Below are 114885 nucleotides of genomic sequence, written 5' to 3' on the forward strand. Positions count from 1 at the left end.
CGGGGCCCTCCGGGCGCTTCCCTTCGTTCTTGCGTTTCCGACTCTATCAGACTCTTTCGTGTCCGATTCCCGGTCGAAGCGGGGCCGCCTTCCAGATCTTCGCTTTCGCGTTTCCCTTTCCGGCGAGTCCGACTTTACCAGACTCATTTTCGTTCCGTTTCCGGTCCGAATTCGAATCCAGCGGCCTGCGGAGCGGCCTTTGCCTTTCGGCTGACTCGACTTTATCAGAAGCATCGACCGAAGCTAATCGGCGTGTCTGCTCATTCAAAGAGAAGAATCGATCGGCTCTGCGAGGATCTCGTCCCCAGCAAGAGCGAAATTCACTTTAACCTTCGCACTCGAACCTGTCCAGTTCGCTGCAACCGTTAAAATATACCTCCCCACGCCGACTGTGTCAACAGTTTTTGTGGGCGAGGGAGACACTAGCAGGTCAGCGGCCGTGGACGCACATCGGCCGTCACGCCGCGGAGGGGAGTTCCGCGCTGCGTTCCGCGACGTCGAGATCGCCCGTGTCGCCGGCCTTGGCCGCCCGCCCGCCGAGAACGTAGACGTAGGCGAGAAAGGCCAGCTCAGCCACGATGCCGATGGTGATCCGAGCCCAGGTGGGAAGGCCCGACGGGGTCACGAAGCCCTCGATGACACCGGAGACGAACAGGACCAGGGCCAGGCCGATTGCCATGCCGAGAGCCGCCCGTCCCTGCTCGGCCAAGGCGGAGCGCCTGGTGCGGGGCCCCGGGTCGATGACCGTCCAGCCGAGGCGGAGTCCGGTACCCGCCGCGACGAAGACAGCGGTGAGCTCCAGCAGTCCGTGCGGAAGGACGAGGCCCAGGAACGTGTCCAGCCGACCGGCCGATGACATCAGGCCGATGCCGACACCGAGGTTGAACACGTTGAGGAGGAGGATCCAGATCACCGGCAGGCAGAGGAACGCGCCCAGCACCAGGCACATCGCTGCGGCTTGGGCGTTGTTCGTCCAGACCTGGGCGGCGAACGACGCGGCCGGGTGGCTGGAGTAGTAGGTCTCGTACTCCCCACCGGGTCTGGTCAGACTGCGCAGGTCCTCCGGGGCGGCGATCGCCGCCTGGACTTCCGGATGTGTGCCGATCCACCAGCCGATGACGGCCGCCAGGAGCGTGCAGAGCACCGCCGTGGGTATCCACCAGTGCCTCGATCGGTAGACGGCCGCGGGAAAGCCGGCGGTCAGGAAGCGTGCCGCGTCACGCCACGAAGCCCGGCGGGTCCCGGTCACGGTGGAACGGGCGCGGGCCACGAGCTGGGTGAGGCGCGCGGTCAGCAGAGGATCCGGTGCGCTGGACTGGATCAGGGACAGGTGCGTGGCCGTGCGCTGGTAGAGAGCGACGAGCTCATCCGCTTCCGAGCCGGTCAGGCTCCGCCCTCGGTGCAGAAGGTGGTCCAGGCGGTCCCACTCGGTGCGGTGGGTGGTCACGAAGACATCGAGATCCATGGTCGGCTGCTGCTCCAGGCATGGGTGCGTACGGGTCCGTACTACGGCGGCGCGCTGCGGGCCAGCTTGGCAGACTGTGGGCCCGAGGGGCAGGGAAGGGCGGCGAAGGGTGGGCGACGATGAATGAGCTCGTGACCGGGGATGCGGTCGTACTGGGGTTGCAGCCGGCGAGGCTACCGAGCCGGGCGTTGGCCATCGCCATCGATCTTGCGGTAGTTCTGACAGTTTTTGTTCTGATATCGATCGGTCTGGCGGTGGCTACCGCGAGTATCGACGAGGCGGCGAGTGCGGCGATCGCCGTCGCCACCTTCCTTCTTGTGCTGGTGGGCGGGCCCATCGCCGTCGAGACGCTCAGCCACGGCCGTTCCCTGGGGAAGCTGGCCTGCGGACTTCGCGTGGTGCGGGACGACGGCGGGCCGATCCGGTTCCGGCACGCGCTGGTGAGGGGATCGATGGGCGTGGTCGAGATCCTGGGAACGTTCGGCGTCGTCGCCTGTATCGCCTCCCTGGTGTCGGCCAGGGGCCGACGACTCGGTGACGTGTTCGCGGGAACCCTCGTCGTGCGGGAGCGGGTACCGACCGGGCGTGCCGCTGCCGTGCCGCTGCCTCCTCCCTGGCTGGTGGGACGGTTCGCGCAGCTGGACCTGTCGGCGGTGCCGGACGATCTCTGGCTGGCGATACGCCAGTACCTGACCCGGATGCACCAGCTCGACGGCGCCGTGGGCTGGTCGATCGCCGAACGGCTGTCCGGAGACCTCGCCGCCCGTACGGGAGTTCCCGTACCGCAGGGCGTGCCTGCGGCCGCGTATCTGGCGGCTGTGGTGAACGAGCGGCAGGCGCGGGATGTGAGGCGGGTGACCGCTGCCGCCGGCCGGAACCACGCCGTGCGGACGTCGGTGTCCACAGCTCCCCAGGGAGGAACGTGGCCGGGAGCGGCCGGGCCCGGGGGGATGGCGGTGTCGTCGGGCGGACCGTCCGTAGCTGTGCCCGGAGGGACGCCCGCAGGCTCGCCCTGGAAAGTCCGGGCGGCCACGGACGTCGTGTCGCCGCCGCCGTCTGTCACCCCCGCGGCACCGGTGTCCGCGCCGCTGCCCGCTCCGGGGTCCGCCCCACACCGAGGCGGTACGCCGCCGACGGGCCGGCCCGAGGGGCCGGGTGCCACCGGGTTCGCTCCACCCGCCTAGTGCGGCAGGGGCGAGGGCGGTGATTCCAGGTGCTCCAGCTCGATACCCGGAGCTGCCAGGACCACGTCCCCGGCCAGGTGGACCGCGTGCTGTTCCCCGGTGTCCAGCGCGTTGACCTGGTACTCGTCCACGATCAGGGGGCCGTTGTCAGTGGGGTGCGCTTCACTGTCCACCAGGGCCCAGGACTGGTCGACGGTGCGGGGCGCGAGAACCGGGTCCGTGAAGGTGACCAGACGGACGCGGGTCGCGGGGGAATCGGGGGTGAGGCGCAGGAGCCGGGCGGTGGCGACGAGGAAGGCGGGGGACGTGCCGGAGAAGGTGTGGGCGCGGACGTTGCCTTCGGTGGCGTGAGCACCGGTCGGATCGGTCCGTACCCAGGTGACTCCGTCGAGGGCGGCGCCACGGATCTGCCAGCTCGAGGCGTGCAGTTCGAGACGGATGGGGCGGCCGAGCTCGTCCAGGGCCAGGTCGACGGAGCCCAGGTGCGCGCCGGAGGGGGATGTCGTCTGGGAGACGTAGCGCCAGCCGGAGGGGCCTGGGGCGCAGTGGAAGTGTTCTTCGCCGAGGGGGGTGTGGTCGTGGAGATCGTGGAGCGAATAACGGCCGCGGGGCATGGGGTCCTTCGGGTTCCTCGGGCTGTGCGGGTGCGGTACGGGACAGGCCCCCGGCACGGGGGTGCGGGGGCCTGCGCTCGTACGTGCTGCTGCTGAGTCAGCGCCGGCCGGATGGCCGGCGGGCGGCTCAGTAGCGGTAGAGGTCGGACTTGTACGGGCCCTCGACCGGGACACCGATGTAGTCGGCCTGCTCCTGGCGCAGGGTCGTGAGCCTCACGCCCAGCGCGTCGAGGTGCAGTCGGGCGACCTTCTCGTCCAGGTGCTTGGGCAGCACGTAGACATCGGTCGGGTATGCCTCGGGCTTCGTGAACAGCTCGATCTGGGCCAGGGTCTGGTCCGCGAACGAGTTGGACATGACGAACGAGGGGTGGCCGGTGGCGTTGCCCAGGTTCAGCAGGCGGCCCTCCGACAGCACGATCAGGACCTTGCCGTCGGTGAACGTCCAGGTGTGGACCTGCGGCTTGACCTCGTCCTTGACGATGCCGTCGATCTTCGCCAGACCGGCCATGTCGATCTCGTTGTCGAAGTGGCCGATGTTCCCGACGATGGCCTGGTGCTTCATCCGGGCCATGTCACCGGCCATGATGATGTCCTTGTTGCCCGTCGTGGTGACGAAGATGTCGGCGGTCTCCACGACGTCGTCGAGCGTGGCGACCTGGTAGCCGTCCATCGCCGCCTGCAGCGCGCAGATCGGGTCGATCTCAGTGATGATCACTCGGGCGCCCTGGCCGCGGAGGGACTCCGCACAGCCCTTGCCCACGTCGCCGTAACCGCAGACGACGGCGGTCTTGCCGCCGATCAGGACGTCGGTGGCGCGGTTGATGCCGTCGATCAGCGAGTGGCGGCAGCCGTACTTGTTGTCGAACTTCGACTTGGTGACGGCGTCGTTGACGTTGATCGCCGGGAACAGGAGGGTGCCGTCGCGGTGCATCTCGTACAGCCGGTGCACACCGGTCGTGGTCTCCTCGGTGACACCGCGGATCTCGGACGCGAGCTGCGTCCACTTCTGCGGGGACTCGCCGAGGGTGCGGTTCAGCAGGGTGAGGATGTACGCGTACTCCTCGCTGTCCGCGGTCGACGGGTCCGGTGCGGCGCCCGCCTTCTCGAACTCGACGCCCTTGTGGACGAGGAGGGTGGCGTCACCACCGTCGTCGAGGATCATGTTCGGGCCGCCGGTGGGGGTGTTGGGCCAGGTCAGAGCCTGCTCCGTGCACCACCAGTACTCCTCCAGGCTCTCGCCCTTCCAGGCGAAGACCGGGACGCCGGCGGGGGCGTCCGGGGTGCCGTTCGGGCCGACCGCGATGGCGGCGGCCGCGTGGTCCTGGGTGGAGAAGATGTTGCAGGAGGCCCAGCGGACCTCGGCGCCCAGGGCGACGAGGGTCTCGATGAGCACCGCGGTCTGCACCGTCATGTGCAGCGAGCCGGTGACACGCGCACCGGCCAGCGGCTGCGTGGCGGCGTATTCCTTGCGGATCGACATCAGGCCGGGCATCTCGTGCTCGGCGAGGGTGATCTCCTTGCGCCCGAAGGGGGCGAGGGAGAGGTCGGCGACCTTGAAGTCCTGGCTATTGGCGGCCGTCGTCATAACGGGCTGCTCCTCGTGATGGGTCGAGAGGTGGGCTGGCTGGCTCTGCGGCGGCGCGGACACAGGAATGCCCGGGTCATCGCAGTGCAGTCCGTCGGAGGCCCTCTCTCCCTCGGCCGGCCCGCACCTGCGAGCCGATCGACCGCCATCAGCAGCGACGTCTGGTACTACGACGAATCTACACCGAACGGCCCAGTGAGCCCCAGCCCGTCCGGGCATCGGGGGCGCTCACGGGACCGTTCGGGGCCGAAGCCCAGCGGGTCGGTGGCCGGATCCGGCCGGTGGTCGGGCGAGGCCGGAGAGCTCGAAGAAGCCCGGGTTCGAAGCGTCCGAGGACGCCTGAAGGGCCCGCCGAACCAATCCGAGGCTTCCGTGGAACCCGAGGACCGTGGGACGTCCGCGACGCCCTCGGCGCCGTGGAACCCAAGACGTCCGCGACGCCCTCGGACCCCGAGGCACCGCGACGCCCTCGGCGCCGTGGAACCCAAGGCGTCCGCGAGGCCCGTGTCGCACGGCGCCAGGGTCACCTGCGGGAACCCCGGTGCCCGCGCCGCACGCAGAACCCGAGGCTTTCCTGACACCCACATGACGTCCGTAGAACCCGAGGCGTCCCCGGCTACCCCGGTGCCCGCGCCACCCGTGGAGCCCTAGGCGCCCGGCGCCTCCGAGGACCCCGCAGGCTTCGGGGCGCCCGGCGCCTCCGGGGACTCCGGCGCGCCGCCCGGGGACTTGCCCGGGTTGGTGCCGGCCGCGGCCGCTTCCTCGTCGTAGATGTCGGGCTCCAGGTAGATGACCCGGGCGATCGGGACGGCCGCACGGATCCGGTTCTCCGCCGCGTTGATGGCGGCGGAGACCTCGGCGGCCGACTCGTCGCTCCGGACCGCGATCTTGGCGGCGACCAGCAGCTCCTCCGGGCCGAGGTGGAGCGTACGCATGTGGATGATGCGGGTGACGGTGTCCCCGTCGACCACCGCGCCCTTGATCTTCTCGACGTCGTCGACCCCGGCCGCCTCACCGAGCAGCAGCGACTTCGTCTCCGCGGCGAGGACGATCGCGATGACGATCAGCAGGATGCCGATGCAGAGGGTGCCGATGCCGTCCCACACGCCGTTGCCGGTAACCAGGGCCAGGCTGACGCCGGCGAGAGCCAGGATCAGGCCGACGAGCGCACCGAGGTCCTCGAGGAGGACGACGGGCAGCTCGGGGGCCTTGGCGCGGCGGACGAACTGCGTCCAGGAGAGCTTGCCGCGGGTCAGGTTGGACTCCACGATCGCCGTACGGAAGGAGAAGCTTTCGGCGATGATCGCGAAGACCAGGACGCCGACCGGCCAGTACCAGGCCTCGATCTCGTGCGGGTGCTTGATCTTCTCGTAGCCCTCGTAGATGGCGAACATGCCACCGACCGAGAACAGCACGATGGAGACGAGGAACGCGTAGATGTAGCGCTCACGTCCGTAGCCGAAGGGGTGTTGGGGGGTCGCCTCTCGCTGGGCCTTCTTGCCGCCCAGCAACAGCAGGCCCTGGTTGCCGGAGTCCGCGAGCGAGTGAACGCTCTCCGCGAGCATCGACGACGAGCCACTGAAGAGGAACGCCACGAATTTGGCCACTGCGATGGCGAGGTTGGCGACGAGTGCCGCCACGATCGCCTTGGTTCCGCCTGACGCGCTCATGGGTGCCTGGTGTCCCTTCGTCGGTGCTGCGGCACGATGCCGCGGTACGGCCGGACATTGTTGCAGCCGTTGATGCGGACGGTACGTCAGACCACCACGGTCGAGCGGAAGAGTGTGCCCGTACCGGTCACTTCGACCGATTCGTCCGCCGGAACGAACACGGATTCCCCCGGTGCGAGGGTGATGTCCCCGGCCCGCGGGGCACCTGCCGTGCAGAGCAGGATCTGCGGGGTGTCCGCCGTCAGGTCGACGGGTGATCCGCCGGACGCCAGGACGTAGCGCGACAACCGGAATTCGTCGACCGGCGTCTCGTACACCTCTTCGCCCGTGGGCGACGCCTCGGGCCGCAGGATGCCGGGCTCGGTGGCCTCGAAGCGGACGACGCGCAGCAGCTCGGGTACGTCGACGTGCTTGGGGGTCAGCCCGCAGCGCAGCACGTTGTCGGAGTTGGCCATGATCTCGACGCCGAGTCCGCCCAGGTAGGCGTGCGGGACGCCGGACCCGAGGAACATGGCCTCGCCGGGTTGCAGTTGTACGTAGTTCAGCAGCATGGCCGCGATGACGCCCGGGTCGCCGGGGTAGTGGTGGGCGATCCGCGCGTACGGGGCGTGGGTGCCGCCGAGGCGTTCGGCGGCCTCGGCCGCCTCGTCGACCGTGCGGGCCATCTCGGCCGGGTCGGCGGTGAGGATCGCCGTGAGGACCTCGCGCAGCGCCGCCTCTTCGGGGCGGGCGCGGAGCAGGTCCACGTACGGCTTCAGCGAGTCGACGCCGAGAGTGGCTATCGCGTCGGCCGCCTCGGCGGGCCTGCGGAAGCCGCACAGGCCGTCGAAGGGGGTGAGGGCGCAGATCAGCTCGGGTTTGTGGTTGGCGTCCTTGTACGTGCGCCGGGGCGCGTCGATCGGGATGCCCCTGCGCTCCTCGTCCGCGTACCCCTGCTGTGCCCGCGCGAGGTCGGGGTGGACCTGGAGGGAGAGCGGGGCGCCTGCCGCGAGGAGCTTGAGCAGGAAGGGGAGGCGGGGGCCGAAGGTGCGTACGGCCGCCGGGCCCAGCTCGCGTTCGGGGTCCGCCGCGATGACGTCGATGAGGGTACTGTCCTGCCCCTCGCGGGCCCCGGTGCCTCCGGTGGCGGGGCGGGTGAGGCGGGAAGGGGCTCCCGGGTGGGCTCCCATCCACATCTCGGCCTGCGGTTCGCCGGTGGGGGCGACGCCGAGCAGTTCGGGGATGGCCGTGGTGGAGCCCCAGGCGTAGGGGCGCACGGTGTTGGAGAGCCGGTCCATGGAGTTCGTCCTCGTGGGATGCGCGGGGCGGTGTGCCGGACAGGGAAACAGCCGGAGGGAACGGGGAGGGAAACGGCGTGGAAAGCCCCGTCGTCACGCCCGGTTGTCGGCGGCCAGGGAGAGATAGACGGCGGCGAAATCGGTGACCGCGAGGAGCTCGGCGAGTGCTTCGAGCTCGCTGCCCTCCTCGGGTTCGAGTTCGCTGATGGCCGTGTCGTGGCTGAGGGCCAGCTCGCGGGCGGCCGGCCCTGCGGTGAGGCCGCCGGTGGGCCGGTCGCGGAGGAGAACGACGCGGGCCCGCATCGCTTCGGGCTCGTCCACCCGGTCGCGGAAGAAGGCGTCGGGGTCGGCCGCCGCGGCGAACGCCCCGGCGAGCAGCGCCCCGTGGGAGGGCAGCGCCTCGGGGAGTTCCTTGACGAGGGCGGGACGGCCGGCGAGCTCGGCCAGTACGGCGGCGAACCGGCGTCCGACCGGGCCGGCCGCGTCACCCTCCGTCCAGACGAGGGGCAGGCTGTCGGCGAGTTCCGCGGCGAGGGTCTTGGCCGGGTTGCTGTACGTGGCGATGGCCGGGCCGCAGCGTTCGGCGGTGCGGTCGAGCCGGTCGGCGGCCTTCGCCAACGCCTCGGGGGGCGCGTCGACCATGCCCATCCGGTCCAGCAGGGCCAGCAGCGGGGTGAGCAGCGCCCAGAGCGTGCCGGGGCCGGCGGCCGAGGTCTCGGCGTCGTACTCCCCGTACGGGGCGGCGGCCATCGGTACGACGAGTCCGTGGACGCCGTCGACGGCCTCGCGCAGCGGCGACCTGACGGGGGCGACGGCGACGACCGTGCAGCCGCGGCGGTAGGCCTGCTCGGCGAGCAGGGCGAGGCCGGGCTCCGACCCGTCGGCCGTGGCGATGAGCAGCAGGTCGACGGATCCGGCCCATCCGGGCAGCGCCCAGCGAAGAGCTCCGGCGGCCGGCGCGACTCCGGTGGGGCGGATCGGGATGACGGGCGATGCGGCGCCCGCGAGGGCGCCGATCAGGTCGGCTACACCGGACGCGGCGGTGCCGGGCCCCGCGACGAGGACGGCACGGGGCCGGCCCTCGGGGGTCAGGCCGCCGATGCCTGCCTCGGCGGCGTGCCGGGCGGCCGTACGTACGCGGGCCCCGGCCTCGGCGGCACCGCGGAGCAGACCGCGCCGGTCGGCTCGGGCCAGGGCTTCCGGGGCGTCGAGCAACGACTCGTCGAGCATGGCGGTGGGCCTCCGATCACCGTGCTGATCAGGTGCGGGATGCGGGGTGCGCGCGTCCCGAGGTCATGCGGGGCGGCGGGCCTCGTCGACGAGGAGCACCGGGATGCCGTCCCGTACCGGGTAGGCCAGACCGCAGTCCGTGCCGGTGCAGACCAGCTCGGGGTCCTCGGCCGCGGACCGGTCGTCGAGCCCTGCGTGGCAGGCCGGGCAGGCGAGGATCTCCAGGAGGCCGGCTTCGAGCGGCATGGGGTGGGTCCCTTCGAGCATGCGGTCAGGATGGTTGCGGGCCGGTTCGGGTCCGCGGGGCTGGGGCCTCGTCAGCCTACCGCCGGGCCGACAGGGGCGCGGCCCGGCAGGCCCCGCCCGGCAGTGCATGTGCCGGGCGCCACGGTGCGCGCGGCGGGTAGAGGCCACGCGCGGTACGCGGTGGGGCAGGCGGTGTGCGCCGGGACCCCCTTGTACAGGCGCCGGGGGCGCCCCCTGTATCCACGCGCCGGTTGCCCGCTGTGCCTGTGTGCGGGGGTGCGTGCCCCTGTGCCTAGGCGCGGACCACGGCCAGGACCTCGTCCCGTACCGCCTCCATCGTCTTCTCGTCGCGGGCCTCGACGTTCAGGCGCAGCAGCGGCTCGGTGTTGGAGGGTCGGAGGTTGAACCACCAGTCCTCACCGGTCGCCGTGAGTCCGTCGAGCTCGTCGAGGGTGATGTCGTCGCGGCTCCCGTACGCCGCCCTGATCGCCGCGAGCCGGTCCGCCTGGTCGGCGACGGTGGAATTGATCTCCCCGGAGCCCGCGTAGCGGTCGTAGCGGTCGACGAGTCCTGAGAGCGGGCCCTCCTGCCCGCCGAGCGCCGCCAGGACGTGCAGGGCGGCGAGCATGCCGGTGTCGGCGTTCCAGAAGTCCCGGAAGTAGTAGTGCGCGGAGTGCTCGCCGCCGAAGATCGCGCCGTGCTCGGCCATCTCCGCCTTGATGAAGGAGTGGCCGACCCGGGTGCGGACGGGGGTTCCGCCGTTCTCCAGGACGACCTCGGGGACCGACCAGGAAGTGATCAGGTTGTGGATGACCGTGCCCTTGCCGCCGTTGCGGGCGAGCTCGCGGGCGGCGACCAGGGCCGTGATCGCGGACGGCGACACGCCCGCGCCCCGCTCGTCCACGACGAAGCAACGGTCCGCGTCCCCGTCGAAGGCGAGGCCGAGGTCGGCGCCCTCGGCGATGACGCGGGCCTGGAGGTCGACGATGTTCTTCGGGTCGAGGGGGTTGGCCTCGTGGTTCGGGAAGGTGCCGTCCAGCTCGAAGTACAGGGGTACGAGGTCGAGCGGGAGGCCGGCGAAGACGGTGGGGACGGTGTGGCCGCCCATGCCGTTGCCCGCGTCCACGACGACCTTGAGGGGGCGGATCCCGGAGAGCTCGACGAGGCCCAGCAGGTGCGCGGCGTAGTCGGTGAGTGTGTCCCGTTCGCTGACCGTGCCGGGTGCGGTGGCGGTCGTGGCCGGAGCACCGTGCTCGGACCACTGTTCGACCAGGGTGCGGATCTCGGAGAGGCCGGTGTCCTGGCCTACGGGCGCCGCTCCGGCGCGGCACATCTTGATGCCGTTGTACCGGGCCGGGTTGTGCGAGGCCGTGAACATCGCCCCGGGCAGGTCCAGTGCCCCGGAGGCGTAGTACAGCTGGTCCGTCGAGCACAGCCCGATCAGCGTCACGTCGGCGCCGCGGGCCGTGGCGCCCCGGGCGAAGGCCCGGGACAGACCGGGCGAGGAGGGCCGCATGTCGTGGCCGACGACGATCGCGTCCGCGTCCGTGACCTGGACGAAGGCCGCGCCGAACAGTTCGGCGAGCGGCTCGTCCCACTGGTCGGGCACTACTCCACGCACGTCGTACGCCTTCACGAGCTGCGACAGGTCAGCAACCACGGCCGGTCCTCCTGGGATCTCTGCGGACCGCCCAAACTACCGGGCGTGCGCACACCGCCCGTCGGTGGAGCGTCCCCCCAGGAGAACACCGGGCAGGAGAACCCCGGTCACGAGGGCGGCGGCCGGGGAGGCGCCGGTCAGGAGTCCGGGGAGCGCAGCACCCGCAGATGACCGCGGCGTGCGACCTCCACCGGATCCGCGGCGCGCGGTCCCCGGCCAGGGGTGCCGGGTCCGCGGTCCTGCGGCCGGGCCGCTTCGCGCACGGCGTTGGCGAGCGCTTCCAGGTCGTCACCGCTGGGACGCGTGGGAGCCGAGGGGTCGGAGAGCCGGACGACCTCCCAGCCTCGTGGCGCGGTGAGGCGCTCACCGTGCTCGGCGCAGAGGTCGTAGCAGTGGGGCTCGGCATAGGTGGCGAGCGGGCCGAGGACCGCGGTCGAGTCGGCATAGACGTACGTCAGTGTCGCGACGGCGGGACGGCCGCACGCGGTTCGCGAACAGCGACGTACAGGGCTCACGATGTTGGACGGTACCGCACTCTTGAGCGGGCCGCGACGACCCTCCCTCAGGTCACCGCCTCGTGTCGGCCGGTGGCCCCCGGCCGAGTGGGTTCTCCCGCAGTCGTCCTGACCTGCGCGGCAGCCGTGCCGCACCCATGCGCCGGGCCTCCGTACCGGGCTCCCGGGTGGCCGCACACGGTCGTCCGACGGTGCATCAACGGTCGGTTTCGGGGCCTGAACCGGACTCGTCCCTGGCCGGAATGTTCAGGTGCGGACATCAGGCCGACCTGCGGAGAAGCCGTGATCGGGGCGGCCGGAGGAGCGTTACGCTGCGTCGGTGATGGACAGTTCCGTACCCCCGCCCCACCCGTCCGAGCCGCAGCCCCGCCGTCGCGACCGCCACGGCCGCGGCATGCGCGGGCCGGTCGCCCCGCCCCAGGTGCCGCTGTCGGTCAGCAGGGCGGAGAGCTTCCGCGATCTGGTCCAGGACTCGGTGGAGCGGCTGGAACGGCGCTGGCCGCAGCTGGCGGAGGTCGACTTCCTGGTCCTCGACGTGCCGAGGTCACCGGAGGAGACCGTTCCGCTGGGCAGTGCGGTGTCGGCCGTGAAGGGACAGCCCGCGCAGATCGTCGTCTACCGGCGCCCCGTCGAGATCCGCACCAAGAGCCGCGACGAACGCGCCCTGCTGGTGCACGAGGTCGTGGTGGAGCAGGTCGCGGAACTGCTGGGCCTGTCACCCGAGTCGGTCGACCCGCGCTACGGGCAGGACTGAGCGAGGCGCGCGGACCGGGCGGCGCCCGCCGTGGGCGGACCGGACGGCCGGCCGCCCACGGTGCGGCGGGTCTCAGTCGTCCAGGACGGAGAGGTCCTGCTCCGCCACGGGCACCTCGACCGTGCCGCCGTCGTCGGGCAGCGTCTGGACGGTGAACATCTCGATGCCGCCCTCGGTGACCGTGAGCGTGCGGGCCGCGTGGACGGGGCCGCCCGACTGCGTCCTCACCGTCAGCGCGTAACCGCCCTTGAGCCCGGACGGGACCTCGGGGGTGACCTCCAGCGTCGTACCGCCCTTGACTGTGTACGTCTTGACGGTCTTCTCACCGCCCTCGCTGCCCGCGGACGCGGTCACCTCGACCTTCGCCGTGCTGCCCGGCGCGGTCAGGGAGAGGACCGAACCCTTCGCCCGGTTGTCGGCCACGCTCGCCCGGTCGCCCACCGGCGCCGTCGCGGGGATGTACGCGATCTCCTGCTTGTCGCCCTTGCCGCGCACCACGCGCAGCGCGGCGACGACCGGCGTGCCCTCGCCCTCGACCGGGGACAGCCGGATCGATCCGGGCTCCCCGCGGGTGACGTCCTTGAGGTCGACGCTCGCGGTCATCTGCGACTTGATGTGCAGGGTGTCGTTGCCGGCCGGTGAGAACGTCGCGTTCTTCCCCATGAGCTGGACCTTCACGTCGGCGTCGTCCTCACCGGGTGCGAAGGCCACCAGTCGTACGGACGTGGCGTCGGCCGGGATGCCGGGCAGGACCAGGGTCCGCGCCGGGTCGGCGGACGCGGTCAGCCAGTCGCTGCCCGCGTCTTTCTCCGCGACCCGGACGACCGCCCCGACGCGCCCCGTCCGGGTGGTGACGTGGACGGTCACGTCGTCGACGGCCTCGGTGGTCAAGGTCGGGACCAGCAGCGCGACGCTCGACCTGGCCGGCACCGTGATCCCTTCACCGGTGTCGGACTCGAGGGGGCCCTCGGGACCGAACAGCTCGATGTCGGCGACCGCCGCCGTGTCGTCGGGGTTGGTGAGATGGACGTAGTCCTGCCGCGTCGCCGCAGTGCCGGCGCCCGGGAACCAGAAGTCCGTGTCCGGGGCCGTGCAGCTGACACCGAGGAGGCCGCGGGCCTCGCCCGCCGCGGTCGTGGTGGTCTGCTGGGCCGTCCAGCCCGGGGCCAGCCGGCCGGTGGCGGTGCCGATGAGTGCCGGGGCGTCGGACTTGGGGGTGTCGGCCGTGGCCGGTTTCCCGGTGCCCTCGAGCGTGATGACGGGCTTGTCGGCCGCCGGCTTCTCCTCCTCGTCGTCCTTGTCCTTGTCGGCCGCCGCGTCGTCCTCGTCCGACGGGAGCGGCACGGACGGCTTCAGCTCGGCGGTGCCGGCGTCACCGCCGCTCCCGCCCGCCGGGGTGAAGGACGTGTACGTCGTGTCGGCCAGGTCGGAGCTGCTGGGCGCCGGGCAGAGCAGGCTGGTGCGCTCGACCGGGAGCCGGGCCGCGGCCTTCGCCTCCGGCGCCTCCCCGTCGCCGGGCGCGGTGAGCGCGGCGAATCCGGTGACGGCGGCGAGGGCGACTGCGCCCGCGATGAGGGACAGGGGGGTGGACTTCACTCGGACTCGCCTCGCGATGCGTTGCCGGTCGGCCACGGGCCCTGGCCCGGGGCTGTGTTCTCTTCGTGCCCGTCGTACGGGGCGGCTTCGCCCGTCCCGGGGGCGTAGGGCTGCTGCTGGGGGTAGCCGTACGGGTCGTAGGCGCCCTGCTGCTGGTAGGGGTCTGCCTGGTACGGGTCGGCCTGGTGGTACTGCCCGTCCTGGCCGGCCTGGTACTGGCCGGTGTCCTGCGCGCCCTGGTACTGCCCGGCGTCCTGGCCGCTCCGGTACTGCCCGCTGTCCTGCGCGCCCTGGTACTGCCCGTAGTCGGGAGCGCCCTGGTACTGCTGCGCGTCCCACTCCCCGTAGTTCTGCTGCGGGACCGCCGCGTAGGTGCCGGTGCCGTCCTGGTCGTCCGGGGCCGGCGCGTACGGTTCGCTGTCCTGCTGGGCCGGGATGTACCCGCCCGGCACCGCCGCCGGTTCCGGGGCGTCCGGGGCGGGAGGAGTGCCGTCCTGGTCACCGTAGGGGGGCTCGTACCCGGCCTCCTGACCGTCCTCCCCCGCCGTCACCGCCTCCGCCCGGGCCGCCGCGCGCAGCCTGCGCGCACGGCGTCCCTCGCCGGCGACCGGCTCGACCGGGACCGCCTCGGGCTCCTCGGGCAGGTCGTCGTCGATCACCCGGCGGCGGCCCGGCAGGGCCATGACCACCAGGACGACTCCGAGGGCCACCTGCGTCCAGATCCAGGCGGTGTGCGTGACCGGGGTGTCGTACGTGAGGTCCAGCGTGCCGCCCTCGGCGGGGAGCGTGAAGCCCTGCGCCCAGCCGTCCACGGTCTTCGGCGTCAGCGCCTCGCCGTTCAGCGTGGCCTGCCAGCGCGGGTCCGCACCGTCGGCGATCCGCAGCACCCGGCCCGATCCGCCCTCCGAAATCTTCGTGTGCGCCTCGACGGGCAGCGAGCCGACGGGCACGGGCTCGGCGCCCTCGCCGGACGGCACGATCATGAGGCGCGAGACCTGCCGGTCGACGCGCCACAGGGCGCTGCCGTCCAGCTGGCTGAGCCGGCTGAGGCCGGGCGTCGAGTCGAGCACCCGGCTCATCTGCCGCGGTGCCCCGTCCCGTACGAGGACGTAGCGGATCGCGAAACCGCTCAGCTGGCTTCCCTGGTCGGCGCCCGAGCCGGCGACCAGGTTGCCGACGACCTTGTCGAGGTGGGCGTTGCTGCCGCCCGCCTCGGTGAGCTCGGCGTCGCCGAGGCGCGCACCCGAGCCGCGGACCAGGCTGTACGAGACGGCGGCCGGTGAGGAACCGCCGAGAACCAGGGTGCGCGGCTGGTCCCGGGTGACGCTCTCCTCCGCGACGAAGGCGGGGACCTGCACCGCGTCGCGGCGCTCCAGCGGTCCGGCCGCGCCGCCGATCATCCAGCCGGCGGCGGCCAGCACGGGCGCGGCGGCGGCGGCCAGGGCGATCAGCGCGGCGACCGGCTGGCGCCACCCGAAGCTGAGCGCCGCGACCCGCACCCGGGCGCCGTCGGCGCCGAGCACGGCGGCGCCGATCAGCGCGATGCCGTAGACGAGGGTGGCGGGGCCCGCCCAGGTGGAGCCGTTGGAGAGGCCCGCGAAGAACAGGCCGACGAGCGCGGCGGCCCAGGCGGCACGGATCGCGAACTGCCGCTCCCCGCGCAGCAGTGCGGCCAGCGCCGCCAGGACGATGCCCAGCAGCAGGACGCCGCCCGCCGCCTTGGGACCTCCGGGGCTGATGCCGAGCAGGTCGAGCGCGGTCGCCGTGCCCGTACCGGTGTCCAGACCTGCCTCCTTCAGGAAGCCGGACGGGCTGGTCAGCAGGGACAGCGACCAGGGTGCGAGGAGCAGCATCGGGGTGCCGACGGTGGCCAGGAAGCGCAGTCCGTACGCGACGATGTCGCCCCGGCGCAGCACCAGCACCCCGACGCCGAGGACCGCGGCGAGCGGCCAGACGATCGGGGTGAACGCCGTCGTGAAGGTGAGCAGCAGGGTGTACGCCCAGGTCGCGCGCCAGGTGCCGCGTGCGCCGTCGCCGCCGCGCATCCCGTGCGCGGCGACGGCCGCGCGGGCGATCGGCGGGAGCAGGACGGCCAGTACTGCGGTGCCGAGGCGGCCGGTGGCCAGCGCTCCGGTCGCGGCGGGCAGGAAGGCGTACGCGACGCTCGCCCAGGCCCGCAGGAGCCGCGACTCGATGAGGGGCCGGGAGGCGAAGTAGGCGGTGAGCCCGGCGAGCGGGACCGAGCAGACCAGCAGCACGGTGAGGGCGAGGCCCGTGGAGCCGAGGAACAGCGCCGACAGCGCGGCGATCACGCCGAGGTAGGGCGGCGCCGTCTGCGTGCCGCCGGTGCCGACCGGGTGCCAGCCGTCCGCGTAGCGTCCCCACAGGTCGGAGACGTCGGCGGGCGCGGGCAGGAGCGCGCCGCCCGCGAGTGCGCCGCCGCCGAGGAGGCCGCGGCAGGCGACCAGTGAGACGAGGAGCAGGAGCGCGAAGAGGACCGGGCCGGGCTTGCGGCCGATCCGCTTGAGCCGTGCGAACTGTTCGATCTCCAGGAATTCGGCGTCGTCACCGCCGGGTCCGGACTCGACGACGCCGTGGCGGGAGCCGCCGGAGTCGGAGTCGGCGCGGTTGCCGAAGTTGCCCGCGATCTGTTCGACGGTCGCGCGGACGGTGGCGCCCGGCGGGGGGAAGAGGGAGCGCAGCTCGGCGGCGTCCACGGCCCCCTTGCCCCGTGCGCGGCGCCCGGCGAGGATCCTTCCGGGGCGCAGCAGGGTGCCGAGGAGCCCGGCGACCTCGTCGAGCGCCTGCCCGGGGACCTTGCCCACGAGATAGGCGAGGGTGCGGAGCAGGGTGCCGAGGACGAGACGGACCAGGGCCCAGGGCAGCTGTTTGCCGCGGGCGTTGACGAGCATCGTGTAGACGGCGCCCGCTTTGTCGACGCGGTGCGGGCTGGAGACGGAGCGTCCCGCGCAGTCGATGGGACGGCGTTCCCTGGCGGAGGCCTCGGCATGCCGCAGGACCGCGTCGGGCGCGACGAGGACCCGGTGGCCGGCCATGTGGGCGCGCCAGCAGAGGTCGACGTCGTCACGCATCAGCGGGAGTCTGCGGTCGAAGCCGCCGAGCTCCTCCCAGATGTCGCGGCGGATGAGCATGCCCGCGGAGGAGACGGAGAGGACCGTACGGACCTGGTCGTGCTGGCCCTGGTCCTGCTCGCGCCGGTCGAGACCGGTCCAGCGGCGTCCGCTGTTGGCGATGGAGACGCCGACCTCGAGGAGCTGCTTGCGGTCGTACCAGCCGCGCAGCTTCGGTCCCACGATCGCGGCGTGCTTGTCGTTGTCGACGACGCGCAGCATCTCGGCGAGCGCGTCGGGCTCGGGTGCGCTGTCGTCGTGCAGCAGCCAGAGCCACTGGACGGGATCGCCGTGCGGGAGTTCCGGCAGGTCGTACGCGTCGTCACGCCAGGTCCGGGTGGCCGGGTCCCAGCCGCTCGGGCGCTTCAGGTACGGCAGGTCGTCGGGGCCGAGGACGCCGGCTGTGCGGGTCGCCTCGTCGACGGCGGTGCCGAAGTTCGTACGGCGCGCGAGGTGCAGCACGCGCTCGCCGCCGAGTGCCTCGGTGAGCAGGCGCGCGGAGTCGTCGGCGCTGCCCGTGTCGGCGGCGACGACGTTCTGTACGGGGCGGTCCTGCCCGAGCAGACCGGCGAGCACATCGGGCAGCCAGCGTGCGCCGTCATGGGAGACGAGCACGGCGGTGACGACGTGCCGGGGGAACTCAGGGGCGGCGGCGGCCGCGTTCGGCGCCGCCGAGTGGCTGTGCACGGACATCGAGGTACGGGCCCTCCGGCCGGGTCCGGAGGGGGCGTCCCCCCGGGGGCTGCATCGGTGTACACGCGCGCCCCGGCGGGGCGTTGGCGCGTCTCTCGGACGGGGCCCCACACTAACGGTACGGATGTGCGCCCTGCGCCGAGCGGTTGAACGGCGGGAGGCGACGGCGTCCGGACATGCCGACGGCCCGTGGTCCGGGCCCTGTACGGGGGTCCGGGCCACGGGCCGTCGGCGCTCCCGGGGGTCCGGGCACGTGGTGGGTCAGATGGCGGCCTTCTTGAGGCGGCGCCGCTCACGCTCGGAGAGGCCGCCCCAGATGCCGAACCGTTCGTCGTTGGCGAGAGCGTACTCAAGGCATTCGGAACGGACTTCACAGGCGAGGCAGACCTTCTTCGCCTCGCGGGTGGAGCCGCCCTTCTCCGGGAAGAAGGACTCGGGGTCTGTCTGGGCGCACAGTGCGCGCTCCTGCCAGCCGAGCTCCTCGTCCGCGTCCTCGACCAGCAGTTGCTGGAACAGCTCGGTCATGTGCGCCCCTCGTCTGTCTCTTGCGTCCCCGTGATGCGGCCGTTACTGATGCGCCGAACAACACGAGTGAAATTACAAGTGTGTAGCTCTGGGCCAGTCAAGCGAAGATCTGCTATTGGCCTCGGTATTCACTCTGCGGAACCAAGCGTATGCCGAAAGTGTTCAAATCACCAAAAACCTGACATATGCCTTCGGCCTCGTCACGCAGCGCTTCTCACCGGGTGAGACGACCATGGCCGTCCCCGTGTTTCGATTCGATCACTGAAGCGACCAAGATCACAGTCGGGTCACAGACTTCCCGTCGCGTTTACGAAGACGGTTGTTGCGCCACATTGCCGCTCCCGTAACTGCCAAAACCTTTCTTCAACCCGGACGACCGGAAGGAGTGAAAGATTGCCGCCAAATCGGGCATCGGGTTGACAGGAGGCGGGCCGAGCCGCTCTCCTTGACTGCATGCAAGCGACCGCAGCGATGTACGCGACCCCCATGCGTGGGTTCCGTACGGCTGTCCAGGCCCGCTGTTGCTGTTCCAGCTGTCACAGCTGTTGAAGCCCCTAGCGCTCCAGCTCTGATCCAGCCTTCTCCACCCGCATTCCGGCTCTCCGCGACACCCCCCGCACGCGCATCCCCATGCCGAGGAACCACCGCACCCATGAACAGCGACAGCGACCTCCAGATCGCCGGCGACATCCTCGAGGTACAGCACCTCCTCCAGCCGGCCCGCCCCCACCCCGCCACCGTGGCCGAGTTCGTCGGTCTCGCCCGCACCATCGCCGCCGACCGCGCCCGCTGGGCCCCGCTCGTCCGGTACGACACCACCACCCGCTGGTACCACCGACTGCAGGAAGGCCCGGGCTACGAGGTGTGGCTGCTCAGCTGGGTCCCCGGCCAGGGCAGCGGGCGCCACGACCACGGGCTGTCCTCCGGTGTACTCACCGTGCTGGACGGCGAGTTGACGGAACACACGGAGCGCGGGACACGCACCCTGGACACCGGCGCACAGCGCGTCTTCGCCCCCGGATACGTCCACGAGGTCGTCAACGACTCCCTCGAACCGGCCGTCAGCCTGCACGTCTACCACCCCGGCCTGACCGACATGCCGATGCACACGGCACAGTGCGCCCCGTCCGCCCTGGACGTCGTACCCGCCTGACAGCCCACCACCGCCCCACAACCGACAGGCTCCGCCCGACAGCCCCACCCGTCGCCCACCACCGCCCCACAACCGACAGGCTCCGCCTGACAGCCCCACCCGTCGCCCACCACCGCCCCACAACCGACAGGCTCCGCCTGACAGACTGGTTGCATGCGCATTGTGGTTCTGGCCGGCGGTATCGGTGGTGCTCGTTTCCTGCGTGGCCTCAAACAGGCCGCCCCCGAAGCGGACATCACGGTGATCGGCAACACCGGTGACGACATCCATCTGTTCGGGCTGAAGGTCTGCCCCGACCTGGACACCGTGATGTACACCCTCGGCGGTGGCATCAACGAGGAGCAGGGCTGGGGGCGTACGGACGAGAGCTTCCAGGTCAAGGAGGAGCTCGCGGCGTACGGCGTGGGCCCCGAGTGGTTCGGGCTCGGCGACCGTGACTTCGCGACCCACATCGTCCGTACGCAGATGCTCGGCGCGGGTTATCCGCTGAGCGCGGTCACCGAGGCGCTCTGTGCCCGCTGGAAGCCCGGGGTCCGGCTCATCCCGATGTCCGACGACCGCGTCGAGACGCATGTGGCCATCGACGTCGACGGCGAGAGCAGGGCCATCCACTTCCAGGAGTACTGGGTGAAGATGCGGGCCTCCGTCGCGGCGCGGGCGATCGTGCCGGTCGGGGCGGAGCAGGCCGAGCCCGCACCGGGCGTGCTGGAGGCCATCGCCGGGGCCGACGTCATCGTCTTCCCCCCGTCGAATCCCGTCGTGTCGGTGGGCACCATCCTCGCCGTGCCCGGTATCCGCGAGGCGATCGCCGAGGCCGGGGTGCCGGTCGTGGGGCTCTCCCCCATCGTCGGTGACGCGCCCGTGCGGGGCATGGCCGACAAGGTGCTGGCCGCCGTGGGCGTCGAGTCGACGGCCTCGGCCGTCGCGCGCCACTACGGATCGGGCCTGCTGGACGGCTGGCTCGTCGACACCGTGGACGCCGGGACCGTGGCCGGGGTGGAGGCCGCGGGGATCCGCTGCCGTGCCGTCCCGCTGATGATGACGGACCTGGACACGACCGCCGAGATGGCCCGCCAGGCACTGGCGCTGGCCGAGGAGGTCCGGGCATGAGCGGGCCGGCCGCCGAGGCACCCTCGTACCGGGTGTGGGCGCTGCCCGGGATGCCCGAGGTGCGGGCCGGGGACGACCTCGCGAAGCTGATCGCCGCCACCGAGCCGGGCCTGGTGGACGGTGACGTCCTGCTGGTCACCTCGAAGATCGTCTCCAAGGCGGAGGGCCGGACCGTGGAGGCCGCCGACCGGGAGGCGGCGATCGACGCCGAGACGGTCCGGGTGGTCGCCCGCCGGGGGAAGCTCAGGATCGTGGAGAACCGGCAGGGCCTCGTCATGGCCGCGGCCGGTGTCGACGCCTCCAACACCCCGGCCGGCACGGTCCTGCTGCTGCCCAAGGACCCGGACGCCTCCGCCAAGGTCATCAGGGACGGGCTGCGGGACACCCTCGGGGTCGAGGTCGGCGTCGTCGTCACGGACACCTTCGGGCGCCCCTGGCGCAACGGGCTGACCGATGTCGCCATCGGCGCGGCGGGCGTCCGGGTGCTCGACGACCTCCGCGGCGGTACGGACACGTACGGCAATCCGCTGAGCGCGACCGTGGTGGCCACCGCCGACGAGCTGGCCTCGGCCGGTGACCTGGTGAAGGGCAAGGCGTCCGGCCTGCCGGTCGCCGTGGTCCGGGGCCTGCCCCATGTGGTGGCGGCCCCCGGGGACCCCACGGACGGCGCGCGGGCGATGGTGCGGACCGCGGCCGACGACATGTTCCGGCTGGGGACGTCCGAGGCGGTACGGGAGGCACTCCACCTGCGACGGACGGTGCGGGAGTTCACCGACGAGCCGGTGGACCCGGGCGCCGTACGGCGCGCGGTGGCTGCCGCCGTGACGGCGCCGGCCCCGCACCACACGACGCCGTGGCGCTTCGTCCTGCTGGAGTCGGCGGACGCGCGGACCCGGCTGCTCGACGCGATGCGGGACGCGTGGATCTCCGACCTGCGCCGGGACGGCAGGAGCGAGGAATCGGTCGCCAAGCGGGTGCGGCGGGGCGACGTCCTGCGCGACGCGCCCTATCTGGCGGTGCCGTGCCTGGTGATGGACGGCTCGCACACCTACGGGGACGCGCGGCGGGACACCGCCGAGCGCGAGATGTTCGTGGTCGCGGCCGGTGCGGGCGTGCAGAACTTCCTGGTGGCACTCGCGGGTGAACGGCTCGGCTCGGCATGGGTGTCCTCGACGATGTTCTGCCGGGACGTGGTGCGTGAGGTGCTGGACCTGCCGGACAGCTGGGATCCGCTGGGCGCGGTGGCCGTGGGACACGCGGCGCGGGCGCCGAAGGAGCGGGGCGCACGGGACGCGGGGGCGTTCATCGCGGTGCGCTGAGGCGGAGCGGACTCCGGCCCGCCGCCCCGCTAGAACCGGGCGATGTCGCGGGGTGTCATGCGGGGGGCACGGCGCGGCGGCGTGTGACCCGAGAGCATGATCAGACGTGTCGCCCGGTGGCGTTGGCCCTCGTACGGTGCCAGGAGGGCCAGCATCTCCTCGTCGCCGGCGCTCCGGTCGCCCGCCAGGGCGTACCCGACGATGCCGGGAAGGTGGAGGTCGCCGACCGTGACCGCGTCGGCCGCCCCGTTGGAGCGCTGCAGCGTCTCGGCCGCCGTCCACGGACCGACGCCGGGGATCAGCTCCAGCCGTGCCGTCGCCTCGGACAGTTCCATCGACGCCGCCTCCTCCATGCGGCGGGCCACCCGGACCGCGCGCAGGATCGTCGCCGAGCGTTTGGCGTCCACGCCCGCCCGGTGCCATTCCCAGGAGGGGATCCGCGACCAGGTCCTGGCGTCCGGCATGACGTACAGGCCGTACGTGCCGAACCGTCCGTCCGTCGGGCCGGGCGCCGGGGTGCCGTAGGTGCGGACCAGCAGCCGCCAGGCGCGGTAGGCCTCGTCGGTGGTGACCTTCTGTTCCAGGACCGACGGGATCAGGGACTCCATGACCAGCCCGGTGCGCAGCAGGCGCAGCCCCGGCCTGCGCCGGAAGGTGGCGGCGACCAGGCGGTGGCGCGGGCGGAAGGCGTCCGGATCGTCGTCGGCGCCGAGCAGCCCGGGAAGCCCGTCCAGGAGCCACTGCGCGCCGGGGCCCCAGGCCGCCGCGGAGATCCGTCCGTCCCCGGCCGCCGCGACGCGCAGCGTGCCGGGCCCGGCCGGGGTCCGGGTGGCCCGCCAGAACGAACCGTCGGGCAGCGCCCGGTACGTGGGGTCCGCCGGGCCGCGTCGCAGAGGGCTCAGGACCAGCCGCAGGTCGAGCGGTCCGGGCGGGGTCCAGGTCCGTTCCAGCGGCGGGGCGGACGGGTCCGGGACCGCCGGCTGCTGGTGCGGCACGGCGGTGGTGCGGGGTACGAAGCGTCCTGCCACGGGTGAGGTCCTCGGTCGTCGGGGGTGCCTATCGAGGGTACGGCCGACGGAGACCGTTCACCGGTCGGACCACTGCTCGGGTCACCGGCCGGGTCACTGGTCCGACGAGAAGCGGACCGAGGCGTCCGGGAGGACCGCACCGCACCAGACCCGGATCCCGTCGCGGAGCTCGTTGTCGGCGCCGACGTGCGCGCCGTCGCCGATCACCGCGCCCGCCAGGACCGTACGGCTGCCGATCCGGGCACCCGCCCCGACCAGTGAGTCGCTGATCACGGCACCCGGCTCGACGACGGCGCCCGCCAGCACGGTGGAACCCGCGATCCTGGCGCCCTCGCCGATCAGGGCGCCCTCGCCGATGACCGTACCGCCGGTGAGCTTGGCGTCGGGGGCCACCGACGCGGTGGGCAGGACCAGCCGGTCGCCGCAGCGGCCGGGGACGGCCGGGGACGGCGCGCGGCCCAGGACCAGGTCGGCCGAGCCGCGTACGAACGCCTGCGGGGTGCCGAGGTCCAGCCAGTAGGTGGAGTCGACCATGCCCTGGAGATGGGCACCGGAGGCGAGGAGGCCGGGGAACGTCTCGCGTTCCACGGAGACCGGCCGGCCGGCCGGGATGGTGTCGATGACCGAGCGGCGGAAGATGTACGCCCCCGCGTTGATCTGGTCGGTGACTATCTCCTCGGGTGTCTGCGGCTTCTCCAGGAAGGCCGTCACCCTGCCCGTGGCGTCCGTCGGTACGAGGCCGAAGGCGCGCGGGTCCTCCACCCTGGTGAGGTGCAGGGAGACGTCCGCCCCGGACGTGGCGTGCGACGCGACCAGGGCCCGGATGTCGAGCCCGGTGAGGATGTCCCCGTTGAAGACGAGGACGGGCTCGTCCGGGCCCGAGGTCAGTCGCGACGCCACGTTGCGGATGGCTCCGCCGGTGCCGAGCGGCTCGCGTTCGGTGACGTACTCGATGGAGAGCCCGAGTGAGGAACCGTCACCGAAGTACGGTTCGAAGACCTCCGCCAGGTAGGACGTCGCGAGCACGATGTGCTCCACCCCGGCCGCCCGGGCACGCGCCAGCTGGTGCGTGAGGAACGGGACGCCCGCCGCCGGAACCATCGGCTTCGGGGTGTGCACCGTGAGTGGCCGCAGCCGGGTGCCCTTGCCACCGACCAGCAGGATCGCTTCTCTTGCCTCTGTCACAGCGCCGTCTCTGCTTCCTGATGGGGCCGGGCCTCGTATCGGCTGGCCAGTGTATGCAGTCCTCGGCAGGCCTCCCGGTCAGCGGCCCTGCAACTGGGCCGAGCTGGTCCGGGCGGTGCCGAGCTTCTTGTAGAGACGGCTTCCGGGGCATTCGGTTGCGAACCCGTCGCGATGGCCGGAGATGACGTTGAGCTTCACGTTGGCGCCCTTCTTGTACTTTCCGCTGCCGGCGGAGACGAGCGTGACCTTTCCCTTCGGGTTGCGGCCGAACAGGCCGAGCTTCCAGGCGGTGAGCTTGGCGATCGCGGTCACCGCGGCGGCCGGCGGGTTCTTCGAGGTGTACGTGCCGAGTACGGCGATGCCCATGCTGTTGGTGTTGAACCCGAGCGTGTGGGCCCCGAGGACCGCCTTCGTCACGCCGCCCGCGCGTCCTTCGTAGATGTTTCCGCACTTGTCGACGGCGAAGTTGTAGCCGAAGTCGCGCCAGCCGCTGCTCTTGACGTGGTAGCGGTAGATGCTGCGCAGGACCGAGGGCGCCTGGGAGCAGGTGTAGTTGTTCCCGGTGGCGCTGTGGTGGATGAAGGCCGCCTTGACGGTCGTGGTGTACGCGAAGGCGCGCTCCCGGATGCTCTCGTCGGCACCCCAGCCCTTGCGTGTGACGATGCGGGGGCGCGGGCCCACGAAGGGCTTGGCGCCCGCCGCGACGACCGCCTGCTCCTCCGACTCGGCCTTGCTCAGGGCGGAGATCTCGGTGGCTCCGAGCGGCGCGAGGTCGGCGTTGACCGCGGAGCTCTCGGCGGCGGCCAGGCCGAGCCCCGCGGACTCGGGGAGCGCGCCCGGCTGGGGGGAGGCCACGGGGGTGACCGCGGTGGGAGCGCCTGTGGCCGGGGTACCGGTGGCCGGGGTGATCGTGGTCGGCGGCTGCTGCGGGTCCTCGCCCGGGTCGACGAGCTCCACCCGCAGTCCCTCGGGCAGGGGCGCGGTGCCCGCGGCGCTGCTCCGCGGTCCGGAGTCCTCGGACCGTACGCGCACTTCGACACCGTCCGAGTCGCCGACCCAGAGCGGGGCCGTGGAGCCGCGGACCTTGCCCGACGTGCGTTCGGCGCTGTCGGTGTCCGCGGCGTGGTCGGTGTTGTGCGTCTCGAGGTTCTGCCAGCCGGACCAGCGTGCGGTGCCGGTCGCGCGGGCCCGGACCTGGACGGTGCCGTGCAGTTCGGCGTCGGCGTCGTCCCAGACCACGCCGACGAGTGAGAAGCGGTGCGCGTCGCGCTGCCGCAGGCCTTGTTCGGCGGGGGGCAGGGACTCGGTGGGCTCGCCGGTGGCCCGGGGGGCCGCGTCGGTGAGCGGCCTCAGGGGCAGGGACTGCGTGGAACCCGACGGTTCGGCAGCGGGGGTCGCGGGCGCGTGGGCGACCGGGGCGGGCAGGGGGGCGGCTGGCGCGGGCACGGCGAGCGGGAGGGTGAGTGCCGCCGCGCAGGTGACGCCGATGGAGGTTGCAAGAAGTGCATGCATACAGGAAATCCTGGCTGGATTCCGGCATTCCCGGCTACTGGAGGGACGCTGCTCCCACTTGACGCCCCGTCTGCCGACCGGTGTACGCGATACCGTTCGCGCCCCGCCGCGTCCGCGCCCGGCGCGTACCCTTGCGCGGATGAACGCCAGTGATCGCACCCCCGCCGACCTGCTGCGATCCGCGCTCGCCGCGGACCCGGCCCGCCCACTCGTCACCTTCTACGACGACGCAACCGGAGAGCGCGTCGAACTGTCGGTGGCCACCTTCGCCAATTGGGTGGCCAAGACGGCCAATCTGCTGCAGGGCGACCTGGCCGCGGAGCCGGGCGACCGGCTCGCCCTGCTGCTGCCCGCGCACTGGCAGTCCGCGGTCTGGCTGCTGGCCTGCTCGTCCGTCGGTGTCGTCGCCGATGTGCAGGGCGACCCCGCCGCCGCCGATCTGGTGGTGACCGGGCCGGACTCCCTGGACCGGGCACGTGCCTGTCGCGGCGAGCGGACGGCCCTGGCCCTGCGCCCGCTGGGCGGCCGTTTCCCGCAGCCGCCGGAGGGGTTCGCGGACTACGCGGTGGAGGTGCCCGGCCAGGGCGACCGCTTCGCGCCGTACGCCCCGGTGGATCCGTCGGCCCCCGCGCTCGGCGTGGGCGGGGTCGAGCTGACGTCGGACCAGTTGGTCGCGCGGGCCCGTGAGGACGCGGCGGCGCTTGGCCTCACCCCGGGGTCGAGGCTGCTGACGGGACGTACGTACGACACGTGGGACGGACTCTCCGCCGGGCTCTTCGCTCCGCTGGCCGCCGGCGGGTCCGTGGTGCTGTGCCGCCACCTGGACCGGCTGGACGCGGAGGGGCTGGCCAAGCGCGTCGAGAGCGAGCGGGTCACCGACACCGCGGTATGACAAGCGCCCTGAGCTCCACCCGTCCGGCCCACGGCGGGCCGAGCCCCCGGGACTGAGCCTGCGCGGCGGTACATGATCGGGCGGTACGGACCACTCCGCCCGAAGGCACAACCAAGCGTGAGGTTCAGCCGTCTACTCCTGCGACCGGCGGCCCATCGCGCCGCCGAAAACGAAGGATGGACGCAGACGTGAGCGACAGCGCCGGCCCCCCGGACCGCCCTGACCACTCGGCAGGGGACGGACCGACGGACGGGTCGCGGGACGATTCCGGGGCCACCCCGCCGGAGGAGTCCGATCCCGCTCCACAGGACGGCTCCCCCGCCACCGGGGCCGCGGGCGACGGCGGCGAGGGCGAGGACCACGACGACGGCGGTGACGGCAAGGACGGCCAGGACGGTGGTGGATTCGGCACCTGGGCCGACCGGCCCGGGGCCGGCGCCCCCGGGCGCAAGCGCCACTGGCTCCGCTGGACCGCCCTCGCCGCCTCGTTCCTGGTGCTGGTCGCGGCGGGCGCCGGCTGGTGGCTGTACAAGAAGCTCGACGGCAACATCACGACGGACACCGGTGCCGCGGCCGAACTCAAGGCGTACGAGCAGGAGCGTCCGACCCCGATCGCCCAGGACGCGCAGAACATCCTGCTCATCGGTTCCGACACCCGGTCCGGTGACAACAGCGAGTACGGCCGTGACGACGGCGGCAGCCAGCGTTCGGACACCACGATCCTGCTGCACCTCGCGGCCGACCGCCGGAGCGCGACCGCGGTGTCGATCCCGCGTGACCTGATGGCCGAGATCCCCAGCTGCCACACGGCGGACGGGAAGGCCACGAACAAGCAGTTCGCCCAGTTCAACGGGGCCTTCGAGCTCGGCGGCACGGCCTGCACGATCCGCACCGTGGAGGAGATGACGGGCGTCCGCGTCGACCACCACATGGTCATCGACTTCAACGGTTTCAAGGACATGGTCGACGCCGTGGACGGCGTCGAGGTCTGCCTCAAGGAGCCCGTCGACGACACCGACGCCCATCTCAAGCTCCCCGCGGGCCGCCAGAAGCTCGACGGCGAGCAGGCCCTGGGCTACGTACGGGCCCGTAAGTCGATCGGCGACGGCAGCGACACCGAGCGCATGGACCGCCAGCAGAAGTTCCTGGGGGCCCTCGTCAACAAGATGCAGAGCAACGGCGTCCTGCTGAACCCGACGCGGCTGTACCCGGTGCTGGACGCGGCGACCAAGTCGCTCACCACGGACCCGGGTCTGGACTCCCTCAGGGACCTGTACGACCTGGTGCGCGGGATGCGGAACGTGCCGACGGAGCAGGTCCAGTTCCTGACCGTGCCCCGGCAGCCCTACCGCGCGAACCCGAACCGGGACGAGCTCGTCCAGCCGGACGCCAACCAGTTGTTCGAGCGTCTGCGTAAGGACGAACCCGTCGCCGTGGCCCCCGCCGACGAAATCAATGGCGAGCATTCACAGGCGGATCACAGCTCCGACAAGGATTCTTCCGGTCAGGAGCCCGGCGGTACGAGCGAGAGCCCCACCCCGGCGCCGACCTATTCGGGATCGAATGCGGCTGACGACCTGTGCGATGCGTAAAGCAATTCTCAAGTGACCGACGCCAATCGGAGCGGAATATGCAGAATGCCCGGTTGTAAGGAGCGTGGAATATGTCACGCCCGTCACCCATGGCCGATTCGGCCGGATAGTGTGACGCGATCCGGTGCTCGCGGACCTCGGACCGTGCACTGCTGGAGCGAAGGACCGAGCGCCGTGCCGGGGGAGGCGCCTCGCGTGGCACCGACGGAGGATTCAGGCAACCGTGGACGCGCATAGCCGTGGGCGGGCGGACGAAATCGATCCCGCAGACGAATGGGTACTCGATCCGCGGACCGGCAATTACGAATTGCGACCGGACAACTCCGGAAGAGAGTCGTCCGGTTCCTCCCGTACGGCAAACCGCCATAACTCAGGCAGCCGACGCGAATCCCGTTCCGGCGTCACCCGCGAAGGATCGGGACGCCGCGACACGGGTGACCGGGCGGAGCCCGGCACCGGTGGCCCCCGCCGCGAGGTACCGGGGCAGCGCGGGGGCCGTCCGGCCCGGAACGCCCAGGAGCACCGGGCAGCCGCCCGCCGCAAGGGCAGGTCCCCGAGGCAGCGGCGGAGGAAGGCCCTCCTGTGGACCGGCGGCGTCATGGCCTTCGTGATCGTCGCCGGGTCGGCCGGGGCCTACGCGCTCTACCAGAAGTTCAACGGCAACCTGGACACCATCGACGTCGGTGACGCGGGCAGCGAGGGCGTCGCCGCCGACGGCCCGCTGAACATCCTGATCATCGGTACGGACAAGCGCACCGGCGCGGGCAACGAGGGCTACGGCGACACGGGCAGTGCCGGCCACGCCGACACGAACATCCTCTTCCACGTCTCCGAGGACCGCACCAACGCCACGGCGATGAGCATCCCCAGGGACCTGATGACACAGATCCCCGACTGCACCACGAAGCAGCCGGACGGTTCGGAGAAGGTCATACCCGGCTCGCGGAACGTCCGCTTCAACGTCAGCCTCGGCCAGGAGGGACGCGACCCCGGCTGCACGATGCGTACGGTCAAGGAGATCACCGGCCTGTCGGTCGACCACTTCATGATGGTCGACTTCAACGCCGTCAAGACGCTCTCCACCGCCGTCGGCGGCGTGAAGGTCTGTCTGGCCGGACCGGTGAACGACCCCGACTCGCACCTCGAACTGCCCGCGGGCGAGTCCACGATCCAGGGCGAGGACGCGCTGGCGTTCGTCCGCACCCGGCACAGCTTCGGGAACAGGAGCGACCTGGACCGGATCAAGGTGCAGCAGCAGTTCATCGGCTCGATGATCCGGCAGATGAAGTCCGACGACACGCTGACCGACCCGACCAAGCTCTTCAAGCTGGCGGACGCGGCGACGAAGGCGCTCACCGTCGACTCGGGCATCGGGTCGATCAAGAAGCTGACCTCGCTCGCCCAGGAGCTCGGCAGAATCGACACGAAGAACATCAGCTTCGTCACGATGCCCGTGGTCGACAACCCGGCCGAGCCGGAGCCCATCACCGTGGTCGTCGACCCGGCGAAGTCGAAGCAGCTCTTCGCGACGATGCGCGCCGACACCTCGCTGACCGAGGTGAAGAAGCGGGAGAAGGCCGCCAGGAGCAAGCAGGCGGCGGTGCTCAAGGGCGACCGGGCGGCCCCGGAGGACATACGCGTCGACGTGCTCAACGGCGGGGGGATCGCCGGAGCCGCGGGCGCGACCGTCACCTGGCTGCAGACCGAGCAGGGCGTGCCGCAGTCCACGAACAGGGCGAACGCCCCGGTGAAGATCGACAGGACCACCCTGGCGTACGCGCCGGACCAGGCGGACCAGGCCCGCGCACTCGCGGACATGATGGGGCTGCCCGCCACGGCGCTGAAGCAGGGGACCACCGACGCCGAAGGCCTTCAGGCGATGGTGCTGACCCTGGGAGCCGATTTCGATGGTGCCGGTGTGCCCATCACAGGACCGGCGGCGGCGCCGGACATCCCGAAGGCAAGCGCCGACAAGGCGGAATGCGCGAAGTGACGACGGGTCGTCGCGCTCCAGCGAGTTTCTGAGCAGCAGGGGGGTCCCGGTGGGACGGAGCAGCATGCGTGGGGAGGGGTCGCGGTCGCGCGTCCGGCACCAGGACCCGGACGACGGCGTCCACGACGGCGGACGCGACGCCTCGGGCGGCCGGTCCACGCGGAACGGTCACGGACCGCGCGAGCGGTCCCGGCCGCCGGAGAACGGGTATCGTCACGGCGGTCCGAACCGCCGCAGCCGGCGCACCGCCGAAGGGGGCGGGCGGCGGGTACTGCGCTGGGTCGCGTCCGTACTCGCCCTGCTGATACTCGGCACCGGCGGCGCCGGTTACCTCTACTACAAACACCTCAACGGCAACATCAGGAAAGAGGATCTGACCCTCGGCGACAAGCCGATGGCCGATCACAAGGCCAACTCCGCCGGTCAGACCCCGCTGAACATCCTGATCATCGGCTCCGACGCCCGTGACTCCGAGGCCAACCGGAAGCTCGGCGGTGCGAAGGAGACGTTCGGGGGTACGCCGCTCGCCGATGTGCAGATGCTGCTGCACCTCTCCGCGGACCGCAGCAACATCTCGGTCGTGAGCATGCCGCGCGACACCATGCTGAAGATGCCGAAGTGCACGGACCCGGACACCGACAAGGTGTACCCGGCCAGCACGCTGCCCGTGCAGACGAACGAGAGCCTCGGCCGCGGCGGACCCGGGTGCACGGTGGCCGCCTGGTACGAGCTCACCGGCATCACCATCGACCACTTCATGATGATCGACTTCGAGGGCGTGGTCTCCATGGCCGACGCGGTCGGAGGCGTTCCGGTCTGCGTGGACGCCAACATCTACTCGCACACAGGTGACGGCAAGGGCTCCGGGCTGAAGCTGAAGGAGGGCACCACCTCAGTCAAGGGTGAGCAGGCCCTCCAGTGGCTGCGCACCCGCTACGGCTTCGAGGACAACACCGACCTGGGCCGCGCGAAGGCCCAGCACCAGTACCTGAACTCGATGGTGCGTGAGCTGCGCAAGGGCACCAAGCTCACCGATCCCGGGAAGCTGATGAATCTCGCGGAGGCGGCCACCAGCGCGCTGACGGTCGACAAGGGCCTGGACACGGTCAAGAAGCTGTACGACCTGGCGGAGGAGCTGAAGAAGGCCCCGACGAACCGGATCACCATGACGACGATGCCGAACGTCTACGGGACGGGCAACCTCAGCGGCCGGGTGTTCCCCAAGCCCGAAGAGGCCGAGCAGGTCTTCCGGATGATCCGCGAGGACGTCCCGCTGGACGGCAAGGCCTCCAAGCGCAAGACGACCGTCACCAAGGACGTCGCCGCGCCGGCCGCCGAGATCCCGGTCAGTGTGCGCAACGCGACCGGAAAGGACGGTCTCGGTCCGGTGCAGGGCCGAGCGACGACGGTCAAGAACCTGCTGACGGACGCGGGCTTCGCCAAGACGTCGGTCGACTCCCAGAACGTCGAGGCGGCCGACCGGACCGGCGTCCTCTACCCGAGCGCGGACATGGAGGGCGACGCGCAGGCGGTCGCCAAGGCGCTCGGTGTCCCGGTGTCCCAGGTGCGGAAGTCGACCTCGGTGTCGGGCATCGTGCTGGCCGTGGGTGCGGACTGGCGCGAGGACGGGGCGTACCCGGCCAAGGAGGTCGAGGAGAAGACGCCGGAGTCGGCGGGCGCGCTCAACGGTGCGGACGAGAAGGCGTGCATGAAGGTCAATCCGAACTTCACCTTCTGACGCCCGGCACGGAAGAGGGGGCCCCGCCGGCAACGGCGGGGCCCCCTCTCATACGGCGGTCAGACCGTCTGTTCCCGGACCGCGGGGCGGCGGCTCGCGATGACCCTCTTCGCCAGCGAGCGGGGGCTGGTCAGGAAGCCGTAGCCCCACGACATGTGCATGGTGGCCAGCGCGACCGGGATCTGCGCGCGGGCCTTGAGCGGCAGGCCCTTGCCCGCGGGCAGCGACCCGGCCACGATGGCCGCGACGTAGCCGGCCGGCACGACGAACGCCCACGGGGTGACGGCCACGCCGACGACGACGCCCGCCGCGATCGCGCAGACGGCGGTCGGCGGGGCCAGGTAGCGCAGGTTGATCGAGCCGGCGTGGTAGCGGGCCACGACGTGGCGCCAGCGCCCGTAGTCCTTGTACTGCTTGGCGAGCGCGCGGATGCTGGGGCGGGGGCGGTACCGCACCTTCAGCTCCGGCGAGAACCAGACCAGGCCGCCGGACTCGCGGATGCGGAAGTTCAGCTCCCAGTCCTGGGCGCGGATGAACTCCACGTTGTAGCCGTCCGCCCGCTCCAGTGCCTCGCGACGGAAGACACCCAGATACACGGTCTCGGCCGGGCCCGCCTGGCCGCCGGTGTGGAAGGCGGCGTTGCCGACGCCGATCTTCGACGTCATCGCGGCGGCGACGGCGTCCTCCCAGGCGTTCTCGCCCTCGGCGTGCATGATGCCGCCGACGTTCTGCGCGCCGGTCTCCTCCATGAGGCGGACCGCGGTCGCGATGTAGTTCGGGGAGAGCATTCCGTGGCCGTCGACCCGTACCACGATCGGGTGATGCGAGGCCTTGATCGCGGCGTTCAGCGCGGCGGGCGTACGGCCGGTCGGATTGGCGACGGTGTGGACCCTGGAGTCCTCCCGTACCAGCTCAGCGGCGATCTCGTCCGTACGGTCGGTCGACGGACCGAGGGCGATCACCACCTCCATCTCACCGGCGTACTCCTGCTCCAGGATGTGCCGGACCGAGTTCCTGAGATGACGTTCCTCATTGAGCACCGGCATGATCACGGAGACGGCGGGGTACTGCGCGGCAGACATGTGGTCCTCAGGGGGTCCTCGGGGGTGCCAGGGGTTCCGGGGGTTTTCGCGCCCCAGGAGGCGGCGGATTCGGCCGCCACGTTACCGCGAATGGGGGACACGGGCGCGCGCCGCCAGGTCTTCTACCGGTCCGCAGATCGTATGGGCCTACCGTGCGAAAGTCCTACTCGCACCGCGGAGGTGTCCCTCGTGCCCACGCCGCACCGATCGCCCCGTCCACCGCACCCCCGCAGCGCTCCCCCGCAACGCAGATCCCCCCGGCGGTCCGGGGCCGCGGGCGGCGGCAGAGGCCGGTCCGGCGGCCGGAAGACGCCGCCCCGCTGGGGCATGCGAGTGGCCACCGGGCTCTCCGTACTGGTGCTCGGCGCCGGTGGGATCGGCCACGCGGTGGTGAGCGGTCTGGAGACGGGGATCGACCGGGTCGACCCGTTCAAGGACATGAAGAACCGCCCCCAGGGCGGCCAGGGCATGAATCTCCTGCTCGTCGGCACCGACGGCCGCGACAAGATCACCAAGGCGGAGAGGAAGAAGTACCGGCTGGGCGGCGCACCCTGTCACTGCACCGACACCCTGATGCTGGTCCACCTCTCCGCCGACAGACAGCGGGCGAGCGTCGTCAGCCTGCCGCGTGACAGTTACGCCGAGATCCCCGCGCACACCGACCGGACGACGGGCAAGGAGCACTCCGCCCACCCGGTGAAGCTGAACGCCGCCTACGCCGAGGGGGGCCCGCATCTGACCGTGCGGACCGTCGAGCAGATGACCGGCATCAAGATCGACCACTACCTGGAGGTCGACTTCACCAGCTTCATGAAGACGGTGGACACACTGGGCGGGGTGGAGATCTGCACCGCGAAGCCGCTCAAGGACACCTACACCGGCCTGAACCTCACACCGGGCACCCACAAGCTGGACGGCGGCCAGGCCCTGCAGTACGTGCGCTCCCGACACATCGACGGGGCGGCCGACCTGGGCCGGATGCAGCGCCAGCAGAAGTTCATGGCCGCCTTGATCAAGCAGACGACCAGCAGCGGCGTGCTGATGAACCCGATGAGATTCCAGCAGGTCACCTCGTCGATGCTGGACTCCGTGCGCGCCGACAAGGGGTTCGGTACGGAGCAGATGCTGGAGCTCGGCAAGGCCATGCGCGGCTTCACCCCGGCCTCGTCCGAATTCACCTCCGTACCGATCGAGGACGGCGGCTTCCAGGTCAAGGGCATCGGTTCCACGGTGAAGTGGGACGCGAGGAAGTCGGAGAGGCTGTTCCGGGCCCTGCGCGAGGACCAGCCGCTCGCCCCGCAGCTGCCGAAGCAGCCCAAGGCGACGGTCGTGGGCGTCGCCCCGGAGCAGATCCGGGTGCAGGTCTACAACGGGACGCCGAAGGACGGGCTGGGCCAGACGATGGACGCGGCGCTGCGCGGCACCGGCTTCAACACCACCCGCGCCCCGCTGAACGGCGGCCAGGGCTACCGGGAGCGGACGCTCATCTCATACGACCCGCGGTGGGACCGCTCGGCGAGGTCCCTGGCCACCGCGCTGCCCGGCTGCGAGCTGAAGGCCGTGAAGGGGCAGGGCGGAACGATGAAGGTGACGGCGGGCTCGGACTTCACGAAGGTGCGGCGCGTCAAGGCCGAGACCCCGCAACAAGGTGAATTCGACACGGTAACGGGCGACCAGGTCATCTGCCCGTAACAGGTCGTTGTGAGCACAGAGACGGCTAACTGACCACTCAGCACCGATTTGCCGGTCTGCTGTTCCGCAATGACGCCAGGTCAGTCGTCGATGCCCTCGGCCGCGCGCTGTTCGCGGAGGTCCTTGATCGCTCGGCGGCGGGCCAGGCGGTGGGTGCGGCGGATCTGGGCTTCCTGGTAACGGCGCTTGTCGCGCTCCGTCTCGGGGACCACCTCCGGCACCCGGCGCGGCTTGCCGTCCTCGTCGACCGCCGCGAACACCAGGTACGCGCTGCCGACCTGCTGGGCGGGCGTCGACTCGTTCCACCGCTCGGCCATGACGCGGACGCCGACCTCCATCGAGGAGCGGCCGGTCCAGTTCACCTGGGCGCGGACGTGCACGAGGTCACCGACGCGCACCGGCTCCAGGAAGACCATCTCGTCCATCGAGGCCGTCACGGCCGGACCACCGGAGTGCCGGCCGGCGACGGCACCCGCCGCGTCGTCGACCAGTTTCATGATCACGCCGCCGTGCACCGTCCCCAGGAGGTTGGTGTCGCTGCCGGTCATGATGTGGCTGAGGGTGGTCCGGGAAGCCGAGGTCGGCTTGGCCGGAATCTCGCCTTCCGGCGCTTGGGCCTGATCTGTCATGCCCTCCACCTTATGCGGGGGCTTGCACCCGGTTGCATTGCATCAGCTTCGCAACATCCCCGGTCCGAATTCCGGTACACCCTGTAAGAGTCGTGGCCCGGGACGGCACACTGTTCCACATGAGCGATTGGCCCGATGGGCGGAACGGCGGACCCGGTGAGCGCTACGGGCAGGGCAGTGACAGCTCCCGGCCCGAGGGCGCCCGCGCCATGCCGCATGTCAGGCGCCGCCCCGCGCCTCCGCAGTCCCCGCCCCGGATCCCGCCGCAGCAGGGACAGGGCCACGACGAGTCCCCCGGCTACGACAGCGGCTACAACACGGGCCAGGTCTACGGCGGCAGCAACAGCGGCGGCCAGGGCGGTCGCGGCCACGGCGGGGGCAACGGGCGCGTCGGCGGCGACAGCGGTTACGTACAGGGCCGCCCCGCGCCCGACTGGGGCCGGCGGATCAAGGTAGGCGCGCTGACCCTCGTGGTCGTGCTGCTCGCCGTCTCCATCGGCACGTACTTCTGGGCCGACGGCAAGCTCAAGCGCGAGGTCGACCTCGCCAAGGTCATCGAGCGACCCTCCGAGGGCGACGGCACGAACTACCTGATCGTCGGCTCCGACAGCCGCGAGGGCATGACGGCCGAGGACAGGAAGAAGCTGCACACCGGCTCCGCCGAGGGCAAGCGGACCGACTCGATGATGATCCTGCACGACGGCTCCAACGGCCCGACGCTGATCTCCCTGCCCCGCGACTCGAACGTCGAGATCCCCTCGTTCGTCGGCTCCGAGTCCGGCAAGAAGTTCGCGGGTACGGGCCGCACGACGAAGCTGAACGCCGCGTACGCGGAGGACGGCCCGGAACTGCTGGTCCGCACGGTCGAGTTCAACACCGGGCTGCGGATCGACCACTACGTCGAGATCGGCTTCGGCGGCTTCGCGAAGATCGTGGACGCGATCGGCGGCGTCGAGCTGAACATCCCCAAGGCCTTCAAGGACAAGAAGTCGGGCGCGGACTTCCAGGCCGGCAAGCAGACCCTGGACGGCGAGCAGTCCCTCGCCTTCGTCCGTACCCGGTACGCGTTCGCCGGGAGTGACCTGGACCGCACGAAGAACCAGCAGAAGTTCCTCGCGGCGCTGGCCTCCCAGACGGCGACGCCGTCCACGATCCTCAACCCGTTCAAGCTGTACCCGACGATGGGCGCGGGCCTGGACACCCTGGTCGTCGACAAGGACATGTCGCTCTGGTCGCTGAGCCAGATGTTCTTCGCGATGAAGGGCGTCACGGGCGGCGAGGGCACGTCGATGAACATCCCGCTCTCCGGCCAGAGCGTGAACGGCAACCTCGTCTGGGACAAGGACAAGGTCAAGCAGCTCGTGGAGCAGCTGAAGAACGACGAGAAGGTCACGGTCAAGGGCAGCTGACCGCGCGGGCTCCCAGGAAGGTCCGGACGGCGTCTGCCGTCCGGACCTCTCGTTTCCCCGGAGCGCCTGAAGTGCCGCCGGCGGCTACTTCCCGAAGCGTCGTTGCCGGCCCGCGTACGAGCGGATCGCGCGCAGGAAGTCCACGCGGCGGAACGCCGGCCAGTAGCAGTCCACCCAGTGCATCTCGGCGTACGCGGACTGCCAGAGCAGGAAGCCCGACAGCCGCTGCTCGCCGGAGGTCCGGATGATGAAGTCGGTGTGGTCGGCGGTCGGCGAGTACAGGTGCCGGGAGATGTCGTCGATGTCGAACCGCTCGGCCAGTTCGGCGGGGTCGCCGCCCGCCGCGATGTGCGCGGCGAACGCGCTCTTGACCGCGTCGACGATCTCGCGCCGGCCGCCGTAGCCGACCGCGATGTCCACCTTGAGGCCGCCGCGCCCGGCCGTCGTGGCGGTGGCCTGCTTGAGGACCTCGGCGGTGGCGCCGGGCAGCAGGTCGAGCGAACCGATCACCTGGACCTCCCAGGGGCGGCCCGCGGCCGTGATGTCCTGGACGGTCTCCTTGATGATCTCGATCAGCGGGCCGAGTTCCTCGGCGGGGCGCCCGAGATTGTCGTCGGAGAGCATGAAGAGGGTCACGCGCTCGATTCCCGCGGCCGTGCACCAGTCCAGGAACTCGGTCGCCTTGGCGCCGCCCGCCCGGTACCCCTCCCGGAGGTCCTTGTGGCCCGCCTGGCGGGCCCAGCGCCGGTTGCCGTCGAGCATGATCCCGACGTGTTGCGGGCGGGGCAGCCCCACCAGGGTGGCGGCCAGCCGGCGCTCGTACACCGCCTCTATCGGCCGTCGGAGGAACAGCGGGAGCAGCTTCACGAACCAACTCCATCATGTTGCGGTTTAGCCTCCGCGGACCCTATCAGCGGTGTCCCGTGACCCTTCGCGGACGTCCTGGACCGCGGTGCCGCGCAGGCCGACTGCCTCGCCGCCGGGCCCACGGGTACGGCCCCCGGCAGGTGCGCCGGGGGCCGTGAAACGGACTGCGGGTACGCCGTTACGGCAGGTTGCGGGCCATGACGATGCGCTGGACCTGGTTCGTGCCCTCGTAGATCTGGGTGATCTTGGCGTCGCGCATCATCCGCTCGACCGGGTAGTCCCGGGTGTAGCCGTAGCCGCCGAGGAGCTGGACGGCGTCCGTGGTGACCTCCATGGCGACGTCGGAGGCGAAGCACTTGGCCGCCGCGCCGAAGAAGGTGAGGTCGCCGTCGAGGCGCTGGGACTTGGCAGCCGCCGCGTAGGTGAGCTGGCGGGCCGCCTCCAGCTTCATCGCCATGTCGGCGAGCATGAACTGGATGCCCTGGAAGTCGCCGACCGGCTTGCCGAACTGCTTGCGCTCCTGGACGTAGCCCTTGGCGTAGTCGAGGGCGCCCTGGGCGATGCCGAGGGCCTGGGCCGCGATCGTGATGCGGGTGTGGTCCAGGGTCTTCATCGCGGTGGCGAAGCCGGTGCCCTCCTCGCCGATCATGCGGTCGGCGGGGATACGCACGTTGTCGAGGTAGACCTCGCGCGTCGGGGAGCCCTTGATGCCGAGCTTCTTCTCCGGGGCGCCGAAGGAGACGCCCTCGTCGGACTTCTCGACGACGAACGCCGAGATGCCCTTGGAGCGCTTGTCCGGATCGGTGACGGCCATGACCGTGTAGTACTCGGAGACACCCGCGTTGGTGATCCAGCGCTTCACACCGTTGAGGACCCAGAAGTCCCCGTCACGGACGGCCTTGGTCTTCATGCCCGCCGCGTCCGAACCGGCGTCCGGCTCGGACAGGGCGTACGAGAACATCGCGTCACCCTTGGCGAGCGGGCCCAGGTACTTCCTCTTCAGCTCCTCGGAGCCGGAGAGGATCACCGGGAGCGAGCCCAGCTTGTTCACGGCGGGGATCAGCGAGGAGGACGCGCACACGCGCGCCACCTCCTCGATCACGATGACCGTGGCGAGCGCGTCGGCACCCGCGCCGCCGTACTCCTCGGGGACGTGGACCGCGTGCAGGTCCGAGGCCACCAGGGCGTCCAGGGCCTCCTGCGGGAAGCGGCCCTCCTCGTCCACCTCCGCGGCGAACGGACCGATCTTGGCCTCGGCGAGCGAACGGATCGTCTCGCGGAGCATGTCGTGCTCCTCGGCCGGACGGTAGAGGTCGAAGTCGGTCGAACCCGCCAAGACGTTCACTCCCCAAGGATGCTAACTACTGTTAAGTAACCCAATTTTAGTGGCCGGGGTCCGGCCAGGCATACCGGCCGGGTACGTGAGCTTGCCGACAGCCGCAGAACGGGGGTTCGACGGGCCCGGATATGCTCGGCTCCGCACGTCTGTCCGCATCGTTCAGGAGCACCCATGGCCCTCAGGATCACTGTGATCGGCACCGGCTACCTCGGCGCCACCCATGCCGCGGCCATGGCGGAGCTGGGCTTCGAAGTCCTCGGACTCGATGTCGTGCCCGAGAAGATCGAGATGCTCTCGGCGGGCCGGGTGCCGATGTACGAGCCGGGGCTGGAGGAGATCCTGCGGAAGCACGTCGCGGGCATCGAGGGCTCCAGCGGGCGGCTGCGCTTCACCACCTCGTGGGAGGAGATCGGCGCCTTCGGCGACGTGCACTTCGTCTGCGTGAACACCCCGCAGAAGCACGGTGAGTACGCCTGCGACATGAGCTATGTGGACAGTGCCTTCGAGTCGCTGGCCCCGCAGCTGACGCGGCCCGCCCTGGTCGTCGGCAAGTCCACCGTGCCGGTGGGCTCCGCCGCCCGGCTCGCGGCGCGGCTGGCCGAGCTCGCACCGGTCGGCGCGGACGCCGAGCTGGCCTGGAACCCTGAGTTCCTGCGCGAGGGCTTCGCCGTCGACGACACGCTGCACCCGGACCGGATCGTCGTAGGGGTGGAGAGCGAGCGGGCCGAGAAGCTGTTGCGCGAGGTGTACGCCGGACCGGTCGGCGAGGGGTCGCCGTTCGTGGTGACGGACTTCCCGACGGCCGAGCTGGTGAAGACCTCGGCGAACTCGTTCCTGGCGACCAAGATCTCGTTCATCAACGCGATGGCGGAGGTCTGCGAGGCCGCCGACGGTGACGTGGTGAAGCTGGCCGAGGCGATCGGCCACGACGAGCGGATCGGCAAGAAGTTCCTACGGGCCGGTATCGGCTTCGGCGGGGGCTGTCTGCCCAAGGACATCCGGGCCTTCATGGCGCGCGCCGGTGAGCTGGGCGCGGACCAGGCCCTGACGTTCCTGCGTGAGGTGGACTCCATCAACATGCGCCGCCGTGGGCACATGGTGGAGCTGGCCCGCGAGGCGGTGGGCGGGGAGTCGTTCCTCGGCCGGCGGGTGGCGGTGCTGGGCGCGACGTTCAAGCCGGACTCGGACGACGTACGGGATTCGCCGGCGCTGAACGTGGCGGGGCAGATCCATCTGCAGGGCGGCCAGGTGACGGTCTTCGACCCGAAGGGCATGGACAACGCCCGGCGGCTCTTCCCGACGCTCGGCTACGCGGACACGGCGCTGGACGCGGCGCGCGGGGCGGACGTGGTGCTGCACCTGACGGAGTGGCGCGAATTCCGTGAGCTGGACGCGGCGGCCCTGGGCGAGGTCGTGGGGCGGCGGATCATCCTGGACGGCCGCAACGCGCTGGACCCTGCGGTGTGGCGCGAGGCGGGGTGGACGTACCGGGCCATGGGGCGGCCGAAGGCGTAGCGCCTGACGGGGCGGGACGGGACGACCGGTTCCGCCCGGTGGTCGTTCTGTCCTCAATCGCCGGACGGGCTTGATCTGGCCCGGCCCCAAGGCTTCGGATGCGGGCGCCGGACGGGCTCGGTGTCGCCCCGGCCGGAATGGTCACGCACAGCCACCCGAAGGGCTTGATCTGGCCCGGCCCAGGTTCACGCGCAGCCGCCGGACGGGCTTGGTCGGGTCGCTCGGCCCGCCCGGCGTGTGGTGCTGTTAAGCCGTCGGGCCGTCCAGGTCGTCGATCGTCGCGTGCGAGGGGCCGTACTGCGCGCTGAGGTCGCGGGACACCGCTTCCGCGTCGCGCAGGACCCGTACCGCGTTCCGCCAGGTCAGCTTCGCGAGGTCGGTCTCCGACCAGCCGCGGGTGAGCAGCTCGGCGATCAGGTGCGGGTAGCCGGAGACGTCCTCCAGGCCCTCGGGGAGGAACGCCGTGCCGTCGTAGTCGCCGCCGATGCCGATGTGGTCGACGCCGGCGATCTCGCGCATGTGGTCGAGGTGGTCGGCGATCGTCGCCACGGTGGCCAGGGGGCGCGGGTTGACGGCCTCGAAGTCCGCGTGGATGCGCATCGCGGCCGGGGTGGTGTCGAGGTGGTGCAGGCCGTGCTCGCGCATGTTGCGGTCGGCGGCCAGCGTCCACTCGACGGCCGCCGGGAGGACGAACTTCGGTACGAAGGTCGCCATCGCCACACCGCCGTTGGCGGCGAGCATGCGCAGCACGTCGTCGGGGATGTTGCGCGGGTGGTCGCAGACCGCGCGGGCGGAGGAGTGCGAGAAGATCACCGGCGCGACGGAGGTGGCGAGCGCGTCGCGCATCGTGTCGGCCGCCACGTGGGAGAGGTCGACCAGCATGCCGATGCGGTTCATCTCCCGCACGACCTGGCGGCCGAACTCCGACAGGCCGCCGACCCGCGCGGTGTCGGTCGCCGAGTCCGCCCAGTCGGTGTTGTCGTTGTGCGTCAGCGTCATGTAGCGGACGCCGAGGGTGTGCAGGGCGCGCAGGGTGCCCAGCGAGTTGTTGATGGAGTGGCCGCCCTCGGCGCCCATCAGGGACGCGATGCGTCCTTCGGCGCGGGCCTTCTCCATGTCGTCGGCGGTCAGCGCGCGTCGCAGGTCCACCGGGTTGCGCGCCAGGAGCTCACCGACCACGTCGATCTGCTCCAGCGTGGCGCTGACCGCGTCGTCGCCGGTCAGCCGGGTGGAGACGTAGACGGACCAGAACTGCGCGCCGACGCCGCCGGCCCGCAGGCGCGGGATGTCCGTGTGCAGCACGCCGGTCTGGTCGGTGGCGATGTCGCGGGCTTCCAGGTCGTAGCCGACCTGCTCGCGCAGGGCCCAGGGGAGGTCGTTGTGGCCGTCGACTACGGGGTGGTCGGCGAGGAGCAGCCGGGCACGGTCCAGGTGGTCCATGGGGCGCCTACTTCCCGAAGCCGAAGGAGTCCGCGCCCTCGACCTTGGCACGCAGTCGTTTGCCCTTCTCGGTGGCCTGGTCGTTCAGCTCCTGCAGGAACTCCCCCATGCGCTCCTGGAGCGCGGGGTCGGACACGGCGAGGATCCGTGCGGCCAGCAGTCCCGCGTTGCGCGCGCCGCCGACCGAGACGGTGGCGACGGGGACCCCGGCCGGCATCTGGACGATGGAGAGCAGGCTGTCCATGCCGTCCAGGTACTTCAGCGGTACGGGTACGCCGATGACGGGCAGCGGGGTCACGGAGGCGAGCATGCCGGGCAGGTGGGCCGCTCCCCCGGCGCCCGCGATGATCGCCTTCAGGCCGCGGTCCGCCGCCTGCTCGCCGTACGCGATCATCTCGCGCGGCATGCGGTGGGCGGAGACGACGTCGACCTCGTAGCGGATCTCGAACTCGTCGAGTGCCTTCGCGGCGGCTTCCATGACGGGCCAGTCGGAGTCCGAGCCCATGACGATGCCGATGACGGGGGCGGTACCGGAAGAAGTCATTCGGTGATTGTTCCTCGCAGGTAGTCGGCCGCGTGCCGGGCGCGCTCCCGCACGTCCGCCAGGTCGTCGCCGTAGGTGTTGACGTGGCCGACCTTGCGGCCGGGCTTCACGTCCTTGCCGTACATGTGGATCTTGAGCTGCGGGTCGCGGGCCATGCAGTGCAGGTACGCCTGGTACATGTCCGGGTAGTCGCCGCCCAGGACGTTGCACATGACCGTCCAGGTGGCGCGCGGGCGCGGGTCGCCGAGCGGGAGGTCGAGGACGGCCCGCACGTGGTTGGCGAACTGCGAGGTGATCGCGCCGTCCTGGGTCCAGTGCCCGGAGTTGTGCGGGCGCATCGCCAGCTCGTTCACGAGGATCCCGGGGGTCCCGTCGGCGTCGCGGATCTCGAACAGCTCGACCGCGAGGTGGCCGACCACGCCGAGTTCGGCGGCGATCCGCAGGGCGAGCTGCTGGGCCTCGCCGGCCAGCCGTTCGTCCAGGCCGGGGGCCGGGGCGATGACCGTGTCGCAGACGCCGTCGACCTGGACGGACTCGACGACCGGGTAGGCGACGGCCTGGCCGTGCGGCGATCGGACGATGCCGGCCGCCAGCTCCCGTACGAAGTCGACCTTCTCCTCGGCGAGCACGGGGACGCCGGCGCGGAAGGGCTCCGCGGCGTCGGCCTCGGAGCGGACCACCCACACGCCCTTGCCGTCGTAACCGCCGCGGACCGTCTTGAGGATGACGGGGAAGCCGTCCCCCTCCTCGGCGAAGGCGGCGACGTCGGCCGCGTCCGTCACGATGCGGTGGCGGGGGCAGGGGGCGCCGATCTCCATGAGCTTCGCACGCATCACCCCCTTGTCCTGGGCGTGCACCAGGGCGTCGGGGCCGGGGCGGACGGGGATGCCGTCCGCCTCCAGGGCCCGCAGGTGCTCGGTCGGCACATGCTCGTGATCGAAGGTGATCACGTCGCAGCCGCGCGCGAAGGCGCGCAGCGTCTCCAGGTCGCGGTAGTCGCCGATGACGACTTCGCCGACCACCTGGGCAGCCGAGTCCTGAGGGGTGTCGCTGAGGAGCTTGAACTTGAGGCCGAGGGGGATACCCGCCTCGTGGGTCATACGGGCGAGCTGACCGCCGCCGACCATGCCGACTACAGGGAACGTCACGCCTCCAGGGTATCGGGCGCGCGGAAGCTCCCCTCACCCTCTCCTGACCTCCCCCGCGAAGGGGCGCACGTCACGCCGCACAGTCTGCTCACAGGCATCACACGGGAGGGCTGGTTAGCATGGCCGGGTTGACGGAACCGGACGGACGGGACGAGCGATCACCATGAGCGAACGGGGCGCACTGCGGGCCCGGCTTGATCTGCTGGCCCGGGAGGTCGCCAAGTTCGGCGCGGTCGGCGCATTCGGCCTGGTCGTGAACATCGCGGTCTCCAACCTGATCTGGCGGACGACGGACATTCCGGTGGTGCGGGCCGGGCTGATGGGGACGGTCGTCGCCATCCTCTTCAACTACGTCGGCTTCCGCTACTGGACCTACCGGGACCGCGACAAGAGCGGCCGGACGCGTGAACTGACACTGTTCCTGCTGTTCAGCGCCGTCGGGGCGCTGATCGAGACGGGCGTGCTGTACGCGGCGACGTACGGCTTCGGGTGGAACAGCCCGGTCCAGAGCAATGTCTTCAAGATCCTGGGGATCGGGATCGCCACACTGTTCCGCTTCTGGTCGTACCGCACCTGGGTCTTCAGGGCGCTGCCCGCCACGGAGGCCGTGCTGAACACGGAACGATTTCTGGAGCCGCGACGACCCGCCGACGAGGTAGTCCCCGGCCCTGTGGGCCCCGTGGGCCGCTGAGCACCGCACCGTCCGCCCGGAGGTTCATCGCACCGGGCGTTCGGGTTCCTTGCGGTTGGGGGGAATCCTGCTGAGGAAGAGGGCGAAGACCGGGGGCTGCTGCTGCAGCAGTTCGAGCCGGCCGCCGTCGGCCTCCGCGAGGTCCCGGGCGACGGCGAGGCCGATGCCCGTGGAGTTGCGGCCGCTGATGGTCCGCTCGAAGATCCGCGCCCCGAGATCGGCGGGCACTCCGGGACCCTCGTCGGTCACCTCGACGACGACCTGGTTGCCGGTGACGCGGGTGCGCAGCGCGACGGTGCCGCCGCCGTGCATCAGTGAGTTCTCGATCAGCGCGGCGAGCACCTGGGCGACCGCGCCGGGAGTGCCGACGGCCCGCAGTCCGTGCTTCCCGGAGCAGACGACGGCGCGGCCGGCGCTGCGGTAGGCCGGGCGCCACTCCTCCAGCTGCTGCTTGACGACCTCGTCGAGGTCGAAGACGACGGCGGATCCGGTGCGCGCGTCACGGGCGTTGGTCAGAAGCCGCTCCACGACGTCGGTGAGCCGCTCGACCTGGGTGAGCGCGATGCTCGCCTCCTCCTTCACCGTGTCCGGGTCATCGGTGGAGTAGATCTCCTCGATCCGCATCGAGAGCGCGGTCAGCGGGGTGCGGAGCTGGTGCGAGGCGTCCGCGGCGAGGCGCCGTTCGGCGGTCAGCATCCGGGCGATCCGCTCGGCGGAGGCGTCCAGGACGTCGGCGACCCGGTCCAGCTCCGTGACCCCGTACCGCTTGCGCCGGGGGCGCGGGTCGCCGGAGCCGAGGCGTTCGGCGGTCTCGGCGAGGTCGGTGAGCGGCGAGGTCAGCCGGTTCGCCTGGCGTACGGCGAGGAGTACGGCGGAGACGATCGCGAGGAGCGCCACCGCCCCGATGATCAGCAGGGTCCGGCCGACCTCGCGGGTGACGGCGGAGCGGGACTCCTCGACGGTGACCTTCTCGCCCTGTTCGCCCGTCTCCGAACTGCTGATGATGCTGCCCGTGGGGCGCTCGCCGACCTCGATGGGGGCCCGCCCCGGGATCTCGACGCGGGCGTACCGTTCGGGGCCGACCTGTTCGGAGAGGACGGCGGGGGTGATCCGCTCCGCGCCGAGCAGGCGGCTCTCGACGACGCTGATCAGTCGCAGCGCCTCGGAGTCGACACTCTCCTGGGCGCTGTTGCTGATGGTGCGGGTCTCGACGATGACGAGGGAGACGCCGAAGACGGCGATCACCACGAGCACCACGGCGAGCGTGGAATTGATCAGTCGGCGGCGCATGACTGTCTCTGTACGTCAGCTCTTCTCGAACCGGAAGCCGACGCCCCGGACGGTGGCGATGTAACGGGGATTGGCCGCGTCGTCGCCGAGCTTCTTGCGGAGCCAGGAGATGTGCATGTCGAGGGTCTTCGTGGAGGACCACCACGTGGTGTCCCAGACCTCGCGCATCAGCTGGTCGCGGGTCACGACCCGGCCGGCGTCCCGGACGAGGACCCTGAGCAGGTCGAACTCCTTCGCGGTGAGCTGGAGTTCCTCCTCGCCCATCCAGGCGCGGTGCGACTCGACGTCGATCCGTACGCCGTGGGTGGCGGGCTGCGGGGCGGGCTCGGCCGCGCCGCGCCGCAGCAGGGCGCGGACCCGGGCGAGGAGCTCGGCGAGGCGGAAGGGCTTGGTGACGTAGTCGTCCGCGCCGGCGTCCAGGCCGACCACCGTGTCGACCTCGTCGGCGCGGGCGGTCAGGACGAGGATCGGTACGGCGTGACCGTCGGCGCGCAGTCGCCGGGCGACTTCCAGGCCGTCCATCCCGGGCAGCCCCAGGTCGAGCACGACCAGGTCGATGCCTCCCCGGAGTCCGGCGTCGAGTGCGGTCGGACCGTCCTCGCGGACCTCGACCTCGTAACCCTCACGACGCAGGGCGCGGGCCAGTGGCTCCGAGATGGATGCGTCGTCCTCGGCGAGCAGTACACGGGTCATGCAGTGATGGTAGTCCGCGTGGAGCACCCGGGGTGAGGCCCTCGACCGACCCTGCGGGACAGGGCCATGAATCGGTCATCCACCTTCGAACGTGAGAGATGAACCCTCTTTCACCTGTGATCCATCTCTCAAGTCCTTCCATATCCCCGCGTGTCGTGTCGTATGGTTGCTCGACGCCTGTTGCACCACCGAAGGACCTTTGGGCAGCTTCTAGCGCCAAGGGTCTCTTTTGTGTGCGGGCCGGTTCCCGCCGGCCGTGACCAGTGAATGACCTATGGGCCGGGCCCGGAGCGTGAGGACGCGCACCGGGCGTGGATCCCGGTACGTTCGGCCCCCGAGTCCGCCCCCCGCTCCCCCACGGAGCCGGTGACCGGATCGAACTCCCCCCGAGGCGTCGGGGGCGGGGCACGGCCGTGCCGGTGCCGGCTACCCCCCACCGGGCGCGTACCACCCCTGCGGTGACGCGTCCCGATCAGCAAGGATCGATCATGGCGTCCAGCCTGACGAAGGACTCGGCCAGTACCACTGGTTCGGAGAAGACCTTCTTCGGCCACCCCCGCGGCCTGGCCACTCTCTTCATGACCGAGATGTGGGAGCGCTTCAGCTACTACGGCATGCGCGCCCTTCTCCCGCTCTACCTGATCGCTCCCAACGGGCTCGACATGAACCCGGGCACGGCCACGGCGATCTATTCGGTCTACCTGTCGCTGGTGTACCTGCTCGCCATGCCCGGCGGCTGGTTCGGCGACCGGGTCTGGGGCCCGCGCAAGACCGTCGCGATCGCCGGCGCAACGATCATGCTCGGCCACCTGGTGCTGGCACTGCCCTCCGAGGGCACGTTCTTCGCCGGTCTCGGGCTGGTGGCGATCGGCTCCGGTCTGCTGAAGTCCAACATCTCGACGATGGTCGGCCACCTGTACGACGGCCCGGACGACCCGCGCCGCGACGGTGGCTTCACGATCTTCTACATGGGCATCAACCTGGGTGCCTTCGCCGCGCCCCTCGTCATCGGCACGATCGGCGAGAACGTCGACTGGCACCTGGGCTTCGCCCTCGCCGCCCTCGGCATGGGGCTGGGTGTCGCCCAGTTCCTGCTCGGCACGCGGCACCTGAACGAGCGCAGCCTGATCGTCCCGAAGCCGCTGAGCGCCGACGAGCGTGCCTCGACCCTGCGCAAGGCCATGATCTGGATGGGCGTCGCGGCCGTCTTCTACATCGGCACGGTCGTCACCGGCGTCTACACGCTGAACTGGCTGCTGGTCCCGATCACGATCGCGGGCCTCGTCATCCCGGTGCTGGTCCTGACGCGCATCAAGCGCGACAAGGAGCTCAGCGACACCGAGCAGAAGAAGATGTCCGGCTACATCTGGTTCTTCGTGGCCGCCGCCATCTTCTGGATGATCTACGACCAGGGTGGTTCGACCCTGGCGATCTTCGCCGACTCCTCGGCCGAGAACTCGGTCCTCGGCTGGGACTTCCCGGTCTCCTGGTACCAGTCGGTCAACCCGGTCCTGATCATGGCGCTGGCCCCGGTCTTCGCCGCCTTCTGGATGGCGCTGAACCGGCGGGGCAAGGAGCCCAGCACGATCGTGAAGTTCAGCTCCGGTCTGGTGCTGGTCGGTGCGTCGTTCTTCCTGTTCCTGCTGCCGCTGACGATCGCGGGCGACGGCCACAAGGCCGCCGCGATGTGGCTGGTCGCGATCTACTTCGTACAGACCGTCGCCGAGCTGACGCTCTCCCCGGTCGGCCTCTCGGTCACCACGAAGATGGCTCCGGCCAAGTACGCCAGCCAGATGATGGGTGTCTGGTTCCTGGCGGTCACCGCCGGCGACTGCACCACGGGTCTGCTGTCCATCGCGGGCGTCGAGCTCAACGGCACCGGGGTGGTGGCACTCCAGGCCGCCCTCGCGGTGGCCGCCGGTGTCGCGATCTTCATGTACCGCGGCAAGGTCAAGACGCTCATGGGAGACGTCCGCTGACACGGATGCCCACCCGTACGCGGGGGCCGTCGCACCGACCGGGTGCGGCGGCCCCCGCGGCGTTCCCGGCGTTCCCGACCGGTGCGGGAGCCGCTTCCTGGCGCGTACGACAGAAGAGCGCGCCGGTAAACGGCGCGCTCTTCGGGGAATGCGGTCGGCGACGGGGCTACGCGGGTGCCGCGAGCTCCGCCCAGACGGTCTTGCCCGGCTCGTCCGGTGTACGCGCGACGCCCCAGTCCAGGCAGAGCCGCTGCACGATGAACATGCCGTGCCCACCGGGCCGGCCCGCGCGGTGCGGGGTGCGCGGTGCGGGCTGACCCGCTCCGCGGTCCACGACCTCGACCCGCAGCACCTTGGGCGAACAGGCGATGCGGAGCTCCTCGGGACCGCCCGCGTGCAGGCAGGCGTTCGTCACTAGCTCGGAGACGACCAGCAGGACGTCCTCGGCGGCGGCCCGCCGGTCCGCGCCGGTCGCCGGGAGCCAGCCCCAGTCGTGCAGGGCCTGCCGGGCGAAATCACGGGCCATCGGCACGATGCCGCTGGCCTGCCGCAGCGAGAGCGTGCGCCACTGCCGGTCAGCAGGTACGGCAGGGGCGGGGCCCGTGCCGTCCGGCTCGCGGCCGAGGCCGCCAGGCGGATGCTGCCGGGTGGTGCTCATCAGCGCTTCACCTCACCGATTCACCGTGTTGCCATCGAACAGATTCTGGTCAGATACAGAGTGTGCGCGATCCATGACCCCGCCAGGGTGTCTCCTGCCCGGCCGGATCGCGACAACACCCGTTTCGGCTACGCCACAAGCGTGACGCGGGCGATACGCGTGGCGTCCACGGACCGGACACGCACAGGGGAGCGCCATGTCAGGTGCGCAGGGCTTCTTCGAGCGAGGCGTGGACGGTGAAGACCGCCTCCGCCCCCGTGATCTCGAAGACCCGGGCCACCACGGGCAGCATTCCGGCCAGATGAACCGCTCCCCCGGCCGCCTCGGCCTTCAGACGGGCGCCGAGCAGCACATTGAGCCCGGTGGAGTCGCAGAACTCCAGCCGCGAGCAGTCGACCACCAGGCGCACACGCCCTTGCTCGACCGCGCTCTCCATCGGCTCCCGTAGCAGATCGGCGGTGTGGTGATCGAGCTCACCCACCGGCGTCACGACTTCGCTGAGCCCTTCGGTCCGGGCCTCGACCTGTAGTCGACCCCGGTTCGCACTGCCGACCGTCCCGCGGTCCATGCCCGTTTCCTCTTCGCCGTCCGTCACTGTCCGCGCACTGTCTGCGCGGCCGTCTCCGTGGCTTCCGCCGACGTGCGTAAAACATTACGCGTTTCCCTCGCCACACGGTAGTCAGAGAACTCAACAAAGCGGACATATATGGCTATTTGGAGCTTGTCACTCGTGGCATGCACCGGGTAGAGGTAGAAGGGACATCACCACCCGGACATTCGATCGGCTTCGGAGGCGCCGCTTCACCGCAGGAAAACGTAGGGGCATCGGCAGCCATATGCCGAGAACGATGGAGGAGAACCATGTCACCCCGGCTCGACGTATCGCGTACCCACCTCGCGACGTCGGCATGTCCTCAGGGACCGACCGATTCCGACTCCCCCGCCACCGGCGCCGTACCCGGCCCGCGCGGCGAGAACACCGAAGACCTTCGGAGCGCGGGCCTGGAGGGACTCCCCGAGATCCCGCCCTACGCCGAAGTCGGAGCGCTGGACGCCAGGGCGCTGTCGAAGACCCTGTTCGCGCGGCTCGAGGCCCTTGAGGAGGGCACGCTCGAGTACGCGTACGTACGCAACACCCTCGTCGAACTCAACCTGGCACTGGTCAAGTTCGCCGCCTCCCGGTTCCGCTCACGCAGCGAGCCCATGGAGGACATCGTCCAGGTCGGCACGATCGGACTGATCAAGGCGATCGACCGCTTCGAGCTCAGCCGGGGCGTCGAGTTCCCGACGTTCGCGATGCCGACCATCATCGGCGAGATCAAGCGCTTCTTCCGCGACACCAGCTGGTCCGTGCGCGTCCCGCGCCGTCTCCAGGAGCTGCGGCTCGACCTCGCCAAGGCGGGCGACGAGCTGGCCCAGCGGCTGGACCGCGCACCCACCGTGGCCGAGCTGGCCGAACGCCTCGGCATCCCCGCCGACGAGGTCGTCGAGGGCATGGCCGCGAGCAACGCGTACACCGCGAGTTCGCTGGACGCCAAGCCCCAGGACGACGACAGCGAGGGCGCGCTGGCGGACCGGATGGGTTACGAGGACCACGGGCTCGAAGGCATCGAGTACGTCGAGTCCCTGAAGCCGCTGATCGCCTCGCTGCCGACGCGCGACCGCACGATCCTCTCCCTGCGGTTCGTCGCCAACATGACGCAGTCGGAGATCGGCGAGGAGCTCGGCATCTCGCAGATGCACGTGTCCCGGCTGCTCTCGCGGACGCTGGTCAAGCTCAGGAAGGGCCTGACCGTGGAGGAGTGATCCGGCGTCCCGGACACCCCCGGTACGTCGTCGCGGAAGGACCTGTCCGGTAACGGGCGGGTCCTTCCGCATTGTTGACGATGTGCCACGGAGCGGGCCACATCGGGCATGGTTCCGGGGGAGCACAAAACTCATGGGGAGAGCGGTCGCGGTCATGCCGCGCCGGAGACGGCGATGCGGGCACGGCTCGGCCGGGAGTACCTCGGATGGGCCGGAGCGCCGGACCTCGCCCGGAGCTCCCGCCAGATCTCGATGTCCCCCGCGCCCAGGTCTCCGGGCCTGACCACACGTATGCGCCGACCGCGCACCAGACCCCCCGGTCCACCCCCTGGGCCACGCTGCCGAGAACGGTACCGGGCACGGTCACTCCGCGGTAGACAGTCGCGGCATCTTGTGACCGACCGGCGGGAACCGGGTCCTATCCTCCCCTTTCGGAAATCTCCGTCACCTGTGTGTCAGGCGACCCGTTCGCCGCGCTGCCACACGGCGTGGGCCAGCGGGACCCCCGGCCGGTAGGCGAGGTGGACATGGCTCGGTGCGTCGAGGAGCAGGAGGTCGGCGCGCGCACCCGGTGCGATGCGGCCGATGTCGGTGCGGCGCAGCGCGGCGGCGCCGCCGGCGGTGGCTGACCAGACCGCTTCGTCGGGGGTCATACCCATGTCCCGTACGGCGAGGGCGATGCAGAACGGCATGGAGGAGGTGAACGAGGACCCTGGGTTGCAGTCCGTGGACAGCGCGACCGTGGCGCCGGCGTCGAGGAGGCGGCGGGCGTCGGGCCAGACCGCGCGCGTGGAGAACTCGGCGCCGGGCAGCAGCGTGGCGACGGTGTCGCCCTGCCCGAGTGCGTCGAGGTCGGCGTCGGTGAGATGGGTGCAGTGGTCGGCGGACGCGGCGTCGAGCTCGACGGCGAGCTGGACCCCGGGGCCGTGGCCGAGCTGGTTGGCGTGGACGCGGGGGTGCAGGCCCCTGGCCAGGCCGGCGGTGAGGACGGCGCGGGCCTGGTCCCCGTCGAAGGCGCCCTTCTCGCAGAACACGTCGATCCAGCGGGCGTGCGGGGCGCAGGCGTCCAGCATCGGTCCGGTGACCAGGTCCACGTAACCGGCGGGGTCGTCGGCGTGGTCGGGCGGCACGATGTGGGCACCGAGGTAGGTGACCTCGTCGGTGTGGCGGGCGGCGATGCGCAGGGCACGGGCCTCGTCCTCGACGGTGAGGCCGTAGCCGGATTTGGTCTCGCAGGTGGTGGTGCCCTGCCGGAGGGCCTCGGCGAGGTAGCGGGCGACGTTGGCGGACAGCGCGTCGTCGGAGGCGGCCCGGGTGGCGGCGACGGTCGTACGGATGCCGCCCGCGGAGTAGGGGCGCCCGGACATGCGGGCGTTGAACTCCTGGGTGCGGTCGCCCGCGAACACCAGGTGGGAGTGGGAGTCCACGAAGCCGGGGACCATGGCACGGCCGCCCGCGTCGACGGCGTTGTCGGTGGCTGGTGCGTTGCTCGATTCACCGGTCCAGACGATGCGGTCGCCGTCGATGACGACGGCCGCGTCCCGGATGAGGCCCAGGGGGGTCCCGTCTCCGAGGGAGGGGTCGTTCGTGACCAGACAGGCGATGTCGGTGATGGCGGTGGTCGTCATCCGGGGGCAGCTTTCGTCGTTGTCGTCGGGGGTCAGCCGTGCAGTGCGGCGATGGCCTCGGCGAGTGCTCTCGGCACGTCCTGGACCAGGGTGTGCCGGCCGTCGCGGACGATGTGCCGGCCCGCCACGACGGTGTGCCGCACATCCGCCGCACCGGCGGCGAATACGACTGTTTCGGCTGCCAGCCGGGTCACCGGTCCCGCGGTCCTGACGGAGTCCAGTGCGACGGTGGTGAGGTCGGCGGGCGCACCGGGTTCGAGCGTGCCCGCGTCGGGGCGGCCGAGGGCGGCGTGGCCGTCGGCGGAGGCGGCCCTGAGCAGGGCTGCCGCGGTCCAGTGGCCGCGCACATGGGTGCGCAGCCGCTCGTTGAGCTCCATCGCCCTGGCCTCTTCGAAGAGGTCGATCACGGCGTGGCTGTCGCTGCCGAGCGAGAGCGGGGACCCGGCCCGCTGGAGGGCCGCCGCGGGGCCGATGCCGTCGGCGAGATCGCGTTCGGTGGTGGGGCACATGCAGGTGCCGGTGGCGGAGCTCCCCAGCAGCTGGATGTCCTCGGCGGTGAGATGTGTGTTGTGGACGCCGGTGGTGCGCGGGCCGAGGACCCCGTGGTCGGCGAGGAGCCGGGTGGGGGTGCGGCCGTGGGCGGCGAGGCAGGCGTCGTTCTCGGCGGTCTGTTCGGAGAGGTGGACGTGGAGCGGCGCCCCCCGGTCCTCGGCCCACCGCACGACGGTGGCCAGCTGACCGGCCGGGACGGCGCGTACGGAGTGGATGGCGGCGCCGATCAGCGCATGGTCGGCGCCCTTGATGAGGGAGGCGCGCTCGGCCCAGGCTTCGGCGGTGGTGTCGGAGAAGCGGAGCTGGTGCCGGTTGGGCTTCTCGCCGAATCCGGCGGCGAGATAGGCGGTGTCCAGCAGGGTGATGCGGATGCCCGCCTCACCCGCCGCCGCGACGAGTGCCTCGCCCATCGCGTTCGGGTCGTCGTAGGGCGTGCCGCCGGGTGCGTGGTGCAGATAGTGGAATTCGCCGACGGCGGTGATGCCGGCCAGGGCCATCTCGGCGTACGTGGCACGGGCCAGGTCGAAGTAGGTGTCGGGGGTGAGCCGTGAGGCCGTCCGGTACATCAGCTCGCGCCAGGTCCAGAAGGTGCCCGAACCCACCTGTGCGGTGGAGCGCAGGGCCCGGTGGAAGGCGTGCGAGTGGGTGTTGGCCAGCCCGGGGAGGGTCAGTCCGCGCAGGGCGACGGCACCGGGCGGCGGTGCGTCGGTGCCCGTGCGGACACCGGCGACGCGTCCCCCTGCCACGTCCAGGGTGACGCCCGGTTCGACGTGCGTACCGAGCCAGGCGTGGGACATCCAGTAGGTGGCGGTGACCGGTGTGCCCGTGGGTTGCGCTGTCAGCTGCACGCGAGACCTTCCAGTACGTCGGCGAGTGCGATCACCCCGGCCACGCAGTCGTCCTCGGCGGCGTGCTCGGCCGGCGAGTGCGAGATCCCGGTGGGGTTCCGTACGAACAGCATGGCGGTCGGCACGGAAGCGGACAAAATACCCGCGTCGTGGCCGGCTCCGGTGCCGAGCACGGGCACGGTGTCTTCTGTGTCGTCCGGGCCGTGTCTGCTCAGCACCCGGCGGATCTCGTCGCGCAGGGCGTGCTGGAACTCCACGACGGGCGTGAAGGACTCCCGCACGACGTCGAGACCGGTCCCGGCGCGCTCGGCGTGCTCGCGGGCGGCCCGCTCGACGCCGTCGACGACGGCGTCGAGGGTGGCCTGGTCGGCGGCCCGCGCGTCGAGCCAGCCGCGCACGAGGGAGGGGATCGCGTTGACCCCGTTCGGTTCGACGGCGACCTTGCCGAAGGTCGCGAGACCACCGGCGAGCCGTGCCTCCAGCCGGGCCGCCAGGACGGTCTCGGCGTACGTGAGCATCGGGTCGCGCCGGTCGGCGAGCCGCGTGGTGCCGGCGTGGTTGGCCTCGCCCCGGAAGTCGAACCGCCAGCGGCCGTGCGGCCAGATGGCGGAGGCGACCCCGACCGGGTCCCCGCTCAGGTCGAGGGCGCGCCCCTGCTCGACATGGAGCTCGACGAACGCGCCGATGCGGGCGAGCCGTCCGGGATCGGGTCCGAGGGTGTCGGGGTCGTGTCCGGCGGCCTCCATGGCCTGCGGCAGGCCGATTCCGTCGCCGTCCCGCAGGAGCCGCGCCTTCTCGGCGGTCAGCTGCCCGGCGGCCAGCCGCGACCCGACGCAGGCGAGCCCGAAGCGGGCGCCTTCCTCATCGACGAAGTTGGTGACGGCGAGGGGCCTGGTGAACTCCGCTCCCCTGCGGCGGAGTTCGTCCAGGGCGGCGAAGGAGGACACCACGCCGAGGGGCCCGTCGAAGGCGCCCCCGTCCGGCACGGAGTCGAGGTGCGACCCGGTGACGACGGCGTCCCCGGCGAGCGGATCGCCGAGCCAGGCCCACTGGTTCCCGTTCCGGTCGACCTCATGGACCAGCCCCCGCGCCTCGGCCTGCCTCCGGAACCATTCCCGGCACTCGGTGTCGGCCCCGGTCCAGGCGTACCTCCGGTAGCCGCCGCTGCCCGCGTGCCGCCCGAGGGGCGCGAGGTCCCGCCACATCTCCTGGAAGGAGGGCGGGCGTACGTCGGCGACCGCTCCGGGACCGGGACCGTCCGTCGGGGGTGTCACTGTTCCCCCTCGGCCATGGGAACCCGCACGCCCTGGTCCGAGGCGACGGACTCCGCGATGTCGTACCCGGCGTCGACGTGCCGGATGACCCCCATGCCCGGGTCGTTCGTGAGCACCCGGCGGATCTTCTCGCCCGCCAGTTTCGTGCCGTCGGCGACGGTGACCTGCCCCGCGTGGATGGAGCGGCCCATCCCCACGCCGCCCCCGTGGTGCAGGGACACCCAGGACGCTCCCGAGGCCACGTTGACCATGGCGTTCAGCAGCGGCCAGTCCGCGATCGCGTCGGATCCGTCGAGCATGGCCTCGGTCTCGCGGTAGGGCGAGGCGACCGAGCCGCAGTCCAGGTGGTCGCGTCCGATGGCCAGTGGCGCGGCCAGCTCCCCGCTCGCGACCATGTCGTTGAACCGCTCCCCGGCCCTGTCGCGCTCGCCGTATCCCAGCCAGCAGATCCGGGCGGGCAGCCCCTGGAACCGGACGCGCTCGCCCGCCATCCTGATCCAGCGGTGCAACGACTCGTCCTCCGGGAAGAGTTCGAGCATCGCCTTGTCCGTCCTGTGGATGTCGGACGCCTCGCCCGACAGGGCCGCCCACCGGAACGGTCCCTTGCCCTCGCAGAAGAGCGGCCGGATGTACGCGGGCACGAAGCCCGGGAAGTCGAACGCCCGGCTGTACCCGGCGAGCTGGGCCTCGCCCCGGATCGAGTTGCCGTAGTCGAAGACCTCGGCCCCCGCGTCCATGAAGCCGACCATCGCCTCGACGTGCGCGGCCATCGACTCACGGGCGCGCCGGGTGAAGTCGGCCGGCTTCTCGGCGGCGTAGGCGGCCATGTCGTCGAACTCCACGCCGACCGGCAGATAGGCGAGCGGGTCGTGCGCGCTGGTCTGGTCGGTGACGATGTCGACGGGGGCGCCCTCGGCGAGCATGCGGGGCAGCAGCTCCGCCGCGTTGCCCAGCAGTCCGACGGAGAGCGGTCGCCGCGCGTCGCGCGCCTCGACGGCCAGCTGGAGCGCGTGGGGCAACGAGTCGGCCCGGACGTCCAGGAAGCCGTGCTCGATCCGGCGCTCGATGGCGCGCGGGTCGCAGTCGATACAGAGGGCCACGCCGTCGTTCATGGTCACGGCCAGCGGCTGGGCGCCGCCCATGCCGCCGAGCCCGGCCGTCAGCGTGATCGTGCCCGCCAGCGTGCCGCCGAACCTCTTCGCGGCCACGGCGGCGAACGTCTCGTACGTGCCCTGGAGGATGCCCTGCGTCCCGATGTAGATCCAGGAACCGGCGGTCATCTGGCCGTACATGGTGAGCCCGAGGGCCTCCAGCCGGCGGAATTCCTCCCAGTTGGCCCAGTCGCCGACCAGGTTGGAGTTGGCGATGAGGACACGCGGCGCCCACTCGTGGGTCTGCATGACGCCGACGGGCCGCCCGGACTGGACGAGCATCGTCTCGTCCTGCTTCAGGGTCCGCAGCGTGCGGACCATGGCGTCGAAGGACCGCCAGTCGCGGGCCGCCTTGCCCGTGCCGCCGTAGACGACGAGCTTGTCGGGATGCTCGGCGACCTCGGGGTCGAGGTTGTTCTGCAGCATGCGGAGGGCGGCTTCCTGCTGCCATCCCAGGGCGCTCAGTTCCGTACCGCGCGGTGCCCGTACGGGGCGGGGTCCTGACATGGGGAATGCCTCCTCGCGACCGCTGCTGCGACCGTTGCACCGACTTTTCCTTATCCATTCACATCCTGGCGCCATGAATACTTCTAGTCAACAGGGCGTGGGCCAGGCAGTTGGCGCCGGTCACCGGCCGCGCCCTTACACGGGGCCGCGCATGTACCACTGGAAAATGCCAGAACTTCCACCAGGTACGTGCACGTTGCGTAGCCTCTTCACTACAGCCGTACACCACGTCGGGAGGGGAGTCCGCGTTGCCCGGAATCGACGAGTGCCTGTTCGAAGTCATGAGGCTGCCCGGCGCCCGGGGCGCCGCGGTGGTCGACTGGACGAGCGGCCTCGCCCTCGGCACGATCGGTGAGTCGCCCAACGGTGACCACGAGGCGACGGCCGCCGAGACAGCCGAGGTGGCGAGGATGGCGGCCGAGCAACCGGTCTTCGCGCAGCCGGCCCACTCCGCCGGACGGGACCCGTCCGCGTTACGCCCGCCGGCCCGGCCGGACCAGGACCCGAAGGCTCCTCCCGGCCCCGCGGTGGAAGACGTCATCGTCACTACCGCAGTCGGCTACCACATCCTCCGCTTCGTCGAAACGGCCTTCGACAGCAGCGTGTTCCTCCACCTCTGGCTGGACCGCACGGAAGGCAATCTGGCCCTCGCCCGCATACGGCTCGGCGAGATCGCCGAGCGCCTGGTCCTGGCATGAGACCTGCCGTCGGCGCCCCGCCCGGTATATCCGAACAGGCCGTGCTCTCCCCCATGCTGCAGCGGCTCGCGGCGGAGCGCGCAACCGGCGCGCTGATGCGTGACCGGGGCACCCTCTACCTCGCGGACGGCCAGGTCGTCCACGCCGAGAGCCCCGCCACCCCGGGCATCGACGTCCTGCTCACCACGGGCGGCGCGCTGCGCAGCGAGGGCTGGTGGGACGCGGTCGCCCAGGCGGGCGCCGGGCAGCGGGTGGGCCGCTACCTCGTGGACAGCGGCCGCGTGCCGGGCGGCGCGCTGGAGCTGTGCCACCTGGGTGCCCTGTACGACGCGGCCTTCTTCGCCCTGGCCCCGACGCACACCCCGGCCCGCTTCCGTTACGGGGTGTCGCACTGGATCGGTCCCGTCCGGCCCGTACCCGTGGACTCCGTGCAGCGCGAGACGCTCCGGCGCCGGGAACTGCTGGACCGGATCTGGCCCGACGCGCTCACCGACAGCGCCCCGCTCACCCCCACGACGCACCCCGTCGACGTCCCGGTCCCCCCGCGCCAGCGCCGCGTCCTGGACCTGGTGAACGGTGTGCGCACGGCCACGGACATCGCCCAGGAGCTGGGCCGCTCGGCCTTCCACATCCTGGTCGACCTGCGCCGGCTCGCGGCTGCCGGACTGGTCGAACCGGTGCGCCCGACCGCGGCCGGGTCCGCCTCCGCACCCGGCCGGATCGAGCTGCCCGACGTCACGGCCGACCCCGATGTCGCCCTGCTGCGCCGGCTCAGAGACGCATTGGAGGCCCTGTGATACGCGCGCTCAGACAGCGTGCCGGGAGGAGACAGCTGATGGTGCCCGAGGCGGAGATGAAGGAAGTCCTCGACGAGCTCCAGCGGTTACGGGCCCGGGTTCCGCTTCTGACCGGTGCGCTGGCCGCCAGCACCGACGGCCTGGTGGTGGCCCAGGACACCCCGGGCATCGAGGCCGAGGGCGTCGCCGCGCTGACCGCCGCCGTGCTCGGCGTATCGATCCGGATGACCGACGCCACCGGTCGCGGCGGCTTCCGCGAGCTCCTGATCCGTGGCGCGGACGGCTATGTCGCCACGTACGCGGCGGGCTCCTCCGCCGTCCTCACCCTGCTGGCCGAGGACCGGATCAACGTGGGCCGGCTCCATCTGGAGGGCCGCCGGGCCGGGGCCCGTATCGGCGAGGTGGTCGACGCCTCGCTGGACCGCGCCGACCGCACGGCGCCTCCCCCGCGCCCCCCGCAGTCCGGTGACCTCCCCCGGCGCGGCGCACCGGACCGCACATGACGAAGGCATCAACCGGAAACGGAGCGGCCACCCGGCCGGCCAGGGAAAGGAAACGAGCACTCATGGCCAACACCGAAACGTCACTGAAGGACGCGATGACGTCGATCGAGGGCACCCTCGGTGTCGCTCTCGTCGACTACACCAGCGGCATGGCCCTGGGCACCCTCGGCGGTGGCAAGGACTTCAACCTGGAGGTCGCGGCAGCGGGCAACACCGATGTCGTACGCGCGAAGCTCCGCACCATGGAGCACCTGGGGATCAAGGACGAGATCGAGGACATCCTGATCACGCTCAGCGGCCAGTACCACCTGATCCGGCTGCTGAAGACCCGTGGCAACAACGGCCTGTTCCTCTACCTCGTGCTGGACTCCGGCCGGGCCAACCTCGCGATGGCCCGCCACCAGCTGAAGAAGATCGAGGCCGGGCTGGAGGTCTGACCCTCCGTCTCACTCGCGGCGGCGCCGTGCCCCACCGGGCGCGGCGTCCCCCGCCACGGGCCCGGTCGTCCGCCAGCCCTTCACCTGCTCGCCCGCGGGCGTCCGCGCCCCGCTCGCGTGGCCCCCTCGGCCGGCTTCGCGTACCGCCCCGTCCGGGTGAACGCCACCGCGGCGGCCGTCACCAGGAACAGCGCGGCCCCGGCGGGCAGTCCGATCCGGCGCCCGGTCAGCCCCGGCACGAACGCCCCGACGGCCGCGGCCGGCAGCCCGGCCACCACGACGGCGCGGCCCCGGCCCGTACGATCACGGCCACCCTCGCCGACGACCGCGCTCCGCGCCCCACGTCCGAACCCCTCTCCGCACCTGCCCGTGGACCTTCCGGGCGCGGAGATCAGCAGGCACAGATGAGCGCCTGGGAATCCGCCGAAGTGGTCCGCCTATTCGACGAACAGCCCCCGGGCCGCGGCGCGGGCGTCGAATTCCTCCAGCCGGGCCTGTGCCTCGGGCAGTGCGTCGCACATCGCTTCCAGCAGCACCCGCCCCAGCAGCATCGGCGCGCACGCGGTGTCGAAGGCGAGGCCGGTCCCCACGGCCGCCGGGATCAGCAGATCGCTGTGCTCGGCGACCGGGGCGAACGCCGAGTCGGCCACGGACACCACGGTCAGCCCCCGCCCCCGGGCGTACGCGAGCGCGTCCACGACCTCCCGCGGATGCCGGGGCAGCGCGAAGCACATGAGCGCGCTCGCCCCCGCCCGCGTGGCGGCGTCGATCCGGTCGTGCAGCATGCTGCCGCCCTCGTCGAGCACCCGTACGTCCGGATGGACCTTGGCCGCGAAGTACCCGAACCCCCGGGCCTGCGAGGACGCCGCCCGCAGTCCGAGCACGAGCAGCGGCTTCGACCCGGCCAGCAGCCGTCCCGCCCGTTCCACCGGCCGCGGGTCGGCGAGGAGTTCGGCCAGGTGCCGCAGGTTCTCGATCTCGGCCCGCACGGCCTGCTGGTACTCGTTGAAGGTCTCGCCGCCGCCGACACCGCTCCCGTCCGTCGCGTCGCCCGGGGCGACCTCCCGGAGGTGCTTGCGGAGGGCCGGATAGCCGTCGAACCCGAGCGCCACGGCGAACCGGGTGACGGACGGCTGGCTGACCCCGGCCAGCTCGGCCAGCTCCACGCTCGACAGGAACGGGGCGTCGGCGGCCCGCCGCACCATCGAGTGCGCGATCCGCCGCTGGGTGGGTGTGAGCCGCTGCCCCTCGAAAAGCCGCTGCAACCGCGCAGCCGGGCTGCTCCCGCTCATGCTGTCCCCTTCGGACGTCCGCCGGTGCCGGACCCGCGCCGACGGATCCATTCAGCCAGCAAGCGGCCTGCATGTCCATATACAGCCTGTGCGTGGTCCCCGATGCCCGGGTGCGGCGGATGCCCGGGGGCGGCGCACGGGTCAGAACAGCACGCGCGCCGCCGTCAGCGCCGCCCGCGCCCCGGGTTCACCGACCAGCTCCAGGTGCCCGCGCGGCGGCCGCCCCGACGCGTGCCGGGCGAAGACGACGGCGTCGGCACGGAGCGTGGCGGCCGGGGTGCCGATGCCCAGGAGGTGGTTCCCGCCCGCCGGCCCGTCGAGGTCGATCTCCACCGCGGGGGCCGTCCAGGCGAGGGACAGGTCCAGCACCACCTGGTCGACGATCTCCCTGTCGTGCGCGTCGAGGACCAGCTCGGCCCCGGTCGCGTCGCTGATGTCCACCCGGTGCATCCAGGTGTCGCGGGCCACGAGGACGCTGTTCAGGTAGTCCATCGAGTTGTCCGGCAGGGCCTTCGCCTCCGGGTAGAGCAGGCTGAGCCGGACCTTGCGGCGGGCGGCGGCGGGCATGCGGCGCAGTGCGCGCAGCCCCTGGGGCGCGAAGTGGGCGAGCGCCCCGATCAGTTCCGGGCCCGGGACGGCGCTCCGGTCCTCGATCTGGCTCTCGTTGTGGCCGTCGAGCGGCCCCAGGCGCGGGTGGTTCCGCCCGGCCCGCCGGACGCGCCGGAGCGCGACCCAGGGGCGGGGCAGTTCCTCGTACTGGCCGACGGTGTGGGCGAGCATGTTCCGGACCGTCCAGCCGTCGCACACCGTGGGGCGGCGCCAGTCCTCGTCGGACAGTTCGCGGCACAGGGTCAGCACGGCGCGGAGCTCCGCCTCGTTGACCTCACGGGCCCGCGCCTCGGACGTACGGGGGATGGTGCGGGCGTAGAACGTCGTGGCCATGGCGCGGTCTCCCGTCTCCCCCGGACCACGCTACGCCGGGGCGAGGCCGCCCGCCCCGGTGGGCGGCGGGCCGAAACAGGGGGGTTACCCCCACTGACCGCGGCCCTCCTGATTCGTACCGTAGGACGCATGGAAGCCCGTGACCCGGAGCTCAAGCGAGAGCTCGATGCCACCCTGCAGGCCCGCGGCGAGCTGGGCCCGGAGTACGAGTCCGCGCTCATCGACTCGTTCCTGGAGAAGGTCGAGCAACGGCTCGACGGCACACTCGACCGGCGGGTGCGACGGCATTTCGCCGAGCAGCAGATGGTGGTCGCCCGGGGCGGCACGGCACCCTCCCCGGTCACCGGGACCTTCGGGGAACGCTTCGGCTTCGGGGTCGTCTCGCTGGTCCTGGCCATCCCGCTGTCCGCGATCGGCGTCGCGAACGCGGGCATCGACGGACTCGTCGTGGCCTGGCTCGGGATCTTCGGGGTGAACGCGGTGCATGCCGCCCGTACGTGGCCGTGGCGGAGGAGGCGGAGCACGTCCGACTGGGACGACTGAGGGCGGCGGGCCGAAGGGCGAGAGCCCCTGGGAGGCCGGGACGCGCGGGGATATGTCGCGGGGACCGCCGCACCCCCGGTTGCCCGGGGGGCGGGACGACGGCGGTCCCCGCGAAGGACGCGGTACCCGGGTCAGGGCCGGGTGTCGCGTCCGGGCGACGGTGGAGGTCCGGGAGCCGCTCCGTAGTCCGTGTCGCCGTATCGGGTGCCGGCGGGTTTCCCCTGCCGACACCCCTTACTCTGCACGGGCCGTGTTAAGCGGGTGCTGCGCGTACGTGTCGCGCTCGTACCGTTTTCACGAAGCCCGGACATCGGCCCCCTACGGCTTGGGGGCGGCGTCCTTGGCGAGGAAGGCCAGCAGGTCCTGCCTGCTCACGACGCCCTTCGGCTTGCCCTCGACGAGAACGATCGCCGCGTCGGCACCGTCCGCACCACTGAGCGCGGCCATCAGGTCCTCGACCGGTTCGCCGGAGCCGACCTGCGGCAGCGGGGACGACATGTGCTTCTCCAGCGGGTCGGAGAGCGAGGCCCGCTGGGTGAAGAGGGCGTCCAGGAGCTGACGCTCGACGACGGAGCCGATGACCTCGGCGGCCATCACGTCCGGGTGGCCGGCGCCCGGCTTCACGATCGGCATCTGGGAGACGCCGTACTCGCGGAGCACCTCGATGGCCTCGCCGACCGTCTCCTCCGGGTGCATGTGGACGAGCGAGGGGAGCGGGCCCTCCTTGAAGTCGAGGACGGCACCGACCTGCGCGGACGTGCCGGTGGCCTCCAGGAAGCCGTAGTCCGCCATCCACTCGTCGTTGAAGATCTTGCTCATGTAGCCGCGGCCGCTGTCCGGCAGCAGGACGACGACCACGTCCTCGGGCCCGAGCCGCGCCGCCACCTCCAGCGCCGCGACGACCGCCATGCCGCAGGAGCCGCCGACGAGCAGGCCCTCCTCCTTGGCGAGGCGGCGGGTCATCCGGAAGGAGTCCTTGTCCGAGACGGCCACGATCTCGTCCGTGACCGTGCGGTCGTAGGCGCTCGGCCAGAAGTCCTCGCCGACCCCCTCGACGAGGTACGGGCGTCCGGATCCGCCGGAGTACACGGAGCCCTCCGGGTCGGCGCCGATGACCTTGACCCGGTTCTCGCTGATCTCCTTGAGATAGCGGCCCGTGCCGGTGATCGTCCCGCCGGTGCCGACGCCCGCGACGAAGTGCGTGATCCGCCCCTCCGTCTGGTCCCACAGCTCGGGGCCGGTGGTCTCGTAGTGCGAGCGCGGGTTGTTCGGGTTGGAGTACTGGTCGGGCTTCCAGGCTCCGGGTGTCTCACGGACCAGCCGGTCGGAGACGTTGTAGTACGAGTCCGGGTGCTCGGGGTCTACGGCCGTCGGGCAGACGACGACCTCCGCGCCGTAAGCCCGCATGACGTTGATCTTGTCCGCGGACACCTTGTCCGGGCAGACGAAGATGCACTTGTAGCCCTTCTGCTGGGCGACGATGGCCAGGCCGACACCCGTGTTGCCACTGGTGGGCTCGACGATCGTGCCGCCGGGCAGGAGCTCCCCGCTCTGCTCCGCCGCCTCGATCATGCGCAGCGCGATGCGGTCCTTGACCGACCCTCCTGGGTTGAAGTACTCGACCTTGGCCAGGACCGTCGCCTGAATGCCTGCCGACACATTGCGCAGCCTCACCAGCGGGGTGTTGCCGACAAGACTGATCATCGAATCGTGGAATTGCACCGTGTACTCCGGGGTCTCCGAGATGGTCAGGCAAGAGTATGCGTACGGGCACCGGATCGGACGAAGCGATTGGGCAACGGCTCCCGCGGGGCAGGTAGTGCTGTGTACGGCTGTACGGCGAGGAGGAGGTGGACCGGACTGTGTCGAGGGCGAGGGTGGCACGGCGGATCGCGGCGGGCGCGGCCTACGGCGGCGGGAGCGTCGGGCTGATCGGCGCGGCGACGGTGGGTCTGGTGCTGGCCGAGGTACAGCTGGCGAAACGGCAGGTGGGCGGGGGTACGGCACCGGTCCCGCCGAGCGCGGACGGGCGGTACGGCGTGGCGTTCGCCGGCCCTTCGGACCCGTTGCGGTTCGTGATGCTGGGCGACTCGACGGCGGCCGGCCAGGGGGTCCGCAGGGCCGGTCAGACTCCGGGGGCCCTGCTGGCGTCCGGGCTGGCGGCGGTGGCCGAACGTCCGGTGGATCTGCGGAACGTGGCGTTGCCGGGGGCGCGTTCGGACGATCTGGAGCGCCAGGTGTCCCAGGTGCTGGCGGATCCGTCGGGACCGCCGGACGTCTGCGTGATCATGATCGGGGCGAACGACGTGACGCACCGGATGCCCGCGACCCAGTCGGTGCGCTGTCTGAGCACGGCCGTACGGAGGCTGCGTACGGCGGGTGCGGAGGTCGCCGTGGGGACGTGCCCGGACCTGGGCACGATCGAGCCGGTCTACCAGCCGCTGCGATGGCTGGCCCGCCGGGTGAGCCGGCAGCTGGCGGCGGCGCAGACGATCGGCGCCGTGGAGCAGGGCGGCCGGACGGTGTCGCTGGGCGATCTGCTGGGCCCGGAGTTCGAGGCCAATCCGCGGGAGCTGTTCGGTCCGGACAACTACCACCCCTCGGCGGAGGGGTACGCGACCGCGGCGATGGCGATGCTGCCGACGCTCTGCGCGGCACTGGGCCTGTGGCCGGAGTCCGACCATCTGGACGGTTCGCGCCGCGAGGACATCCTGCCGGTCGCGAAGGCCGCCTCCCAGGCCGCGCGGGAGGCCGGTACGGAGGTCACGGGGGCGCGGGCGCCCTGGGCCCTGCTCAAGCACCGGCGGCGGCGGAGGCTCCCGGCGCACACCGAGCCGACGCGGCACGAGGACATCCCCCCGCAGCCGCCCGGATCGGGCTCCGGGGCGACCTGGCGGCCCGCCTGAGCGGACCGCCGTGCCCCGCCCCGGCGGGCCGGGACACGGGGCCCCGGGACGGGAACAACCGCGGCGACTGAGCGGTTGCTTAGAAAAGAGGTCCGCATCACATCACTTGTTGGGTGACCTCGGCTATACGTCCGGGTAACTTCCAAGTCAGCCCAGCCTTCCTGCCTTCCAGCCCTCATGGAGCCGCGTGATGCCCGAAGCCGTGATCGTCTCTGCTGCCCGTTCGCCGATCGGCCGGGCCTTCAAGGGGTCCCTCAAGGACCTGCGCGCGGACGACCTGACCGCGACCGTCATCGGGACCGCGCTGGCCAAGGTCCCGGAGCTGGACCCGAGGGACATCGACGACCTGATGCTGGGCTGCGGCCTGCCCGGCGGGGAGCAGGGCAACAACCTGGGCCGCGTCATCGCCGTGCAGATGGGGATGGACCACCTCCCCGGCTGTACGGTCACGCGCTACTGCTCCTCGTCGCTGCAGACCAGCCGCATGGCGCTGCACGCCATCAAGGCGGGCGAGGGTGACGTCTTCATCTCCGCGGGTGTCGAGATGGTGTCCCGCTTCACCAGGGGCAACTCCGACAGCCTGCCGGACACGCACAACCCGCTCTTCGCCGAGGCCGAGGCCCGCACCGCGGCCCGCGCCGAGGAGTCGGGGGCGAGCTGGACCGACCCGCGCGAGGAGGGCCTCGTCCCGGACGCGTACATCTCGATGGGGCAGACCGCCGAGAACCTGGCCCGGATCAAGGGCGTCACCCGCCGGGACATGGACGAATTCGGCGTGCGGTCGCAGAACCTCGCCGAGGAAGCCCTCAAGAACGGCTTCTGGGAGCGCGAGATCACGCCCGTGACGACCCCGGACGGCACCGTGGTCTCCAAGGACGACGGCCCGCGCGCGGGCGTCACCCTGGAGGGCGTGGAGGGCCTGAAGCCGGTGTTCCGCCCCGACGGACTCGTCACCGCGGCCAACTGCTGCCCGCTCAACGACGGCGCCGCCGCGCTCGTGATCATGTCGGACACCAAGGCGCGCGAGCTCGGCCTGACCCCGCTCGCCCGGATCGTCTCGACCGGCGTCTCCGGCCTGTCCCCCGAGATCATGGGGTACGGACCGGTCGAGGCCAGCAAGCAGGCGCTCAAGCGCGCCGGGCTGACCGTCGACGACATCGACCTCGCCGAGATCAACGAGGCGTTCGCCGCCCAGGTCATCCCGTCCTACCGGGACCTGGGCCTGCCGCTGGACAAGGTCAACGTCAACGGTGGCGCCATCGCCGTCGGCCACCCCTTCGGCATGACCGGCGCCCGGATCACCGGCACGCTGATCAACAGCCTGCAGTTCCACGACAAGCAGTTCGGTCTGGAGACCATGTGCGTGGGCGGCGGCCAGGGCATGGCCATGGTCATCGAGCGCCTCAGCTAGGACCTTCCGCCGCGACCGCCCCAGGGCTCCTGGGGCGGTCGCGGCCGGTCCGCCCTCCCGCGCGAGGGCCCGTTCGAACCCGGCCGAGCCCCGAACGTGACCGAATCTCCCCCAGGATGTGATCTACGTCCCGGGGGAGAACCGTTTCCCCAGGTCACACCCACCCCAGGGTTAAACATCAGGCCCAAAGACCTGTCCAATTCGTGACGTAATGCACTGACAGCAGGCAGACGTACAGGACAAGCTGATGTAGGAAGTCGGGGGTGTCGATTGAAACCGGGAGTATGTCAGTGAGCGCCATGTCATTTGCCCTGTTGCTGACCACCGCCGCTGCCACGGCCGTCGGCGCCGCCGCTCTGCACGCTGCTCACGGGCTGCGCAAGCAGGTCACGGCCCTGCGGACGGAGCTGGCGGAGGGGCGGAGCCTCTGCGCCTCCGTGCCCGGACAGCAGAACCGCAGCACCGCCACGTCCGCCGAGGAGATACGCGCGGCGGTCGCCGAGGCACTGGCCGAGGAGCGCGAGCGAGAGCTCGCCGAGGCCCGTGCCTTCTGGGCCGCCCAGGAGGCGCGTGACGCCGCCGACGCCCCGTCCCTGCTGGGCGGGATCGCCGGTCTCGGCGACGACGTCCCGTTCTTCATGCCCCGCCAGGCCGACTTCGCGGGCCTGGAGGCCATGGACCTCGAAGTCACCGAGGCGATGGACGAGCTGGTGGAGCTGACCGACCTGCCCGAGGTCGCCGAGGTCTCCGAATTCGCGGAGTTCACCGACGACTCCCCGGAGCTGGCCGCGGCCCGTCGCCGCCACCCCTCGCACCCGGACTTCGTTCCCGTGCAGACACCGGTTGTCACCGACCATGAGCGTACCGTGAACCGCCTGGAGCGGCTCGCCGACACCGGCACGGAGCTCACCGACGTCCGCCCCGGCCCGCTCGGCACGCTCGACGTGTACGTCTTCGCCGACGGCACCACGCTCTGCATGACCCCGGGCCACCGCGAGACCGCCGAGCGGCTCGCCGCGTCGCTGCAGGCCGGCGAGCAGCCGGTCCTGCTGGGCGGTTCCGGAGTCTCCGGCGCCTACGCGCTGACCTTCTCGTGCGGCGAGGAGAACGTCTACATCCTCGCCGACCGCGTCATCGCCTCCTTCTGAGGGCCCGCCCCAGGCGTCTCACGGGCCGAAGGCCCGCGCCGCCGCCTCCTCGACACAGCGCACGGCCTCGTCCAACTCCCGGGACGAGGCCGTTTCCAGTGCGACGGCCAGGTCGCGGCCCGCGACGGCCAGCTGGTCGCCCACGGCGAATATCCCGACGTCCGGCATGAGGCGGGGCTCCCGGTCCGGCGCCTCGGCACGCTGGGCCCGCACCGCGAGCTCCCTGGCGGTGGCCAGTGCCTCGGCGGCGGCGCCGCGCTGTAGCCGGCTCTGCGGGGCGCTGCGGAGCCGGTCGGCGAATCGGTCCACAACCGTGATGAGGGGGGTCGTATCGAGCACGCCGCGACCCTACGCGCCCCCGCGGGACGGTTGCCAACGGGCCGTCCCCCGGGGGACGGAAACGGAACGGCCCGCAGGCGGTGCCTGCGGGCCGTTCCGTCAGAGGGTCCCTACGGGTCAGTCGTCCCCGTTGAGGATGGAGAGCAGGCGCAGCATCTCCAGGTAGATCCACACCAGGGTCAGGGTGAGGCCGAAGGCCGCCAGCCAGGACTCCTCGCGCGGTGCGCCGTAGTTGATGCCGTCCTCGACCTGCTTGAAGTCCAGGGCCAGGAAGCACGCACCCAGGATGATGCCGATGACACCGAAGAGGATGCCGAGGCCGCCGCTGCGGAAGCCCAGGCCGTCACCGCCACCGAACACGGAGAACAGCAGGTTGACCACCATCAGGAGCACGAAGCCCATGGCAGCGGCCATCACGAAGCCGTAGAAACGGCGTGTGACGCGGATCCAGCGCATCTTGTACGCGATGAGGACACCGGCGAAGACACACATGGTGCCCATCACCGCCTGCATCACCGTGCCGGGGCTGATGTAGGTGCTGACCGCGCTGGAGATCACTCCGAGGAAGACACCCTCGAAGGCCGCGTACGCGAGGATGATCGCCGGCGAGGCCTTGCGCTTGAAGGACTGGATCATCGCGAAGACGAACGCCACCAGGGCGGCGCCGATCGCGATGCCGTAGGACTTGCCGAGATTGGCCTCGTCGACCGGCAGCAGGGCCCAGGAGAGCGCGGCGGTGAGCACCACGGTGCCCAGCGTCATCGCCGTGCGCGTGACGACGTCGTCGATCGTCATGGCGCCCGAGCGCGCGGGCGCCTGCGGGGCGCCGTGCTGGACGTCCTGCTGGGCGTAGGGGTTCGTGGCGTACGGGTTGGCGGCGGTGCCCTGTGCGTACGGGTTGGCACCCGCTGCGGGGGCCCCGGCCTGCGGCGCCGCGTTGAAGCCCGCGTAGCCGTTGTCGCGGCTGAACCCCCGTCGCGAGAAGACCGGGTTGCTGCTCCTCATTTCACTCCTCCATGGCCACCCAGCGTGGCCTTGTCACAAGAGTAATGGGTAGGCAAAACAATCACGCTAGTGCCAGAGGAGGATCTTTGAAAGAAGTTGACTACTGAAGTACTGTGCGGCCACCCTGGGCCCACCGACGCTGTGGTGGTGCCCGGAGCCGGACTCGAACCGGCACGCCCCCGAGGAGGCAGCGAGGTTTAAGCTCGCCGTGTCTGCATTCCACCACCCGGGCGTGGGCGCGCGGCTCCGCGTTGGCACAAGACCCTATCCGGGGGCGTCCCCCGGTCAGCGGAACACCCTCACGATGTTGTCTTATTTTATTGACCGTTTGAGGGTCCGTCAGACACCGCGCACCGCATCAGTACACGCCCGGACGCGCCTATGGGTACGAACCCGGCAAACGGGAATGACGGAAACTCGCCGCACCGACAGGGCGCTTTCGCCATGGCCACGCCACCATTCGCCAGGGTCGCGCCACCTCAGTGCCCGACGGTGTCGTTGACGCACCGCAGGACGGGCCCGGTTCCCAGTGCGCCCGGGTCCTTCAGGACCGCCCCCGTGACATGGAACACGGCGCTCTCGCCGGGCAGCAGGGTGACGAGCATGTCGTCGACCTCGGCCGCCGGATCGAGCCGGTCCGGGAAGAGCGCGAGGTCCCGCAGCAGCGTCCGGGCGGTCACCGTGACCCGGTAGCCGACCCCCGCCTCATCACCCTGTGTGACCACCGCCTCGTACCGCGCCGGCGGCAGCGCGAGGCGGGTGTCCTCCTCGTAGAACTCCATCGTCCGCAGCCCGCCCAGCTCGGCCACCAGCACCTCACGGGTGCCGTCCCCCGGGTGGGCGACGGACGGTGGCAGGGGCACACGGCCGACGCCCCGTGCGGCCGTGGACACCTCGGTCTCCTCCTCGGCCAGCAGCGCCCCGTCCAGGCCGCGCCGGGTCAGCCGCAGGGTCCCCTCCCAGGGGAGGGCCGAGTCGTTGACCAGATACAGGGCGCCGTCCCGTACGGCCATCAGCCGGTCCGCGTACACCTTCCGCAGCGCGTACCAGAGCGGCTTGCGACGGCCATCGCCGTCGACGGCCGCCCAGGACACCACGGGCCAGCAGTCGTTGAGCTGCCACACGATCGAGCCCATGCAGTACGGCGTGTGCGAGCGGAAGTGGCGGATGCCGAAGGCGACGGCCCGGGCCTGGTTCAACTGGGTGAGCCAGTGCCAGTCGTCGAAGTCGGACGGCTGCGGGAGGTGGTCCCCCAGGCCGCGCAGCAGCTTGGCGTCGCCGTCCTCCGCCTTCTGGTGGTGGGCGATCAGCGGGGCGCCCAGGCCGAGCGGGCCGCTGACCGCCCGTCGCAGGGTGGCGTACGCCGGCGGGCCCTGGAAGCCGAATTCGGCGACGAAGCGGTGGGCGGTGTCGGCGTAGTGCCGGTAGTCGACGCGGTTCCAGACCTCCCAGAGGTGGACCGTGCCCAGGGCCGGGTCGTTCGGGGGGAGCTCCGGGGAGCCGGAGTACGGCGAGCCCGGCCAGTAGGGGCGCGTGGGGTCGGTCTCGGCGCACAGCGCCGGAAGCAGCTCGTGGTAGTAGCCGTGGCCCCAGGTGCGGCCCTTGAGCTCCTCCTGCCAGCCCCAGTCGGCGTGGCCCTCCAGGTTCTCGTTGTTGCCGCACCACAGCACGAGGGAGGGGTGCGGGGCGAGGCGGACGAGGTTCTCCCGGACCTCGGCGGCCACCTCGTCGTACAGCGGCTGCTCCTCGGGGTAGGCGGCGCAGGCGAACGGGAAGTCCTGCCAGACCAGCAGCCCCTTCTCGTCGGCCAGTTCGTAGAAGTCGTCGCTCTCGTAGAGGCCGCCGCCCCAGACGCGGATCAGGTTGACGCCCGCCGCGATCGCCTGGTCGAAACGGTCGGAGATCCGCTGCCGCGTGACGCGGGCGGGGAAGCAGTCGTCGGGTATCCAGTTCACCCCGCGTACGAAGAGGGGCTCGTCGTTGACGGAGAGGCGGAACGCCTCGCGCTCCAGGGTCACGCCGCGGAAACCGGTCCTGCCGGTCCAGGCGTGGTCGCCGCCGAGCGTGACGACGACGTCGTACAGCGGCTGGGCGCCGTGGCTGTGCGGCCACCAGACCTCGGCGTCGGGGACGGCGAGGGTGACCGTGGCGTGGTCCTCGCCCGCGGGGACGAAGAAACCGGAGGCCGCGCCCGCGCCCACCACCGAGACCGAGGCCGCCAGCTCCCCGTCCCCGGCCCGGTCGACGTCCAGGGTGACCGCGAGGCGCGGCACCCCGTCGCCGTCCAGGTCGGCGAGCACCTTCACCCCGGCGACGCGCGGGCCCGTCCAGGACTCCAGCGCGACCGGGCGCCAGATGCCGGAGGTGACCAGGGTCGGCCCCCAGTCCCAGCCGAAGTTGCAGGCCATCTTGCGGATGAAGGCGTACGGCTCCGTGTACGCGCCGGGCCGGTCGCCGAGCTTGTCGCGCAGGGCCTCGGCGTAGGTGTACGGGGCGGTGAAGCGCACGTCGAGCGTGTTGGCGCCCTCGCGCAGCAGCGTACGGACGGGGAAGCGGTAGCCGCGGTGCTGGTTGGCGGTGGAGCCGACCTCGGTGCCGTTGAGCAGGACGGTGGCGACGGTGTCGAGGCCGTCGAAGCACAGGTCGGTGGACGTGTGCGTGTCGGCGGTCCACTCGAAGGTGGTGCGGTACGTCCAGTCGGTGCGGCCGATCCAGCCGAGCCGGGTCTCGTTGTCGTCCAGATACGGGTCGTCGATCAGTCCGGCGGCCAGCAGGTCGGTGTGGACGCAGCCGGGGACGGTCGCCGGGACGCCTCCCGCGGTGAGCCCCACGGGTACGGGGCCGTCGGCGGTGAGGGTCCAGCCGTCGTGCAGGGGCAGGTGGCGAAGGGTCACGCGAGGGTCCTTCCGCAGTCGGGGAGCGCCGCGCAGGCCACGAAGTGGCCCGGCTCGGTCTCGTACAGGTCGCTCTCCCCCGCGCCGCCCTCGTGAAAGGCGCAGGCCTCCACGGGTTCGGCGGACGTCCAGGGCTCGTTGAGGCGGGGCACGGCGGCCAGCAGCGTGCGGGTGTAGGGGTGCAGGGGGTTGCCGAAGACCTTCTGCGTGTCGCCGCGTTCGACGACGCGGCCGTTACGGAGGACCACGGTCTTCTCGGCGAGGTAGGTGCCGAGCGAGAGGTCGTGGGTGATGTAGAGGACACCCAGGCCGCGCTCCTTCAGTCCGGCGAGGAGGTTGAGCACGTCGATGCGGGTGGAGGCGTCGAGCATGCTGGTGATCTCGTCGGCGACCAGGAAGCGCAGGTCGAGCAGGAGCGCGCGGGCGATGAGCAGCCTCTGCAACTGCCCGCCGCTGAGCTGGTGCGGATAGCGGCCCAGCACCTGCCCGGGGTCCAGACGTACGTCCCGTACGGCCCTCTCGACGCGCTCGGCCCACTCCTTGTCGGTGACGCCCGGGTGGTAGGCACGCCGGACGAGGGCGAAGACACGATCGGCCTTGAAGACGGGGTTGTAGCAGCTGAAGGGGTCCTGGAAGACGCCCTGGACCCGGCGGTAGAAGTCCTTGCCGGGCCTGACCCGTTCGCCGTCCAGGGTGAGGCTGCCCCCGCTGACCTCGGTCAGGCCGAGGACCATCCGGCCGATGGTGGACTTGCCGCTGCCGCTCTCGCCGATGAGCGAGACGAGCTCGCCGGGTGCCGCTTCGAAGGACACCCGGTCGACGGCGGTGACGGACCCGCCGCCGAAGGCGCCGGCCCGGAAGGTCTTGGTGACGCGGTCGAGGGTCAGCATCAGGCCGCCTTCCAGCATGCGACGAAGTGGCGGGGGGCGATCTCGACGACGGGCGGTTCCTCGGCGCACCGGGCGTCGGCGAGCGGGCAGCGGTCGCGGAACCGGCAGCCGGGCGGCGGGTTGAGCAGGGAGGGCGGGGAACCCTCGATGCCGCTGAGCGGTTTGTCCTTGTACCGGGCGCCGACCTGGGGCAGCGAGCCGATCAGCATCTTGGTGTACGGGTGGCGGGGCGCGGTCGTCAGCACCTTCGTGGGGGCCTTCTCGGCGAGCTTGCCCGCGTACATCACCATGATCGAGTCGGCGATGTGCGAGGTCAGTCCGAGGTCGTGGGTCACGAAGATCATGCTGGTGACCAGGCCCTTGTCGCGGAGTCCGGTGAGGGCGCCGACGACGGCCTGCTGGTTGGAGACGTCCAGGGCCGAGGTGACCTCGTCGGCGATCAGGACGGACGGGTCGAGCAGTGTGGAGATCACCATGACGGCGCGTTGTTTCATGCCGCCGGACAGCTCGATCGGATAGCGGTCCAGGACCTCGGGCTCCAGGCCCACGAGGGCCAGCCTGCGGTGCAGTTCGTCCGTGTCGACGCTCACGCCGCGCGAGGCGAGGAGCTCGCGGATCATGCGGCCGATGCGGCGGGTCGGGTTGAGCGCGCTCATCGAGTACTGGGGGACGAGCGAGATCTTGTGGAAGCGGTAGGCGTTCATCGCCCGGTCGTCGGACAGCGGCAGTTCGTCGCCGTCCAGGGTGACGGTGCCGCCCGCGTGCCGCATCCGGCCGTCGAGCCGGATCAGGGACTTGCCGAGGGTGGTCTTGCCGCAGCCGGACTCGCCCGCCAGGCCCAGGATCTCGCCGTCCGCCAGGTCGAAGCCGACGCCGTCCAGGGCCCGGACCTCGCCACGCAGCGTGCGGTAGTGGACCCGCAGGTCGTTGACGGTCAGGGTCATGTGTTCACGACTCCCTCAGCTTCGGGTTGAAGACCTCGTCGAGGCCCACGTTGGCGACGTAGAGCGCGCCGACGATCGCGGTGATCCCGGCGCCCGGCGGGATGAACCACCACCACATGCCGAGTTGGAGCGCGCTCCACTGCTGGGCGCTCTGCAGCATCAGGCCGAGCGAGACGCCCTCGGTCGGGCCGAGCCCGATGAAGTCCAGCGAGGAGGCGATGAGGATGGACCCGCCGAAGAGCAGGATGAACATCATGAAGAGGTACGAGCTCATGTTGGGCGCGATCTCGCGGAAGACGATCCGCCAGGTGCCGCTCCCGCTGAGCCGGGCGAGGTCCACGAACTCCCGGGTGCGCAGCGAGAACGTCTGCGCCCGGATCGCCCGCGCCGCCCAGGGCCATGAGGTGAGGCCGATGAACAGGCCCTGCACGGCGACGCTGCGCACCCCCATGTAGGCGTTGATGATCAGGAGGACGGCGAGGGCCGGGATGACCAGGACGACGTTGGTGAGCATGTTCAGGACCTCGTCGGTGAGGCCGCCCCGGTATCCGGCGAGGAAGCCGACGAGCATGGCGATGACGGCGGCGATCGCTCCGCCGACGACACCCACCAGGAAGGTGGCGCGCAGCCCGTGCACGAACTGCGCGTACACGTCCTGGCCGAAGGTGGTGGTGCCCATCCAGTAGGTGCCGTCGGGGGCGGAGGCCTGCGGGCCGACGTACTCGTTGGGGTTGCCGTTGTCGAGCAGCATCGGGCCCACGACGCCGGCGGCGAGCAGGATCGTGACGAGGACGGCCCCGATGATCAGCTTGGGGTTGCGCACCGCGTAGTGCAGCCACTCGCTGCCGGGCCTGGACGTGGTCGCCTCGGCCGACGGAGCCTCGGGTGCCGGGTCGGGCAGTGTGCTCATGAGGTGCCTCCTGCCATGCCCGTACGGGTGCGGGGGTCGACGACGACGTACACGATGTCGATGAGGAAGTTGGCGATCAGTACGCCGATGACGATGAACAGGAACGCCCCCTGGAGCAGGAAGAAGTCCTGGTTCTGGATCGCGGCGAGGATCAGTGAGCCGAGCCCCGGATAGGCGAAGACGATCTCGGTGACGAGTGCTCCGGCGACCAGCACGCCCAGTTGGAGGGCGAGGCCGGTGACCTGGGGCAGCACCGCGTTGCGGAAGGCGTAGCGGCGGATGAGGCGCTGCGGTGCGCCGAGGGCCGACAGGTAGGAGGAGTAGTCGGACTCCAGCTCGTAGATGATCATGTTGCGCATGCCGATGGCCCAGCCGCCGAGCGCGACCAGGAAGAGCGAGAGGAACGGCAGCACCCAGTGGTGCAGCGCGTCCAGGACGAAGTCGGCGTTCCAGCCGGGCTGGATGTCCAGGCTGTAGCCGCCCGACAGGGGGAACCAGCCGGCCTTGGCGCCGAGCGCCCAGGCGAGGATGACGGCGATCCACATGTACGGCATCGCGGTGAGCAGGTAGCCGGCCGGCAGGACGGTGTTGTCGAGGACCTTGCGGCGGGCGGAGAGCGCGCCGATCCAGTTGCCGACGAACCAGCTGAGCAGCACCGACGGGATCATCAGGCCGAGGGTGTACGGGAGCGCGTCGAGCAGGACGTCGCCGACGGGGGTGGGGAAGACCCAGATGGAGATGCCGAAGTCTCCTTGGAGCAGGGCGCCCCAGAAGTGCAGGTACTGCTGCCACAGCGGCTCGTCGAAGCCGAACAGGTTGTTGTAGTACGTGCGCATCGCCTCGGCGGCCTCGGGCTGCGAGACCCGGGCGCGGGCCACCATGGCCGCCACCGGGTCGCCGGGCATGAACCGCGGGATCATCCAGTTGACGGTGACGGCGACGACGAAGGTCAGTGCGTAGACAAGGAGTTTTCGGGCGAAGTAGCGGCGCAAGGATGCTCCCCTGGTGGAGAGCCCCGCCGTGCGCTCACCTGTCAGGTGGGCGTGCGCACGGCGGGGCGGTCAGCGGGTCAGAACTGCCGTGTCACTTGGCGGGCTTCAGCTGGGTGAGCGTCTCGAAGCCGCCCATCTCCAGCCAGTTGCGCCACAGGGCCGGTGCGCTCTTCGGCGCTCCGGCGGCGTCCGACGGCCAGTTCTTCCAGGTCCCTGTGGTGGACTGCGACCAGAGGCCGTTGTACCAGAGCGGGATGATGGGCATCTCGGTGAGCTGGATGTCCTGGATCTTGGAGACGGCGGCCTTCATGCCCGCGGTGTCGTCGGTCCTGACCCCGCCGAGCTCCTGGACCAGCTTCCAGGCCTCCGCGTTCTCGTACCGCCCGAAGTTCACCGTGTTCTGCTGCTTCTGGACCGGCATCTGGAACATGTACTCGTAGTACGTCCAGGGGGTGTTGGACAACTGGCGCTCGTTGTTGATGACCAGGTCGAAGTCGCCCTTGCCGCGCTGCTCGTTGAGCGCGTTCTGGTCGGGGAACTCGGTGCTGATCCTGATGCCCGCGTCCTTGGCGCCGGCGGCGATGACCTTGGCCGCCTCCATCCAGTCGGTCCAGCCGGAGGGCACGGCCAGCTTCAGGCTGAGTGCGGAGCCGTCCTTGTTCTCGACGAAGCCGTCCCCGTCCTTGTCCTTGTAGCCTGCGTCCGCGAGCTCCTTCTTCGCCGCGGCGGCGTCGTGGGTGAAGCCCTTCTCGGCGATCAGCGCCTTGTCGTCGAACTGCTCCCACTGGGGCAGCAGACCGGTCGGGGAGGCCGGCTTCACCAGCTCGCCGTACACACCCTTGACGATCTTCCCGGTGTCGACGGACGAGGCGAGCGCCCTGCGGAAGGCCGCGTCGTCCATCGGCTTCTTGGTGGTGTTGGGCACCAGCCAGGCGGTGTTGGCGGAGAGCATGTACGGGGCCTCGTCGTAGTACGACACGACCTTCTTGCTCTTGATCAGTGAGGAGGCGCCGGGCAGGAAGTTGTTGCTGAGGTCCAGCTGGCCCTGGCCCAGCTGGCCGATGACCACCTCGTTGCTCGGGTTGGAGACGTCGACGATGTAACGCGGGGCGGGCGTCATGCTCAGCGCCTTCGTGCCCCACCAGTCGTCGCGCCGCTCCCAGACGACCCGGTCCTGGGTCTTGCTCTTCAGCTTGTACGCGCCGGTGCCGACGGGCTTGTCGTTGACGCCGTTGAGGATGTCCTCGTCGGTGCGCGAGCTCCAGATGTGTTCCGGCACGACCGGCTGGCCGAAGAGGGTGTAGTCCCACTCCTGGTAGCGGGCCTCCTTGAAGGTGAAGCGGACGGTCGTCGCGTCCACCGCCTTCGCGTCGGACAGCCAGCTCCACAGCGAGTGGAAGGCCGAGGCCTCGATCTTGCCGAGCCCGTAGGAGTACGCCACGTCCTCGGCGGTGAGCGGCTTGCCGTCGGCCCAGGTGATGCCCGGGCGCAGCTTCACGTCGTACGTCTTGTCGCCGGTCCAGCTGCCGGACTCCGCGAGCCAGGGCTTCAGCTCGCCCTCGGCGGGGTCGAAGTGGAACAGCGTCTCGTAGACCAGGCCCTTGGTGCCGGTCGCGTGGTCCCAGTTGCGCAGCGGGTTGTAGTTGGCCGGAGGCCCCCACTGGGTGCCGGTCGTGTAGAGCGTCTCGCCGCGCGGCAGCGAGCCGCCCTTGCCGACCGGGCCGCCGCCGCCCGCCCCCGAGCCGCCTCCCGTGCATCCGGTCGCCGCGAGCGTGAACACGGCGAGTGCGGTGGTGACCCGCAGCCGGGTACGCGTACCCATAGCCCCTCCTTTTCCCCCGCGCCGTCCCTGCCGAGCGGAGTTACTGAACCGGGTAAGTGCCGTGAAGGTATGGGGACCCCGAAGTGGTGTCAAGAGAGCGGGAGCGCTCCCATCCGAGTTTCTGCGGGCTTTGACGGAGCGGTCTGGACCGCACCGGGGAAGACGGAGGTCAGCGACCTGCGGCTAGGATGCGCCCTTACAACGAACCGGTTAAGCGAGGTCGTATGTCCAAGCACCGCCCCACGATCGCCGACATCGCGCGCCGGGCCGGGGTCTCCAAGGTCGCGGTGTCGTACGCGCTGAACGACCGGCCCGGGGTCTCCCCCGCGACCCGCGCCTCCATCAAGGCCATCGCCCAGGAGATCGGCTGGCGGCCCAACAGCGCGGCCCGCGCCCTGACCCGCGCCCGCGCCGACACCGTGGGCCTCGCGCTGTCCCGGCCGGCCCGGATGCTCGGGGTGGAGCCGTTCTTCATGGAGCTGATCAGCGGCATCGAGACCGAGCTGTCCGCGCGCGGCTGTGCCCTGCTCCTCCAGGTCGTCACCGACCCCGCACAGGAGCTGGAGATCTACCGCCGGTGGTGGGGCGAGGGCCGGGTGGACGGGGTCTTCGTCGCCGATGTGCGCTCCCCGGACCCGCGCATCGAGGGCGTCGCCGAGCTGGAGATGCCGGCCGTGGTGATCGGCCACCCCTCGGCGGCCGGCACCCTCACCCCGGTGTGGTCGGACGACTCCGCGGCACTGCGGGACACCCTGACGTATCTGGCCGCGCTCGGACACCGTTCCGTGGCCCGGGTCGCCGGACTGCCCGAGCTGACGCACACCCGGCTGCGGGACCGCGCCCAGCGTGAGATCAGCGCGGAACTGGGCCTGGACGAGCCCGTGGTGGTGCACACGGACTACTCCGGGGACGAGGGCGCGCACGCGACGCGACGGCTGATCAGCCTGGCGGCGCGGCCCACCGCCGTCATCTACGACAACGACATCATGGCCGTCGCCGGGCTCTCGGTCGCCCAGGAGATGGGCCTGGACGTGCCCGCCGACCTGTCGCTCGTGGCCTGGGACGACTCCCAGCTGTCCCGGGTCGTCCGCCCGCCGCTGACCGCGCTGAGCCGCGACATCCCGGCGTACGGAACCCATGCGGCCCGCACCCTGCTGGCGATGGTGGCCGACGGCTCGGCACCGGGATTCGAGGACGCCGCGGCCCGTCTGGTCCCCCGCGGATCCACCGCGCCGCCCCGCTGAGGAAGGACCCCCTCAGGGTCGGTGTCATACCCGAGGAGTACGCGGCGGCCCGGCCGGTGCGACTCAAGAGGGCCTTCGGAACGGTCACGGGGGCTGACGTCTCCATGGGAAACGGCCGAGACGATGGAGAGGTTCCCCAACGGAGCCCGAACCGTCCGCACCGCCTTTCCGAACCAGGAGTCCCCCTGTGACCACCACCACCGTTCACCGCACCACCGCGGTCGCCGCCCGCGCCACGGAGCTGTCGAAGGTCTACGGCCAGGGTGAGACCCAGGTCGTCGCCCTGGACCGGGTGACCGTGGACTTCCCCCGGGGCGAGTTCACCGCGATCATGGGGCCGTCGGGCTCCGGGAAGTCCACGCTGATGCACTGCGTGGCCGGCCTCGACAGCTTCAGCAGCGGTTCCGTGCGCATCGGTGACACGGAGCTCGGGACGCTGAAGGACAAGCAGCTCACGCAGCTGCGCCGGGACAAGATCGGCTTCATCTTCCAGGCCTTCAACCTGCTGCCGACCCTGACCGCGCTGGAGAACATCACCCTGCCGATGGACATCGCCGGCCGTAAGCCGGACGCCGCGTGGCTGCAGAAGGTCATCGACATGGTGGGCCTCTCGGACCGGCTGAAGCACCGCCCGACGGAGCTCTCCGGTGGCCAGCAGCAGCGCGTCGCGGTGGCCCGCGCCCTGGCGTCCCAGCCGGAGATCATCTTCGGTGACGAGCCGACCGGGAACCTCGACTCCCGCTCCGGCGCGGAGGTCCTCGGCTTCCTGCGCAACTCGGTGCGTGAGCTCGGCCAGACCGTGGTGATGGTGACCCACGACCCGGTGGCCGCCTCCTACGCGGACCGCGTGATCTTCCTCGCCGACGGCGCGGTCGTCGACCAGATGATGCACCCCACCGCGGACGGGGTCCTCGACCGGATGAAGGCGTTCGAGGCGAAGGGCCGCACCAGCTGACACGACGGCTGCCGCCCTCCTCCCGCCCTCCGAACTCCCCAGGAATTGACGACATGTTCCGTACCGCCGTGCGCAACATCCTTGCGCACAAGGCCAGACTGCTGATGACCGTGCTCGCCGTGATGCTCGGCGTCGCCTTCGTCTCCGGCACCCTGGTCTTCACCGACACCCTCGGCAACGCCTTCCGCAACCAGTCCGCCAAGAGCTACGACAAGATCGCCGTCGCCGTCACCACCTACGCCGAGCGCGGGGACGACGAGACGGCCGCCGTCGACGCCGCCACCCTGAAGAAGATCCAGGGTCTGGACGGCGTGGCGGAGGCGACCGGACGGGTCTCCGGCTTCGCCGGTGTGGCCGACCCGGACGGCAAGCTCATCGGTAACGGCTGGTCCAACACCGGTGCCAACTTCTCCGTAGGCACGAACGGCGAGGACGAGCAGTACACGTTCACCGACGGTGCCGGACCGGCCGAGGCCGGCCAGGTCGCCCTCGACAAGGAGACCGCGGGCAAGGGCCGGTACCGCGTGGGCGACCCGGTGCGGGTCGCCACGAACGGGCCGGTGAAGGAGTACACCCTCTCCGGTGTCTTCACCACCGAGGACGGCGCGGTGAACGCGGGCGGCAGCCTGGTCCTCTTCGACACCGCGGTCGCCCAGCGGCTCTACCTGCGGCCCGGCGAGTTCAAGGACGTCACCGTGACCGCCGCGGCCGGCACCTCCGACCGGCAGCTCCTGGACGCCGTGAAGCCCATGCTGCCGAAGGACGCCCAGGCACAGACCGGTGCCGTACTCGCGGACGAGGAGGCCGAGCAGACCGAGGCCGGCCTGAAGAACATCAACCAGCTGCTGCTCAGCTTCGCGGGCATCGCCCTCTTCGTGGGCATCTTCCTGATCGCCAACACGTTCACGATGCTCGTCGCCCAGCGAACCAGGGAACTGGCCCTGATGCGTGCCGTCGGCGCCTCACGCCGTCAGGTCAAGCGGGCCGTGCTGCTCGAAGCGGGTGTGGTGGGTGCCGTCGCCTCGGTGATCGGCTTCGTGCTCGGACTCGGCCTCGCCGTGGGCCTGCGTTCCGCGGTCGGCATGTTCGGCGGGAAGATCCCGGCAGGTCCGATGATCATCACTCCGACAGCGGTCGCCGCCGCGTTCGGTGTCGGTGTGCTGGTCACCGTGCTGGCCGCCTGGCTGCCCGCACGACGGGCCGCGAAGATTCCGCCGGTGGCTGCCATGAGCAGTGTCCACGCGGTGGCCACGACCCGGTCCCTGGTGGTGCGCAATTCGATCGGCGGGGTCATCACCCTGCTCGGTTCCGTGGCGATCGTCGCCGGAGCGGTGGCCGGTTCGGGCAACAGGACGCTCATCGCGGCCGGCGCCTTCCTGGCGCTGATCGGCATCATCGTGCTCATCCCCCTGCTGTCGCGCCCCGTGATCGCACTCGTCCGCCCGCTGCTGGCCAGGCTGTTCGGCGTGTCCGGCAAGCTGGCCGCGCAGAACGCCGTACGCAACCCGCGCCGCACCGGGGCCACAGCCTCCGCGCTGGCGATCGGGCTCACCCTGGTCACGGGTATCTCGGTGCTCGGCGTCACGCTCGGCCAGGCGGTCGACCGTATGACGACCGACCACATCAGGGCCGACTACATGGTGACCATGGCGAGCGGTGAACCGCTCGACGCCTCGGCGCTCACGGCCCTGGAGAAGGCCGACGGCGTCGCGGCGGTCTCGCCCCAGCAGTACGCCTGGCTCCAGGTCGGGGACGCGGACCTCTCGGCCTCCGGGGTCACCCCCGGCGACATCGAGAAGGTCTTCGCGCTGAAGACCGTCTCCGGCTCGCTGGGCTCGCTGGCCGACGGCGAGATCGCCGTCGACGTGAAGACCGCGAAGTCGAACGGCTGGAAGACCGGCGACAGTGTGCCGGTGACGTTCGAGGACGACATGAAGGAGACCCTGAAGGTCGGCGCGCTCTACGAGGGCAACGAGTTCGTCCAGCCGGTCCTGATCGCGACCGACGTCGTCGACCCGCACGTGGGTCTCGCGAACATCAGCGAGGTCTGGCTGACCATGGAAGGCGGCCAGACGGCGGCCAACGAGCAGGCCGTGGTGGACGCGCTGGGTGACAACCCCGCGGTGAGCGTCATGGACCGCCAGGGCATCCGCGACATGTTCGGCGGCACGGTCAACCTGGCCATGAACCTCATGTACGGGCTGCTCGCGATGGCTCTGATCATCGCGGTGCTGGGAGTCGTCAACACCCTGGCCATGTCGGTCTTCGAGCGCCAGCAGGAGATCGGCATGCTGCGTGCCATCGGGCTGGACCGGTCGAAGGTGAAGCGCATGATCCGCCTGGAGGCCGTGGTCATCTCGCTCTTCGGAGCGTTGGTCGGCATCGGCCTGGGGATGTTCCTGGGCTGGGCGATCGGCCAGAGCCTCGCCTCCTCCATTCCGCAGTACGCCCTGGTCATCCCGTGGGACCGGCTCGCGCTCTTCCTGGCGCTCGCGGGGCTCGTGGGTGTGCTGGCCGCGCTCTGGCCGGCCCGCAGCGGCGCGAAGCTGAACATGCTGACGGCCATCAAGACCGAGTAACGGCCGCAGTTGCCGAAGGGGCCGGTGTCCGCGTCGCGGACACCGGCCCCTTCGCGTGGGTCAGCCCGATTCCGTCCACGCGCGGGACCGCAGCGGCAGCCCGGCGGGGCCGCCCTCCCGCGGACGTACCGCCAGGACCTGGTTGACCCCGATCCTGTTGTGCTCGAAGGAGAGCGCCGACGCGGCCATGTAGAGCCGCCAGACCCTGGCGCGTCCGGGCGAGGTGGCCCGGACCGCCTGCGTCCAGTGCTTCTCCAGATTGGCCACCCACTGCCGCAGGGTCAGGGCGTAGTGCTCCCGGATCGCCTCGACGTCGCGGGCCTCGAAGCCGGCCTCCTCCAGGGTGGCGACCGTGCGGCCCACCGGGGCGAGTTCGCCGTCGGGGAAGACGTACGCGTCGATGAACCCGTCGACACGGTAGGCCGACTCGTCCTTCTCGGGTCGGCGGGCGATCTGGTGGTTGAGCAGCCGGCCGCCGGGCCTGAGGAGGGCGTAGAGGTCGTCGGCGTACTCACGGAAGCGGACCGAGCCGACGTGCTCGGCCATGCCGATCGAGGAGATGGCGTCGTACGGGCCGTCACGGACGTCCCGGTAGTCCTGGACCCGGATCTCGATCCGGTCGGTGAGACCCTCCTCGGCGATGCGCTTGCGGGCGAAGGCCGCCTGTTCGGTGGAGAGGGTCACCCCGGTGACGCGGGCGCCGTACTCGCGGGCGGCGTGGATGGCCATGGAGCCCCAGCCGCAGCCGACGTCGAGCAGCCGGTCCCCCTCCTTGAGGGCGAGCTTGCGGCAGACGAGGTCGAGCTTGTCGCGCTGGGCGTCCTCCAGGGTCCCGCCGTCCTGCCAGTAGGCGCAGGAGTAGACCATGGACGGGCCGAGGACCAGTTCGTAGAAGTCGTTGCCCACGTCGTAGTGATGGCTGATGGCCTCCTTGTCGCTGCGCTTGGTGTGCAGCGCGCCGGAGCGGCGGCGGACCTCCTCGGCGGGCGGGGCCGGCGGGGGCCAGGGACCCGCCAGCTGGACGAGGCCGCGGGCGAAGGCGCGTACCTTCGGGTCGCGGACCGGGTGCACGGAGTCCTTCGCGTCGGCGCCGCGCTCCCAGAGCAGGGAGGCCAGGTGGTTCAGGGCCTCGTAGAGGTCGCCGTCGACGTCGATCTCACCGGCCACCCAGGCGCGGGCCAGGCCCAGTTCGCCCGGCTTCCACAGCACGCGGCGCAGGGCGCGGCGGTGACGCAGGACGAGGACGGGCGCACCCGGGGGCCCGGATTCACTGCCGTCCCAGGCCCGGATCCGGACCGGTAGGGGTTCTCCCAGCAACTCTTCGGCGAGAGCGGTCAGCCGCGATGCGGCGTCTGCCATGGCGCACACCTCCGTGGTGGTGTTTCCCGAACATGCCCAAATTCGCATACACATGCTCAAACCAGGCCGCGACACCTCGGGGCCGCGGCGAGGTACACCTGCGTCAACGCCGCCCGGTCCGCGGGCCATCCCGCCCACTCGCAACGGAACGGCAAAATACCTGCACCATCCATGCACTTCACGGCCCGCGCCACCCGCACCGCACCGCCGCGCCTGAGCACGCCGAAGGGGCCGTCCGCACCACGGATGGCGGACGACCCCTTCGGTGACGTACGGGTGGAGCTAGGAGGCCTTGGCCTTCTCGCCCTCGGACTTGGCCGCGACCGGAGCCGGGTTCGGCTTGGCGGCCTCGTAGAACTCCTCGCGCGGAGTCTCCATGGCGCCGAGCGAGACGACCTCGCGCTTGAGGAACATCGCCAGCGTCCAGTCGGCGAAGATCCGGATCTTGCGGTTCCAGGTCGGCATCGCCATGCCGTGGTAGCCACGGTGCATGTACCAGGCGAGACGGCCCTTGAGCTTGATCTTCACCTTGCCCACGACGATCATCGCGACGCCCTTGTGCAGGCCCAGACCGGCGACCGCGCCCTTGTTGGCGTGGCTGTACTCCTTCTGCGGGAAGCCCCGCATGCCGGAGATGACGTTGTCGCCGAGGACCTTGGCCTGACGCAGCGCGTGCTGGGCGTTCGGCGGGCACCAGGCGTTCGGGTTGCCGGCCTTGCGGCCGACCAGGTCCGGGACCTGGGCGTTGTCGCCCGCGGCCCAGATGTAGTCGGTGCCCTGCACCTGGAGCTTCTCGGACGTGTCGACGTGACCACGCGGGCCGAGCGGCAGACCGAAACGGGCCAGGGCCGGGTTCGGCTTCACGCCGGCCGTCCACACGATCGTGCTGGAGTCGACCTCCAGGCCGTTCTTCAGCACGACGTGACCGTCGACGCAGGAGTCCATCGAGGTGGAGAGGTAGATCTCCACTCCGCGGCTCTCCAGGTGCTCCTTGCCGTACGCGCCCAGCTTCGGGCCGACCTCGGGAAGGATCTTGTCGGCGGCGTCGACCAGGATGAAGCGCATGTCCTCGCGCTTCACGCTGGTGTAGTACTTGGCCGCGTCGCGCGCCATGTCCTCGACCTCGCCGATGGTCTCCGCGCCGGCGAAGCCGCCGCCCACGAAGACGAACGTCAGCGCCTTGCGGCGGACGTCCTCGTCGGTCGTCGAGTCAGCCTTGTCCAGCTGCTCGAGGACGTGGTTGCGCAGGCCGATGGACTCCTCGATGCCCTTCATGCCGATGCCCTGCTCGGCGAGGCCGGGGATCGGGAAGGTACGGGAGACCGCGCCCATCGCGATGACCAGGTAGTCGAAGGGCAGCTCGTAGGCCTCGCCGACGAGCGGCGCGACCGTGGCGACCTTGCGGTCCTGATCGATGGTCGTGACTCGGCCGGTGAGAACCTCAGCCTTGGGCAGCACGCGTCGCAGCGGGACGACGACATGCCGAGGCGAGATGCTGCCGGCAGCAGCTTCGGGAAGGAAGGGCTGGTACGTCATGTACGAGCGAGGGTCGACGACCGTGACGGTCGCCTCCCCGTACCGCATCTTCTTCAGAATGCGACGAGCTGCGTACAGGCCTACGTACCCACCGCCTACAACGAGGATCCTGGGACGCTCCGTGGTGCTCATGCCATCGAGTATCCACCCCCCTCGGGGGGCATGCTCGTGAGCCCCTTCACAAGGTATGCGCCCCCCTCTGCTACACTTCGCCGCCCGCGTGACCGAGGTCATGATGCCGGAGGGGAACCACGGCATACCGGCGAACGTTGTTCACCGCTTGTGAGCTGGCCCTTGTGCCGCCGGAGCGGGCGGACCACCGGTCCACGACACCCCGCGGCCACACTCCCGAAACGCCCCCGCACCCCCGCCGCACGGCCCACCGGGCGGGCCCCGGGGCCCCTCGGGGACCGAACTTCACCCAGCAGGACCGAATTCCTTGTGAAGAAGTTCACGAAGTTCGTCGCGGGTGACCGCGAAAGCCCCCTCCACGGGGGCCTCCGACGGTCATGAGCAGCTCAAAAGTGCAGGCCGGAGTGCGTTTGAGCGTGATCTCACGGCCCCTTCGGCCGCACTGTGATCAAGCTGCTGACCAGGCGATCCCATCGAGGATGTCGTGCTCGCTGACGACGACCTCCGCGGCCCCGGTCCGTTCCATCACCGCGAGCAGGACGAGCGCCCCGGAGGTGATCACATCGACCCGGCCCGGGTGCATCGCCGGGATCCCCGCACGCTGCTCGTGCGTCGAGGCCAGCAGCCGCCCGGTGATCTCCCGGACCTGCTCCAGGGAGACGCGGGAGTGGTGGATCGCCTCGGAGTCGTACTCCTCCAGCCCGAGCGCGATCGCGGCGACCGTGGTCACCGTGCCCGCCAGCCCGACGAGCGTGGCCGCGTCGGCGATCGGCACGGTCTCCTCCGCCAGGTCCAGCGCGGCGCCGATGTCCGCACGGATCGCGGCGATCCCCTCGGGCGTCGGCGGGTCCACGACGGCCCCGCCCCGGACGAGATGACGCTCGGTCATACGGACACAGCCGATGTCCACGGACCGGGCCGCACGGACCTCGTCGTCGCCGACGACGAACTCCGTGGAGCCGCCTCCGATGTCCACGACCAGGTAGGGCTTGTCCAGGTGGTCGCTGCCGACCAGCTCCTTGGTCGCCCCGTCGAAGGAGAGCTGAGCCTCCTGGTCGCCGCTGACGACCTCGGGCTCGACGCCCAGGATGTCCAGGACGCCCCGGACGAACATGTCGCTGTTCTCCGCGTCACGGGAGGCGGAGGTGGCGACGAACCGCACCTTCTCCGCACCGAGTTCCCCGATCGCGGCCGCGAACTCCCGGCAGGCGTCGAAGGTGCGCTCCAGCGCCTCGGGCGCCAGTCGTCCGGTGCGGTCGACGCCCTGGCCGAGCCGGACGATCCGCATCCGGCGGTCGAGCTCGGCGAAGTGCCCGGTGGCGGGGTCCACGTCGGCGACGAGCAGACGGATGGAGTTGGTACCGCAGTCGATGGCGGCAACGCGGGTCATGGTGCTCCTGTGGTCGTGGTTACCGGGCGGCGTGAGGTCAGGCCTCTTCGGTGCCGCACGGCGAGACGCAGGGCCCCTTCGCCCACCACTCGGGCAGCATCGCGATCGCCTCGTCCCCCAGCGGGTTCACCCCGGGACCGGCGGCCAGCGAGTGGCCGACCAGGACGTGCAGGCACTTCACCCGGTCCGGCATGCCGCCCGCGCTCGGGAAGCCCTCCAGGACCTCGATGGCGTCACGGCGCGCGAGGTAGTCCTCGTGGGCCGCGCGATAGGCGGCGGCCAGCTCCGGGTCCGTCGTGAGGCGCTCGGTCATCTCCCTCATGACCCCGTTGGCCTCCAGCGTGCCGATCGCGGACGCGGCACGCGGGCACGTCAGGTAGTACGTCGTCGGGAACGGCGTACCGTCCTCCAGGCGGGGCTGTGTCTCGACCACGTCCGGACTGCCGCAGGGGCAGCGGTGCGCGATGGCGCGCAGTCCGCGCGGCGGCCGGCCGAGCTGCTGCTCGAACGCGGCGATGTCCGCCTCGGTGGGCGTGGTGGATTCGGTCTGCGGAGGGGGCGTGTCCATGCCTGCCTTGAATGTCATCGGTCGGTCTGTATGTATCGGTGCGCGTACGGGGGCGGCGCCGGAGTCATTCCCGGTCCGCGCTGTCGACGCCGTCCCAGAGGTTCGAGTGCCAGGGCCTGCCGGTCGCACCCGGTTCCCCGCGGCGGACCTCCGCCGCGTCCGGGTCGATCACCGTGTAACCGGTCTCCCCGGGCATGACGTAGTGCAGATGCTGACGGGCGAGCCGGCGGATGTACGCGTCGTCCTGGAGACGCGCCTTCTCGTCGCGCAGCTCCTCCGTCCGCTCGTGCGCCTCCCGCGAGAGCCTCTCCTGATCCGCGATCTGGTCGCGCTGGGAGATGTACTGCCGCATCGGGTAGGCGAGGGCGACCACCAGGGAACAGACGATCAGCGCCAGGAACGCGGCCCGGCCGGTGAGCCGGGAGCGCCGGGCCTGACGGCGGTTCTGGGACCGGTAGACGCGGGCCGCCGTCTGCTCACCGAGCAGCCGCAGCCTGGTCGTGGTGGAGAACCGGTCACGATCCTTCCCGGCCATCTCTCACGCCTCCCCGTTACGCACGTCCGTCCCCGCACACGGTACGGGACCGGGTGCGGGGACGGACGGAGGCTGGTGCCCGAAGAGGGGCTCAGCTCCTGCTGTCGGGCTGTCAGCCCTCGAAGCGGAACCGCGGGAACGCCGAACGGCCCGCGTACACCGCGGCGTCGTCGAGGATCTCCTCGATGCGCAGCAGCTGGTTGTACTTGGCGACACGGTCCGAGCGGGCCGGGGCGCCGGTCTTGATCTGACCACAGTTCACGGCGACGGCGAGGTCGGCGATGGTGACGTCCTCGGTCTCACCGGAGCGGTGGGACATCATGCACTTGAAGCCGTTGCGCTGGGCGAGCTCGACGGCGTCCAGGGTCTCGGTCAGCGAACCGATCTGGTTGACCTTGACGAGCAGGGCGTTGGCCGAGCCCTCCTCGATACCGCGGGCGAGGCGCTCGGGGTTGGTGACGAAGAGGTCGTCGCCGACGATCTGCACCTTGGCGCCGAGCTTGTCGGTGATGACCTTCCAGCCGGCCCAGTCGTCCTCGTACAGCGGGTCCTCGATGGAGACCAGCGGGTACGCGGAGACGAGCTCCTCGTAGTACTCGGTCATCTCGGCGGCCGAGCGGGACTTGCCCTCGAACTCGTAGACGCCGTCCTTGTAGAACTCGGACGCGGCGACGTCGAGCGCCAGACCGATGTCACGGCCCGGGACGTAACCGGCCTCCTTGATGGCCTCGATGATGAGGTCCAGGGCGGCACGGTTGGACTCGAGGTTCGGGGCGAAGCCGCCCTCGTCGCCGAGACCGGTGGACAGGCCCTTGGTCTTCAGGACCTTCTTCAGCGTGTGGTAGATCTCCGCACCCCAGCGCAGGGCCTCGGAGAAGGACTCGGCGCCGATCGGCGCGATCATGAACTCCTGGATGTCCACGTTGGAGTCGGCGTGCGAGCCGCCGTTCAGGATGTTCATCATCGGAACGGGCAGCAGGTGCGCGTTCGGGCCGCCGAGGTAGCGGAACAGCGGGAGGTCCGAGGCCTCGGACGCGGCGTGGGCCACGGCCAGCGAGACACCGAGGATGGCGTTGGCGCCGAGCGAGCCCTTGTTCTCGGTCGCGTCGAGGTCGAACATCGCCTGGTCGATGAGGCGCTGCTCGGTGGCGTCGTAACCGACGAGCTCCGGGCCGATCTGCTCGATCACGGCGAGGACGGCCTTCTCGACACCCTTGCCGTGGTAACGGTTGGGGTCACCGTCGCGAAGCTCGATGGCCTCGAACGCACCGGTGGAGGCACCGGACGGAACGGCAGCACGTCCCGTGCTGCCGTCGTCGAGGCCAACCTCGACCTCGACCGTGGGGTTGCCCCGGGAGTCGAGGATTTCCCTGGCTACGACGACGTCGATGGACGGCACGAGGCATCTCCTTCTGGGATATGACACTGGTTGTGCAGGGTCACTGTGGCCTTGCGACACGAGCCTAACCGGCCCGGCCCGCCGCGTCGGCCGACCGCCCGTCCCCTGGGACGAAAAAGGACCCAAGGGACCGCATTACGGGCAAAGCTCAGAAATTTACTGACTGGTAACTACAACAGTTGAACGGTCCCCTTCACGGACGCCCCCGAAAAGGCCCCGGCCCGGCGCGCACTGGGGTGAGCGCGCCGGGCCGGGGAGCACCGCCGGGAGGAGGGACCCGGCTGCTACTTCAGGTGGAGCTGCTGACCCGGGAAGATCAGGTCGGCGTCCTCGACGATGTCGTCGTTCAGGTCGAACAGCTTCTGCCAGCCGCCCTTGACGTCCTTCGCCCCGGCGATCGTGCTGAGGGTGTCGCCGGCCTTCACCTTGTACTCGCCGTCACCCTTCTCGACCTTGTCGCCGGTCGGGGTGGTGACGGTCTTCTCGGCCTCGGGGGCCGTGCGCGTCTCGCTGCGGCTGGCGGGCTGCTCGGCCTTGCGCTCCGGCTGGGCCGCCGCCTTCGGCTCGGCCTCGCTCTGCGCGGAGCCGGTGTCGACGCCCGGGTCCACACCGTCGTTCGTCAGGCCACCGGCACCGGCGCAGGCCCAGGCGCCCGGGCCCTGCAGGTCGAGGAGCTTCTCCGCGGTGGCTATCTGCTGGCCCTTGGTGGCCAGGTCGGCACGGGAGGCGTACTGGGTGCCGCCGGCGGCAGCCCAGCTGGACTGCGAGAACTGCAGGCCGCCGTAGTAGCCGTTGCCGGTGTTGATGGACCAGTTGCCACCGGACTCGCACTGCGCGACGGCGTCCCACGTGGCGACGGAGGCGGCGGAGGCACCGGTGGCACCCATCAGCGGAACGGCCACGGCCGCGCCGGTGACGCCGGCCAGGGTGGCGATACGGACGGCCTTGGACGGGCGACGGTGCTTGCCCTTGCGCGAAAGCAGCATGGTTCTCCTCACCGACGCCTACGAGGTGAGCTGTCGGGTTCGGGCCTGTGAGTTGCCCGGTCGCCCGTACTGAAAGGCGACTTCACCCCGAGCCGGTCCTCGCCCGTCTTCCGACGGCCGGGTCCGGCACTTACCTGGGTCCCCCGCTCCTGCCTACGGCGCTTTACGCGTCTGTCCCCTTCGGCCGACGGCAGGATTCGGCGTGACGGTCGAAGGTGCCCGCGGTGCGAGCAGTTCAGACCGTAAACACACGCAACGCCTACATTCAAAGATGGACATAACTGGCAATCAGCACTTACCGCCTCAGGGAGCGAGGTCGTTTCCGCAGGTCGGAGGCGATGCGGGCCGAGCGGGCGGACGAGGCGCGCCAGTTCAAGCAAAGAGACCCATGTCTCACTTACACATAAGTGGACATAGGCCTCTGAACTACCCCTGATTTTGGGGCGTTTTCCCGCTTTTGATCAGTTGCCGACCGTGGTCTCCGCGGGGGTCCGCGCGTCCTTCCCGGCATCCTCCGCGTCCGCCTGGAGGCCCAGGTCGAGACTCTGGCCGGGCAGGATCAGATCCGGGTCGGAGCCCAGCTCCACCTTGTTGGCCGCGTAGAGCGCGGGCCATCCACCGGGCAGCTCCCGCGCGTCCGCGATCGACCAGAGGTTGTCGCCCTCGCGGACGGTGTACGTTCCGTCCGCGCCCGTCTCCGCGCCTTCGCGGGCCCCGGAGTCGCCGCGCGAGGCGTGCCGTCCGGACTCGCGCCCGTCCTCCAGGTCCGTCCCGGTGCCCGCATCGGGGGCCGGTGTACCGCGGTGCTTCCCACTCGTCTCGCCACTGCCCTTCGAGTCGCCGGACGCCTCGGAGGCTTCGGGGGACGGGGTGGCGGAAGGCGACGACGACGACTCGGACTTGCCTTCTTCGTCGGCCTTGTCCGTCTTGCCGTTGTTGCCGTTGCTGCCCGTCCTGTCCGCTTCGTCCGCCCCGGCCCTCTTGTCCGGCGTTTCGACCGAGGGTGCGCCCGACGGGGTGGCCGTGTCCGTGGGGTCGGCGGACGGCTCACCGCCCGGGTCGACGCCGGGCAGTGTGCCGTCCAGCGCGAGTCCGGAGATCACCGCGCAGCTGGGCCACGCCTGCGGGCCCTTGTCGTCCAGCACCTTCTCCGCGACCGATATCTGCTGCGAACGGCTCGCGAGGTCGGCACGGGCCGCGTAGGCCGTGCCGCCGTAGGCCGACCAGTCGTCCTGCGAGAACTGCAGGCCGCCGTAGTGGCCGTTGCCGAGGTCGGCGCTCCACATGCCACCGCTCTCGCACTCGGCGACCCGGTCCCAGGTCGAGGCGTCGGCGGCGTGCGCGCCGGTCGCACCGAGCAACGGGATGGCGATGGCCGATCCCGTCACGCCCGCGGCGACGACGATGGCGGGTGCCTGACGAGGGCGGCGGTGTCTGCCATTCGCGGAGCCCATGGGATTGCCTTCCGTGTGACTGACGTGTGACGGGTGAGTCGAACGGTGAACCTAGCCGTACTCGAACGTGTGTCACAAGTCGATGCAGCGGAGATCACGTGAAAGTCACAGAGTTGACAGAGTGTCATTTTTTTCGGACCTGGTGTCCGGGCTCGAACCGCACCGGAAGTGTCCGCAGTCCGCGCATGATGAGCCCGCCCCGCCATCGCAAATCGGCAGGTTCCGCGGCGAGCCGCAGGTCGGGGAGCCGACGCAGCAGTGTGGCCAACGCCGCCTGCCCCTCCAGCCGGGCCAGCGGTGCCCCCAGGCAGTAATGGATGCCGTGCCCGTATCCGAGGTGCTGATTGTCACTCCGCGCGAGGTCCAGCGTGTCCGCGTCGCGGAACCGTTCCGGATCACGGTCGGCGGCGGCCAGCACGACGAGGACGGGGTCTCCGGCCGCGATGCGCTGTCCGCCCAGGGTGACGGGTTCGGTGGCGTAGCGCCAGGTCGCCAGCTCCACCGGGCCGTCGTAGCGCAGCAGTTCCTCGAGGCCTGTGGCCAGCAGGTCCGTCTCGCCCGCCGCCAGTGAGCGTTCCAGCCGCATCCGCTGTTCCGGGTTGCGCAGCAGGGCGTACGTTCCGTTGCCGATGAGGTTGACCGTGGTCTCGAAGCCGGCGAAGAGAAGGATGAACGCCATCGCGGCGGCCTCGTTCTCGGTGAGGTGTTCGCCGTGGTCGCTCGTCCGGATGAGCCCGGAGATCAGGTCGTCGCCGGGATTCTCCCTTTTGCGGTGGATGAGTTCGGCGAGGTAGCCGCGCATCTTCTTGACCGACCTGGCCACGCCGCCGCGCGGCCCGCCGCCGTGCCGGATCATCATCCCGGCCCAGTCCCGGAAGTCGTCCTGGTCCTCCGGGGGCACCCCAAGCAGGTCGCAGATCGCGTAGATGGGGAGCGGGAAGGCGAAGTCGTGGATGAGGTCCGCCTCCCCCTTCTCGACGAAGGTGTCGATGAGGCGGTCCGTCAGCTCCTGCACGCGCGGTGCGAACTCCGCGACCCGGCGCGGGGTGAACGCCTTGGAGACGAGCCGGCGCAGCCTGGTGTGGTCCGGCGGGTCGATGTTCAGCAGGTGCGTCATCAGCTCCGCCTTGCGCTCCCCCGGGATGCCCGTCTTGCCCTTGGCGTTCGCCGACCCGGCGTGGTGTGCCGGGTTCTTGGAGAGCCGGGTGTCGGCGAGGGCCTGTCTGGCGTCCGCGTACCTGGTCACGAGCCAGGCCTCGACGCCGCTGGGCAGCGCGGTGCGGTGTACCGGGCTGTGCTCGCGGAGCCAGGCGTACGCGGGATACGGGTCGGTGGCGAACTCCCAGGTGAAGAGTTCCGGCCCGGGGGTGCCGGTCGCCGAGGTGCCGGGGGCCGGGTTGTCGGGCGCCGGGGTGTCGGGGGCGGCGAGCGCGTCCGGCCCAGGCGTGTCCGGCGTGGGCCGGGGTGCGTCGGGCGCGGGGGTTTCGGCGGGGGTGTCGGCGGGGCTGTCGTTCACCCCTCGACGTTATCCGCAGCGGGAGCGTGGCCCTCCGCCGCCCGGATCGCGTCCCGGTAGGTGCGGGCGGCGGCCCGCAGGGCGGCCTCCGGGTCGGTGCCGTCCTGCTCGGCGCGTACGGCCAGGGCGAGCAGCTGGTATCCGATGGAGTCGCCCGTGGGAAGCGCGACGTCGAGGCCGGCGTGACGGGCCCGGCTGCCGAGCTTCGCCGCAAGGGCGAGGCCGGGCTGTCCCAGCGGCACCCCTTCGGTGACCGAGTCGCGCTGCTTCTCGATCGCCTTCGTACGGAGCCAGTGCGCGTGGACGTCCTCCGGGGTCTCGGCGGTCGCGTCGCCGAACACGTGCGGGTGGCGGTGGATCAGCTTCTCCACGATCGTGGCCGCGACGTCGTCGACCGAGAACGGCTCGTCCGGGTCCTCCTGCGCGATCCGGGCGTGGAAGACGACCTGGAGCAGGACGTCCCCGAGCTCCTCGCGCAGTTCCCCGCGGTCACCGTCCTCGATCGCCTCCACCAGCTCGTACGCCTCCTCGATGGCGTACTTCGCGAGGCCCTTGTGCGTCTTCTGCGAGGCCCACGGGCATTCCAGCCTGAGGCGGTCCATGACCTGGACCAGGTCCAGCAGCCGGGCGCCCGGCAGGTCGTAGGAACCGGGCAGCAGTTCCAGGTCCGGCATCCGCACCCGGCCCGAACCACCCAGCCTGGCCAGTCCGTCGGTGAGCGGCTGGTTGCCCTCGCCGCCCACCAGGACCACGACGGTCCGGCCGCCCGCGCAGTCGTCCACGAGCTGCTCCGCCGAGGGTGCGGTGTGCTCGACGGTGACGTCCGCCTCGCTCAGGTAAGGCAGTTGCGGATGGTCCGGCTCGGCGCACAGCACCCGGTCGGCGGCGCGCAGCGTCTGCCAGGCGGGCCAGGACAGCAGACCGGGCGCGACCCGGTGGCTGGCGGTGAGCAGGACGATACGGCCGGGGGCTTCAGCGTTCACGCCCCGAACCTACCGCGACCGGATCCCGGGGTGCCCGGCCCCGGTCAGGCGCCCGCTTCGGGCTCCTGCGCCGGGAAGGTGGTGACCTGGGTGATCCACGGGGCCTTGAAGGTGCTGAGCTGGACCTTCTGGTCGTCCCAGGTGCCGTAGCGCGGGTTGACGTCGATGTCCAGCGCCTTCGAGGCCTTGGTGAGCGCCTCGCCGACGGCCTGCTGACCGGCCGGGGTCTGCAGGTCGGCGCCGAGCGCCTGTGCCAGCTTCGGGAGCTGGACCTCCTTGCGCAGGTCGTCCTCGATCTGGCCGGGGGCGACCCAGCGCTGCTCCAGCATCACGGCCCGCAGGCCCTTGTCGCCGCCGGACTGCGCCGCGGCGGCACTGCGGACCTGCTGGACCTCCTTGCGGCTGACATCGACCCCGGCGTCCTTCGCGGCACGGTCCAGGACCCGTTCGAAGATCAGGCTGTGCAGCTTGGCCCGGTTGAGCTGCCCGGACTTCTTCACGAGCTGTGCGGACTGCGCCGAGGCCTCCTGCGCCGTGCGGACGTCCGCCGCCCGTTCCTGGACCGTGGCGACCTCGATCCGGTCCCCACCGACCACGGCCGCCGCACCGGGGTGGGCGTCGCCGCCGCAGGCGGTGAGGAGCGGTGCCGCGACGAGCGTTGCGGCGGATACGGCGAGCGCGGTGCGATGTCGGCGGTGCAAAGGAGCCTCCCGGGGAGAGTTTGTGCATCAGTGCACAAAGCCTTGCGGTGATCGATGTTAGGCAGTGGAGGGGGTTGGGGCCACTGATTCGACCAACGATTCGGAAGGAGTTGGGGATGCGGTGCGGCGGAGGGGCCGATTTCAGCCGCCGCGTACGTCCTGCTGGTGGGTGAGCTGCCTGCGCAGCTCCAGGGGGAGAGGGTGGTGCGGCCCGTACGCCCGCTCCGCGTCGTACAGCAGGGCCTGCAGCTGTCCGCGTCCGGCCGCGTGGTCGCCGACGGCGAGCAGCAGGTGGCCGATGCGGTGCCGGATGTCGAAGGCACGGCCCCGGTCCGGGGGCGGTGTCCTGTAGGTGTTCTCGTAGTAGGGGAGGACCGCGCGGTACTCGGCGAGGGCGGCGGCCGCCTCGCCCAGCTGCTCCAGGCACTGCGCCGCGTCGTAACGGAACTGGAGGGTCTGGGTGTCGGCCGGGCCGGCCTCCGCCGCGCGGTCGTCGGCGAGCCGGCGCAGCTCGGGCAGGGCGCGGCGGAACTGCCCGTCGTCCATCAGTGTGGCCGCGTACTGCTTGCGCAGGATCCGGACGACCGGGGAGTGTTCCCCGTGCTCGGCGGCGGCGGCCGGGAGGATGCCCCCGAGGATGTCGACGGCCTGGGTGATGCGGCCCTCGCTCAGCAGCTGCTTCACCTCGTCGACCGCCTTCGCGACGTCCGGACGGGGCGGCTCGGGCGTGCCCGTAGTGTGGGTCGGCCGCACGGGGAAGGGGACGGCTGCCGGGGCCGGCACCGACGCCGGCGTCGCGGCGCGGTCGGGCCAGGGGGCGTGCGGCCGGAGGAAGGGGCGGGTCGGGTCGAGGGGCCCGGCGGGGGTCCCGCCGGCGGGCAGCAGCGGGCGCAGTGACTCGTACACCTCCTGGGCCGAGCCCGGGCGGTGCTGGGGGTCCTTGGCGAGCAGCCTCAGGACGAGTGCTTCGAGTGCCTCGGGGACTTCCGGCCGGAGGTGGCGGACCGGGAGCGGCGGCTCGTAGAGGTGGCGGTGGAGCACCCCGAGGGCGGTGGAGCCTGCGAACGGCACGTCCCCGCTGAGCAGTTCGTGGAGGAGGACACCGAGGGCGTACAGGTCGGTGTACGGGCCGACGGCGCCGCCCATGGCCTGCTCGGGCGCCATGTAGGCCGGGGAGCCTATGGGTGAGCCGGTGTGGGTCAGCCGGGTGGTGTCGGTGTCCATGACCGAGGCCACGCCCAGGTCGAGCACGACGACGGTGCCGTCGGGCCTGACCATCGCGTTGCGCGGCTTGAGGTCGCGGTGCACGATCGGCACGGCGTGGACGGCGGAGAGTACGGCGCAGAGCTGGGCGGCGATCGCGACGGCCCAGGGCCACGGGTAGGGGTCGTGTTCGGCGAGGTGGTCGGCGAGGTCGGCACCCTCGACGTACTGCATGACGAGGTAGAGGTCGTCGTCGTCGCTCCCCGCGTCGTGCACGGTGACCAGGCCCGGGTGGTCGACCTGCGCGGTGACCCTGCACTCGCGGACGAAGCGGCGGCGGAGCTCCTCGGCGGCGCCGCTCCCGGACGGCCCGGCGACGCGGTCCGGGCGCAGCAGCTTCACCGCGACGCGGCGGTCCAGGCGCTGGTCGTACGCCGTCCAGACCTGGCCCATGCCGCCCTGGCCGAGGATCGCGGCCAGTTCGTACCGTCCGGCGATGACGCGGCCGTTCACCGGCTGCCGCCCTCCTTGCGGAGGTAGTCGCTCAGCTCGTCGAGCTCGGCGCGCACCTGGTCGAGGCGCTGGGGCGGCGAGGTCGGGCCGGGCGGGGGCGCCGGGGCGGGCCCAGGTGTCGGGGCGGGCGTGCTCGTGGGAGCGGCGGGGGGTACGGGGACGGACGGGTATCCGTAACCGGGGGTGGGCGTCGCGGGGGTGACCGCGGGGGCCTGCGTCGGTACGTGGCCCCCGTACGGCGACGGGCCCGAATAGGCGTACTGCGGGCCGCTGTAGTGCCGGATCTCCGCGTACAGGTAATAGGCGATCGTGCCGACCACCGTGCAGATCAGCCAGCCGAGGAAGACGAGCGCCTGCGCGTCCGTCAGTTCCTCCTCGTTCTCCGGTGTGGACATGATGAAGGCGAACATGGCCGCGTTGAGTGCGATCACCACCACCATCAGGGTCCAGTCCAGGCCCTTGCGCGTGACGGTGGCCAGCCGCAGCAGGGAGGCCCAGGACAGGAACCCGCAGCTCATCAGCGTCAGCGCCACGAAGAGCACGCGCAGCGCGGTCAGCGTCGCCGAGGACGGTCGCGGCTTCGGTCGCTGCTGCGGCGGATAGCCGTAGCCGTGCATGTGCTGCTCCAGGGAAGGGCGGTGTGGGACGTTGCTGTGAGCGTATACACCGACGACGACAACGGGTCCCTGGATACGCACAACCGTTGTGCTTCACGTCACTTCGGGGCGACGGTGCCGTCCGTGAGTCCGTCGTACATCCCCTGGACCAGTTGTCCGCCGAGCCGGCCCGCCGTGCGCAGCGCGTCCTCGAAGGCGGCGAGTGCCCGGAACTGCGCACCGTACTCCCGCTGTTCGGCGAGGGGCAGTCGGGGCAGCTGGAGGCGCCGGGCGTCGAGCCGGGCCGCGGTGGAGGCGTAGCTGCTGGCCTGCCGGTTGTTGGCGGTACCGCGCAGGAACCCGGCGAGGAACCAGGGGTCGAGGGCGGCCGGATCGGGGCGCAGGAGCTGGAGGTTGCGGCCGAGCGCGGCACCGGCCGTGGCCTCGTCCACGACCCGGGTGACGGAGCCGCCGCCCAGTACGGGGACGATGACGTCGCCCTCCTCCAAAAGGAGGGGTTCCTCGTCCTGCGGCGGAGCCCCCGCGGTGGGCGCCCCGCTGAACGGCGTACCGCTGGGTGCTGTTCCCGCGAGGACGTCGTGCTCCGTGAGGACGGGTGCCGTGCCGCCGCCGGAGCCGGTGCGCAGTTGCAGGGCGCCGGCGCGGGCCAGTTCGCCGACGGTGGTGAGGGTGCGTCGGGACGATTCGGCGGGTGCGGCGGGCGGCGGGGTGAGGCGGGCGGTCAGCTTCAGGGTGTCGTCCAGCCGGTCCCGTACGCGGGCGAGCTCGGCCGCGCCGCCGCCGGCCGGGGGCGGCAGGTGGCGGGCGGGGGCCAGGTCCACGTCGTCGTCGAGGAGTTCGATGACGGGGACGGCGCGGCTGGTCCCGGGCCGGTCGACGCGGTCCGTACGGTCCTTCCCGTCCTCGTCCGCGAAGGCCTGCCAGGCGTCGAGTGCGGTGTTCCGGACGGCGGTCCAGTCGATGCGGTCGCGGCCGCCGGACGCCGCGGGGCCCGCGTTCGGGTCCGTGGGGTCCGCGGTGTCGACGAGCAGCAGTTCGGGTGCGGCCGGGTGGCCCGCCCCGGGCTTGCGCAGCACCCACAGGTGGAGCGGGATGCCGTACGGGGGCGCGGCACCGGCGGGGAGCGCGAGGACGGCACGCAGGGCGCCGCGGCGCAGCAGATCGGCACGGATCCTGCGGCCCGAGCGGCGGGAGGCGGCGGCCGGAGGCATCAGGAGGACGGCGGTTCCGCCCTCCCGGAGGTGGGCTAGGGCGTGCTGGACCCAGGCGAGTTCGGATTCGGTGCGGGCGGGGAAGCCGTATTCCCAGCGGGGGTCGTAGGCGAGTTCGTCGTGACCCCAGTTGCGTTCGTTGAAGGGCGGGTGGCAGAGCACCGCGTCCACCGTGAGCTGGGGGAAGGCGTCGGTGCGCAGGGTGTCGCCGGAGCGGACGACGAGCGCGCCCCCGTCCGCGCCGGCGGCGTTCTCGGAGTGGAGTGCGAGCCGGAGCGCGGTGAGCGCGGCGAGGTCGGGGTCGGCCTCCTGCGCGTACAGCGTCGCGGACCCGTCGACCGCCCGCAGGAGGGCGCCCGTTCCGGCTGCGGGGTCGAGGACCGCGCGGGCGGGCCGCTTCCCGGTCCGGCGGCCTGCCGGCCCGTTCCGCTCGGCCAGTGCCGTCATCAGCTCGGCCAGATTCGGTGGTGTGAGGGTGTACTGGCGGGGATTGGCGTCGAGCTGACGGACGAAGAGGAATTCGAACGCCTTGCGGGCGCCGGCCTCGGCGGCCAGCTCGGCAACGGCGCGCTGGAGCGGCACGGAGGGCAGCAGGTCGGCGTCGGAGGGCGTGTGGACCACGCGCTCGGGCCCGAAGCGGGCGGTCAGCACCTCGTCCAGCGCGACCGGCAGGACACGGGCCATCCGCGTGTCCGAGACGGCGGTGATCTCCAGCCAGGCGGTGGGCCTGTCCCGGACGAGCAGCAGGGCGCAGCCCGCGTGGATCAGCGCGGTGACGGTGCCGGCCGGGTGGCCGGACAGTTGCTGCCAGACCCGCTCACGGAGCGGGACCTCGGCGAGTTTTCCCTGGTCACGCAGCCATCGTTCGATCTCGGGCAGCGAGAAGGACGGGCTGGTGTCGGTGCCGCCGACCGGCCGGGGGAAGTCGGCGTGGCGACGGCGCCAGTTGCTGACGGCCGCGCGTCCCACACCCGCGAGCCGTGCGATCCCTGCGGCGGTCACCTCTGTCGAGCTCTCCGGCACTGGCTGTCTCCCCGATAGATCGTCCTGTCGGCGAGCATACCGACCCGACGGACGGACATCGGTTCACATCGACGTCAGACCTCGCACCCGTAAACAGTGTTGACTCAATTCACAGGCTCTGGTCTCATTAACTCGTCGCCGCAATATGTGGTGCACACAACCGCTCACACATCCCCGTTCTTCGCCGAAGGGCACACCCATGTCCCAGTTCACGTCGCCGCCCCAGCCCCAGCAGCCCTACGCCCCCGACCAGATCCCGGGCCTGCGCCCTGCCCGCAACGGTCTCGGCGTCTCCGCCCTCGTCCTCGGCATCATCGGGACCGTCTCCGGGCTGATCCCGCTCCTCTTCTGGCTGGCGGGCATCCTCGGCGTCATCGCCCTGATCCTGGGCCTGGCGGGCCGGGGCCGTGCCAAGCGCGGCGAGGCGAGCAACAAGGGCGTGGCCACGTTCGGCGCCGTGCTCGGTCTGGTGTCGCTGATCCTGTCGGTGGTCGGCGCGATCCTCACCTTCAAGGCCGTGGACGACGTGGTGAACGACATCTCCAAGGAGGTGCAGGGCAGTTCGGCTTCGGCGAAGCCGGGCAGCACCGAGGACGGCAAGAAGGGCGACGCGGCGAAGGGCGCCCCCGCGAGCGAGGACGAGCCGGCCGCCGAGACCCTGGAGGGCCGCGACACCGCCGTGTACGACGACGGCCTGGAGGTCACGGTCGGCGCCGCCGCCGCGTACACACCCGGCGCGTACGCCGCCGGGCACACCAAGGGCAACGACGCCTACAAGGTCTCCGTCGTCATCGAGAACAAGACGAAGGAGAAGTTCGACACCGCGCTCGTCAGCGTCGACGCCCGTGCGGGTGAGGACGGTGTCGACGCCGAGCAGATCTTCGACGGCAAGGTCGGCACCGGCTTCACCGGCACGGTCCTGCCGGGCAGGAAGATCACGGTGCAGTTCGCCTTCGACGCCCCTGCGGACGCGGAGCAGCTGACCGTCGAGGTCAGCCCCGGCTTCGACTGGGACGCCAGCCAGTGGGACCTGAAGCTCTGACGGTTCCGCCCAGCCCCCGCCCCTGACCGTCCCGCCCACCCCTCGCCCGTCCCTGACGGTCCCGCCCAGCCTCTGCCCGCCCCTGACACCCCGGAGCCCCGGTACCGTGCGACGCCCTTCAGCCCGCATCACAGCAGCCGCTCTCTGCACCGCGCTGGTCTTCTCCCTGGCCGCCTGCGACGCGTTCGCCGACGCCCCGCGGGCACGGGCGCCCTTCGCCGGTCTGAGCGCTCCGGAGATCACCGACAAGGCGGTCGCCACCACCCGGGCGGCCACGACCGTGCGCCTGGCCGTCACCACGGAGTCGGCGGACGGTCCCGTCCAGGCGTTCGTCGCGGCGGGGGCCAGGGGCGCGTGCACCGGAACGTTCTCCCTGGGGGCCGCGGGGACCATGGAGCTGGTCCGGGCCGACGGCAGGGTGTACACGAAGTCCGACGAGGCGATGCTCCGTGCCGCCGCGGCGGACCGGCCGGCAAAGGACGGCGAGAACGGCCGGAGCGGCGGCAACGGCAACAAGGGCGAGCGCGGCGGGGACGATGTCGAGAGGCTCACCGGCCGCTGGGTGAGAGCGCGCGCCGACGACCGGCGTACGGCCGGGAACCTGCGCTACTGCGACCCGCGCGGTCTCCTCGACCGGATCGCGGCGACGAGCTCGACGGCCCGTAGGGGCGGGCCGTCGGAGGTCGCCGGTACGCCCTCCCTCACCCTCACCGGCGGGACGGGCGGGGAAAGATGGACGGCGATCGTCGCCACGAAGGGTCCCTCACACCTCCTGAGGATGCGTGTCACCGACGGCACGGGGAAGGCCCTCACGGTGGAGTTCTCCGGGTTCGGCGCACCGCTCACCGTGAGGAAGCCGGCCGTCGGCTGACCGTACGGCCCGTCCACGTACGCGGAGACGGGTCGTACGCCCGCTCACACCCGGTGCCTGACCCACACGTTCGGCTCGACGTACGCCGCGTACCCGTGCGTGGTCGAGCAGTGCACGGGCACCAGCGCACCGGGCACCTCCACCGGGCCCTCGACGTCGAACGGCAGCCCGGTCCAGTCCCGCCATCGCTCCAGTGACGATCGCGCTCACCGTGTCCGGCTCGCGCCCGTGCCGCAGGTCGGAGAACGCCCACAGCAGGACATGGTCCCAGCCACCCTCCGGCAGCCGTCCCCGTCCCGCGACTTCCAGGGCGAAGGGAACGGAGAACGCCCGTGCGACGACGCCGTCCGCATCCGTGGCGACGAGCACGTACTCGGGGAACTCCGCGCTGATCCGGGGGAAGTTCGCCCAGCCGACCAGGTCCTCGAGTACGAACTCGGGCCAGGTGTCGGGCATCTCGTCCATCGCCCGGCCGAGCTCGGGCCGCGCGGCGAGGGTGGTGATCATGAGGTCCATGCGGCCCCCGCCAGGTATCCGGCCGACGTCCGCCAACTCATTTGCCGTACCGGCAGGCCCTCACAGCACGAACACGAGGACGAACGTCGGCACCAGGGCCATCAGGGCGCCCGCCGGCCAGTACACCCGCGGATCCAGCCCCGTCCTGCGCCGTACCGGCCTGTTGGCGAGCCACCAGACGAGGAGGAAGACCACGTTCACCGGCACGACGACCAGGAGCCACAGCAGCATCCCGTCGTTCTCCGTCGGCTCACGCCGGGTCCATCCCAGGTCCGCGAGCGGCCCGTTCGACACGTAGTACCAGAGCAGCCACACGGGCACGACACCGGGAACACCCAGCAGTACGTTCACGCCCACGGCCACCGGTATCCATTTCCACATGCGCCCAGTATTCACACCCCGGGCCGCGCTCCCCCGGCGCGCTTCCGGCAGGCGGCCGGGAGCCGTCCGGAACCGATGGTGCGGGCCCCCTGCCGCACCCACCCCACCGCCGCATACGCTGATGCGTCGTGACTTCCTTCGGCTCCTCACCCCGCGCCCGCCGCCTGCTTCCGATCACCGTTCTGACGCTGGCGGGTGCCCTCGCCCTGCCGGGCTGCGAGATCACGGCCGAGCCGGCGGACACGGCGCCCGGCCCGGTCTCCGCGGGTTCGGCGCTGAAGGCCACCGACGGCCTGACGGTGAAGGGCCGGGCACCCAGGGCGGGTTACGAGCGCGACGCGTTCGGGTCCGGCTGGCTCGACACCGACCGTAACGGCTGCGGGACCCGTGACGACATACTCGCCGCGCAGCTCGACGACGTCTCCCGGGACTCCGACGGGTGCAAGGTGCTGGGCGGGGTCCTCGACCCGGACCCCTACACGGGTGGCCGCGTCACCTTCGTACGCGGGCGCAGCAAGGTCGACATAGACCATCTCGTCGCCCTGTCCGACGCCTGGCAGAAGGGCGCGCAGAAGTGGAGCGACGAGAAGCGGCGGGCCTTCGCGAACGATCCGCTCAACCTCGTGGCGGCCGACTCCTCCGCCAACCGCCGCAAGGGCGACGGGGACACCGCGACCTGGCTGCCGCCCAACAAGGCGTACCGCTGCACCTATGTGGCGGGGCAGGTCGCGGTCAAGAGGAAGTACGAGCTGTGGGTGACCCGGGCCGAGAAGGACGCGATGACGAAGGTGCTGAAGTCCTGCCCGGACCGCAAGCTGCCCGGCGGCGGCAACCCCACGGAGCCCGGAGCCCGTTGACCGGGGCAGGGCTCCACGGCCCCGGCCCTTTGTCACAGCCCACGAGCACCGGGGTGAATCACCGTGCCTCTGCCGCAGCAACGACGCTTTCCCCGACGGAAGACGTCCGTCCGCGCCTCCCGCGATCTCGTGGTCGAGGTCCTCGCGGAGTGGCAGCTGACGCCCCTGATCGAGGACATGAGGCTCTGTGTCTCCGAGCTCGCGACCAACGCACTCCTGTACGGGGTCCCTCCCGGGAGGGAGTTCGCCGTCCGCCAGAGCGCCACGGATGAACTCGTACGGCTGGAGATCCGGGACAGCGGCGACGGTCGACCCGTCTGCCGGAATCCGGGCGGTGAAAGCTGCTCGGGGCGCGGCCTGTATCTCGCCGACCAAGTGGCCGCGGAGTTCGGCACCGATCATCACGTCGCCGGCAAGACCGTCCGGGTGGCGTTCAAGAGACCTCCTGTGCCGTAGCTCCCGGACGCGCAAAGGCCCCGCCGAACCCGGCGGGGCCGCACCGAACACCGCGACGCCCTACGACCCCAGAATCGTCGTGAGGAACTCCCCGGTCCACGAGAGGAGTTCGCGGCCCACCACCGGCTTGCCGCCGATCCGGCCCGCCGTCGGGCGGGGCACCAGGATCTGGTGGGCGGCCGGCTTGATGACCGTCTTCGGGTGCAGCCGCTTCAGCCGCAGCTCCTGCGACTCCCGCAGCTCCACCGGCGCGAACCGGATGTTCGGGCCCTGCAGCACGATCTCGCCGACCCCGCAGGCCCGGGCCAGCATCCGCAGACCGGCCACCAGCAGGAGGTTCTCCACCGGCTCGGGAAGCTTGCCGTAGCGGTCGGTGAGCTCCTCGCGGACGGACCTGATGTCGTCCTCCGAGTTCGCGGAGGCGATGGACCGGTACGCCTGGAGGCGCAGCCGCTCCCCCGGGGCGTAGTCGTGCGGGACGTGCGCGTCGACGGGGAGCTCGATCTTGACCTCCAGCGGCGGCTCCTCCTCGACCCCGCCGTCGACCGCCGCCCGGTAGTCGGCCACCGCCTCGCCCACCATCCGGATGTACAGGTCGAAGCCCACGCCCGCGATGTGGCCGGACTGTTCCCCGCCGAGCATGTTTCCGGCGCCGCGGATCTCCAGGTCCTTCATCGCCACGTACATGCCCGCGCCCATCTCGGTGTGCTGGGCGATCGTCGCCAGGCGCTCGTGCGCGGTCTCGGTGAGGGGCTTCTCCGGCGGGTACAGGAAGTAGGAGTAGCCCCGGTCCCGGCCACGGCCGACCCGGCCGCGCAGCTGGTGCAGCTGGGAGAGGCCGAAGTTGTCGCCGCGCTCCACGATCAGCGTGTTGGCGTTGGAGATGTCGATGCCGGACTCGACGATCGTCGTGGAGACGAGCACGTCGAACTTCTTCTCCCAGAAGTCGACGACGACCTGCTCCAGCGCGCTCTCGCCCATCTGCCCGTGCGCCGTGGCGATCCGTGCCTCGGGCACGATCTCGCGCAGCCGTGCCGCGGCCCGGTCGATGGACTCGACCCGGTTGTGGATGTAGAACACCTGGCCCTCACGCAGGAGTTCTCGCCGGACGGCCGCACCGATCTGCTTCTCCTCGTACGGCCCGACGAAGGTGAGGACGGGGTGCCGCTCCTCCGGGGGCGTCGTGATCGTCGACATCTCGCGGATGCCGGTGACGGCCATTTCGAGCGTACGGGGGATGGGCGTCGCGGACATGGTGAGCACGTCGACGTTGGCGCGGAGCTTCTTCAGCTGCTCCTTGTGCTCGACGCCGAAGCGCTGCTCCTCGTCGACGATGACCAGGCCCAGGTCCTTGAACTTCGTCTCCGACGAGAACAGCCGGTGCGTGCCGATGACCAGGTCCACGGACCCGTCCTTCAGCCCCTCCAGTGTCGCCTTCGACTCGGTCTCGGACTGGAAGCGGCTCAGCGCCCGTACGTTGACGGGGAACTGGGCGTACCGCTCGGTGAACGTGCCGAAGTGCTGCTGGACCAGGAGCGTCGTCGGGACGAGGACGGCGACCTGCTTGCCGTCCTGGACCGCCTTGAAGGCCGCGCGGACCGCGATCTCCGTCTTGCCGTAACCGACGTCGCCGCAGATCAGCCGGTCCATCGGGACGGACTTCTCCATGTCCTCCTTGACCTCGGCGATCGTGGACAGCTGGTCGGGCGTCTCCGCGTACGGGAAGGCGTCCTCCAGCTCGCGCTGCCACGGGGTGTCCGGGGCGAAGGCGTGGCCGGGGGCAGCCATCCGCGCGGAGTACAGCTTGATCAGGTCGGCGGCGATCTCCTTGACGGCCTTCTTGGCCCGCTGCTTGGTCTTGGTCCAGTCGGCGCCGCCGAGCCGGTGCAGGGTGGGTGCCTCGCCGCCGACGTACTTGGTGACCTGCTCCAGCTGATCGGTCGGGATGTAGAGGCGGTCGCCGGGCTGGCCGCGCTTGGCGGGGGCGTACTCGACGAGGAGGTACTCGCGGGTCGCGCCCTGCACGGTGCGCTGCACCATCTCGATGTAGCGGCCGACACCGTGCTGCTCGTGGACGATGTAGTCGCCTGCTTGGAGGGTCAGCGGGTCGACGGACTTGCGGCGGCGGGCCGGCATCCGGCCCAGATCCTTGCTCGCGGTGCGCTGGCCGGTCAGGTCCGTCTCGGTCAGCACGGCGAGTCGCAGGCCGTGGTCGACGAAGCCGTGGTCGAGGGCGCCGCACGCGACGTGCACGAGCGACGGGGCGATCTCGGCGAGGTCCTGGTCGATGCGGGCGGCGATGCCCTCGCCGCCGAGGACGCCGGCGATGCGGGAGGCCGTCCCGTGCCCCTCGGTGACGTACACCGTGCGCCAGCCGTCGGCCAGCCAGCCCTTGGTGTCGGCGAGCGCCCGGGCGGTGTCGCCGCGGTACGTCTCCGGGGCGCGCATCCCCAGCTTCAGGGTGTCGCCCGGCGCGTCGGCGGCTGATGTCCCTGTCAGCTCGTCGTCCGCGGCGAACGGGGACGTGGACCACCACATCATGCCCAGCTCGCGGGCGTGGTCACGCACCTCCGCGATGCCCCGCAGGGAGGCCGCGCCGACATCGATCGGGGCCTCGCCGCCGCCCGCGGTGGCCGCCCACGACGCCTGCAGGAACTCCTGGCTGGTCGCGACGAGGTCGGCCGCCCGGGTCCGTACCCGTTCCGGGTCGCAGACCAGCGCCATGGAGCCCTTCGGCAGCACGTCGAGCAGGAGTTCCATCTCGTCGACCAGGACCGGCGCGAGGGACTCCATGCCCTCGACGGCGATCCCCTCGGCGATCTTGTTCAGCAGCTCCCCCAGCTCGGGGTGGGCCTCGGCGAGCGCCGCGGCCCTCTCGCGCACGTCCGCGGTGAGCAGCAGTTCCCGGCAGGGCGGCGCCCACAGCCCGTGCTCGGCGACCTCCAGGGAACGCTGGTCGGCGATCTTGAAGTAGCGGATCTCCTCGACGTCGTCGCCCCAGAACTCCACCCGCAGGGGGTGCTCCTCGGTCGGCGGGAAGACGTCCAGGATTCCGCCGCGCACGGCGAACTCTCCGCGCTTCTCGACGAGCTCGACCCGGGCGTACGCGGCGGCGGCGAGCGCGTCCACGACCTCGCCCAGATCGGCGGTCTGCCCGCTGCTCAACGCCACCGGCTCCAGGTCGCCGAGCCCCTTGACCTGCGGCTGGAGCACGGAGCGGATCGGTGCGACGACCACGCTGACGGGGCCGGTCTCCGGGTCGTCCGGCCGGGGGTGCGCGAGACGGCGCAGGACGGCGAGGCGGCGGCCCACGGTGTCCGAGCGGGGCGAGAGCCGCTCGTGGGGCAGGGTCTCCCAGGAGGGGAACTCCGCGACGGTGTCCGGCGGCAGCAGCGTCCGCAGCGCGGCCGCCAGGTCCTCGGCCTCCCGGCCCGTCGCGGTGACGGCGAGCACGGTCCGCCCGGCCTCGCGGGCCAGGGCGGCCACGACGAAGGGACGGGCGGCGGGCGGGCCGACCAGGTCGACATGGGTCCGGTGGCCGTCGGCGGCGGCCTTCACCGCTTCGGAGAGCGCCGGGTCGGTGACGACGACGTCCAGCAGACCGTGCAGGCTCATGAAGGCATTCCGTCCGGTGGGGCGAGGTGGGCAACGCGAAGGGCCCGACACGTGGGACGGGCCGGGGCTTCCCAGCGTACGACTCCGGGGTGGGTGCCGCTCCCGCAACGGGAGTCCCCGAGGCACCTCACACGCGGGAATCCGGCCCCGGGGGCGTTCGCAGGAACGCCCCCGGGGCCGGATCAGGTCATGCCGCCTCCGCCGGATTCACCCGTCGGTGGCGATCGCGTTCAGGACGTTCATCCGGCCGGCCCGGAAGGCCGGGACCAGCGCGGCGAACAGCCCGACGAAGGCCGAGGCGACGAACACCGTGAGGATCGTCGGCCACGGGATCTCCAGGACGCCGAGGCCCTCCAGGGCCAGCAGCTTCTGGGCCGAGGTGCCCCAGCCCATGCCCAGCCCGAGTCCGAGCAGGGCACCGAACAGGGCGATGACCACGGACTCCAGCCGGATCATGCGCCGCAGCTGGCGGCGGGAGAGGCCGATCGCCCGCATCAGGCCGATCTCGCGGGTCCGCTCGACCACGGACAGGGCCAGGGTGTTCACCACGCCGAGCACCGCGACGATGATCGCCAGGGCGAGCAGGCCGTACACGATGTTCAGCAGCTGGCCGATCTGGTCCTTCAGGTCCTGCTTGAAGTCGGCCTGGTTCTGCACCTTGTACTGCGGGTACTCGGCGAGAGCGCTCTTGATGGCCGTGTACGCCTCCTTCTCCTTGCCGTCCTTCGCCTTGGCGAACATGAGCATGTTCTCGGGCATCCGGTCGGCGGGAAGGTACTGCTCGACGGTCGTGATGTTGGTGTACATCGCGCCCTTGTCCACGTTCGTCTCGTCCGAGGTGATCGCGGCGACCTTCAGCTTCGCCGTGTCGCCGGCCTTGAACGCGACCGTGATCTCGTCCCCGATCTCGATCCCGTGCCGGACGGCGTAGTCGTCGCCGACCGACATCGCGTCCTTGCCGTACGCGTCACCGAGGTCACCGGCGACCGTCGTGCGCCGGAGGTCGTCCTGGTACGTCGGGTCGGCGGCGACGACGCCCTCGTCCTCCGTCTTTCCGTCGGGGGAGGTGAGCTTCGCGCCGACGGACCTGTAGTCGGTGACGTGCTCGATGCCGGGCGCCTTCTTGATGGCCTGTGCCGCCTGCGGCACGATCAGCTGCCCGGTGCTCGACTGGACGATGAAGTCCGTGCCGACCGACTTGTCCAGTTCCTCGGTGGCCGAGGCGACCATGGACGAGCCGACGACCGAGAGACAGGCCACCAGGGCCAGACCGATCATCAGTGCCGCACCGGTCGCTCCCGTACGCCGCGGGTTGCGCAGCGCGTTGCGTTCCGCCAGCCGGCCGACCGGGCCGAAGAGCCGCAGGACGACGGCACCGAGCGCCCGCACCACCACTCCGGCGAGCAGCGGGCCGATCACGATGAAGCCGATGAGGGTGAGGACCACGCCCAGGCCGAGGAAGAGCGAACCCTCGCTCGCCTTGTCGGCCCGCGTCGTCGCCCACAGGGCCGCCGCACCCGCACCGGTGAGGACCAGACCGATTCCGGCGCGGATCCAGCCGGACCTCGCGTCCGCCGGGGTCCCGGCGTCACGCAGGGCCGCCATCGGGGAGACCTTGCCGGCGCGACGGGCCGGGATGTAGGCGGCGAGGACGGTCACGACGACACCGAGCGCGAGCCCGATGGCCGGGGTGGTCCAGGCGATGGTGAGGTCACTGGTGGACAGCTCCATGCCCATGGCGCCCATGAGCTTCATCAGCCCGACGGCCAGGCCGACCCCGGCGCCCACGCCGAGTACGGATCCGAAGATGCCGAGGAGCACCGCTTCCACCAGCACGGACCGGTTGACCTGCTTGCGGCTGGAACCGATGGCCCGCATCAGGCCGATCTCGCGGGTGCGCTGGGCGACCAGCATGGAGAAGGTGTTGACGATCAGGAAGATGCCGACCAGGAAGGCGATCCCGGCGAAGCCGAGCATCGCGTACTTCATGACGTCCAGGAAGGAACCCATGGAGTCCTTGTTGGCCGCGGCGGACTCGTCCTGGGTCTGCAGCTTGTACGTGCCCGCGCCCAGGGCGGAGGCGACGTTCTTCTTCAACCGCTCGTCGTCGACGCCGGATTCGGCCTGGACGGAGATGTGGGTGAAGACACCGGGCCTGCCCAGCAGCTTCTGCTGGGCGGTGGCCGTGTCGAAGTGGACGACGGCCGCACCCGGGTTGGTCACGGTGAAGGCGGTGATGCCGCTGATCCTCGCCTTGATGTCACCGGTGACGGCCACGGTCCGCAGCTCGTCACCGATCTTCAGGCCGTGCTTCTCGGCGGTGTCGGCGTCGACCATGACCTCGGTCGGGCCGCGCGGCGCGTGACCGGAGGCGATCTCCATGGAACGCAGGTCGTTCCGCGTCCAGTTGCCGGCGATCGTCGGGGCACCGGTCTCGGAGCCCATGTTCTTGTTGTGGCTGTCGACGACCGTGACGGACATGCTCATGACGCCGCCTTCGGCGTCCTTCACCCCGTCGGCCTTCCCGACCTGGGCGAGGACGGAGGCGGGCAGCGCTTCGGGCCGGCCGTTCTCCGGCAGCTCGTCGGCGCCCTCGGCAGTCTTCGGGGTGACGGTGACATCGGCCGACGACGCGGCGAAGAGCTTGTCGAACGTGGTGTTCATCGTGTCGGTGAAGACGAGCGTGCCGCACACGAACGCCACCGACAGCAGGACGGCCACGGCGGAGAGCGCCATCCGGCCCTTGTGCGCGAGGAAGTTGCGCATCGAGGTCTTCCAGACGGTCATGACGTCCGCCCGCGCGCGTCGAAGTCCTTCATGCGGTCGAGGACCTGATCGGCCGTCGGGTTCCGCATCTCGTCGACGATGACTCCGTCCGCGAGGTACAGCACCCGGTCCGCGTAGGAGGCGGCCACCGGGTCGTGGGTGACCATGACGATGGTCTGGCCGAGCTCGTCGACCGACCTGCGCAGGAAGGACAGCACCTCGGCGCCGGCCCGCGAGTCCAGGTTCCCGGTCGGCTCGTCACCGAAGATGATCTCCGGCCGGGCGGCCAGGGCGCGGGCCACCGCGACACGCTGCTGCTGGCCGCCGGAGAGCTCCGTCGGACGGTGCTTCAGCCGCTCGGCGAGACCGACGGTCTCGACGACCTGCTGCAGCCAGGCCGCGTCGGGCTTGCGGCCCGCGATGTCCATCGGCAGCGTGATGTTCTCCAGCGCGTTGAGCGTCGGGAGCAGGTTGAACGCCTGGAAGATGAAGCCGATGCGGTCCCGGCGCAGCTGGGTGAGCTTCTTGTCCTTGAGGCTGGTGATCTCCGTGTCCGCGAGGTGGATCTCGCCCGAGGTGACAGTGTCCAGACCGGCCAGGCAGTGCATGAGTGTCGACTTGCCGGAGCCGGACGGGCCCATGATCGCGGTGAACTGCCCGCGCTCGATGTCCACATCGACATGGTCGAGCGCGACGACCCGGGTCTCCCCCACGCCGTATGCCTTGACGACCTGCCGCGCTCGCGCCGCGACGGCCGTACGCCCTCCAGTGCCCCCGTGCCTGGGAATGGTTACAGCCGTTGTCACGGTTTTTCTCCTATGTCGGTCGATGCCCGAACGTCTCTGGGTACGTTCCGAGTCTCGGGTGCGAAGGGGGTCCGGCGCGCTGGTGCCCAGCGCAGTCTTCGGGTGGGGTTTTCCCCACCCCGCCCTCTGCGGTCAGCCGCAATGCGCGGTGTAGGAACACGGTAAGGAGCGGGGCCTTCCCGGCACGTCCTCCGGCGGGAGGAACGACCCCTGGGCGGAACCACGGAGCTCCCCCTAGGGGTATCGGCTTCCGGGGAGAGACCGGGGTAGGGGATCGCGCCGGAGTCTCACCCTTCGACCGCCCGCTGTCGTCCGGTCGTCGGCGGTGGGACAGTGACCCCGAGAAATTAGGTGTACAGGGAAGGAAACCCCGTGGGCGGTACCGACGGCACGGACAGCGCGGACGGCGTGGGGGGTACGGGGCGTACGGGCGGTGTGGGCGGGGCCGGCGGCGGTCCGGGCCGGGCCGTCGGCCCGGTGGAGTCAACCGGCTCCGGGACAGCCGCCGGAGGGACCCAAGGGGCGGCAGAGGCCGAAGGAGCGGGAGAGGCCGAGGGGGCGGGAGAGGGCATAGGGGTCAGAGGGGCCGAAGGGGTCGGGGAGGTCGGAGGGACTGAAGAGACCGGAACGGCCGGAAGAGTCAGAGAGACCGGGGGGACCAAAGAGGCCGGAGAGCCCGAAGGGTCCGCCACCGCCCGCAGTCGCCGTCCCGTCGCCGTCGCGCTCATGCTCGGGATGGGCCTCGTCGCCATCGACAGCACCATCGTCGCGACCGCCGTCCCGCAGATCGTCGGCGACCTCGGCGGCTTCGCCCTCTTCTCCTGGCTCTTCTCCGGGTATCTGCTCGCCGTGACGGTCACGCTGCCGGTGTACGGAAAGCTCTCCGACACCTTCGGCCGCAAGCCGGTCCTGGTCGGCGGCGTCATCCTCTTCCTGGCCGGCTCCCTGCTCTGCGCGGCGGCCTGGAACATGGCCGCGCTCATCGCCTTCCGCGTCGTCCAGGGCCTGGGCGGTGGCGCGCTCCAGGGGACGGTGCAGACCATCGCCGCCGACCTCTACCCCCTCAGGGAACGTCCGAGGATCCAGGCCAAGCTGTCGACCGTCTGGGCCACCTCCGCCGTCGCCGGCCCGGCGGTCGGCGGGCTGCTCGCCGCGTACGCCGACTGGCGCTGGATCTTCCTGATCAACCTGCCGATCGGCGGGGTCGCCCTCTGGCTGGTGGTCCGTCACCTCCACGAGCCCGCCCGGCCGCGCCCCGCCACGCGCCCCCGTATCGACTGGGCGGGCGCCCTCGCCGTCTTCGCCACCGGCACCCTCCTGCTGACGGCGCTCGTCCAGGGCGGGGTCGCCTGGCCCTGGCTGTCCGTCCCTTCCCTTGGACTGCTGGGTGCCGCCGCGGTTCTCGCCTGCCTGACCGTCGTGATCGAACGGCGCGCCGCCGAACCGATCATCCCCGGCTGGGTCTGGCGGCGCCGCACCATCGCCTCGGTCAATCTGGCCCTCGGCGCGATGGGACTGCTGATGGTCGCGCCGACCGTCTTCGTTCCGACGTACGCCCAGTCGGTCCTCGGGCTGGGCCCGGTAGCCGCCGGCTTCGTCCTCTCCGTCATGACGCTGAGCTGGCCGTTGTCCGCGGCACTCGCCGACCGGGTCTACAACCGCATCGGCTTCCGGCGCACCGCGATCACGGGTATGACCGGTGCCCTGCTCGCCCTGGGCGCCTTCCCGCTGATCCCCTACCCCGGGGCCGCCTGGCAGCCCGCCCTGCTCATGCTGCTGCTCGGCGGGGCGCTCGGTCTCTTCCAGCTCCCGCTGATCGTCGGGGTCCAGTCCACCGTCGGCTGGTCGGAGCGGGGGACGACGACGGCGTCCGTCCTGTTCTGCCGTCAGGTCGGCCAGAGCGTCGGCGCCGCGCTCCTCGGGGCGGTGGCCAACTCCGCACTCGCCTCCCGGCTGGCGGACGCCCCCGTCGCGGGACTCCCCGACGACCTGGACGGCGTCTCCCGCGCCCTGGCGGATCCGGACGCCCCGACCGCGGTGGTGACCGACCATCTGCGCCGTGCCGTCGACACCGCGACCGACCACGTCTTCACCGGCGCGGCCATGGCGGCCGTACTGGCCCTGCTCGTCCTGGTGTTCGTCACCCCGCGCCGCTTCCCGGTACTGGCCGAGCACGAGGACAGCACCCCGGCCCCCAGGGACTGAGCGGCGGGAACCGGCCCGGACCGCCCGGACGGGGACCGGCTACGAGTATTCCGACAGCCTGGCCCAGAAGTGGTCGACGATCTCCTCGACGTAGCGCCGCCCGTTCTCGCCGGACGCGGTGCTGCCGCTGGCCCGGCTGAGTGTGGCCGCCATGAGCGCCTGGTACTCCTGGTACATGGAGTCCAGCGGCTCGCCCAGCTGCTTGCGGTCCATGGAGATGAGCTTGGCGATGGCTCGAACATGCGCCTGCCACCGGGTGCTGACGGCTTCGGTGAGCAGGCGGGCCAGCTCGTCCTCGAGCCCGGTGATGGCGATGTAGTCGCGGGGCGGCAGGCGGAGCAGGGTGCCGAGCTTCGCGGACTGCCTCTTGTCACCGGTCCACCGGCCGGCCTCCTCCATACGGACGTAGGCGTCCAGGGGCAGACCCGTACCACGGGCGACGTCCTCGGCCGGCATCCCGCAGGCGATGCGGTGCTCGCGCAACGTCCGTGGGTGCCCCATGATCTCGCGCGGATGACACCACAACGCCCCCGCCAACGCCGCGAGTTCATTTGCATCGGGCAGCGCGGTGCCGCGTTCCCACGCCGCGATGTGATCGGGCGTGACATGGGCCGTCCCGAAGGAGGCCCTCATTCCGTAGGCGACGTGACCGTGGGCCATCCCGAGCTTTTCACGCAGGGCTCGGGCAGCGCGCGCATTGAAAGGGAGCGGAGGGTGCACGCACAGAACGTAGGCGCATCGTCACGGGTAAAGCCATGCCCGCTGTCTCCTGAATCACGGTTTGACTCCATAGATCACCGGCGATTTCGTAGGAAACTACAGGGCGTTTTGAGCCATCAAATGCAACCTCCTGCAAGGTCCTTGCTGGTGCAGGCACGGCACGTATGATCCGCTCGCAAGGCGCCGCATGTGTGTTCGCACAACTGCCTGTCACCCTGCCGGGCAGCAGCGGTTTCCCCTTCCCCCCCTTGTCCGTTGCAGGCCCAGGAGACACTCCCATGCACCCCAGCAAGACCAGTCCGGCCGAGATACCACCGACCAGATCCGGGGGCGGCGCCCTCGACCGGTTCTTCCGCATCACCGAACGCGGATCGACCTACGCCCGGGAAGTCCGCGGCGGTTTCGCCACCTTCTTCACCATGGCGTACATCCTCGTGCTCAACCCGATCATCCTCGGCAGCGCGAAGGACAAGTTCGGCGAGCAGCTCGACACCGTTCAGCTGGTGACCGCCACCGCCCTCGTGGCCGCGGTGATGACCCTGATCATGGGTGTGGGCGGCAACCTGCCGCTCGCCCTGGCCGCGGGCCTGGGCATCAACGCCGTCGTCGCGTATCAGGTCGCCCCCCTCATGGCCTGGGACGACGCGATGGGCCTCATCGTGCTCGAGGGCCTGCTGATCTGCGTACTCGTCGCGACGGGCCTGCGCGAAGCGATCATGCACGCCATCCCACAGGCTCTCAAACAAGCCATCAGCGTCGGCATCGGTCTGTTCATCGCCTTCATCGGCTTCGTCGACGCCGGGTTCGTCACCCGTATCCCGGACGCCGCGAACTCGACCGTTCCCGTCCAGCTCGGCACCGGCACCCTCACGGGCTGGCCCATGCTCATCTTCTGCCTCGGCGTGATCATGACGGTCGTGCTCCTCGCCCGCAAGGTCAAGGGCGCGATCCTCATCAGCATCGTCGTGATGACCGTCCTCTCCATCGTCGTCAACTCGCTCGCCGACGTGAAGTCCTGGGGCCTGACCGTCCCCGCCATGCCCGACAAGCCCGTCGCCGCACCCGACTTCGGGCTGCTCGGCCAGTTCGACCTGCTCGGCTCGTTCGGCCAGATCAGCGTCCTGACGGTCGTCCTGCTCATCTTCACCCTCATCCTGTCGGACTTCTTCGACACGATGGGCACCGTCGTCGGCGTCACCGCCGAGGCCGGACTCCTCGACGAACGCGGCCAGGTCCCCGGCCTGGGCCGGGTCCTGCTGATCGACGGCGCGGCCGCGGTCGCCGGTGGTGCCGCGTCCTCCTCGTCGGCCACCACGTACGTCGAGTCCGCCGCGGGTGTCGGCGAGGGCGCGCGCACCGGATTCGCCAACCTCATCACGGGCGGCATGTTCGCCCTGGCGCTCTTCTTCGCCCCCCTGCTGACCATCGTGCCCATGCAGGCCGCCTCACCCGCACTCGTCGCGGTCGGGTTCCTGATGATGACCCAGGTCAAGCACATCGACTGGGACCGCTACGAGCTCGCCGTCCCGGCGTTCCTCACCATCGCCGTCATGCCGTTCACGTACTCCATCACCAACGGCATCGGCGCGGGCTTCGTCTCCTACGTCATCATCAAGGCGTGCCTGGGCAAGGCCCGTGAGGTCCACTGGCTGCTCTGGGGCACCGCGACGCTCTTCCTCATCTACTTCGCGATCGACCCGCTGGAACAGATCCTCGGCATCAAGTAACACGCCGAGCACCGCCGAGGCGGTCTCCCGGGGTACGAACACACCACCCGGGAGAACCGTGTCGGCCCGAGTCCGTACGCCGAACTGCCCGGTTCCGGAGCCCTCGTGGGGTCCGGAACCGGGCAGTTCGGCGTACG

General features: G+C 71.1%; 91 protein-coding genes, 1 tRNA gene, 3 pseudogenes and 1 riboswitch. Of the genes and pseudogenes, 32 read left to right on the forward strand and 63 right to left on the reverse strand.

From position 1 onward, the window contains the following. Positions 1–457: 457 nt before the first annotated feature. Complete coding sequence (locus ACFWVP_RS13300; RefSeq protein WP_384496222.1) at positions 458–1465, reverse strand: stage II sporulation protein M; 1008 nt, start codon at positions 1463–1465, stop codon at positions 458–460. Positions 1466–1584: 119 nt separating this feature from the next. Here ACFWVP_RS13300 and ACFWVP_RS13305 point away from each other — a divergent pair, with 119 nt between their 5' ends. After that, positions 1585–2649, forward strand: coding sequence for an RDD family protein (locus ACFWVP_RS13305; protein WP_384496224.1), 1065 nt, complete (start codon positions 1585–1587; stop codon positions 2647–2649). Here ACFWVP_RS13305 and ACFWVP_RS13310 read toward each other — a convergent pair. The 8 genes from ACFWVP_RS13310 to ACFWVP_RS13345 all read right to left on the reverse strand — a co-directional run bounded on the left by ACFWVP_RS13310 (position 2646) and on the right by ACFWVP_RS13345 (position 11446). Then, on the reverse strand, positions 2646–3263 hold the full coding sequence (locus tag ACFWVP_RS13310) for a hypothetical protein (RefSeq protein ID WP_384496225.1): 618 nt from the start codon (positions 3261–3263) through the stop codon (positions 2646–2648). The genes ACFWVP_RS13305 and ACFWVP_RS13310 overlap by 4 nt on opposite strands. 127 nt (positions 3264–3390) lie before the next feature. Then, positions 3391–4848 (reverse strand): adenosylhomocysteinase, encoded by a 1458-nt coding sequence (gene ahcY / locus ACFWVP_RS13315; protein ID WP_384496226.1) that lies wholly within the window; start codon positions 4846–4848, stop codon positions 3391–3393. Positions 4849–5495: 647 nt separating this feature from the next. After that, positions 5496–6518, reverse strand: coding sequence for a cation diffusion facilitator family transporter (locus tag ACFWVP_RS13320; protein WP_384496227.1), 1023 nt, complete (start codon positions 6516–6518; stop codon positions 5496–5498). 86 nt (positions 6519–6604) lie between these two features. Then, positions 6605–7795 (reverse strand): mannose-6-phosphate isomerase, class I, encoded by a 1191-nt coding sequence (manA, locus tag ACFWVP_RS13325; RefSeq protein WP_384496228.1) that lies wholly within the window; start codon positions 7793–7795, stop codon positions 6605–6607. 93 nt (positions 7796–7888) lie between these two features. Beyond that, complete coding sequence (locus ACFWVP_RS13330) at positions 7889–9025, reverse strand: SIS domain-containing protein (RefSeq protein WP_384496230.1); 1137 nt, start codon at positions 9023–9025, stop codon at positions 7889–7891. 63 nt (positions 9026–9088) lie between these two features. Then, a complete protein-coding gene (locus ACFWVP_RS13335) occupies positions 9089–9271 on the reverse strand; it encodes a Trm112 family protein (protein WP_384496526.1) in 183 nt (60 codons plus the stop codon). 292 nt (positions 9272–9563) lie between these two features. Further along, a complete protein-coding gene (locus ACFWVP_RS13340; RefSeq protein WP_384496231.1) occupies positions 9564–10931 on the reverse strand; it encodes a phosphomannomutase/phosphoglucomutase in 1368 nt (455 codons plus the stop codon). A 137-nt stretch (positions 10932–11068) separates the two neighbouring features. After that, a complete protein-coding gene (locus ACFWVP_RS13345; RefSeq protein ID WP_384496232.1) occupies positions 11069–11446 on the reverse strand; it encodes a DUF3499 domain-containing protein in 378 nt (125 codons plus the stop codon). 322 nt (positions 11447–11768) lie between these two features. On the opposite strand from ACFWVP_RS13345, the gene ACFWVP_RS13350 reads away from it, so the two are divergent. After that, positions 11769–12200 carry a metallopeptidase family protein gene (locus ACFWVP_RS13350; RefSeq protein WP_384496528.1) on the forward strand — a complete coding sequence of 144 codons (432 nt, stop codon included), beginning with the start codon at positions 11769–11771 and terminating at the stop codon, positions 12198–12200. A 72-nt stretch (positions 12201–12272) separates the two neighbouring features. Here the strand turns inward: ACFWVP_RS13350 and ACFWVP_RS13355 are convergent, their stop codons facing one another. The 3 genes from ACFWVP_RS13355 to ACFWVP_RS13365 all read right to left on the reverse strand — a co-directional run bounded on the left by ACFWVP_RS13355 (position 12273) and on the right by ACFWVP_RS13365 (position 18145). Then, a complete protein-coding gene (locus ACFWVP_RS13355; protein ID WP_384496233.1) occupies positions 12273–13796 on the reverse strand; it encodes a DUF5719 family protein in 1524 nt (507 codons plus the stop codon). Then, entirely contained in the window at positions 13793–17620 is a 3828-nt protein-coding gene (locus tag ACFWVP_RS13360) for a glycosyltransferase (RefSeq protein ID WP_384496235.1), read from the reverse strand. The genes ACFWVP_RS13355 and ACFWVP_RS13360 overlap by 4 nt, the downstream gene beginning before the upstream one ends. A 261-nt stretch (positions 17621–17881) precedes the next feature. Then, positions 17882–18145 (reverse strand): WhiB family transcriptional regulator, encoded by a 264-nt coding sequence (locus ACFWVP_RS13365; protein WP_014046372.1) that lies wholly within the window; start codon positions 18143–18145, stop codon positions 17882–17884. Positions 18146–18797: 652 nt separating this feature from the next. Here ACFWVP_RS13365 and ACFWVP_RS13370 point away from each other — a divergent pair. The 3 genes from ACFWVP_RS13370 to ACFWVP_RS13380 all read left to right on the forward strand — a co-directional run bounded on the left by ACFWVP_RS13370 (position 18798) and on the right by ACFWVP_RS13380 (position 21727). Continuing rightward, entirely contained in the window at positions 18798–19298 is a 501-nt protein-coding gene (locus tag ACFWVP_RS13370) for a cysteine dioxygenase (RefSeq protein ID WP_384496237.1), read from the forward strand. Positions 19299–19451: 153 nt separating this feature from the next. Continuing rightward, the gene (cofD, locus tag ACFWVP_RS13375; RefSeq protein WP_384496239.1) at positions 19452–20408 is read left to right on the forward strand and encodes a 2-phospho-L-lactate transferase; all 957 of its coding nucleotides are present in this window, start codon (positions 19452–19454) and stop codon (positions 20406–20408) included. Continuing rightward, positions 20405–21727 (forward strand): coenzyme F420-0:L-glutamate ligase, encoded by a 1323-nt coding sequence (locus tag ACFWVP_RS13380; protein WP_384496241.1) that lies wholly within the window; start codon positions 20405–20407, stop codon positions 21725–21727. The genes cofD and ACFWVP_RS13380 overlap by 4 nt, the downstream gene beginning before the upstream one ends. 29 nt (positions 21728–21756) lie before the next feature. On the opposite strand, the gene ACFWVP_RS13385 is transcribed toward ACFWVP_RS13380, so the two are convergent. The 3 genes from ACFWVP_RS13385 to ACFWVP_RS13395 all read right to left on the reverse strand — a co-directional run bounded on the left by ACFWVP_RS13385 (position 21757) and on the right by ACFWVP_RS13395 (position 25452). After that, the gene (locus ACFWVP_RS13385) at positions 21757–22755 is read right to left on the reverse strand and encodes a DNA-3-methyladenine glycosylase family protein (protein WP_384496242.1); all 999 of its coding nucleotides are present in this window, start codon (positions 22753–22755) and stop codon (positions 21757–21759) included. A gap of 93 nt (positions 22756–22848) precedes the next feature. After that, on the reverse strand, positions 22849–23940 hold the full coding sequence (locus tag ACFWVP_RS13390; protein ID WP_384496244.1) for a sugar phosphate nucleotidyltransferase: 1092 nt from the start codon (positions 23938–23940) through the stop codon (positions 22849–22851). A gap of 78 nt (positions 23941–24018) precedes the next feature. Continuing rightward, positions 24019–25452 (reverse strand): N-acetylmuramoyl-L-alanine amidase, encoded by a 1434-nt coding sequence (locus ACFWVP_RS13395; RefSeq protein WP_384496246.1) that lies wholly within the window; start codon positions 25450–25452, stop codon positions 24019–24021. Positions 25453–25591: 139 nt separating this feature from the next. Between ACFWVP_RS13395 and ACFWVP_RS13400 the strand changes: the two genes are divergently transcribed. From ACFWVP_RS13400 to ACFWVP_RS13415, 4 genes are all read left to right on the forward strand, one after another. Next, positions 25592–26344 (forward strand): TIGR03089 family protein, encoded by a 753-nt coding sequence (locus ACFWVP_RS13400; RefSeq protein ID WP_384496248.1) that lies wholly within the window; start codon positions 25592–25594, stop codon positions 26342–26344. 176 nt (positions 26345–26520) lie between these two features. Beyond that, entirely contained in the window at positions 26521–27936 is a 1416-nt protein-coding gene (locus tag ACFWVP_RS13405; protein ID WP_384496249.1) for an LCP family protein, read from the forward strand. A gap of 223 nt (positions 27937–28159) precedes the next feature. Beyond that, the gene (locus tag ACFWVP_RS13410; RefSeq protein ID WP_384496251.1) at positions 28160–29929 is read left to right on the forward strand and encodes an LCP family protein; all 1770 of its coding nucleotides are present in this window, start codon (positions 28160–28162) and stop codon (positions 29927–29929) included. Between the two features lie 64 nt (positions 29930–29993). Further along, complete coding sequence (locus tag ACFWVP_RS13415) at positions 29994–31667, forward strand: LCP family protein (protein ID WP_384496253.1); 1674 nt, start codon at positions 29994–29996, stop codon at positions 31665–31667. 59 nt (positions 31668–31726) lie between these two features. Here the strand turns inward: ACFWVP_RS13415 and ACFWVP_RS13420 are convergent, their stop codons facing one another. Continuing rightward, positions 31727–32749, reverse strand: coding sequence for a glycosyltransferase family 2 protein (locus ACFWVP_RS13420; protein ID WP_384496254.1), 1023 nt, complete (start codon positions 32747–32749; stop codon positions 31727–31729). A 327-nt stretch (positions 32750–33076) separates the two neighbouring features. On the opposite strand from ACFWVP_RS13420, the gene ACFWVP_RS13425 reads away from it, so the two are divergent. Continuing rightward, complete coding sequence (locus ACFWVP_RS13425) at positions 33077–34441, forward strand: LCP family protein (RefSeq protein WP_384496255.1); 1365 nt, start codon at positions 33077–33079, stop codon at positions 34439–34441. Positions 34442–34521: 80 nt separating this feature from the next. Here the strand turns inward: ACFWVP_RS13425 and ACFWVP_RS13430 are convergent, their stop codons facing one another. Beyond that, on the reverse strand, positions 34522–35070 hold the full coding sequence (locus ACFWVP_RS13430) for an acyl-CoA thioesterase (RefSeq protein ID WP_384496257.1): 549 nt from the start codon (positions 35068–35070) through the stop codon (positions 34522–34524). Positions 35071–35189: 119 nt separating this feature from the next. Between ACFWVP_RS13430 and ACFWVP_RS13435 the strand changes: the two genes are divergently transcribed. Beyond that, positions 35190–36479: an LCP family protein gene (locus ACFWVP_RS13435; RefSeq protein ID WP_384496258.1), complete on the forward strand. Its 1290-nt coding sequence runs from the start codon at positions 35190–35192 to the stop codon at positions 36477–36479. An 84-nt stretch (positions 36480–36563) separates the two neighbouring features. Here ACFWVP_RS13435 and ACFWVP_RS13440 read toward each other — a convergent pair whose 3' ends face one another. Next, entirely contained in the window at positions 36564–37346 is a 783-nt protein-coding gene (locus tag ACFWVP_RS13440) for an isoprenyl transferase (RefSeq protein ID WP_384496260.1), read from the reverse strand. Between the two features lie 178 nt (positions 37347–37524). Beyond that, positions 37525–38682 carry an acyl-CoA dehydrogenase gene (locus tag ACFWVP_RS13445; protein WP_384496530.1) on the reverse strand — a complete coding sequence of 386 codons (1158 nt, stop codon included), beginning with the start codon at positions 38680–38682 and terminating at the stop codon, positions 37525–37527. A 174-nt stretch (positions 38683–38856) separates the two neighbouring features. Between ACFWVP_RS13445 and ACFWVP_RS13450 the strand changes: the two genes are divergently transcribed. Further along, positions 38857–40200 carry a UDP-glucose dehydrogenase family protein gene (locus ACFWVP_RS13450; RefSeq protein WP_384496262.1) on the forward strand — a complete coding sequence of 448 codons (1344 nt, stop codon included), beginning with the start codon at positions 38857–38859 and terminating at the stop codon, positions 40198–40200. Between the two features lie 246 nt (positions 40201–40446). Here the strand turns inward: ACFWVP_RS13450 and ACFWVP_RS13455 are convergent, their stop codons facing one another. The 3 genes from ACFWVP_RS13455 to ACFWVP_RS13465 are packed head-to-tail and all read right to left on the reverse strand — an operon-like array spanning position 40447 to position 43311. Continuing rightward, positions 40447–41640, reverse strand: a complete 1194-nt coding sequence (locus tag ACFWVP_RS13455) for a dipeptidase (protein ID WP_384496264.1) — start codon at positions 41638–41640, stop codon at positions 40447–40449. A gap of 7 nt (positions 41641–41647) precedes the next feature. Next, positions 41648–42184 (reverse strand): 5-(carboxyamino)imidazole ribonucleotide mutase, encoded by a 537-nt coding sequence (gene purE / locus ACFWVP_RS13460; RefSeq protein ID WP_384496266.1) that lies wholly within the window; start codon positions 42182–42184, stop codon positions 41648–41650. Continuing rightward, the gene (locus ACFWVP_RS13465; protein WP_384496531.1) at positions 42181–43311 is read right to left on the reverse strand and encodes a 5-(carboxyamino)imidazole ribonucleotide synthase; all 1131 of its coding nucleotides are present in this window, start codon (positions 43309–43311) and stop codon (positions 42181–42183) included. The genes purE and ACFWVP_RS13465 overlap by 4 nt, the downstream gene beginning before the upstream one ends. A 184-nt stretch (positions 43312–43495) precedes the next feature. Between ACFWVP_RS13465 and ACFWVP_RS13470 the strand changes: the two genes are divergently transcribed. After that, positions 43496–44023, forward strand: a complete 528-nt coding sequence (locus ACFWVP_RS13470) for a GtrA family protein (RefSeq protein ID WP_384496267.1) — start codon at positions 43496–43498, stop codon at positions 44021–44023. 24 nt (positions 44024–44047) lie between these two features. On the opposite strand, the gene ACFWVP_RS13475 is transcribed toward ACFWVP_RS13470, so the two are convergent. Next, positions 44048–45313 (reverse strand): ATP-binding protein, encoded by a 1266-nt coding sequence (locus ACFWVP_RS13475; protein WP_384496268.1) that lies wholly within the window; start codon positions 45311–45313, stop codon positions 44048–44050. 15 nt (positions 45314–45328) lie between these two features. Further along, positions 45329–46006, reverse strand: coding sequence for a response regulator transcription factor (locus ACFWVP_RS13480; RefSeq protein WP_384496271.1), 678 nt, complete (start codon positions 46004–46006; stop codon positions 45329–45331). A 488-nt stretch (positions 46007–46494) separates the two neighbouring features. On the opposite strand from ACFWVP_RS13480, the gene ACFWVP_RS13485 reads away from it, so the two are divergent. Further along, positions 46495–47985 (forward strand): oligopeptide:H+ symporter, encoded by a 1491-nt coding sequence (locus ACFWVP_RS13485; RefSeq protein WP_384496273.1) that lies wholly within the window; start codon positions 46495–46497, stop codon positions 47983–47985. Between the two features lie 166 nt (positions 47986–48151). Here ACFWVP_RS13485 and ACFWVP_RS13490 read toward each other — a convergent pair whose 3' ends face one another. Next, positions 48152–48643: an ATP-binding protein gene (locus ACFWVP_RS13490; protein WP_384496275.1), complete on the reverse strand. Its 492-nt coding sequence runs from the start codon at positions 48641–48643 to the stop codon at positions 48152–48154. 199 nt (positions 48644–48842) lie between these two features. Continuing rightward, positions 48843–49211 carry an STAS domain-containing protein gene (locus tag ACFWVP_RS13495; RefSeq protein WP_384496276.1) on the reverse strand — a complete coding sequence of 123 codons (369 nt, stop codon included), beginning with the start codon at positions 49209–49211 and terminating at the stop codon, positions 48843–48845. A 293-nt stretch (positions 49212–49504) separates the two neighbouring features. Here ACFWVP_RS13495 and ACFWVP_RS13500 point away from each other — a divergent pair, with 293 nt between their 5' ends. Next, a complete protein-coding gene (locus ACFWVP_RS13500; RefSeq protein ID WP_384496278.1) occupies positions 49505–50449 on the forward strand; it encodes an RNA polymerase sigma factor SigF in 945 nt (314 codons plus the stop codon). A gap of 455 nt (positions 50450–50904) precedes the next feature. Here the strand turns inward: ACFWVP_RS13500 and hutI are convergent, their stop codons facing one another. The 4 genes from hutI to hutU all read right to left on the reverse strand — a co-directional run bounded on the left by hutI (position 50905) and on the right by hutU (position 56409). Beyond that, on the reverse strand, positions 50905–52077 hold the full coding sequence (gene hutI, locus ACFWVP_RS13505; protein ID WP_384496280.1) for an imidazolonepropionase: 1173 nt from the start codon (positions 52075–52077) through the stop codon (positions 50905–50907). Between the two features lie 32 nt (positions 52078–52109). Beyond that, the gene (locus tag ACFWVP_RS13510) at positions 52110–53477 is read right to left on the reverse strand and encodes a formimidoylglutamate deiminase (RefSeq protein WP_384496282.1); all 1368 of its coding nucleotides are present in this window, start codon (positions 53475–53477) and stop codon (positions 52110–52112) included. Continuing rightward, positions 53468–54682, reverse strand: coding sequence for an allantoate amidohydrolase (locus tag ACFWVP_RS13515; protein WP_384496533.1), 1215 nt, complete (start codon positions 54680–54682; stop codon positions 53468–53470). Before ACFWVP_RS13515 ends, ACFWVP_RS13510 begins: the two co-directional genes overlap by 10 nt. 65 nt (positions 54683–54747) lie before the next feature. Then, on the reverse strand, positions 54748–56409 hold the full coding sequence (gene hutU, locus ACFWVP_RS13520; protein WP_384496284.1) for a urocanate hydratase: 1662 nt from the start codon (positions 56407–56409) through the stop codon (positions 54748–54750). Between the two features lie 248 nt (positions 56410–56657). Between hutU and ACFWVP_RS13525 the strand changes: the two genes are divergently transcribed. From ACFWVP_RS13525 to ACFWVP_RS13540, 4 genes are all read left to right on the forward strand, one after another. Next, a complete protein-coding gene (locus tag ACFWVP_RS13525) occupies positions 56658–57107 on the forward strand; it encodes a hypothetical protein (RefSeq protein WP_384496286.1) in 450 nt (149 codons plus the stop codon). Continuing rightward, positions 57104–57904, forward strand: a complete 801-nt coding sequence (locus ACFWVP_RS13530; protein ID WP_384496288.1) for a transcriptional regulator — start codon at positions 57104–57106, stop codon at positions 57902–57904. The genes ACFWVP_RS13525 and ACFWVP_RS13530 overlap by 4 nt, the downstream gene beginning before the upstream one ends. Positions 57905–57942: 38 nt before the next feature. After that, positions 57943–58407, forward strand: a complete 465-nt coding sequence (locus ACFWVP_RS13535) for a roadblock/LC7 domain-containing protein (RefSeq protein ID WP_384496290.1) — start codon at positions 57943–57945, stop codon at positions 58405–58407. 62 nt (positions 58408–58469) lie between these two features. After that, positions 58470–58844 (forward strand): hypothetical protein, encoded by a 375-nt coding sequence (locus ACFWVP_RS13540; protein ID WP_384496292.1) that lies wholly within the window; start codon positions 58470–58472, stop codon positions 58842–58844. A gap of 9 nt (positions 58845–58853) precedes the next feature. Here the strand turns inward: ACFWVP_RS13540 and ACFWVP_RS13545 are convergent. From ACFWVP_RS13545 to ACFWVP_RS13555, 3 genes and pseudogenes are all read right to left on the reverse strand, one after another. Further along, a pseudogene (locus tag ACFWVP_RS13545) lies at positions 58854–59157 on the reverse strand (hypothetical protein). A gap of 124 nt (positions 59158–59281) precedes the next feature. After that, on the reverse strand, positions 59282–60136 hold the full coding sequence (locus ACFWVP_RS13550) for a MurR/RpiR family transcriptional regulator (RefSeq protein WP_384496294.1): 855 nt from the start codon (positions 60134–60136) through the stop codon (positions 59282–59284). Between the two features lie 141 nt (positions 60137–60277). Continuing rightward, positions 60278–61078 (reverse strand): maleylpyruvate isomerase family mycothiol-dependent enzyme, encoded by an 801-nt coding sequence (locus ACFWVP_RS13555; RefSeq protein ID WP_384496296.1) that lies wholly within the window; start codon positions 61076–61078, stop codon positions 60278–60280. 129 nt (positions 61079–61207) lie between these two features. Here ACFWVP_RS13555 and ACFWVP_RS13560 point away from each other — a divergent pair, with 129 nt between their 5' ends. Next, entirely contained in the window at positions 61208–61621 is a 414-nt protein-coding gene (locus ACFWVP_RS13560) for a hypothetical protein (protein WP_384496297.1), read from the forward strand. 318 nt (positions 61622–61939) lie between these two features. On the opposite strand, the gene ACFWVP_RS13565 is transcribed toward ACFWVP_RS13560, so the two are convergent. Beyond that, entirely contained in the window at positions 61940–63343 is a 1404-nt protein-coding gene (locus ACFWVP_RS13565) for a cystathionine beta-synthase (protein ID WP_384496299.1), read from the reverse strand. Positions 63344–63498: 155 nt separating this feature from the next. Between ACFWVP_RS13565 and ACFWVP_RS13570 the strand changes: the two genes are divergently transcribed. The 3 genes from ACFWVP_RS13570 (at position 63499) to ACFWVP_RS13580 (ending at position 67086) form a co-directional block, all read left to right on the forward strand. Continuing rightward, positions 63499–64527: an SGNH/GDSL hydrolase family protein gene (locus ACFWVP_RS13570; protein ID WP_384496535.1), complete on the forward strand. Its 1029-nt coding sequence runs from the start codon at positions 63499–63501 to the stop codon at positions 64525–64527. 190 nt (positions 64528–64717) lie between these two features. Then, entirely contained in the window at positions 64718–65938 is a 1221-nt protein-coding gene (locus ACFWVP_RS13575; protein WP_384496301.1) for an acetyl-CoA C-acetyltransferase, read from the forward strand. A 299-nt stretch (positions 65939–66237) separates the two neighbouring features. Beyond that, positions 66238–67086 (forward strand): hypothetical protein, encoded by an 849-nt coding sequence (locus tag ACFWVP_RS13580; protein ID WP_384496302.1) that lies wholly within the window; start codon positions 66238–66240, stop codon positions 67084–67086. Between the two features lie 18 nt (positions 67087–67104). On the opposite strand, the gene ACFWVP_RS13585 is transcribed toward ACFWVP_RS13580, so the two are convergent. From ACFWVP_RS13585 to ACFWVP_RS13625, 9 genes are all read right to left on the reverse strand, one after another. Next, on the reverse strand, positions 67105–67425 hold the full coding sequence (locus ACFWVP_RS13585) for a hypothetical protein (RefSeq protein WP_384496304.1): 321 nt from the start codon (positions 67423–67425) through the stop codon (positions 67105–67107). Between the two features lie 117 nt (positions 67426–67542). After that, the gene (locus tag ACFWVP_RS13590) at positions 67543–68430 is read right to left on the reverse strand and encodes a Bax inhibitor-1/YccA family protein (RefSeq protein ID WP_384496306.1); all 888 of its coding nucleotides are present in this window, start codon (positions 68428–68430) and stop codon (positions 67543–67545) included. A 145-nt stretch (positions 68431–68575) separates the two neighbouring features. Beyond that, positions 68576–68662 (reverse strand) — tRNA-Leu (locus ACFWVP_RS13595). A gap of 247 nt (positions 68663–68909) precedes the next feature. Then, positions 68910–71324 (reverse strand): glycoside hydrolase family 2 protein, encoded by a 2415-nt coding sequence (locus ACFWVP_RS13600; protein ID WP_384496308.1) that lies wholly within the window; start codon positions 71322–71324, stop codon positions 68910–68912. Beyond that, positions 71321–72232 (reverse strand): ATP-binding cassette domain-containing protein, encoded by a 912-nt coding sequence (locus ACFWVP_RS13605; protein ID WP_384496310.1) that lies wholly within the window; start codon positions 72230–72232, stop codon positions 71321–71323. Before ACFWVP_RS13605 ends, ACFWVP_RS13600 begins: the two co-directional genes overlap by 4 nt. Further along, the gene (locus tag ACFWVP_RS13610) at positions 72214–73158 is read right to left on the reverse strand and encodes an ABC transporter ATP-binding protein (RefSeq protein WP_384496312.1); all 945 of its coding nucleotides are present in this window, start codon (positions 73156–73158) and stop codon (positions 72214–72216) included. Before ACFWVP_RS13610 ends, ACFWVP_RS13605 begins: the two co-directional genes overlap by 19 nt. Positions 73159–73162: 4 nt before the next feature. Next, positions 73163–74068: an ABC transporter permease gene (locus tag ACFWVP_RS13615; RefSeq protein ID WP_384496314.1), complete on the reverse strand. Its 906-nt coding sequence runs from the start codon at positions 74066–74068 to the stop codon at positions 73163–73165. Further along, complete coding sequence (locus ACFWVP_RS13620) at positions 74065–75060, reverse strand: ABC transporter permease (protein WP_384496316.1); 996 nt, start codon at positions 75058–75060, stop codon at positions 74065–74067. The genes ACFWVP_RS13615 and ACFWVP_RS13620 overlap by 4 nt, the downstream gene beginning before the upstream one ends. Before the next feature lie 91 nt (positions 75061–75151). Further along, on the reverse strand, positions 75152–76882 hold the full coding sequence (locus ACFWVP_RS13625; protein ID WP_384496317.1) for an ABC transporter substrate-binding protein: 1731 nt from the start codon (positions 76880–76882) through the stop codon (positions 75152–75154). Between the two features lie 224 nt (positions 76883–77106). Here ACFWVP_RS13625 and ACFWVP_RS13630 point away from each other — a divergent pair, with 224 nt between their 5' ends. From ACFWVP_RS13630 to ACFWVP_RS13640, 3 genes are all read left to right on the forward strand, one after another. Continuing rightward, positions 77107–78126 carry a LacI family DNA-binding transcriptional regulator gene (locus ACFWVP_RS13630; protein WP_384496319.1) on the forward strand — a complete coding sequence of 340 codons (1020 nt, stop codon included), beginning with the start codon at positions 77107–77109 and terminating at the stop codon, positions 78124–78126. A gap of 187 nt (positions 78127–78313) precedes the next feature. Beyond that, entirely contained in the window at positions 78314–79081 is a 768-nt protein-coding gene (locus ACFWVP_RS13635; protein ID WP_384496320.1) for an ABC transporter ATP-binding protein, read from the forward strand. A gap of 53 nt (positions 79082–79134) precedes the next feature. Then, a complete protein-coding gene (locus ACFWVP_RS13640; RefSeq protein WP_384496322.1) occupies positions 79135–81660 on the forward strand; it encodes an ABC transporter permease in 2526 nt (841 codons plus the stop codon). A gap of 60 nt (positions 81661–81720) precedes the next feature. On the opposite strand, the gene ACFWVP_RS13645 is transcribed toward ACFWVP_RS13640, so the two are convergent. From ACFWVP_RS13645 to ACFWVP_RS13710, 14 genes and pseudogenes are all read right to left on the reverse strand, one after another. Beyond that, positions 81721–83019 (reverse strand): class I SAM-dependent methyltransferase, encoded by a 1299-nt coding sequence (locus tag ACFWVP_RS13645; protein ID WP_384496324.1) that lies wholly within the window; start codon positions 83017–83019, stop codon positions 81721–81723. Positions 83020–83301: 282 nt separating this feature from the next. Continuing rightward, a complete protein-coding gene (locus ACFWVP_RS13650) occupies positions 83302–84687 on the reverse strand; it encodes an NAD(P)/FAD-dependent oxidoreductase (protein ID WP_384496326.1) in 1386 nt (461 codons plus the stop codon). Between the two features lie 448 nt (positions 84688–85135). Further along, the gene (locus ACFWVP_RS13655) at positions 85136–86077 is read right to left on the reverse strand and encodes an exopolyphosphatase (protein WP_384496327.1); all 942 of its coding nucleotides are present in this window, start codon (positions 86075–86077) and stop codon (positions 85136–85138) included. 37 nt (positions 86078–86114) lie between these two features. Next, entirely contained in the window at positions 86115–86645 is a 531-nt protein-coding gene (locus ACFWVP_RS13660; protein ID WP_384496537.1) for a DUF501 domain-containing protein, read from the reverse strand. A 64-nt stretch (positions 86646–86709) separates the two neighbouring features. Next, positions 86710–87180: a septum formation initiator family protein gene (locus tag ACFWVP_RS13665; protein ID WP_384496328.1), complete on the reverse strand. Its 471-nt coding sequence runs from the start codon at positions 87178–87180 to the stop codon at positions 86710–86712. A gap of 112 nt (positions 87181–87292) precedes the next feature. Continuing rightward, positions 87293–88579, reverse strand: coding sequence for a phosphopyruvate hydratase (eno, locus tag ACFWVP_RS13670; protein WP_384496330.1), 1287 nt, complete (start codon positions 88577–88579; stop codon positions 87293–87295). Positions 88580–88863: 284 nt separating this feature from the next. Then, entirely contained in the window at positions 88864–89565 is a 702-nt protein-coding gene (locus tag ACFWVP_RS13675) for a transglycosylase family protein (RefSeq protein ID WP_384496331.1), read from the reverse strand. Then, positions 89566–89736, reverse strand: a riboswitch (cyclic di-AMP (ydaO/yuaA leader). 290 nt (positions 89737–90026) lie between these two features. Continuing rightward, on the reverse strand, positions 90027–91019 hold the full coding sequence (locus ACFWVP_RS13680) for a transglycosylase family protein (protein ID WP_384496332.1): 993 nt from the start codon (positions 91017–91019) through the stop codon (positions 90027–90029). Positions 91020–91124: 105 nt separating this feature from the next. Next, positions 91125–92535, reverse strand: a pseudogene (locus ACFWVP_RS13685) (cytochrome P450). After that, complete coding sequence (locus tag ACFWVP_RS13690; RefSeq protein ID WP_384496333.1) at positions 92532–93518, reverse strand: nucleoside triphosphate pyrophosphohydrolase; 987 nt, start codon at positions 93516–93518, stop codon at positions 92532–92534. The pseudogene ACFWVP_RS13685 and the gene ACFWVP_RS13690 overlap by 4 nt, the downstream one beginning before the upstream one ends. A gap of 44 nt (positions 93519–93562) precedes the next feature. After that, positions 93563–94219: a SurA N-terminal domain-containing protein gene (locus ACFWVP_RS13695; protein WP_384496335.1), complete on the reverse strand. Its 657-nt coding sequence runs from the start codon at positions 94217–94219 to the stop codon at positions 93563–93565. Between the two features lie 141 nt (positions 94220–94360). After that, entirely contained in the window at positions 94361–95935 is a 1575-nt protein-coding gene (locus tag ACFWVP_RS13700; RefSeq protein WP_384496337.1) for a protein kinase, read from the reverse strand. After that, positions 95932–96552, reverse strand: coding sequence for a hypothetical protein (locus ACFWVP_RS13705; RefSeq protein WP_384496339.1), 621 nt, complete (start codon positions 96550–96552; stop codon positions 95932–95934). The genes ACFWVP_RS13700 and ACFWVP_RS13705 overlap by 4 nt, the downstream gene beginning before the upstream one ends. Positions 96553–96650: 98 nt before the next feature. After that, a complete protein-coding gene (locus tag ACFWVP_RS13710) occupies positions 96651–98786 on the reverse strand; it encodes an N-6 DNA methylase (protein ID WP_384496341.1) in 2136 nt (711 codons plus the stop codon). A 199-nt stretch (positions 98787–98985) separates the two neighbouring features. On the opposite strand from ACFWVP_RS13710, the gene ACFWVP_RS13715 reads away from it, so the two are divergent. Next, positions 98986–99828: a DUF4190 domain-containing protein gene (locus ACFWVP_RS13715; RefSeq protein ID WP_384496343.1), complete on the forward strand. Its 843-nt coding sequence runs from the start codon at positions 98986–98988 to the stop codon at positions 99826–99828. A 106-nt stretch (positions 99829–99934) separates the two neighbouring features. After that, positions 99935–100699 carry a hypothetical protein gene (locus ACFWVP_RS13720; RefSeq protein ID WP_384496345.1) on the forward strand — a complete coding sequence of 255 codons (765 nt, stop codon included), beginning with the start codon at positions 99935–99937 and terminating at the stop codon, positions 100697–100699. Positions 100700–100743: 44 nt separating this feature from the next. Here the strand turns inward: ACFWVP_RS13720 and ACFWVP_RS13725 are convergent. Together ACFWVP_RS13725 and ACFWVP_RS13730 are read right to left on the reverse strand one after the other, a co-directional pair. Further along, positions 100744–101215, reverse strand: a pseudogene (locus tag ACFWVP_RS13725) (hypothetical protein). Positions 101216–101275: 60 nt separating this feature from the next. Continuing rightward, positions 101276–101596: a hypothetical protein gene (locus tag ACFWVP_RS13730; RefSeq protein WP_384496346.1), complete on the reverse strand. Its 321-nt coding sequence runs from the start codon at positions 101594–101596 to the stop codon at positions 101276–101278. A 128-nt stretch (positions 101597–101724) separates the two neighbouring features. Between ACFWVP_RS13730 and ACFWVP_RS13735 the strand changes: the two genes are divergently transcribed. Both ACFWVP_RS13735 and ACFWVP_RS13740 read left to right on the forward strand, forming a co-directional pair. After that, positions 101725–102453 (forward strand): HNH endonuclease family protein, encoded by a 729-nt coding sequence (locus ACFWVP_RS13735; RefSeq protein WP_384496348.1) that lies wholly within the window; start codon positions 101725–101727, stop codon positions 102451–102453. A gap of 63 nt (positions 102454–102516) precedes the next feature. Then, positions 102517–102909 carry an ATP-binding protein gene (locus tag ACFWVP_RS13740; protein WP_384496349.1) on the forward strand — a complete coding sequence of 131 codons (393 nt, stop codon included), beginning with the start codon at positions 102517–102519 and terminating at the stop codon, positions 102907–102909. 60 nt (positions 102910–102969) lie between these two features. Here ACFWVP_RS13740 and mfd read toward each other — a convergent pair whose 3' ends face one another. From mfd to ACFWVP_RS13755, 3 genes are all read right to left on the reverse strand, one after another. Beyond that, positions 102970–106524, reverse strand: a complete 3555-nt coding sequence (gene mfd, locus ACFWVP_RS13745) for a transcription-repair coupling factor (protein ID WP_384496351.1) — start codon at positions 106522–106524, stop codon at positions 102970–102972. 207 nt (positions 106525–106731) lie between these two features. After that, on the reverse strand, positions 106732–109311 hold the full coding sequence (locus ACFWVP_RS13750; protein WP_384496353.1) for an ABC transporter permease: 2580 nt from the start codon (positions 109309–109311) through the stop codon (positions 106732–106734). After that, positions 109308–110096, reverse strand: coding sequence for an ABC transporter ATP-binding protein (locus ACFWVP_RS13755; protein WP_384496354.1), 789 nt, complete (start codon positions 110094–110096; stop codon positions 109308–109310). Before ACFWVP_RS13755 ends, ACFWVP_RS13750 begins: the two co-directional genes overlap by 4 nt. A 726-nt stretch (positions 110097–110822) precedes the next feature. Here ACFWVP_RS13755 and ACFWVP_RS13760 point away from each other — a divergent pair. Further along, complete coding sequence (locus ACFWVP_RS13760; RefSeq protein WP_384496356.1) at positions 110823–112301, forward strand: MFS transporter; 1479 nt, start codon at positions 110823–110825, stop codon at positions 112299–112301. A gap of 39 nt (positions 112302–112340) precedes the next feature. Here the strand turns inward: ACFWVP_RS13760 and ACFWVP_RS13765 are convergent, their stop codons facing one another. Then, positions 112341–112961 carry a helix-turn-helix domain-containing protein gene (locus tag ACFWVP_RS13765; RefSeq protein ID WP_384496358.1) on the reverse strand — a complete coding sequence of 207 codons (621 nt, stop codon included), beginning with the start codon at positions 112959–112961 and terminating at the stop codon, positions 112341–112343. 338 nt (positions 112962–113299) lie between these two features. Here ACFWVP_RS13765 and ACFWVP_RS13770 point away from each other — a divergent pair, with 338 nt between their 5' ends. After that, positions 113300–114748 carry an NCS2 family permease gene (locus ACFWVP_RS13770; protein ID WP_384496359.1) on the forward strand — a complete coding sequence of 483 codons (1449 nt, stop codon included), beginning with the start codon at positions 113300–113302 and terminating at the stop codon, positions 114746–114748. The last annotated feature ends 137 nt before the right edge of the window (positions 114749–114885 follow it).

This window comes from Streptomyces sp. NPDC058637, from assembly GCF_042717325.1.
Classification (GTDB): domain Bacteria; phylum Actinomycetota; class Actinomycetes; order Streptomycetales; family Streptomycetaceae; genus Streptomyces.

What these genes read in the sequence shown, in the direction of transcription:
- ACFWVP_RS13300 (WP_384496222.1), bottom strand. Translation starts at nt 1,465, where the DNA reads ATGGATCTCGATGTCTTCGTGACCACCCACCGCACCGAGTGGGACCGC.
- ACFWVP_RS13305 (WP_384496224.1), top strand. Translation starts at nt 1,585, where the DNA reads ATGAATGAGCTCGTGACCGGGGATGCGGTCGTACTGGGGTTGCAGCCG.
- ACFWVP_RS13310 (WP_384496225.1), bottom strand. Translation starts at nt 3,263, where the DNA reads ATGCCCCGCGGCCGTTATTCGCTCCACGATCTCCACGACCACACCCCC.
- ahcY (WP_384496226.1), bottom strand. Translation starts at nt 4,848, where the DNA reads ATGACGACGGCCGCCAATAGCCAGGACTTCAAGGTCGCCGACCTCTCC.
- ACFWVP_RS13320 (WP_384496227.1), bottom strand. Translation starts at nt 6,518, where the DNA reads ATGAGCGCGTCAGGCGGAACCAAGGCGATCGTGGCGGCACTCGTCGCC.
- manA (WP_384496228.1), bottom strand. Translation starts at nt 7,795, where the DNA reads ATGGACCGGCTCTCCAACACCGTGCGCCCCTACGCCTGGGGCTCCACC.
- ACFWVP_RS13330 (WP_384496230.1), bottom strand. Translation starts at nt 9,025, where the DNA reads ATGCTCGACGAGTCGTTGCTCGACGCCCCGGAAGCCCTGGCCCGAGCC.
- ACFWVP_RS13335 (WP_384496526.1), bottom strand. Translation starts at nt 9,271, where the DNA reads ATGCCGCTCGAAGCCGGCCTCCTGGAGATCCTCGCCTGCCCGGCCTGC.
- ACFWVP_RS13350 (WP_384496528.1), top strand. Translation starts at nt 11,769, where the DNA reads ATGGACAGTTCCGTACCCCCGCCCCACCCGTCCGAGCCGCAGCCCCGC.
- ACFWVP_RS13360 (WP_384496235.1), bottom strand. Translation starts at nt 17,620, where the DNA reads ATGTCCGTGCACAGCCACTCGGCGGCGCCGAACGCGGCCGCCGCCGCC.
- ACFWVP_RS13365 (WP_014046372.1), bottom strand. Translation starts at nt 18,145, where the DNA reads ATGACCGAGCTGTTCCAGCAACTGCTGGTCGAGGACGCGGACGAGGAG.
- ACFWVP_RS13370 (WP_384496237.1), top strand. Translation starts at nt 18,798, where the DNA reads ATGAACAGCGACAGCGACCTCCAGATCGCCGGCGACATCCTCGAGGTA.
- cofD (WP_384496239.1), top strand. Translation starts at nt 19,452, where the DNA reads ATGCGCATTGTGGTTCTGGCCGGCGGTATCGGTGGTGCTCGTTTCCTG.
- ACFWVP_RS13380 (WP_384496241.1), top strand. Translation starts at nt 20,405, where the DNA reads ATGAGCGGGCCGGCCGCCGAGGCACCCTCGTACCGGGTGTGGGCGCTG.
- ACFWVP_RS13395 (WP_384496246.1), bottom strand. Translation starts at nt 25,452, where the DNA reads ATGCATGCACTTCTTGCAACCTCCATCGGCGTCACCTGCGCGGCGGCA.
- ACFWVP_RS13400 (WP_384496248.1), top strand. Translation starts at nt 25,592, where the DNA reads ATGAACGCCAGTGATCGCACCCCCGCCGACCTGCTGCGATCCGCGCTC.
- ACFWVP_RS13405 (WP_384496249.1), top strand. Translation starts at nt 26,521, where the DNA reads ATGGACGCAGACGTGAGCGACAGCGCCGGCCCCCCGGACCGCCCTGAC.
- ACFWVP_RS13415 (WP_384496253.1), top strand. Translation starts at nt 29,994, where the DNA reads ATGCGTGGGGAGGGGTCGCGGTCGCGCGTCCGGCACCAGGACCCGGAC.
- ACFWVP_RS13420 (WP_384496254.1), bottom strand. Translation starts at nt 32,749, where the DNA reads ATGTCTGCCGCGCAGTACCCCGCCGTCTCCGTGATCATGCCGGTGCTC.
- ACFWVP_RS13425 (WP_384496255.1), top strand. Translation starts at nt 33,077, where the DNA reads ATGCGAGTGGCCACCGGGCTCTCCGTACTGGTGCTCGGCGCCGGTGGG.
- ACFWVP_RS13430 (WP_384496257.1), bottom strand. Translation starts at nt 35,070, where the DNA reads ATGACAGATCAGGCCCAAGCGCCGGAAGGCGAGATTCCGGCCAAGCCG.
- ACFWVP_RS13435 (WP_384496258.1), top strand. Translation starts at nt 35,190, where the DNA reads ATGAGCGATTGGCCCGATGGGCGGAACGGCGGACCCGGTGAGCGCTAC.
- ACFWVP_RS13450 (WP_384496262.1), top strand. Translation starts at nt 38,857, where the DNA reads ATGGCCCTCAGGATCACTGTGATCGGCACCGGCTACCTCGGCGCCACC.
- ACFWVP_RS13455 (WP_384496264.1), bottom strand. Translation starts at nt 41,640, where the DNA reads ATGGACCACCTGGACCGTGCCCGGCTGCTCCTCGCCGACCACCCCGTA.
- purE (WP_384496266.1), bottom strand. Translation starts at nt 42,184, where the DNA reads ATGACTTCTTCCGGTACCGCCCCCGTCATCGGCATCGTCATGGGCTCG.
- ACFWVP_RS13465 (WP_384496531.1), bottom strand. Translation starts at nt 43,311, where the DNA reads ATGGTCGGCGGCGGTCAGCTCGCCCGTATGACCCACGAGGCGGGTATC.
- ACFWVP_RS13470 (WP_384496267.1), top strand. Translation starts at nt 43,496, where the DNA reads ATGAGCGAACGGGGCGCACTGCGGGCCCGGCTTGATCTGCTGGCCCGG.
- ACFWVP_RS13475 (WP_384496268.1), bottom strand. Translation starts at nt 45,313, where the DNA reads ATGCGCCGCCGACTGATCAATTCCACGCTCGCCGTGGTGCTCGTGGTG.
- ACFWVP_RS13480 (WP_384496271.1), bottom strand. Translation starts at nt 46,006, where the DNA reads ATGACCCGTGTACTGCTCGCCGAGGACGACGCATCCATCTCGGAGCCA.
- ACFWVP_RS13485 (WP_384496273.1), top strand. Translation starts at nt 46,495, where the DNA reads ATGGCGTCCAGCCTGACGAAGGACTCGGCCAGTACCACTGGTTCGGAG.
- ACFWVP_RS13490 (WP_384496275.1), bottom strand. Translation starts at nt 48,643, where the DNA reads ATGAGCACCACCCGGCAGCATCCGCCTGGCGGCCTCGGCCGCGAGCCG.
- ACFWVP_RS13495 (WP_384496276.1), bottom strand. Translation starts at nt 49,211, where the DNA reads ATGGACCGCGGGACGGTCGGCAGTGCGAACCGGGGTCGACTACAGGTC.
- ACFWVP_RS13500 (WP_384496278.1), top strand. Translation starts at nt 49,505, where the DNA reads ATGTCACCCCGGCTCGACGTATCGCGTACCCACCTCGCGACGTCGGCA.
- hutI (WP_384496280.1), bottom strand. Translation starts at nt 52,077, where the DNA reads ATGACGACCACCGCCATCACCGACATCGCCTGTCTGGTCACGAACGAC.
- ACFWVP_RS13515 (WP_384496533.1), bottom strand. Translation starts at nt 54,682, where the DNA reads ATGTGGCGGGACCTCGCGCCCCTCGGGCGGCACGCGGGCAGCGGCGGC.
- hutU (WP_384496284.1), bottom strand. Translation starts at nt 56,409, where the DNA reads ATGTCAGGACCCCGCCCCGTACGGGCACCGCGCGGTACGGAACTGAGC.
- ACFWVP_RS13530 (WP_384496288.1), top strand. Translation starts at nt 57,104, where the DNA reads ATGAGACCTGCCGTCGGCGCCCCGCCCGGTATATCCGAACAGGCCGTG.
- ACFWVP_RS13535 (WP_384496290.1), top strand. Translation starts at nt 57,943, where the DNA reads ATGGTGCCCGAGGCGGAGATGAAGGAAGTCCTCGACGAGCTCCAGCGG.
- ACFWVP_RS13540 (WP_384496292.1), top strand. Translation starts at nt 58,470, where the DNA reads ATGGCCAACACCGAAACGTCACTGAAGGACGCGATGACGTCGATCGAG.
- ACFWVP_RS13550 (WP_384496294.1), bottom strand. Translation starts at nt 60,136, where the DNA reads ATGAGCGGGAGCAGCCCGGCTGCGCGGTTGCAGCGGCTTTTCGAGGGG.
- ACFWVP_RS13555 (WP_384496296.1), bottom strand. Translation starts at nt 61,078, where the DNA reads ATGGCCACGACGTTCTACGCCCGCACCATCCCCCGTACGTCCGAGGCG.
- ACFWVP_RS13560 (WP_384496297.1), top strand. Translation starts at nt 61,208, where the DNA reads ATGGAAGCCCGTGACCCGGAGCTCAAGCGAGAGCTCGATGCCACCCTG.
- ACFWVP_RS13575 (WP_384496301.1), top strand. Translation starts at nt 64,718, where the DNA reads ATGCCCGAAGCCGTGATCGTCTCTGCTGCCCGTTCGCCGATCGGCCGG.
- ACFWVP_RS13580 (WP_384496302.1), top strand. Translation starts at nt 66,238, where the DNA reads ATGTCATTTGCCCTGTTGCTGACCACCGCCGCTGCCACGGCCGTCGGC.
- ACFWVP_RS13590 (WP_384496306.1), bottom strand. Translation starts at nt 68,430, where the DNA reads ATGAGGAGCAGCAACCCGGTCTTCTCGCGACGGGGGTTCAGCCGCGAC.
- ACFWVP_RS13605 (WP_384496310.1), bottom strand. Translation starts at nt 72,232, where the DNA reads ATGCTGGAAGGCGGCCTGATGCTGACCCTCGACCGCGTCACCAAGACC.
- ACFWVP_RS13610 (WP_384496312.1), bottom strand. Translation starts at nt 73,158, where the DNA reads ATGACCCTGACCGTCAACGACCTGCGGGTCCACTACCGCACGCTGCGT.
- ACFWVP_RS13615 (WP_384496314.1), bottom strand. Translation starts at nt 74,068, where the DNA reads ATGAGCACACTGCCCGACCCGGCACCCGAGGCTCCGTCGGCCGAGGCG.
- ACFWVP_RS13625 (WP_384496317.1), bottom strand. Translation starts at nt 76,882, where the DNA reads ATGGGTACGCGTACCCGGCTGCGGGTCACCACCGCACTCGCCGTGTTC.
- ACFWVP_RS13630 (WP_384496319.1), top strand. Translation starts at nt 77,107, where the DNA reads ATGTCCAAGCACCGCCCCACGATCGCCGACATCGCGCGCCGGGCCGGG.
- ACFWVP_RS13640 (WP_384496322.1), top strand. Translation starts at nt 79,135, where the DNA reads ATGTTCCGTACCGCCGTGCGCAACATCCTTGCGCACAAGGCCAGACTG.
- ACFWVP_RS13645 (WP_384496324.1), bottom strand. Translation starts at nt 83,019, where the DNA reads ATGGCAGACGCCGCATCGCGGCTGACCGCTCTCGCCGAAGAGTTGCTG.
- ACFWVP_RS13650 (WP_384496326.1), bottom strand. Translation starts at nt 84,687, where the DNA reads ATGAGCACCACGGAGCGTCCCAGGATCCTCGTTGTAGGCGGTGGGTAC.
- ACFWVP_RS13655 (WP_384496327.1), bottom strand. Translation starts at nt 86,077, where the DNA reads ATGACCCGCGTTGCCGCCATCGACTGCGGTACCAACTCCATCCGTCTG.
- ACFWVP_RS13660 (WP_384496537.1), bottom strand. Translation starts at nt 86,645, where the DNA reads ATGGACACGCCCCCTCCGCAGACCGAATCCACCACGCCCACCGAGGCG.
- ACFWVP_RS13665 (WP_384496328.1), bottom strand. Translation starts at nt 87,180, where the DNA reads ATGGCCGGGAAGGATCGTGACCGGTTCTCCACCACGACCAGGCTGCGG.
- ACFWVP_RS13675 (WP_384496331.1), bottom strand. Translation starts at nt 89,565, where the DNA reads ATGCTGCTTTCGCGCAAGGGCAAGCACCGTCGCCCGTCCAAGGCCGTC.
- ACFWVP_RS13680 (WP_384496332.1), bottom strand. Translation starts at nt 91,019, where the DNA reads ATGGGCTCCGCGAATGGCAGACACCGCCGCCCTCGTCAGGCACCCGCC.
- ACFWVP_RS13705 (WP_384496339.1), bottom strand. Translation starts at nt 96,552, where the DNA reads ATGCACGGCTACGGCTATCCGCCGCAGCAGCGACCGAAGCCGCGACCG.
- ACFWVP_RS13715 (WP_384496343.1), top strand. Translation starts at nt 98,986, where the DNA reads ATGTCCCAGTTCACGTCGCCGCCCCAGCCCCAGCAGCCCTACGCCCCC.
- ACFWVP_RS13730 (WP_384496346.1), bottom strand. Translation starts at nt 101,596, where the DNA reads ATGTGGAAATGGATACCGGTGGCCGTGGGCGTGAACGTACTGCTGGGT.
- mfd (WP_384496351.1), bottom strand. Translation starts at nt 106,524, where the DNA reads ATGAGCCTGCACGGTCTGCTGGACGTCGTCGTCACCGACCCGGCGCTC.
- ACFWVP_RS13750 (WP_384496353.1), bottom strand. Translation starts at nt 109,311, where the DNA reads ATGACCGTCTGGAAGACCTCGATGCGCAACTTCCTCGCGCACAAGGGC.
- ACFWVP_RS13760 (WP_384496356.1), top strand. Translation starts at nt 110,823, where the DNA reads ATGCTCGGGATGGGCCTCGTCGCCATCGACAGCACCATCGTCGCGACC.
- ACFWVP_RS13765 (WP_384496358.1), bottom strand. Translation starts at nt 112,961, where the DNA reads ATGGCCCACGGTCACGTCGCCTACGGAATGAGGGCCTCCTTCGGGACG.
- ACFWVP_RS13770 (WP_384496359.1), top strand. Translation starts at nt 113,300, where the DNA reads ATGCACCCCAGCAAGACCAGTCCGGCCGAGATACCACCGACCAGATCC.